The organism is Microbacterium sp. NPDC012755 (assembly GCF_042901325.1).
Taxonomy (GTDB): domain Bacteria; phylum Actinomycetota; class Actinomycetes; order Actinomycetales; family Microbacteriaceae; genus Microbacterium; species Microbacterium natoriense.
The window spans coordinates 1-110,369 of record NZ_JBIBCT010000001.1; the positions used below are offsets into that span (position 1 = coordinate 1).

Genomic DNA, 110,369 nt, shown 5'->3' on the forward strand with positions numbered 1-110,369 from the left:
TTTGACAAGTGCACGCTGTTGAGTTCTCAAGGATCGGACGCTCCCCCGACCCAGTCATCACAACCAGGCCCGAAGGGCAACTTCTCAATCTTACCGGAGCAATTCAGGCTGTCAAATCGACACGCCGGAAGCTCGGGAGCTGATGTTATTGCCAGGCGCTTACCGCGCCGAGGCAACTCGACTAGCTTACCCGATTCCGTTTCGCTGTCAAATCGACGCGATCCGGAATCCGGAGCCCCACATCAGACAGAAGTATGTCTGCGATCTTCTCCGAGGAGCTGATCGTGTGGGGGTGGTTCTCCGCTTGAGGGGGGTAAGGCTCTCGGCCTCTCCGCTTCCCTGTGGGGCGAACGAGTAATAACTTACGTGGATCCCGGGCCTCCGGCAAATCAGGGCGGTCCGCCGGGCGTGTCGCGCGCTGACGCCGCGGTGCTCCCCGATGGCGCGAGGAGCACCGCGGCGCTCACCCCGCCCCGATGATGCGCTCCACGAACCAGAAGAGACCCATCACCCCGACGACTCCTGCCACCCACAGGCCCACCGACGGCACGCGTCTGCGCAGCAGCACGAAGACCGGGAACACCACGGCGATCACCAGGAGCTGGGCCATCTCGATGCCGACGTTGAACACCAGCAGTGCTCCGAGCAGCGACCACGAGAACGGTTGGTCGATGCCGAGGGCGCCGGCAAAGCCCACGCCGTGCATGAGGCCGAACGAGAACACGATCGCGAGTCTGACGAGGTCGTCTCGGCCGATGCCGCTTGCGCGCTGGACAGGTACACCCTGCGTCGTGACCGCCTCGGCCGTCGCCCTCTCCTTGAGCACGACGCCCGTTCTCGCTCCCCCGCTGCGCGCGGGCTCCGTGGCAACGGATCCGGTCGCAGGCATGCTGTGCATGGCACCCGCGCCTCTCTCCCGTCCGGTCTTCCTGGCTGAGCGCACCCCACGCAGTTCCCAGAACGCGACGACCGCGATCGAGAGAGCGATCGCCGGCTCGACGAGCCACGACGGAACACTCACCACTCCCAGCGCGGCGAGGATGAATGTCACCGAGTGCGCGACCGTGAACGCGGTCGCCGCGAGGACGATGTCACGAAGGCGGCGTGATCCGACGATCAGGGCGAGGAGGAAAAGCAGGTGATCGGGCCCCAGCAACAGATGTTCGGCACCGAGCACCAGGAACTCCCCCATCCGGGAGCCCCAATCCGTGGTCGTGCTCATGGTCGGATGCGTGTCGGTGTCGAGGTTGGCGACTCCCGACCCGGAGCGCACGTCGTAGTCGACGATCGTCGTCGTCATCCCGCCCGGCGCCGTGCCGGGGAACAGGCGCGTCGTGATCTCATACGCGACAGGCATCGCGGGCACGCGATCCGAGCAGTCGGCCTCGATGACGATGCGCGCGTGGGGCACGCCGTCACGGCTCACGATCTCGTACGGCGACGTCACCGCACTGGGACAGGCCACTGCCGTCGATCCACCGACGGGTGCGATCGAGAAGCGCGGGAGGACGTAGCCGTCGACTGTCTCCGAGTGCCGGTCCAGAACCGCCGTCGTGAGCTTGTCGGGGTCGCGGCCCGACTCCTGCACGTCGGCGAATGCCTCTTCTTCGAACGCCGCATCATCCATAGCCCGCGCACCGTCGGTGGCGAGGAGGACGTACTCGACGTCCAGTACCGTGCGCACCACGCCGCGCTCCGGCTCGGTCACGGACGCGTAGACGGTCGCGGAGTAGCTGTGCGCCGCGGCCGGAGCCGCCGCCAGCATGACGCTGACGGCGACTCCGGCGAGCGCGATCATCCCCGCGACGAGACCGCGGACACGCGGCCGTTCGCGTCGATGTCCGCGGAACCCGCTCATCCGTGGATCCTCGAGACTGCGCGGCGTCGGATCAGAACCGCCCCCGCGGCGAGCAGCAGCCCCGCGATGCCGATGGCGAGCGTCGGCAACGCCTCGCCCGTCGCGGCCAGCGCACCGTCTCCTCCCGATGCGCCGTTCGCACCCGCGGATCCCGTGCCTCCGCCGGGGTTCGGGCTCCCCGTGCCCGGATCGACGCCGCCGCCCGGCTGCTCGGGATCCGTGCCGCCATCGGGAGCCGCGACGGCCGTGACCGTGAAGGTCTGCTGGTTCTGACGCGCCGCGGCATCGGTCGCGACGTACTTCAGCGTGTAGGCGCCGGGGAGCGCCGGAGTGAAGGCGTAGCCGCCGCCCGGCAGCGCCGCCGCCGCGAGAATGCCTGCGGCCGGAGCCGCGCGTTCGACCTGGACCGGCGACCCATCGGGCCCGGTGACCTCGAGTGTCGAGTTCACGCGACCCGAGTTGTCGACCGCGACCGCCGGAGGAGCTGCGTAGACGCGTCCCACCACGGCGTCCGGGTCGGGCTCCGGAGCGACGCGAACCAGCGGCGGCATCGTGTCGAGCGCTGTCAGCTCGCGCGTGGCGATCCGGTACACGTCCTTGTCGGCGAGCGGCGCGCTGTACAACTCCACGCCTGCGACGCGTCCGTTCATCGTCGCATCGTTCAGGGAACCCGAGCCGTTCGCGTCTCCGCCGATCACCATGTAACGCGCGGACGGAGTCGACGGCTTCACGGCGAAGGAGACATCCTGCGTCTCGATCTTCTTCGCGCCGTTCACGTAGAGACGCGCATCGTGGCCGTCGAACCAGGCGGTCACGTGATACCACTGACCGTACTTCAGTTCGACCGTCGGACGAGGGGTCGCGTACCAGAACTCCAAACGGTATGTGCTCTCACCCGTGCCGACGGCCTCGAGGCCGATGCCTCCGCTCTGCATCCCGCCGAAGACGTCGACATACCCGCCGGCGATGGAGTCGATGCGGAAGGTCGCGTCGAGGGTGAACCCGTCCTGCAGCAGGTCGTATTCGGCATCCGACCAGAGCGGTGTGCGCACGGCGGACTCCGCCCCCTCGGAGCCGATGGCGACCTCCGACCCGAACTCCGCATCCGCCTCGATGGTGAGCGCCGAGCCCACGCTGAGCGGCCGGGCCGCCGGGGAGGAATCGGTGGCGACACCACCCGCGAAGCCGACGTCGAGCAGATCCGCCGACGGGATGGGAGCCTTCAGATCGTCATAGGTCAGCGAACTGGGATCGAAGGGCACGTCCCCACCTGATCCTGTCGGAGTGGTGAACCGAGCGGTGAGCGCGGCACCCTGCTTGCCCCACGCGTTGATCGGGGTCACACGCACCTCGTACTCGCGCTGGGGTTCGAGGTTCCACACCTCGTGACGACGATCGGCCGGCATGGGCAGGTTGTAGAAGCCCGACCACTGGAGGAACGAGTTCACCTCCTCGCCCGTCAGCACGTCCACCGTCGCGTAGCGGTACTTGTGGACGATGTCGCCGACCGTGTTCGGTGCCGGAACCGCCTGCGGGAACGAGACCATCGCCTTCGTCGCGGCGATGTCTGCGACGTTCAACGCTGCGCCGGCGGGCCAGACAGGTCCGCTGGACTCGCTCGCGCGGCGGGTGTTGTTGAACGGGAAGCGTTCGTCGTAGCTCTTCGCCGTATCCACGGAGTCGGCCACGTCCCAGGTCCACGTCTGATCGATCCACTGGTCGGACAGCAGGTCGTAGTTCTTGATCGTCACCACCGTTCCGGTGATCTCCACGATCGCTGTCTGACGATTGTCTCCGGCGTCATCGGGCGTGCTGTCGTTTCCTCGGCTGGTCGGGCTCGAGTTGATGACGCCGGACTCGAACTCGTAGTAGGCGAGCGGCGGCGCGTTCACGGTCGTGAATCCCTTGTCGGACTTGGCGCCGGCGCGATTCTCCTGGCCCTGCCAGATCGACGTCGGGATGTTCTGCGGAGTGTGGATGTGGCCGCCCCACACGACGGCCTGAGGGAAGTCGTCGAAGACCGACTGGAGGCTGTCGCCGCATCCGCTCGACAGCCCCGTGCCGTACCACTCATTGGACACGTAGTGCGTGCACTGCAGCGGGTGGTGCACCAGGACCATCACAGGCTTCGAGGGATCCTCCGCGGTGTCTGCGGCGAGCCGCTGGCGGAGCCATGACTGGGCGTAGGCGTAGTTGCCGCTGTTTGCGGCGGAGGGCTTGCCCGTGGCGGGATCGAGCGTCCCGCTGCCGGGCGAGACGGTGATGACGTGGTAGCCGTTGACGGTGTAGTCGGCGTTGGGCTTCTGTCCGCCGGTCGCCTGGGAGAACAGGTCGTACGAGGCGATGCCCGAGACGTCATGGTTTCCGAGAGAGGCGATGGCGGGGATGCCGAGGGATGCCTTGGAGTCGATGGTCTGCTTGAGCCCGTCGAACTCCGCCGGGGTGGCGCTGTTGGTGAGGTCTCCCACGAACAGGGCCGAGTCGACCCCCTCCTGCCCCCAGAAGTCGTAGGCCTCGGACAGCTCACCCCAGTTGTCGTGGATGTCGCCGATCGCCGCGAAGCGCACGTCGGGCTCTCCTGCGGCAGATGCGCGGGCGGATTCCGCATCGGGCGCAGCCGACGCCGCTGTCTCGGGATCTCCCGCCACCGACACCGTCCGGGTCTCGGAGCTGACGCCTCCCGACGCATCGGTCACGGTGTAGGACACGTCGTAGTCCCCCGGCGTCGACGGCTCGAACCGATAGCCGCCGGTCTGCTGTGCCATGAGCATCGTCACCACGCCGGTGGGATCGACGACGCTCACCACGACCTCCAGAGCCGATCCGTCCGCGTCGACGGCCGCGGCGGTCGGGAGCGTCACGGCCGCACCCACGCGGCCGGACGTCGGAGCCTCGCCGTCGAGTCGGATGATCGCGGACACGTCATCCGCGGGGCGCGGAGTCTCCTGCCCGTCGATCGTCGATGCGACGCGGGACGACACGGCCGCCACGGGCGAGGCACTCGCGGCGAGGGGGAAGGTGGTCGCCGCCACGCACGCCGCGAGCGCGATGGCGGTCACGGGCACGACAGCACGTGCACGGCGGCGGGGAAGGTCGGGAACGGGGGGCCTGTAGCGAGACACGGGGATCCTCACAGAGACGAGAAGCGAATCGGACAGCGCCCAATCGACTCTCTGAAGGTGACATCCCGGTGAACGGGGCGCGAAGCGACGATGTCGACGTCCCCGTCGGAGGGGAATCCAGCGGCCCGGTGCGCACAGCGGGCGCCGACCGTCAGTCTCCGCCGGGCAGGGCGGCAGAGCCGAACGCCTGCGCCTCGAACGAGATCGTGTAGGGCGCGTATCGGTCTTCGGCGCACTCCACGGGCCTGCCGTTGGCAGCGAAGGTCTCGCGGCGCACCTGAAGCACGGGACTCGATCTCCGCACGCCGAGGAGAGAGGCATCCATCGTCGCGGCAGGAACCGCCTCGATGCGGTGGTTCCCGGACGAGACCACGATTCCCGCGTCGGCGAGCACGGCGGTCGTGGAGACGACGTCGTCCTCGACCTCGGCCATCGCTGCGACCACCCACGGCGCCCAGGTCGACCGTTCAACCATCACCGCGCGCCCGTCGAGCGTGCGCACGCGGACGAAGCACAGCACCTGCGCCTCCGTGCCGATGGAGAGCAGCCTCGCCTCCCGCGGTGTCGGATGCCGGAGCGTCCTCTCGACGATCCTTCCGCCGGGGACGCGTCCACGGCTGTACGCCCACTGTGTGAACGACCGCATCCTGTCGAATCCCTGCGTCTGACCGGGCTGCACGTACCAGCCCGCACCCCGCCTCGACTCGACGAGTCCCTGTCGCGCCAGCGTCGCGAGAGCCGTGCGCACGGTGCGACGGGAGACGCCGTGAGCGGATGCCAGCTCCATCTCGCTCGGCAGCACGCCGCCGACAGGATACTCGCCCGTGAGTATCCGCTCACGCAGGCGCAGAAGCACAGTGCTCATCGCGAGGTCAGGGCGGCGCCCTGCCGTCGCTCGGTCCGTCTCGACGACACGATTCACCTTATCGCCGTCAGGCGGAGGGACCTTCGCACTCCGTCGTCGGTCGAGCTCAAAGATTCCGCCTCGGTGGACCTCGGAGGTTCCGCCGCCGGTGCTGCGCTCCGGCTCCTCCCCGAATCACTCAGCCGTACAGACGAAGGAAGCCCCCTCCGGGCTGCGCTCGGAGGGGGCTTCCTTCATCTGTGGACCTAAGGGGATTCGAACCCCTGACCTCCTCGATGCGAACGAGGCGCGCTACCAACTGCGCCATAGGCCCTTGACGTCATCTACGTTATCACGCTGAAGGAGACGTCTGCGCCGACCGGCTCACCCGGCCGCACGGCGGGCGAGCAGGTCACGAACGTGCGCTTCGATCTCCGCATCATCCACGAAGCCCATCCTCGTGTACGGCGAGGAGGCCGCCGGCATCTGCACCGGCGCCGTGGACGCAGCCATCTGCTCTGCGCGATCACGGAGCTCGGCCATGCGCGCGGCCTTGCGCAGTTCCTCCTGCGCATCGATCTGCGCCAGAGCGACCTGTGCGCGCGAGCCCGCCCTCGAGACGAGAGGCTCGGGAAGCGGACGCGGAGTCCACGTGGCCGGACCCTGATCGTGGAGTGGAGGTGCCGTGCGCGGTGCTGCCGGCGCAGCGATCGGCGCCGCCGACCGTCGCGACGCACGAGCGGCCACGGAAGACATGCGCTGGAGCATCACGCTCGCGACAACGACGAGAGCTCCGCCGCCCCACAACAGCCCCGACGCCTGCACGGCGATGAGCTGCCACACGCCGAACGCCGCTGCGGTGAGACCGATGAGCAGAGCCGAGGTCGCGATGAGGCGCAGCCTGCGGCGGGCGCGCGCCTGCCGGACGACCGGGTCGGCCTTCGTCGCCGCGAGCTGCTCGCGCAGGAGAACGAGTTCGGCGGACTCCTTCTCCGACTGCACCCTCTTGGCGAGCTTCTGCTGGGCGAGCGCGGTCCGAGCCGTCAGCTCGAGATGCACCTCACCCGGAGTCTCACTCGTCTCGGCGAGGACGCGCAGGGCCTGATTGAGGCGGACGGCGTTGCGCTCAGCCGCGTTGTACTGGAAGCGACCGCGCCACGAAGGCAGCAGATAGAGCATCCACAGGAGCACAGCGACGAGGACGATCACTCCCCCGCTCAGCACCGGCCCATCCATAGCCACAACGGTACGGGGAACAGGGCGGCGCGCCTCGCACCGCGCGGGCGCGTGTCGCGATCGGATCGCCTATTCAGATGGCGAAGCGGTCAGCGGGAGGGATGGTGGCAGCATCCGGCGGCACCTGGCCGTTGATCCAGCGAGCCAGCACCCCCTGGGGGACGTCCTCCTTGGTCAGCGCGAACGCATAGTGGTCGCGCCAGTCCCCGTCGATGTGGATGAAGCGCCGCCGCAGCCCCTCGTATCGGAACCCGAGCTTCTGCACGACCCTCAGGCTCGCCGCGTTCTCGGGACGGATGCAGATCTCCATGCGGTGCAGGCCGTACTCGACGAAGCACGCGTCGGTCGCGAGCGCCACGGCCGTCGGCGTGATGTTCCTGCCCGCGAACCTCTCGCTCACCCAGTACCCGATGGTCGCCGAGCACAGCGAGCCGCGCGCGACGCCCCATACGTTGAGCTGTCCGGCGATCTCGCCGTCGTACTCCATGACGAAGGGATATCCCGCCCCGTCCCGATACTGCTGGAGAAGACGCCGGATGCTCAGCCGCATGTCGAACGAGACGGATCCGTACGGGACGGTGGCCTCCCACGGCTGGAGCCAGGAGCGGTTGGCCAGCAGCTCATGCTGCAGGGCGCGCGCGTCGCGCGTGCGGACCAGCCTCAGCTCGATCGGCCCGTGCCGCATCCCCGTCGACAGATCCATCCGCGCACTCCCGACGTCCGCGTCGCCTACAGGCGCTCCGCGAACTCCTTCAGCCACGGTCGCAGCTCGGGCCCGAGGTCATCACGGTCGGATGCCAGCTGCACGATCGCCTTGATGTAGTCGACGCGGTCGCCCGTGTCGTAGCGGCGACCACGGAAGATCACTCCGACGACCCCGGGGCCGCTCGGGTCGGTCGCGAGCACCTGCAGAGCATCGGTGAGCTGGATCTCCCCGCCCTTGCCCGGCTCGGTGTGCTCGAGGATCTCGAAGATCGACGCGGGCAGCACGTAGCGGCCGATCACGGCGAGGTTGGACGGCGCGTCCTCCTGCGCCGGCTTCTCGACGAGGCCGGTGACGCGCACGGCATCCTGCCCTTCGATCTCCTCCACCGCTGCCGCGCCGTACATGTGGATGCTGGCGGGGTCGACCTCCATGAGGGCGATGACCGCGGCGCCGGAGCGCTCGTGCTCGGCGATCATCTCGGTGAGCAGCGGATCGCGCTCGTCGATGAGATCGTCGCCGAGGAGGACGGCGAAGGAGCTGTCGCCGACGTGGGTCTTGGCCCGCAGCACGGCGTGTCCGAGTCCCTTCGGCTCTCCCTGGCGGACGAAGTGGATGTCGGCGAGGTCGCTCGACTTCATCACCCGCTCGAGGCGGCCGGTGTCGCCCTTCTCCATCAGCTTCACCTCGAGCTCCGGCACGGAGTCGAAGTGGTTCGAGATCGCGTTCTTGTTGCGCCCGATGATGACCAGGATGTCGTCGATGCCGGCATCCGCCGCCTCTTCGACGACGTACTGGATCGCCGGCTTGTCGACGACGGGGAGCATCTCCTTCGGCATCGCCTTGGTCGCAGGCAGGAATCGCGTCCCCAATCCTGCTGCGGGAATGACGGCCTTGATCTTGTGCTCACCCATCTCCCCAGCCTAGCGGTGGGCATCCCCGTAGACTCTGAGCCATGTCGAATGACGTCGAGCATGCCAAGCGGGCTCTGCGCGCCGAGCTCCGCGAACGCCGCCAGCTCCTGAGCGCCGCGCAGCGCGAGAGCGCGGCATCCGCCATCGGCCAGAGGCTCGACGACCTCGTGGACTCCCTCGGCGCGCGCTCCATCTCCTGCTTCCTCTCGACCACGACCGAACCGGGCACGCGGGACTTCGTCACGCGGGCGGTGCGGCGCGGCATCCGCGTCCTGCTCCCCATCACCCGAACCGACGGTCTGCTCGACTGGGCGGTCGCCACCGACGACGACGAGGTCGCCGAGGGCCTGTTCGGCCTTCCGGAGCCGACCGGCGAGGTGCTGAGCCCCATGGCCGTGAACGACGTGGACCTGATGATCATCCCCGCGGCGGCCGTCGACCGCAGCGGCATGCGCATGGGATGGGGGCGCGGGTACTTCGACAAGACCATCGGCTCGATGGAGAAGTGCCCGCCCGTCTACGCGGTCATCTATGATTCCGAGATACTCGACTCGCTGCCTCGCGAGATCCACGACCAGCCGGTGACCGGCGTCGTGACGCCGACGCAGACCCTGATCCTGTCGCAGACGCGACGCTGACCTCAGAGGAACGACATGCCCACCTATGCCTACGCCTGCACATCGTGCGGACACCGCTTCGACGCCGTCCAGAGCTTCGCCGAGGACGCCCTCACCATCTGTCCCGAGTGCGGCGGCGCCCTGCGCAAGCAGTACGGCTCGATCGGCGTGACGTTCAACGGCTCAGGCTTCTATCGCACGGACTCGCGCAGCAAATCCGTCAGTTCTGGGGATGCTTCGGCATCATCGAAGACGGAATCCTCGACGGGAGCCAAAAAGGCCCCTGCGTCGACTCCGGCCTCATCCTGAGGTCCTCGATCCGTTTGGGGGAGTTTCTGTGATCCAGGGATTCAAAGAGTTCATTCTCAAAGGTAATGTCATCGACCTGGCCGTCGCTGTCGTCATCGGCGGCGCGTTCACCGCGATCGTCAACGCGGTCGTCGCCAGCGTCATCAACCCGCTCGTTGCCTTGTTCTTCGAGGCCGACAAGGCGGGCAAGTTCGGGCCGACCATCCACGGCATCTACGGTCAGCCCGTCACCTTCCCTCTGGGCGACCTCATCACCGCGGTCATCAGCTTCTTCGCCGTCGCGCTGGTCGTGTACTTCGCGTTCGTGCTGCCGATGAACGCGTACAAGGCGCGCAAGGCCGCAAAGAACCCCATCGCCGAAGAGGCCGCGCAGGCCACCGAAGGCGAGCTCCTCGCCGAGATCCGCGACCTGCTGAAGCAGCAGCGCGGGGCCTGACCCGTCTACGCAAGAACGCCCGGCTCCTCCCTCGAGGAGCCGGGCGTTCTGCTGCATCCGCCCTGCGGGGTTGAGTCACTCCTGCGATTCCACAGGGCTGCGGCATGTTCGCGATTCAGTAATGCGGCGGAACGTCGCGCAGCAGCTGCTGATCGTTGGGGCCCTTCCCTGCGGATGCCGGCGGCGGCGGGCGCTCCTCGTCGGCGGCCCCCGTCTCCGGCGACGGGTCGGTGCCGGGCACCGGGGTCAGCCGAGCGCGGCGCGAGCCGGGGACCCGCACGACGCGCTGGGGGCGGTCGTCAGTCATCTCGCGCGTCGTCGACGTCGAGCGGCTGCGTGTCGTTGTCAGCACGAGGCGCGGATGCCGAGATGCCGAGCACTCCGGCGATGCGGGTCGCCGCCGTCACCGGGTCACTGTACAGATCGAAGGCGTGCACCCGCACGTAGTGCCAGCCGAGCCGCCGAAGCACGTGCGGACGCAGCCGCAGCGTCTCCCGCAGCGACTCCCCCCGCGATTCGGGGTCGGACTCGATGACCACGGCCTTGCCGTTGTGCTGCGCGACGAGCGGCAGCAGACCGCGGTAGTCGACGTCGACGGAGGCGCCGAGGCGGCGCAGCTCCCTGGCGAGAGCCAGCGTGAGCGGATCAGCGAGATCCTCGAGGCGGGCCTCCCTGCCGCGCGCGGCGAGATTGCCGAGCGTCGACATGAGCGTGGCCGCGCCGTGCTCCAGTCGCCCGTCGTCGAAGGCGGACGGACGGATGGACGAGACGATCACCATCGAGCGGCGGGCTCTCGTCATCCCGACCGTGAGCAGCCTCTCTCCGTCGGGGGTCGAGAGGTCGCCGAAGTCGCTGAGGACGCGGCCGTGCTTGGTCAGGCCGAATCCGAGCGAGAAGATCACCCGGTCGCGGCTCTCGGCCACGGACTCCTCGAGCGTGAGGACGGCGAAGGGCTCTGCCGTGTCGCGACCCACGAAGTCGGCCACGTCGGAGCGCCCGGCGAACGCCGACGTCACGGCGGCCCGCACGCGCTCGGCGTGGCGAGCGCTCGCGGTGACGACCATGAGCGATTCCTCCGGCCGGTGCACGGCGTGCTCGACGACCAGGGTGACGACCCGGGCGACCTCGGCCTCGGGGCTCTCGACGGCTCCGGAGATCGGATCGGGGGCGCCGGTGCCGCCCTCGACGTAGTCGACGGTGAGGCTGCCGCGACCGAGGTACGACCCCGCCCAGGGCAGCGACACGATCTCGCCGCCGTAGAAGGCGTCGTTGATGAGCTCGACCAGATCCTCGCCGCCCGCGCGATAGCTGCGGGTCAGCGTCATCACCGGCAGCACCTCGGAGAGGCGCTCGAACACCGAGACCTCGTCGAACGGCACCTCGGCCTCCCAATCGGAGGCGGGATCGACGGCGACGTGGAACGGCTTGGGCTTCTGCGTCACCGGGTCGCCGAATGCCACGACCTGGCGTGCACGGCGGATCGCCGGGGTCGCCTCCGCGAGGTTCACGGCGGCGGCATCCACCAGCAGCACGGTGTCGAACTCGACGGAGTCCGGGATCTCGGGCACGAGATACGGCGACGAGATCCACACGGGGGCGAGCACGTTCACGAGGCTCGGAGCGGAGCTCACGATCTCCGCGGTCGTCGTTCCCGGCTGCTTCAGGGCGCGGCGAAGATGCTGCGACTCCTGCGGCTCGTCGACGATGGCGATCTTCCACTGGTTCGCCAGCTGCCACGCCAGCAGAGGACCCGCGGCCGCCGCGTGCGCCTCGTCGACCAGTCGGAAGTCGCGCTCCAGCCTGTCGACGACCGCCGTGTTGGCCCCGAGGAGCGCGCGGTCGTCCTGCAGCGCCCGCTCGAGCAGGGACTGCCACCAGGCGAACTCGAGCTCGTCACCGACGCGCGCCTCGGACACATGGCGGACGGACAGCTCGGCGAGCAGGGGGCCGAGGCCGAGCTCGGCCAGGCTGTCGCGCAGCTGCGCCCGCTCGACGAGGTTGTCGAAGACGTCGGACTTCGCGGCGAGTCCGGCGAGCGTGCGCACCAGTCGCGCGACCGGGATCGAGGCGAGAGGCTCGCGGCGACCGAGGGCGGCGTCGAGCTCTGCGAGCTCGGCCTGCACCCGCTGCCACGAGACGTAGACGTCGGCGAGACCGAGGGGGATCTCCGGAGCAACGCCCGCCTCGACGCAGCGCTGCCACTGCGTGCGCTGCGTCTGGATCCGCAGGAGAGCCTCGTGCATCTCGGTCACGTGCACACCGGGGCGCACGTACTCCTTGGCGAGCTTGCGGAGCCGTCGGCGGTTGGCGCCGGACATGCCCGGCGCATCGCGTCGGGAGCCGTGGGCCTGGATCAGCTCGCCCAGCGGACGCTCGAAGACGGTGGGGCTGAAGCGGTCGAGCGAGTCGCGGATGCCCTGGAGCAGCCGCAGGTACTCCCCCAGCTCGTCGATCGTCGAGAAGGGCCTCATATGGGTCTGCGCGATCAGCGCGTAGCCGCGCTCGAGCAGGGCGGGAACGCTCGTCGAGTGCAGCCGTGCGGCGAGCTCGTGTGCGGATCGCGCGGCATCCGTGCTCGTGAACGTGACGCCGTACCAGGGCGAGTCGTCGGGTCCGAAGCGGAACTCGCCGAGCCGCGCGGCCTGCGCGAGGGACTCCGCCGCCGCCGTGCGGTCTCCGGCCAGGCGGCGCAGCGTCTCCGCGCTCAGCCGAGCGGTGGTGGACGGCGGCTGCGGGAGCGAGGCGAGCGCCGTGAGGTGCCTGGTCGCATCGAGGACCGATGCTCCCGTCCCGTGGACCTCGGAGGTCAGCGCCTTGCGATAGTCGCGCAGGACCGTGCGCAGGCGCACCAGGGCGTCGTCGACGTCGCTGACCTTCGGCGCCGCGGCCTTCTCGTTCCTGCCGATCGCCCGCACGAGATCCCGGCGGACTCCCGCCGTCGACACGGCGAGGCTGTCGAGCCCAATCACGGCGAGCCGATGACGCACGCCGTCGAGGGTCGAGCGTCGAGCAGACACCACGAGGACGCGCTTGCCCGCACGCACCAGCTCTCCGAGAGCGTTGATCACGGTCTGCGTGCCGCCTGTGCCGGGGAGCGTGGCGACGGTCAGCGAGTGGCCCGCGGCGATCCGCGTGAGCACGGCCTCCTGCTCCGCGTCCGCGTCGAGGAGCAGATTGTCGGATGCCGGGGCGCGGTCGTCCGGTCCGGTGTACCGCGGATCGGGGCGCCGCGCCGTGACCTGCTCGCGGTCTGCGACATGACCTGCGAGGGCGTTGAGCACGACGTGATCGAGGGAGCGGGCGTCGCGCGTCATGGCCCCGCTCACGTCTGCGAAGGTCGACACCAGCAGACGGGGCTGGACGGAGAAGGTGTCGATCGAGCGCGTCGTCGCCCGGAGGCTGTCGATCACCGGCTGCGGTTTGAAGATGCCGCCGTCGTAGGCGAGCGCCGCGAGCGCCGCCGCGTCGATCGTGATGCCGAAGTGCTCGCGCGCGATGCGGATGAGCTCGGGGTTCACCTCGAACGCGCCCTGCAGCTTGAGCTCGAAGTCCGAGTGGTGTCGGCGGATGGCGAGCGGGCGCAGCAGCACGGGCGCCGCGAAGTCGACGCCGCCGATGCGCCATCCCGCGACGCCGACCGCGAGATGCACGGCCTCGATGCCGCGGACGGTGCGCAGCTCGGTGTTCTTGGCGGTGATCCGCTCGGCGGCGAGGCGGGCCGTGCGCAGGCCGACCTCGTCGCGGAAGAGGTTGGAGAGAAGCGTCGACTTGCCGGTGATGAACTGGGGAAGGCTGCCGGGGTGCGCCTTGGAGATGTCGATGCCCGATTCGACGGTGTCGCGGAAGGACACCAGGGGCGAGGGCCCGCCGAGATCGGCGGCCTCTGCGCGGAGCCGGGTGCGCTCGGCCTCGGCCGCATGGGCCACACCGACGCCCGTGGCGCCGTCGCCCAGCTCTCCGAGGGTCACTGCGGCGTCCGTTGCCGCTTCTTCCGCAGCCTTGCCATCACGTCGCCACACACCTCACACCCTAAGCGCGACACGCCACGGCGCCGGTATCCCGGGCGGGTTTCACCGGATTTCCGCCGCTGAACGGCCGCCCCGCTCCCTCTTTCCACTCCTCGTCCACGCCTGCCGGGCGTGGACGGGTTCTCCCCCGATCCCGGGTCTCGTGCCGTGCAGGGTCGGCGTCGCCCGTCAGTATGGGCTCATGACGTACCGCTACGACTTCGCTCCCACACCGTTCGGTGATGCACTCGCGGTGTTCTCCGACGAGGGGATCGTCCAGTTCGACCTGTCCGAGTCCGACGACCCGACGGTCCCCTGGCTCCTCGAGGGCGTCGCCCGCAGGCTCCGCTCCGTGCCGGAGCCCGACCCCGGCGCCGCCGACGAGCTCGCCCATCTGCTGGAGGACTACTTCGACGGCGAACCCGTCCGGTTCGACGAACACCTCCGACTCGACTGGCGCCTCGCAGACGGCTTCGCCCTCAAAGCCCTCCAGACGATCTGCACGATCGAGTGGGGCGAGACCCTCAGCTACGGCGAGGTCGCCGCGCTGGCAGGGCATCCGGGTGCGGCACGCGCCGTGGGAACGGCGTGCCGGCTCACACCGTTCTCGATCATCGTCCCCGTGCACCGGGTGGTGCGCTCCGACGGGACCCCCGGTCACTACGGGGCGCACCCCGAGCGGAAGCGCTATCTGCTCGACCTCGAATCGCGGAGGGGATAGCGGAAAGACGACGCGGGTCCGGCGAGTAGGCCGCCGGACCCGCGTGCCCACGACGGCCCGGTGGTAACGTCGTCGCTACGAAATGGGGCACGACGCCGTCACCCCGGAAGCAGGTGGTCGTGAGTACTCCGTCCGGAATGGAATCCGAGGCCGAGCTCGTCGCCCGCGCGGTGAGAGAGCTCGCCACGCGCACGCGCTTCCCCGTCGCCTTCGGAGGCCTGGTCGAAGAAGGCGTCGTCCGCGTGACGAGCATCGTCGGCAACCGGACCCACAGCCTGGACGGCCTCCGGGTCCGCCCGGAGCGAGGGCTCGGCGGACGGGCGATGATGGAGCAGCGTCCGCGCATGACCAGCGACTACGGCTCCTCGCAGCAGATCACGCACGACTACGACGGTTTCGTGCTCGGCGAGGGCATCCGCACGCTGCTCGCCCTGCCGATCGTGGTCAGCGGTCGCCCGCGCGGCGTGCTCTACGCCGGCGCCTGGGACGAGACCCCGGTGGGCGGCGTCACCACGGCCCCCGCGATGCAGGTGGCCCAGTCCGTCGCAGACGAGCTGAGGATCCGCGACGAGGTCGATCGACGCCTGCGCGCGGCACAGGGATCGGATGCCGTCGCCCCGTCGCAGCGCGAGGAGCTCCGCGAGAGCTTCGCCGAACTGCGCAGCATCGCCGCATCGATCGACGACGCCGACCTGCGGGCGCGGATCGCCGGAGTGGAGAGCCGCCTCGTCGCCCTCGCGGGAGATGCGCTCCCGACCGCGACCGGCCCCGTTCCGACCGTCCACCTCTCCCGGCGCGAGACGGACGTTCTCGCCTGCGCGGCACTCGGGGCCACCAATGCGGAGATCGCGACGCAACTGGGTCTGCGCGAAAGCACCGTGAAGGCCTATCTCGGCTCCGCGATGTCGAAGCTCGACGCCTCCACCCGCCACGCCGCCGTGGCGAGAGCGCGGCGTGCCGGCCTGCTCCCCTGACTGCACAGGCCCTGCCCAGCGCCTGTTGCTACGGTGGGTCCTGGCCGATGAACCTCGGCCCCGGACGAGGCAGACCAGTACCCGGTGAGCGAAAAGACTGGTCCGAAAGGACCATCATGTCGTGGATCATTCTTGTCGCCTCCGGCATCCTCGAAGCCGTATGGGCGACCGCCCTGGGTAAATCAGAAGGATTGACAAAACTCTGGCCGAGCGTGATCTTCCTCGGCGGACTCGCATTGTCGATGTTCGGTCTCGCATTCGCCATGCGGGAGATCGCCACCGGCACCGCCTATGCGGTATGGGTGGGAATCGGCGCGACGCTGACCGTGGTCTGGGCGATGATCACCGGAGACAGCGAGATCTCCTGGATCCGCATTCTCCTTCTCCTGGGTCTCGTGGGCTGCATTGTCGGTCTGAAACTGATCGACCCCGGCCACGAATAATCCTTGGTGCAATTAGCCGTCAGGTTGTAGTGTCAATTCCATGGCGAAAAGAATTGTGCATCAGCTGGTCGATGACATCGACGGAAGCGTCCTGGAAGTCGGAGAAGGCGAGACAATCCACTTCTCCCTGAATGGAGCCGCATACGAGATCGACGTGAATGCCGAGCACGCAGAAGAATTGCGCAAGGCATTCGCTCCGTACATCTCCGCCGGGCGCCGTGCGGGTTCATCGGGAGCGCCGTCTCGCGCTGCCGCTCCCCGCAAGCGCCCCGCGCGCAACCCCGAGGTCGCGGCCATCCGCGCCTGGGCGAACGACAACGGCTACACCCTCTCCGAGCGCGGTCGCATCCCCGCTCCTGTCATCGAGGCCTACAACGCGGCTCACTGAGTCACACAGGCGCCGAGGAGTCTCCCCGATCTCGGGAGGGCTCCTCGGCGCCTTTCTGCGCCCAGGGCTCATCCCTGAGGGTGATCTCGTCGGTCATGTCGACGAGGAAGCGGATCACGACGTCGCGCTCAGCGGCCGACAATCGCGCGGCCGCATAGAACCGCTTGGACTGCTGCCGACCCACGGTCTCCATGGCCGCATGGCGGGTCTCCGCCGTGATCGATATCGCCAGCGCCCGCCGATCCGTCGGATGCGGCGCGCGCACGATGTGCCCGCTCTTCTCCAGCCTGTCGAGCAGCTTCGTCGTCGACGCGGTCGAGATGCCGAGGTGCCCGGCGATGCCTGAGGGGGTCGCGATGACTCCCCTGTTCGCGCACACGATGAGGTAGTGCAGCGCGCGCATGTCGGTCTCATTGAGTCGCATGAAGCGCCGAGACGCGAGCGAGAGCTTCTGCTCGGCATCGCGGAGGTCGCCCAGCGCACCCATGAGTACGGCGATCTGCCGGAGATCCTCCGGAGACACCCCGGTGCGATCGATCAGGGCGCTGCGCGGATCGCTGGCCTCCACGTCGTAGATGGCGGCGTGCGTCAGACCGTCGGGAGACGTCCGCTCGGCGGAGGGACCGTGCTCCGTCGTGCCCCCGGTCAACGGGCTGGCATCAGGTCCGGTGTCCATGCGATCATGTTACACACGAATTACTTCATGCTAAGTTTACTATTAGCCAAGCTAGCGAAATGAGGAGGACGATGGTCGAGGTCACGCTTCTCGCTGAAGACGGCTCCCCCATCGGCACGATGCCGAAGGAGAGCGTGCACAGCACCGACACTCCTCTCCACCTGGCCTTCTCCTGCTACGTCTTCGACGATGCGGGCCACCTCCTCGTCACCCGGCGCGCCCTCACCAAGCGCACGTGGCCCGGCGTGTGGACCAACAGCTTCTGCGGTCACCCCCAACCACAGGAGGACATGTCGGATGCCGTGCACCGACACGCTCTCGCCGAGCTCGGGATCGGACTCTCCACCGTCGATCTCGCTCTGCCCGAGTACCGCTACCGTGCGGTCGACGCGAGCGGCATCGTCGAGAACGAGATCTGCCCCGTGCATGTCGCGACGATCGACGGCACCGTGTCCCCGGATCCGGCCGAGGTCATGGAATGGGCATGGGTGGATCCCGCTGCTCTCACGACTGCCGTCGCGTCGGCGCCGTTCGCCTTCAGCCCGTGGCTGCGGGAGCAGCTGCCGCAGCTCGGCCGCCTTCCGCTGCTCCGGCCGATCGGCGCCTCATGAACGCCCTCGCCCTGGGGGCCGACCTCCGGATCCCCATCGAAGAGGCGCTGCGCCGCCAGCTCGACCAGCGCATGCCCGATGCCCGACGCTACGGACCGGAGTTCTCCCGCCTGTGGGAGCTCGCCGCCGAGAAGGCGGTGGGCGGAAAGCTGCTGCGCCCACGGCTCCTCGTCGAGATCCATCACGCGCTCTCCGATGACGCCGAGTCCGATCCGCTGCCGCCGACCGTGCTGGAGATCGCCGCGCTGGTCGAGCAGATCCACTTCGCGTTCCTCCTGCACGACGACATCATCGACGGCGACGTCCTCCGGCGCGGAACGACCAACCTCATCGGCGCGCTCAGCACCGAGGCGCACCCGCGGATCGACGAAGAGGCACGACTGCACTGGGCCCGGAGCAGCGCTCTCCTGATGGGGGACCTGCTCCTCGCATCCGCTCTCCTCGGCGCGGCCAGAGCCGACCTCGCCTCCCGCGTGCGGGACCGCCTGCTGGACGTGATCGACCGCACCGTCACCGAGACCGTCGCGGGCGAGCACCGCGACGTCGGCCTCGCCGACGGGATCATCCCGCCGGACCTCGAGACCATCCTCGCGATGACGGCCGACAAGACGGCGGCGTACTCCTTCGAGCTCCCCCTGCGCTGCGGCGCCATCCTGGCCGGCGCGTCGGAGGATGCCGAGGCCGCACTCGTCGACATCGGTCGCCCCCTCGGTCTGGCGTATCAGCTGCAGGACGATCTGCTCTCGGTCTTCGGAGAGGCGGCCGAGCACGGCAAGGACCCGCGCTCCGACCTCCGCGAGGGCAAGGTGACCGCGATCATCGCCTTCGCGCGCACGACGAGCACGTGGCCGCGCATCGCTCCGCTCTTCGGCTCCCCCGATCTTCAGCCGGGCGAGGAGGCGGACGTGCGCGAACTCCTCCGCGCCTGCGGCGCCGAGGCGTTCGTGCAGCAGCTGGTGGACGAGGAGATCGCGACGGCTCGCGCGCTCCTGTCGACTGCGGAGCGGTCGGGAGCGCTGCCGCCGACCGCGGTCGATCGCGTCGCACGCCTCGTCGACCGCGTCGAGGGGAGACGGTCATGACCCGCGGCGGCGCCGTCGAGGTGAGCTCCCTCGACAGGTTCACCCGAGCGGCGGAGGCGACGTCCGCCGACGTCATCACGGCGTACTCCTCGTCGTTCGGCCTGGCGACGCGGCTCCTCGGCACGCGCCACCGTCGGCACGTGCGCAACGTGTACGCCATGGTGCGCGTGGCGGATGAGATCGTCGACGGGGTCGCCGCGGAGGCGGGGCTCGATGCCGAGGGGCAGCGCGCCGCGCTGTCGTCCTACGTCGACGAGACCCACCGCGCCCTGCGCGACGGCTACAGCACCAACCTCGTGCTCCATGCCTTCGCCCGCACCGCGCGGGCGTCCGGCATCGGCGAGGATCTCACCCGGCCGTTCTTCGAGTCGATGGCCGCTGACATCGCCGCCGACTCCGGCTCCGATGCACTGGTCGCCTACGACGCGGGGGCTCACGAACGCTACGTGTACGGCTCCGCGGAGGTCGTGGGGTTGATGTGCCTGCGGATCTTCCTCCGGGCGGAGTCGCGGACGGAGCAGGAGCTCGCGGCACTCGAGCACGGCGCACGGCAGCTCGGCGCCGCGTTCCAGAACGTCAACTTCCTGCGGGACCTCGCCGACGACACCGCTCGCCTTCACCGCGGCTACCTCGCAGGAGAGCGCCGGCTGACGGACGCGGACCGCGACAGGTGGGTCGCCACGGTGCGCGCGCAGCTCGCCGACGCCCGCGCGGTGATGCCGCTGCTGCCCCGAGACTGCCGCTCCGCCGTTCGAAGCGCCCATGACCTGTTCGCCGCGCTCGCGGACCGGGTGGCGACGACGCCGACGGTCGAGCTGTACCGGCGCCGCGTGCGGGTCCCCGATGCGCTCAAGATCTGGCTCGCGGTCCGTGCGACGCTGCGTACCCGTCTGGAGCGCGCCTCGTGAGCCGCATCGTCGTCATCGGCGCGGGTGTCGCCGGACTCGCCACCGCGGCGCTGCTCGCCAAGGACGGGCATGAGGTTCTGATCCTCGAGAAGAACGGCGCTCTCGGCGGCCGCGCCGGATCGCTGGAACGCGACGGCTTCCGCTTCGACACCGGCCCGTCGTGGTATCTCATGCCGCAGGTGTTCGAGCACTTCTTCCGGATGATGGGGACGAGCAGCGCGGAGCAACTCGACCTCGTCGCCCTGGACCCCGCGTATCGCGTGTTCACGGACCCTGTGACGCACCCGGAGGGCGCGGTGACCGTCACCGCGGGCCGCGCCGCGACCATGCACCTGTTCGAGACCATGGAGCCCGGCGCGGGGGCGGCCCTGAGCTCCTACCTCGACTCCGCCGTGCACGCGGGGGCGATGGCGGAGAAGCACTTCCTCTACAACCCCTTCACGGGCGCCTCCTGGATGACGCACCCCGAGGTGCTCCGCGCGGCGCCGCGCCTGGTCCCCCTCCTGCTGACCCGGCTCCAGTCGTTCGCGGCGCGTCGCTTCCGGCATCCGGTGCTGCGGCAGATCCTCGGGTATCCGGCGGTGTTCCTCGGAACCGACCCCCGAACCGCGCCGGCGATGTACCACCTGATGAGCGCCCTCGATCTCGACGACGGCGTGCTCTACCCGCAGGGCGGGTTCCACCGTGTCGCCGAGAGGATCGCCGCGCTGGCATCCGGCGCGGGTGCGGAGACGCGCACGGGCGCGGAGGTCACGGCGATCCTCACCTCCGGCGAGCGCCGGGGCGCCAGAGCCACCGGCGTGCAGTGGGTCGACGAGCACGGTGCGCAGCACGTCGAGCGCGCTGATGTCGTCGTCTCGACCGCCGATCTGCACCACACCGAGACCCGTCTGCTGCCCCCGGCGCTGCGTTCCTATCCCGAGCGATGGTGGCAGCGCCGCACGAGCGGCCCCGGTGCGGTGCTCGTGATGCTGGGCGTGAGCGGCGCACTGCCTCAGCTCCCCCATCACTCGCTCTTCTTCACGGACGACTGGGATACCAACTTCGATGCGATCTTCGGCCCGCACCCCTCGATCCCCTCTCCGGCATCCGTGTACGTCTGCCGGCCGAGCGCGACGGACGTCGAGGTCGCGCCGGAGGGGCACGAGAACCTCTTCATCCTGGTGCCCGTCCCCGCGGACGTCGAGATCGGGCACGGCGGACCGGACGGCACCGGCTCCGCCGCGGTCGAACGGGCCGCGGATGCCGCCATCGACCTGGTCGCCACCTGGGCGGGAATCGACGACCTGCGCGAGCGCATCGTGGTGCGCGAGACGACGGGACCCGCCGACTTCCGCGACGACTTCCACTCCTGGCGCGGAGGGATGCTCGGGCCCGCGCATACGCTCTCGCAGAGTGCGATGTTCCGCGCGGGGAACGCGTCGCGTCGCGTCCGCGGCCTCTTCTACGCCGGCGCCACGACGTCACCCGGCGTCGGAGTGCCGATGTGCCTGATCAGCGCGGAGATCGTCCTCAAGCGGGTCAGGGGCGACCGATCCAGCGGGCCGCTGGCGACGGCCCCGGTCGCCGCCTCCCGGGAGGCCGGGCGATGACGGGCCTGATCTACCTCGGCGCACTCCTCGTGTCGGCGGGATGCCTCGTCTTGGTGGACCGGCGCTATCGGCTGTTCTTCTGGCGCGATCCGCTGTCCGCGCTCGTCGTGACGGTCGTCGGCGCGGCGTTCTTCCTCGCCTGGGACGCAGCCGGGATCGCGACGGGCCTCTTCCTGCGCGGCGACGCGACGATCGCGACCGGCCTGGTGCTCGCCCCGGAGATGCCGATCGAGGAGCCGGTGTTCCTCCTCTTCCTCGTGCAGTGCATCATGATCGCGTACACGGGCGCCGCACGGATCCTCTCCCGCCGGGCGCGCAGCACGCGAGGAGAGGAGCCGTCATGACCGCATACCTGTCACTCGCGCTCTGGTTCGTCGGCATCGCCGCCGCGCTGGCCGCGCTGCTCACCCTCCTCTCCGGGAGGCGTCGCCGCGCCCGCGTCGGCGCGATGGCTCTGACGGCGCTCGTCCTCTTCGTCCTCACGGCCGCCTTCGACAACCTCATGATCGGGGCGGGGCTCTTCCACTACGACGCGGCGCAGCTCCTCGGCGTGAGCGTGGGTCTCGCCCCCGTCGAGGACTTCGCGTATCCGCTCGCCGGCGCGCTTCTGCTCCCCACGCTGTGGGAGTTCCTGCGGGGCCGTCGGGCGCGAGCCGAGGAGGAGAGCGCATGACCGCCCCGGCATCCCCCCGTTCCGCGGTGCGCGACGCCGCTCTGGTGCTGCTGTCATCGCGGCCGGTGAGCTGGATCAACACCGCCTTCCCCTTCGGCGCCGCGTACCTGCTCACGACGAGAGAGCTCGACGCGACGGCGATCGTGGGCTTCGTGTACTTCCTCATCCCGTACAACCTCGCCATGTACGGCATCAACGACGTCTTCGACTACGCCTCCGATCTCGCGAACCCTCGCAAGGGGGGAATCGAGGGGGCGCTGCTGCCGCCTCGGCTGCACCGCTGGACGCTCTGGGCCGCTGTCGTCACGAACCTCCCGTTCCTGATCTGGCTCGCCGTCGTCGGATCGCCCGTGTCGTGGATCGCTCTGGGTGTGAGCGTGTTCGCCGTCATCGCCTACTCCGCTCCGGGGCTGCGGTTCAAGGAGCGCCCCTTCCTCGACTCGGCGACCTCCAGCATCCACTTCGTCTCCCCCGCCGTGGTCGGTCTCACCCTCGCGGGCGCCGACATCACCCTCGACACGGTGCTCGTGCTGCTCGCGTTCTTCCTCTGGGGCGCCGCCGCCCACGCCTTCGGCGCCGTGCAGGACGTCGGCCCTGATCGCTCGGCCGGCATCTCGTCGATCGCGACCGTGATCGGCGCGCGCGCCACTGTGCGGATGGCGGTGATCCTGTGGTTCGTCGCGGGCATCGCCATGCTCTTCACCCACTGGCCGGCGCCCCTCGGCGCCGTGCTCGCCCTCCCCTACATCGTCAACGCCCTGCCCTGGTGGAGCGTGACGGATGAGACCTCCGCACGCACCAACACGGCGTGGCGTCGATTCATCGTCATGAACTACATAGCCGGATTCCTCGCGACGATGATCCTCATCCTCGCCTGGAACTCCTGACCGCCCCTCCCGAGAGGAACCCGATGTCCCGACCAGACCGCGCCCCCGACACCGCGCGCCGCGCGCGCCCTCGGCACCGCGCCTGGCTGCGCGCCATCCTCCCCGCAGCGCTGATCCTCGTGTGGCTCGCGGGCGCGGGACTCGGCGGCCCGCTGTTCGGCAAGATCGATGAGGTCTCGTCGAACGACCGCACCGCGTACCTCCCCGAATCCGCCGATGCCACCCAGGTGCAGAAGCTGCTCGGCGAGTTCACCGACAGTGACTCGATCCCGGCGATCGCCGTGTTCGTCGCCGACGGCACGCTGTCCGACGGAGACGTGACGGCGATCTCGGATGCCGTGAGCTCGGCGACCGAGGTGGAGGGCGTCGCCGACGAGGTGTCGCCCGCGCTGACCTCCGATGACGGGAAGGCGGCCCAGGCCTTCATCCCGATCAGCAGCGACGCGGAACTCGGCGACGCCGTGTCCGCGCTCGCCGATCACCTCCGTTCGGCGGCTCCGGAGGGCGTGACCGTCTACATCACCGGCCCCGCGGGCTTCAGCGCTGATCTCGTCGCGGGCTTCGCCGGCATCGACGGCCTCCTCCTCGGCGTCGCTCTGCTGGCCGTGCTGGTCATCCTCGTGCTCGTGTACCGCTCTCTGCTTCTCCCCGTGGTCGTGCTGTCGACCAGCCTGTTCGCCCTCTGCGTGGCGCTCCTCGTGGTGTGGTGGCTCGCGAAGACCGGCGTGCTGCTGCTGAGCGGTCAGACCCAGGGCATCCTGTTCATCCTCGTCATCGGCGCGGCGACCGACTACGCCCTGCTCCTGGTCTCCCGATTCCGCGAGGAGCTTCGGGGCACCCACGACAAGGGCGCCGCCCTCGCCGCGGCGTGGAAGGGATCGTTCGAGCCGATCGTCGCCTCCGGCGGCACCGTGATCGCCGGACTCCTGTGCCTGTTGCTCAGCGACCTGAAGTCCAACAGCACTCTCGGACCGGTCGCCGCCATCGGCATCGTGTTCGCCATGCTCGCCGCTCTGACCCTGCTGCCCGCCCTGCTCATGCTGTGCGGTCGCGCCGTCTTCTGGCCGCGCCGCCCCGTGTTCGACCCCGAGGCCGTCGCCGCCGAGGGCGGCCGCCCCACGACAGGCCTCTGGGCCGGCGTCGCACGGATGATCAGCCGGCGCCCCCGTACGATCTGGATCGCGACGACCGCGCTGCTGCTCATCGGCGCCGCAGGCCTCACGCAGTTGAACGCCACCGGTGTGCCGCAGTCCGACCTGGTGCTGGGGTCGTCCGAGGCGCGGGACGGCCAGTCCGCCCTCGGCGAGCACTTCCCCGGCGGCTCCGGCAGCCCCGTCTACGTGGTCGTGCCGGAGGATCGCCTGCAGGATGCCGCCGATGCACTGCTCGCGAACGACGGCATCGACGGTGTCTCGGTGACCGCGGCCGACTCGCCGAGCGCGACGGCGCCGGTCACCGCAGACGGCATCGGAGCCGTCGGCGCGCCGGGGACGCCGATCCCCTCGCCGACGCTGGTGGACGGGGATGTCCTCCTTCAGGCGACGCTCACCGACGCGGCCGATTCGGATGCCGCGGCATCCACGGTGCGCGATCTGCGCACCGAGCTCGATCCGCTCGGCGCCCTCGTCGGAGGCGTCACTGCGACGTCGGTGGACACGAATGACGCCTCGATCCACGATCGCAACCTGATCATCCCGGTGGTGCTCGTGGTGATCATGCTGATCCTCATGCTGCTGCTGCGGTCGATACTCGCTCCGGTGCTGCTCATCCTCACCACCGTGCTCTCGTTCGGCACCGCCCTCGGCGTCTCCGCGCTGGTCTTCGACGGGATCTTCCGCTTCCCCGGCGCCGACCCCGCCGTTCCGCTCTTCGGATTCGTCTTCCTCGTCGCCCTCGGCATCGACTACAACATCTTCCTGATGACGAGGGTCCGCGAGGAGTCCCGACGGCACGGCACCCGCGACGGCATCCTCCGAGGACTCTCGATCACGGGAGGCGTGATCACCTCGGCGGGACTCGTGCTGGCGGCGACCTTCGCCGCGCTCTCCGTGATCCCGATCCTGTTCCTCGTGCAGCTGGCGTTCATCGTCGCCTTCGGCGTCCTGCTCGACACCTTCGTCGTCCGCTCCCTGCTGGTCCCCGCCCTGGCGTACGACATCGGCCGACGCATCTGGTGGCCGTCTGCCCTGTGGCGCAGGGGGCAGGACTGAATCAGACGACGAGGCGCTTGCGCGCCCTGGCGCTCCAGCGCCCTTCGTCGTGAGCGACGTCGATCGGATGCCGGAACGCCTCGCTGATCGTCTCGGAGGTGACGACGTCGGCGGTGGCGCCGGCGGCCAGTACACGGCCGTCTGCGATCACCATGGCGTGCGTCGTGCTCTCCGGGAGCTCCTCGAGGTGATGGGTGACCAGGACCGATGCGACCTCCGGCTCGCTGCGGGAGAGGTCGTCGACCGTCTCCAGCAGCTGCTCCCGCGCCGCGACGTCGAGCCCCGTGGTGGGCTCGTCGAGCAGGAGCAGGGCGGGCGACGCCGCGAGGGCGCGCGCGATGAGCGATCGTCCGCGCTCGCCCTGCGACATCGTGGGCCACTCGGCGTCCACACGGTCGTCGAGGCCGACCAGCGCGATGAGCTCGTAGGCGCGCGCGCTCGGCGTCACTCGGCGCCCAGCGCATCATCTTCTCGATCGTGCCGGTGAACCCGGTGAGCACGACGTCGAGGACGGTCAGGTCGGAGCGGATCGGATGCCGCGGATTCACGTGGCCGATGTGACGGCGCAGCTCCTGCATGTCGACGCGCCCCAGTCGTCGGCCGAGAACGTCGACCGTTCCCGAGGTGGGGTGGGTCTGCGCCCCGCAGAACCCGAGGATCGTGCTCTTTCCCGCACCGTTCGGACCGAGCAGCGCCCAGTGCTCCCCGGCCCCTACCCGGAGGTCTATGCCGTGCAGGATCTCCTTCCCGTTGCGTCGGAAGGTCACCCCGTCGAGCCGCAGCACCTCGACGGTCACGCGAGCGCCGCCTTCAGCGCGATCAGGTGGCTGCGGCTCTCCGCGGCGGCGGCGTCCGCGTCGCGATCGATCACGGTGGCGGCGAGACGGACATGCCGCTCGTGGTCCTCCGCTCCCCCGAAATCCACGCGGATCCGCAGCATCTCGACCATCGTCTGACGCAGTCGCGGAGTCAGACCGTCGAACAGGTCGAGCAGGATCGGGTTGTGCGCCGCCGCCATGATCGTGCGGTGGAAGGCCGTGTCGGCGTCGACGTGCTCCTCGATGCTGGAGACCGCGGCGCCGCGGTGGTCGAGAGCCCGCCGGATCGCACGCACATCCGCCGCAGTGCGGCGGGAGGCCGCGAGCGACGCCGCCTCGGACTCGATCGCGATCCTCGCCTCGATCACGCTGACGATGTCCGCTCGGCGCAGCACGGCATCCCAGTCCTCCGGCGCATCGAGCGCTGTCACGAAGACGCCGGCGCCCTGACGGGTCGCGAGCACTCCTCGCCCTGCGAGCTGACGGATGGCCTCGCGGACCGTGGACCGCCCCACACCCAGCTGTGGCGCGAGCGTCGTCTCTCCCGGGAGCTTCTGCCCGAGCTGCCATTCACCGGAGCGGATGCGGTCGAGGAGGAGATCCGCCGCCTGATCGGCGAGCGGAGTGCGCTGGATCTGTGCCATGCCCCGAGTATAACTTGTCAACTTGTCTGAGGAGTTGCTACGTTCTTCAGGCATGACCTCCCGCACGTTCCCCACTCTGTCCACGCCATCAGGGCCGGTGCCCGCCGACGCACCGCACTGGAACCGCCAGCGCGGCTCGCAGATGCCGTCGCACCGCTACCTCCCCGTCCACGACCGCGTCCCGCTCCCCCTCGCCGAGCGGAGCTGGCCGATGCGCCGGCTCACCGCGGCCCCGCTGTGGGTGCCCGTCGACCTGCGCGACGGGAATCAGGCCCTCGCCGAGCCGATGGACCCGGCCCGCAAGCGTCGCTTCTTCGAGCTCATGGTCGCGATGGGCTACAAGGAGATCGAGGTCGGCTACCCCTCCGCCTCGCAGACCGATTTCGACTTCGTCCGGCTCCTCGCCGAGACCGACCTGGCCCCCGAGGACGTCACGATCGTCGTGTTCACCGCCGCCAGGACCGACCTCATCGAGCGAACGGTGGCCTCGGTCGACGGCATCCGCAACCCTGTCGTCATCCACGTCTACACCGCGACCGCACCCATCTGGCGCGATGTCGTGCTCGGGCGATCCCGTGCCGACCTCAAAGAACTGATCCTCGATGCCGGGCGCGACGTGCTGTCACTCGCCGGAAACCACTCGAACGTGCGTTTCGAGTTCTCGCCCGAGGTCTTCAACCTGACCGAGCCCGACTACGTGCTCGACGTCTGCGACGCCATGACCACGCTCTGGGACGCGACGCCGGAACGACCCGTCATCCTGAACCTGCCCGCGACCGTCGAGATCGCCTCGCCGAACGTCTACGCCGACCAGATCGAGTACATGCACCGCAACCTCGCGAGGCGCGACGGCGTCATCCTCTCGGTGCACCCGCACAACGACCGCGGCACCGGAATCGCCTGCGCCGAGCTCGCCGTGCTCGCCGGCGCCCAACGGGTCGAAGGATGCATCTTCGGCAACGGTGAGCGCACGGGCAACGTCGACATCGCCACTCTCGCGCTCAACCTGCACGCGCAAGGCGTCGATCCGATGATCGACTTCTCCGACATCGACGAGATCCGCCGCACGGTCGAGCACTCCAACGGCATCGAGGTGCACGCGCGGCATCCCTACGTCGGCGATCTCGTGCACACGGCGTTCAGCGGCACGCATCAGGACGCGATCAGGAAGGGCCTCGCCGAGCACCGTGCGCGCGCCGCGCACGAGGGCGTGGCCGAGAAGGATCTCGCCTGGCGCGTGCCCTACCTGCCGATCGACCCGGCCGATCTCGGACGCGGTTACGACGCCGTGATCCGGGTGAACTCGCAGTCGGGCAAGGGCGGGATCGCCTACCTGCTGGAGACCGGGTACGGAGTCGAGCTCCCCCGGCGGCTGCAGATCGACTTCGCCCGCCGGGTGCAGGCACGGGCGGATGCCGCAGGAGCCGAGTTCTCCGCGGAAAAGCTCTGGGCCCTGTTCACGGAGAGCTACGTCGACGGCGGCGCGGCGGCAACGCCGGAGCTCGCGCACTACCGCGTCGACGACGGGCAGACCGAGATCACGCTGCGCATCGACGGCGTCGACATCGTGCACCGCACGGATCGGGTGGGCCCCGTGGAGAGCCTCATCGCCGCGCTGGCGAGCGGCGGCATCCAGGTGGACGTGCTCTCGCTGCACCAGACCAGCATCGGACACGGAAGCGACAGCGATGCGCTCACCCTGATCGAGTACCGCATCGGAACGGAGAGCGGATGGGCCGCCGGCCGCGCCAGGTCCGTGCTCGACGCCACCTTCGCGGCAGTCCTGCGGGCGGCGGTCGGCTGACGCGCTGCGCCGTCCGGTTGCGTCGTCGTGGTGCCCTCGACAGGATTCGAACCTGCGACCTGCCCTTTAGGAGAGGGCTGCTCTATCCTGCTGAGCTACGAGGGCCTACGACGATTCTACGGGAACCGCCGAGCACCCTTTACGCGGCGAGGGCGAGGTACGGCTCCCAGCGCGGGTCGCTGCGCTCGGAACCCCGGACCGTCCACGACGTGCCGTGCGGAGGGCGCGGCGTGAACCGCAGCTCCCAGTGCATCTCCTGCGGCGTGCGGTTGCTCTTCACGTTGTTGCAGCGCAGGCAGCAGGCGACGAGGTTCTCCCAGGAGTCCGCACCGCCGCGGGAACGAGGGAGGACATGGTCGATCGTGGACGCCGCCTTGCCGCAGTAACCGCACCGGTGGTTGTCCCGGCGCAGCACGCCCCGTCTCGTCACCGGCGCGCGCCTGCTGAGCGGAACGCGCACATAGCGCGACAGGATGATGACCGCCGGTCGATCGTAGACGCCGTGACTCCCCCAGACGGGATCGTCGTCCACCCTCTCGATCACCGTGGCCTTGTCGTTCATGACAAGGACCAGGGCTCTCTTGAAGGACACGATGGCCAGGGGCTCGTATCCGGCGTTCAAGACAAGTGTGCGCATCATCATCCTCTCGATCCGCCGGGACGGCTTCCCGGCACTCTCGACTCACACGAGCCGCACGATGATCGAGTGGACGCGGGGATGAAAAAAGGCGCTGTCTACAGACAGCGCCTTTCGCGCACGGCAACGCCGTGGCATCCCTGCGGCCGATGCTGAAGGACGTGACGACCGAGGGCATCCATGGTGCGGATGCTCGGTATTCGTTCCATCAGCCTCTCCCGTCAGTGCGACAACGGGTTCAGGCTAACCCATTCCACGGGGTGCAGGGCGAAACAGAGGGTGAACGCCCGAAGGCGTGTCAGCGATGGATGCCGTGGATCAGCCGGCGTTGGCGGCGAGCCAGCCGATCGGCTCCTGCAGGGTTCCGCTCACCTTGACCTCGAAGTGCAGGTGGTTCGCGGTCGATCGACCCGTGCTGCCGACGAATCCGATGAGCTGCCCGGCTGCGACCGTCGCGCCGACCTCGACCTGGCGAGTGCCGTAGGTCATGTGCCCGTAGGTGGTCTCGAGACGCTGACCGCCCACGACGCTGTCGATGACGATGCCCACGCCGTAGCCGTAGTAGTTCTCGGAGGACACGCGCACGACGCCGGCGGCCGCCGCGTAGATCGGCGTCATCGCGGGGGCGCACATGTCGGCGCCGTTGTGCGCACCGCCGAGGGTGCGGCTCACCGTGTAGGAGCCCTGCGGAAGCGGATAGCGCACCTCACCCGATCCCGGGGAGACGAGTGCGTACTTGCTGAGATCGACGCCTGTGGCGACCGAGGCGGTCTTCGCCGCTGCCGCCGCACGGGCAGCAGCCTCTTCCTCAGCCTTCTTCTTCGCGATCTCTTCCGGCGTGGTGGCGGTGAAGCTGCCGTGCTCGAGAGGAGCCGACGTGGCCACGGACGCGACGACGAGCGACTGCGCATCCTCCGCCGCGAGCTGCTGCAGGGTGGCCGCGGTGTCGGCGGGCTTCGACGATGCGTATGCAGGAAGGGCGACAGCCGCCACCAGAGCGCCGACCGCTCCGAAGATCACGACCGAACGGAGCGGCTTGACGACCTTGCGGGCCGGGCCGCGAGCGTCGCCGCGACGGGCGACTGCGCGGTCTTCGATTGTCTTCAGGGGCGGTTCGATGTCTGCGGCCAAAACGTAATCCTCCTGCGCCTGCACGCTTCGGGTAGCGCTGGCTCGTCGGCACTCTGTTCTCGTGGCACGAATGTAGCTCGGGGTACTTTGTGCGTTCCTACCGTGAAGACGACGAGCCTGGAAGGCGATCCTCGCGGGTAACCGTCAACGGGCTTCTTCGCTGACGACCTGTCCGAGGTTACCGGAAGATAACGGTCGTGTCACCCCGAGAACCTGTTAATCCTCCGGGCGGGGTCAACGGTGATCCGTCGGCGGGGTCAGCTGGGCTCGCCGACGAGGAAGATGTGCGACGCGAGCTCGACGGGGAGCTCGAGCCCCTCGTCCTTGCCGTCCATCTGGATCAGCACGTAGCCCTCGTTGAAGCGGTAGTCGCCCTCGGCGCCGGGCACGACGCCCGCATCCCTGAGCTGTTCGAGGAGCTCGGGGTCGACCTGAGCGGGCTCGGCGAGACGACGCACCGTGCCCTTGATGGGCTCCCCTGCCGCGTTGAGCTTCTGCACGAGACCGATCACGCCCTCGTCGAACGTGCGGGCGGGGACGTCTCCGAGCTGGTCCAGTCCGGGGATCGGGTTGCCGTACGGCGACTCCGTGGGGTGGCCGAGCAGCTCGACCAGGCGGCGCTCGACCTGCTCGCTCATCACGTGCTCCCAGCGGCAGGCCTCTTCGTGCACGTAGGCCCAGTCGAGGCCGATCACGTCGGAGAGCAGGCGCTCGGCGAGACGGTGCTTGCGCATCACGTCGACCGCCTTGCGGCGTCCGGATTCGGTGAGCTCGAGGGTGCGGTCCTCGGAGACGACGACGAGACCGTCGCGCTCCATGCGCCCGACCGTCTGCGAGACCGTGGGCCCCGAGTGCCCCAGACGCTCGGAGATGCGAGCGCGCAGCGGCACGATGTTCTCCTCCTCGAGTTCGAGGATGGTGCGGAGATACATCTCCGTGGTGTCGATCAAGTCCGTCATCTGGCCCTCCGGGTCTTCTTAGGCAAGCCTACATTCCCGCGGGGACATCGAGGCGTCATGCGGCGAAACCCCGGAGAGCGCGCACCCTAGAATCGACCCATGGCGATCGAGATTCCCCGAGACCTCCTGCCCGCTGACGGCCGCTTCGGATGCGGCCCCTCAAAGGTGCGCCCCGAGCAGCTCGACGCGCTGCTCGCCGCCGGAGCAGGACTGCTGGGCACCTCGCACCGCCAGGCGCCGGTGAAGAACCTCGTCGGCAGTGTGCGCGAGCAGCTGGCCGCGCTGTTCCGTCTTCCCGAGGGCTACGAGATCGTCGTCGGCAACGGCGGATCCACGGCGTTCTGGGATGCCGCGGCCTTCGGCCTGATCGAGCGCCGCAGCCAGAACCTGGTGTTCGGCGAGTTCGGCGGCAAGTTCGCCGCGGCCGCTGCGGCCCCCTGGCTGGAGGCCCCAGACGTGCGCACGTCGGCGCCCGGCTCCCGCTCGGCCGCCGAGGTCGTCGACGGGATCGACGTCTACGCCTGGCCGCACAACGAGACCTCCACGGGCGTCGCCGCCCCGATCGAGCGCGTCGCCGCAGACGGTGCTCTCACCGTGATCGATGCGACCAGCGCGGCCGGCGGCATCGACTTCGACGCCGCGCAGGCCGACGTCTACTACTTCGCGCCGCAGAAGAACCTCGGCTCCGACGGCGGTCTCTGGTTCGCCGCGGTCTCCCCCGCCGCGATCGAGCGGATCGAGCGGATCGCGGCATCCGACCGCTACATCCCCGAGTTCCTCAGCCTGAAGAACGCGGTGGACAACTCCCGCCTCAACCAGACGCTGAACACTCCCGCGCTCACGACGCTGCATCTGCTCGACAGCCAGCTCCGCTGGATCCTCGCGAACGGCGGGCTGTCCTGGGCCGCCGCCCGCACGGCGGAGTCATCCGGTGTGCTCTACGACTGGGCCGAGGCGACATCGGTGGCGACGCCGTTCGTGACCGACCCCGCGCACCGCTCCCCCGTCGTCGTCACGATCGACTTCGACGAGAGCATCGACGCCGCCGCGATCGCGAAGACCCTGCGGGCGAACGGCATCGTCGACACCGAGCCGTACCGCAAGCTGGGGCGCAACCAGCTCCGCGTGGCCACCTTCGTGTCCATCGAGCCCGACGACGTGCGTCAGCTGACCCGCGCCCTGGACTACGTGCTGGAGCACCAGAGCGCCTGAGCGCCGCCTGAGACGAAAGAAGAAGGGGGCCGCGTGTTCACGCGGCCCCCTTCTACATGCTCCTGACGGAGATCACTCCTCTTCGTCGGACCCTCGGCCCTCGGAGTCGGTCACATCGTCGTCAGACTCGTCTTCGTCATCGTCATCCGACTCGTCGTCGTCATCGTCGTCATCCGACTCATCGTCGTCATCGTCGTCAGACTCGTCATCATCCGAGTCGTCGTCATCGTCATCCGACTCATCGTCGTCATCGACGGAGTCGTCGAGCTCGTCGATGTCGACGCCGTCGAGGTCGCCCGCGTGCAGGACACGCGCCTCCTCGATCAGCTCGTCCTCGTCGAGGTCGTCGATGTCGTCGTCAGCATCCTCGTCGTCGGCGTCCTCGATCTCCTCGGCGTCGACGATGTCGCCATCCGCGTCGACCGCCGCAGCGGCGGCCTGCTCGGCGAGTTCGAGCTGGTGCGCGCGATACTCGGCGAGGCGCTCGGCCCACGGCACCCATTCCGGCGCGAGCAGCGCGCCGTCACCGGGGAGCAGTTCCACTTCGAGCACGGTGGGCTCTTCGTCGTCGACCCGGTCGACCGTGACGGTCCAGTACCAGCCGGGGTATCCGGGAAGACGATTCTCGAACCGCAGCGAAACCGAGCCGTCCTCTTCAGGAAGGTAGCCCGCCGCGGGCCCGATGGACGACGCCGGAGTGATCTCGCGCAGAGCGTTCAGCGCGAGATCATGGGCGTCGAGGAGACGCTGGTCGGCGTCAGGCTTCGAGGTCATCAGCGACCTTGCGGAGCACGGCGGCGATCTTGCGCCCGTGCGAGGAGGAGGGGTAGCGGCCACGGCGGAGGTCCCCGCCCATCCCGTCGAGCAGCTTCACGAGGTCCTCGATGATGATGGCCATGTCGTCGGCGGGCTTGCGCTTCGCCTTGGCGAGACTCGGCGGAGCCTCGAGCACGCGCACGGAGAGAGCCTGGAGTCCGCGCTTGCCGTCGGCGACCCCGAACTCCACGCGAGCACCCGCCTTCACGACCGTGCCCGCGGGCATGGATGATGCGTGCAGGAAGACGTCCTGGCCGTCATCGGAGGCGATGAAGCCGAAACCCTTGTCTTCGTCGTAGAACCTGACCTTGCCGGTGGGCATGGGGAAACCTCGCTGAATCGTACGGAAAGAAGGCACACCCTCGGGCGGCCCCCTCAAGCCTACCGGTCGGCGACGCAGTAGGCTGAGAAGGATGAGCGCGCAGAATCCCGAACCCGAGGTCCGCCCGGTCGATCGCCTCCTGGCGTTCACCGCGCTGGGTCTCGCCGCGGCATCCGTGATCTGCTTCTTCGCCATCATCATCGGCACGGCGATCGGCATGAAGCAGGATGACTTCGGCGGCGGCGCCTGGCCGTTCATCGCCGCGATCCCCTACTGGGGCCTCCCGGTCGCGTTCGTGCTGATCATCGTCCTGCTGGTGATGAGCTTCATCCGGAAGGGTCGCGCGGCATCGCGGCCCTGAGGCGGACATGAGCGCGCACGCCCGACCACTGGCCGAATGGCTGGCCGCGGCGAGCGACGACGAGCTGGAGACGCTGTTCCGTGCGCGCGGCGTGCGGACGGATGCCGGCTGGCAGGACTTCTTCGACGCCGCCGAGGCGCTGCTCGACGCAGGATCGCTCTCGCGCATCCTGCCGCAGCTGACCACCGCGGAGGCCTCCGCCCTCACGCACGCGGCGCACGGCGGAGACGCGGGCGCCGAGCGCGAGACCCTGATCGCCCTCGCGCTGCTTCGCCCTGACGGCACGACGTTCGCCCCGGTCGCCTCCGCTGTCCTGGACCGCCCCGCTCCCGCTCCGGTACCCGAGACAGCACTCTCACCATCCGATCAGGCCGCGTCCGCGCACGCCGCCGAGCGCGCCTTCACGACCGTCGCGGCCGTCGCCGATCTGCTGCTCCTGGCGAGAGAGAACCCCCTCGGGCTCCTCTCGGGCGGCGGCATCAGCGCGGGTGAGAGGAAGCAGCTGGCGGAGAACGGCATCCCCGCCGACGCCGTCGACCCCCTGGTCGCCCTTGCGGTCGATGCGCGGCTGGCTCTGGCGGACGACAGGCGACTTCGCACCACCACGACCGCAGAGGAGTGGCTGCGCTCGTCGGCGGCCGCCCGCTGGAGCGACCTGGTCTCGGGCTTCCTGCGCACGCTGCCCCGCGGCATCCGCACCCCCGCAGGCGGGTACCTGCCTCCGGCGTCGTGGACGTTCGCGCATCCCTGGGACGCCGGCTGGCCCGAGCGCAGCGCCGCATTGGGCGAGCGCGCCCGGCTGCTCGGGCTGATCGCCGACGACGGCACCGAGCCGATGTGGGCCGAGCCCGTGCGCGCCGGCCTCGCCCCCGACGCGACCGCACTCGCCGAGCTGCTTCCGGCCGAGGTCGACCGCATCTTCCTGCAGAACGACCTCACGGCCATCTCACCCGGCCCGCTCGCCCCCGCGCTCGACGTGAGGCTGCGTGCCATCGCGGCCCGCGAGTCCGCCGCGCAGGCCTCCTCCTACCGGTTCACCGGCGAGTCCATCGCTCGGGCCCTCGTCAGCGGCGAGACGGAGGAGTCGATCATCGGCTTCCTCGAAGACCTCTCGCTCACCGGCATCCCGCAGCCGCTGCGCTACCTCGTGGCACAGACGGCACAGCGCCACGGTCTGGTCAGGGTGTCGACGGATCCCGAGACGGGCCGCACCCGGATCGAGAGCGACGACCAGACCCTCATCCAGGCGATGGCGATCGATCAGGGCCTGCGACCGCTCGCCCTCGCGAAGCACGTCGACTCGCTCACCACGCGCGTCGGGCGAGACACCGTCTACTGGGCGCTCACCGATGCCCGCTATCCCGCGACCCCGGTCGACGAGCACGGGACCGTGCTCACCGGCGACCGCTATCCGCTCGTCGAGGCCTCGACGCCGGAGCAGCCGGACCATTCGATCCTCATCGCCGCGCTGCGGACCCGACAGGGCCCTGACGCGGATGCCGCATGGCTGGATCGTGAGCTGGAGGCCGCCGTACGGGCCAGAGCGGTGCTGCAGGTGACCGTCGGCATGCCGGACGGCTCGACCAGGGATCTCCTCCTGGAGGCCACGGGCCTCGGGGGCGGCCGCCTGCGGGGACGCGATCGGGCTGCCGACGTGGAGCGGACGCTCCCCGTATCCAGCATCCGCTCCGCGACCGTCGTGGCCCCCTGAGCGGGGACGGGCGGTAAACTGGTCAGCTATGTCTGATGGCCCCCTGATCGTCCAGAGCGATCGCACCGTCCTGCTCGAGGTCGCCCACGCGGATGCCGAGAGCGCCCGGCACGAGCTGGCGATCTTCGCCGAGCTGGAGCGCGCCCCGGAGCACATCCACACCTACCGGATCACCAGGCTCGGCCTCTGGAACGCCCGGGCCGCCGGGCACACCGCCGAGGACATGCTCGAGACGCTCGATCGCTGGTCGCGCTTCCCCGTGCCGCCGTCGGTCGCCGTCGATCTGCGCGAGACCGTGAACCGCTACGGCCGTCTGGTCATCGAGCGCGACGAGGAGGGCACGCTCATCCTGCGCTCCTCCGACCCTGCTGTGCTCACCCAGGTGGCGGGCAACAAGCGCATCCAGCCGCTGCTGATCGGCCACCCGGCACCAGACACCTTCGTCGTCGACGCCTGGGCACGCGGACAGATCAAGCAGGAGCTGCTGAAGATCGGCTGGCCGGCCGAGGACCTCGCCGGCTACACCCCCGGCACCCCGCACGAGATCGACCTCGCCGAGGACGGGTGGCAGATCCGCCCCTACCAGCAGGATGCCGTCGACGCCTTCTCCAAGGACGGCTCCGGCGTGGTGGTCCTCCCCTGCGGCGCGGGGAAGACGATCGTCGGCGCCGGGGCGATGGCCGCGACCAAGACGACCACGCTGATCCTGGTGACCAACACGGTGTCCGCCCGCCAGTGGCGCGACGAGCTCCTCAAGCGCACGAGCCTCACACCGGAGGAGATCGGCGAGTACTCGGGCCAGGCCAAGGAGGTCAAGCCCGTCACCATCGCGACCTACCAGATCCTCACGGCCAAGAGGAAAGGGCAGTACGCGCACCTCGCGCTGCTGGACGCGCTCGACTGGGGCCTCATCGTCTACGACGAGGTGCACCTCCTGCCCGCCCCGGTCTTCAAGCTCACCGCCGACCTCCAGGCGCGCCGTCGCATCGGCCTCACCGCCACGCTCGTCCGGGAGGACGGGCGCGAGGGCGACGTCTTCAGCCTGATCGGCCCCAAGCGCTTCGACGCGCCCTGGAAGCAGATCGAGGCGCAGGGCTTCATCTCCCCGGCCGTCTGCTACGAGGTGCGCGTGGACCTGCCGCCGAGCGACCGGCTGGAGTACGCCGCGGCCACCGACGACGAGCGGTACCGGCTGGCGGCATCCGCCCCGGCGAAGACCGAGGCGGTGCGCGAGCTGATCGCCAAGCACCCCGGCGAGCAGATCCTCGTGATCGGCCAGTACCTCGACCAGCTCGACACGCTGTCGGAGGCGCTGAACGCCCCGCAGATCACCGGCGCGACGCCGATCGACGAGCGCGAGGAGCTGTACCGGCAGTTCCGCGTCGGCGAGATCCAGCTGCTCGTCGTGTCGAAGGTCGCGAACTTCTCGATCGATCTGCCTGAGGCGTCGGTCGCGATCCAGGTGTCCGGCTCGTTCGGCTCCCGCCAGGAGGAGGCCCAGCGACTCGGGCGCCTGCTGCGTCCCAAGCAGTCCGGCCACACGGCGAGCTTCTACACGCTCGTCGCCCGAGACACGATCGATCAGGACTACGCCCAGAACAGGCAGCGATTCCTCGCCGAACAGGGGTACAGCTACACGATCATGGATGCGGACGCCATCGCCGCCTGATCGGCCCCTCGCCGCACCCTGACCCGCCGCTCCGGCGGATAATCAGGCAGAGCATCGCCCGAGTCACCATAATGGGGACATGACAGCACCGCGCATCCTGGTCGTCGACGACGAGCCGAACATCCGCGACCTCCTCTCCACCGGCCTCAGCTTCGCCGGGTTCCTGGTGAAGACGGTCGCCAACGGCGCCGCCACCATCTCGGCGGTGCTGGAAGAGGAGCCCGACCTCATCATCCTCGACGTGATGCTGCCCGACATGAACGGGTTCAGCGTCACCAAGAGGCTGCGCGGCGCGGGTTTCACCGCGCCGATCCTCTTCCTCACGGCGAAGGACGGTACCGAGGACAAGATCGAGGGCCTCAACGCCGGCGGCGACGACTACGTCACCAAGCCGTTCAGCCTCGATGAGATCGTCGCCCGCGCACAGGCCATCCTCCGCCGCACCATGCAGGCCGATGAGGAGTCGATCATCCGCGCCGGTGAGCTCTCGATGGACCAGGACACGCACGACGTGCAGGTGGGCAAGGAGTCGATCGAGCTGAGCCCCACCGAGTTCAAGCTGCTGCGCTACCTCATGCTCAACCCCAACCGCGTGCTGTCGAAGGCGCAGATCCTGGACCACGTCTGGGAGTACGACTTCAACGGCGACGCCGGCATCGTGGAAAGCTACATCTCGTACCTCCGCCGCAAGATCGACCCGCACACCGAGGAGTCGCTCATCCAGACCAAGCGCGGCTTCGGCTACATGCTCAAGGTCGGCAAGTAAGCAGCCGACCGCTCGATGACGCCACCCGTGGAGGACCGCATGGCGAGGAAGCCTGACGCGGTGACCCGCTGGTGGCGGGCGATCAGCCTGCGCGCCAAGGTCACCGGCGTCACGGTGGCCGTCCTCGCCCTCGGCCTGCTCGTCGCAGGGCTCGGGACGGTGCCGATCCTGCGGGGCACGCTGATCGGCAACATCGACTCCCAGCTTCCGTCGCTCGCCTCGTCGGATCTCGTCTCACGCTACTTCGAGGTGACGACAACCGACGACGGGGTGACGACGTACACCCAGTCACAGGAGACGCCGAGGGACTTCTTCCTCGCCGTGTACGACGGCGAGGGAGTCCTCCGGGGCACGACCGGCAACACGACGACGTCCAGCGGTTCGCCGATCTTCCCGTCGAGCTATTCGCTGCAGGAGGCGCTCGCGAAGGGCGATGTCACCTTCCCGTTGGACGGGACGAAGGGGACGAGCTTCCATGCCGCCGTCGCGAACGTGCCCGTTTCGGGCGGCGCCGTCCGCATCCAGCTCGTGGCGATGCCGCTGTCGGCCGCCGACCGCATCATCAGCCAGTTCTTCGGCATCTACATCACCGTCGCCCTGATCACCATCGTGATCGCCGCTCTCCTCATCCGCGGACTCGTGACCCTGACGTTCCGGCGCCTCAGTCAGGTCGAGTCCACAGCGATGTCGATCGCGGCCGGCAACTTCAGCCAGCGCCTCACCGACCTCGAGCCCACGACCGAGGTCGGCCGGCTCAACGCCGCCATCAACGCGATGCTCGACAGGGCCGACCATTCCCTCGCTCAGCGCGACCGCACGGTGCAGCACATGCGCCGCTTCATCGGAGACGCCAGCCATGAGCTGCGCACCCCCCTCGTGAGTGTGCGCGGTTACGCGGAGCTCTACCGGATGGGCGCGATCAAGGGCGAGGAGGACACGGCGCGGGCCATGGAGCGCATCGAGAAGGAGGCGATCCGGATGGGCGTTCTCGTCGAGGACCTCCTCGCTCTCGCCCGACTCGACGACGAGCGCGAGCTCGAGATCGTGCCCCTCGACCTCCGCCCGATCGCCCGCGACGCCGCTCTCGATGTGCGGGCGGCGGCCCCCGGTCGCACGATCACCGTCGTCGACGAGACCCTGAAGGCGCGGCTGAGCACGCCGACCCGGAGCATCCCCGTGACGCCCGCCGCGCAGCAGTCCGCGCCCCGTGGTCTCTCGCGCGCCACTCTCGCAAGGCTGCGCCGTCGCCCCCGCACCACGACCGAGCAGATGCCGGCGATCGACTTCACCGAGGTGGCTGACGTGCCCGTGCGCACGCCCCCGATCATCCTGGGAGAGGAGAACAAGGTCCGCCAGGTCGTGGCGAACCTCCTCGGCAACGCCCGCCGGTTCTCCTCCGAGGACAGCCCGATCGAGATCGTCGTGGATGCCGATCGGATGCTCGGAACGGGCTCCATCGCCATCGTCGACCACGGCGAGGGCATCCCTCCGCAGATCCGCGAGCAGATCTTCGAGCGCTTCTGGCGTGCCGACACCTCGCGAGCGCGGGAGACGGGCGGCTCCGGTCTGGGCCTGGCCATCGTCGCCTCGATCGTGAAGGCACTGCACGGCAGCGTCACGGTGTCCGAGACGCCGGGTGGCGGCGCCACCTTCACCGTCACGTTCCCCCTCGCCCCCTCGCGTGCGACACCTGAGCACCTGCTGGAGGACACGCAGCCTCTGGAGCCGCTCGACCTCTGAGCAGTGCTCCTGCACAAAGGTGTGACCTTGTGGGTTGCGCACAGGCCCCGTGGAAGGGCGAGACCAGCACGACTGCCCTCGCCCCGCCTCTCGTAGCGTCGGAGACTCCAACGAGAGGAGAACCCATGTCCGTCTTCACCGTCGACACCGAGGCCGTCCGCGCGGCAGAGGCTGCCGCACGAGCCACCATGGAGCGTCTGCGGAGCGAGTCAGCGACCCTGATGGCGCAGCTCGCTCAACTGCAGTCGTCCTGGATCGGCACCGCGTCCAACGCGTTCCAGGGCTGCGCTGAGGAGTGGCACGGCGCCGCCCGTCACGTCGAAGAGACCCTCGACGCGATCGGCAGCCGGCTGGGCGGCGCCGCGACGCAGTACGCGGATGCCGACCAGTACTCGGCCGGCCTGTTCCGCTGAGGCGACCTGCCCCCTGCCTGTTCCCGGGTGGAGGTTCAGTCACGCCAGTTCAGACGCGCCAGTTCAGACGCGCCTGTTCCGACATGCCAGTTCCGACACGCCTGTTCCGACACCCCCTGGAATGCAGGAACGCCCCGGCCGAGGCCGGGGCGTTCCTGTCAGTGCGGCTGGTGTGGATCAGAAGTCCATGCCACCGGACGGGTCGCCCATGGGGGCGGCGGCCTTCTCGGGCTTGTCGGCGACGACGACCTCGGTGGTGAGGAAGAGGCCGGCGATCGACGCCGCGTTCTGCAGAGCCGAACGCGTGACCTTGGCCGGGTCGATGATGCCCGCTGCGAACATGTCGACGTACTCGCCGGTCGCAGCGTTCAGGCCGTGACCCGAGGCCAGCTCGGCGACCTTGTTCGCGACGACACCCGGCTCGAGACCGGCGTTGAGAGCGATCTGCTTCAGCGGAGCCTCGATCGCGACGCGAACGATGTTCGCACCGGTCGCCTCGTCACCCGTGAGGGTGAGAGCGTCGAGAGCCTTGGTGCCCGACTGGATGAGCGCGACGCCACCACCGGGGACGATGCCCTCCTCGACGGCTGCCTTCGCGTTGCGGACGGCGTCCTCGATGCGGTGCTTGCGCTCCTTGAGCTCGACCTCGGTGGCCGCGCCCGCCTTGATGACGGCGACGCCGCCGGCGAGCTTGGCGAGGCGCTCCTGCAGCTTCTCGCGGTCGTAGTCGCTGTCGGTGTTCTCGATCTCGCGACGGATCTGGGTCACGCGACCCTCGATCTGCTCCGCCTCGCCCGCACCCTCGACGATCGTGGTCTCGTCCTTGGTGACGATGACCTTGCGCGCACGGCCGAGCAGGTCGAGCGTGGCGTTCTCGAGCTTGAGGCCCACCTCTTCGGTGATGACCTGTCCGCCGGTGAGGATCGCGATGTCCTGCAGCTGCGCCTTGCGACGGTCGCCGAAGCCGGGAGCCTTGACGGCGACCGACTTGAAGATGCCCTTGAGCTTGTTCAGCACGAGCGTCGCGAGAGCCTCGCCCTCGACGTCCTCGGCGATGATGACGAGCTCCTTGCCGTCCTGGATCACCTTGTCGACGATGGGCAGGAGGTCCTTGATGTTGGAGACCTTCTGGTTCGCGATGAGGATGTACGGGTCCTCGAAGACAGCCTCCTGGCGCTCCGGGTCCGTCACGAAGTAGGGGTTCAGGTAGCCCTTGTCGAAGCGCATGCCCTCGGTGAGCTCGAGCTCGGTGCCGAAGGTCTGCGACTCCTCGACGGTGACGACACCCTCCTTGCCGACCTTGTCGATCGCCTCGGCGATGAGCTCGCCGATCGCGGGGTCGGCTGCGGAGATGGACGCCGTGGCGGCGATCTGCTCCTTGGACTCGATCTCCTTGGCGCTGCTCAGCAGCTCCTCGGTGATCGCCGCGACGGCCTTCTCGATGCCGCGCTTGAGCGAGATCGGGTCGGCGCCGGCCGCGACGTTGCGCAGGCCTTCGCGGACGAGGGCCTGTGCGAGGACCGTGGCGGTGGTGGTGCCGTCGCCGGCGACGTCATCGGTCTTCTTGGCGACCTCCTTGACGAGCTCCGCACCGATCTTCTCGTACGGGTCGTCCAGCTCGATCTCCTTGGCGATGGACACGCCGTCGTTCGTGATGGTGGGGGCGCCCCACTTCTTCTCGAGCACGACGTTGCGGCCACGCGGGCCGAGGGTCACCTTGACCGCGTCGGCGAGGATGTTGAGGCCGCGCTCGAGGCCGCGGCGGGCCTCCTCATCGAAAGCGATGATCTTTGCCATGAGTTTTGTCGTCCCTCCTGGACGTAGACGTTGGGTTTAGCACTCAGAGTGAGAGAGTGCTAACGCCATTCTGGCACTCGACACCTTCGAGTGCAAGCCGCGAGGAGGGTGCGCCGCCGACCGATCAGGGGGCCGGAGTCTCCTCCGTGGTGGCCGGGGCGGAGGACGAGCGGTCGAGGCCGATGACGACGGTCAGCTGCTTGCCCCCGGTCTCGTTCATGGAGGCGTAGAAGTCGCTCTTCTGCACGTCCGCTCCGCCGATGAGGTTGGCGAGCCCGATGGCCGCGAGCTCGTCCGCGTCGTCGACGTAGTACACGGTCGTCGTGGCGAAGTCCTTGCTGGCGCTCTCGGTGGCGGAGACCTTGTCGGCGGTCCATCCGCTGTCGATGAGCTTCGCCCGGATCTGAGCCTCGAGGCCCTCCTCCGGAGTCGCGTTCAGGATCATCACCGAGTAGGCGGTGTCGACGACACCGGTCTCGACCGGCGTCGGCGTCGACGACGGCACGGCCTCGGGGAAGAGCGTGATGCGGCCCATGACCACGAGCGAGCCGAAGATGCCTGCGATGATCAGCACCAGCGCGGCCACGAACGACCAGAGCAGCACGACCCAGCCGTTCATGCCGGGGGCTTCGGCGCGATGCGCTCCTACACGTCCTGCGGAGTGGGGGACGTCGTCGAATCGGTCACGAGTGGGCTTGGACACCACTCGATGCTAGCGGCACCCGCCTGTGCGTCCGCATCACGACGGCGGCGGCGTCCGAAACCGCGGACTCAGCCGACGAAGCCGGGAGTCCTGGCCGAGCGCTGCAGCGCACGGGACTCCCTGATCCGACGGAGCCTGCCGACGAGCATCGGGTCGTACGCCAGAGCGGCGTCGGAGTCGATCAGCCGACCGAGCAGCTGATAGTAGCGCGCCGAGCTCATGCCGAGCTGCGCGCGGATCACTTCTTCCTTCGCGCCGCTGTGCCGTGGCCACACGGTCTCCAACGCGAGGATCGCACGATCGCGCTCGGTCATCTCTCCCAGCATGAGAACAGGTTAGATCGCCGCGACGCCATCGCCGCCGCGCCACTCCCACCATCGTCCGAGCGGATCAGCCGCGGCCCGCACCCTGCCGTCCAGCGCGACGACGAAACCGCTCCAGGATCCGTCGTCGACGGGGGGCTCCCAGACATCGAGGAGAGCCGGCGGATCGATGGTGATCCATCTGGCCGGGAGCGCGCGGATGGCCTCGACGAGCGCGAGCCTCTGCTCCCGGGGGATGTGCACCAGCACGCCGGGGGTGGTGATGACGAGCGTCGCACCGTCCGGCGCCTCCGCGGCGAGCGCGTCGATCCGCTCCAGGGCGTCACCGGCGATGAGGTGCGGAGGGTCGGATGCGGCGATGTCGAGCGCCGCCGTGACGCGATGCTCGCGCCCCTCCTCCCCCGGCCAGACGAGGCCCTGCAGCCAGCGGCGATCGCGTTCGTCGGACGCGTCGAGGGGCGCGAGGTCGATGCCGGCGCGCCACACGACCTCCGGCAGGCGCAGGGGTGGAATCCCACCGTCGATCACGCTCTCCAGCACGACGGCCGACGGGCCGTCCACCGGGTCGAGAGATCGCCGCAGCATCCCTTCTCCGTCGACGAACCGATAGGAGTACCGGTCGGGATACAGGCAGAGCCCTGCCGAGGCGCCGATCTCGAGCAGCGCGATGGGGCCCTCGATCTCGCTGAGCACGGGGAGCAGCGGCGCGAGGCGGAGGGGCTCGTTGGTCTGGAGCCGTCTCCCCGTGCACTCCGCGACGATCTCCTCGGCATGCGCGAGCACGAACCCCCGCCAGGCGCCGTACGCGGTCAGATCCGCGCCGAGCATCCGCGTGACGGCGAAGACCAGCGGCGGCTGGCGACGGTTCTCGGGTATGCGCGACAGCACGTCACGCACCGCCGGGTCGCCGGCGACCCCGAGCGCCCACTCGGCGTAGAGATCGCTCCGACCTGGCGCCTCCTGCTCGGCGAATCGGGCGTAGCGCTCCTGCACGGCATCCGTCATCCGTCCATTCTGTCGCGGCGGACCCCGTTCACAGCCGGACGCGCGAGAATGGAGGCATGGCGTACAGCGTGGACAAGACAGAAGAAGAGTGGCGCGACGAGCTCGGCGCGGATCAGTACGCCGTGCTGCGTGAGGCGGCGACCGAGCGCGCCTGGACCGGCGAGCTGCTGGACGAGAAGCGCGCTGGCCTCTACACGTGCGGTGCGTGCGGTGCGGAGCTGTTCAAGAGCGGCACGAAGTTCGACTCCGGATGCGGGTGGCCGAGCTTCTACGAGTCCATCCGTCCGGAGGCCGTCGAGCTCATCGAGGACACGACGCTCGGCATGGTCCGCACGGAGGTGCGCTGCGCGCACTGCGGCTCGCACCTCGGGCATGTCTTCCCCGACGGGTTCGGAACGCCCACCGGCGACCGCTACTGCATGAACTCGATCGCCCTGAACTTCACCCCGGACGCCGAGTGAGCGCGCTGGAGGCGGTCCGCTCCCGTCAGTCCTGGTCCAAGGTCACCGAGCTCGCGCCCAACCGCGAGGAGCTGCTGCAGCTCGTGGCGGCCGCCGGACGCGTCGCCGACCACTCGTCGCTGCGCCCCTGGCGTCTGATCGAGCTCCGCGGCGCCGACCGCGAGGTGCTGGGTGCGGCGATCGCGAAGGCCGAGGGCGACAAGTCGCCGTCGTCCAAGCCGCTGCGCGCGCCGCTGCTGATCGCCGTGGTCGCCAGCTACCGCAAGAGCGACAAGGTGCCGCGGTGGGAGCAGGAGGCCGTGGCATCCGGTGTGGCCCACACGCTGAGCCTGCTGCTGGACGAGGCGGGGTGGGGCGTCCTGTGGCGCACCGGCCACTACACGCGCTCCAAGGCCGTCGCCAAGGCGCACGGTCTCGGCAAGGACGAGGAGCTGCTCGGCTGGCTCTACGTCGGCGGCAAGCCTGCGGGCAAGCGCCCCGGTCGGCGCAAGCCCGTCGACGCGCGCAAGCTCGTGACGCGGATGCCGAAGAAGAAGGACAAGAAGAAGTAGTCAGCGCGCGCGCCGACGCGGCACGGCCACGACGACCGATCCGACGGCGACGACGACCATCGCCGCGAGCTGCCAGAGAGCGGGACCCGCCTCCACCGGCCAGATCAGATCGATGACGACGGATGCCGTGAGCTGACCGAGCACGGAGCCGAGCCCCATCAGGAGCACCCCGGTGTGCGCGACGATGAAGGCCCCGAGCAGGATGTAGGCGAAGCCGAGGAATCCGCCGAGGTACAGCCACGGCTCGGCGGGCGGCGGCTGCGGCATCCCCCTGACGGCGATGCTGACGCCCGCGGCGAGCGCGAGGGCCACGGTCCCGGCGATGAAGCTCATCAGCGTCGCCGTGATCGGCGACTGCACGCGCTGCGCGAGCCTGCCGTTGGTCGCGGCCTGCCAGGCGATGCCGACCCCTGTCGCGAACGGCAGGAGGAGCATCCACAGCGGCGCGGTGGAGAGGACGTCGCCGGAGAGCGAGATGCCGACGGCGGCGAGGGCCAGCGCCCCTCCGAGGACCCTCCCAGGGGTCACCGCCACGACACCGGCCGGGCCGAATCCGATGCGGTCGAGCACCAGGCCGTGCAGCGTCTGCCCCGCGACGACGCCCACGGTGAAGAGCGAGACGCCGAGGACTCCGGCGGTGATGCCCTGGGTGGAGACGGTGAGCGCGCCGCAGGCGCCGCCGAGCAGCATCCAGAACGGGATCGTGCCTCCGCGGACGCCCGTCCACAGCCGCACCGCGCCACGGCGGGCCGACGGGATGCACGGGATCACGACGACGAGCACGAGGAGTCCGACGGAGAACGAGATGAATCCGGCGACGATCCCGTTGTCCACCTCGACGCCGAGCACGCCGTTGACGCGGGCCTGGACGGCCGTCATCACGCCGATCGCGACCGCTCCGCCGAGTGCCAGCGGGGCGGACAGGGAGCGCTTCTCGATCACCTGTCGACCCTACCCGAGCCCGTGTCGGGGGCCGGGGCTACTCTGGCAGCATGTGCGCGAGCTACGGCCTTGACCCCCGGTTCACCGACAGCGACGATCTGCTCGACTCCGCCGAGCAGGCGGTGCTCGACGCTCTGCGCACCTGGGCCGACCGCAACGCCGGCGAGACCGTGCGCCCCACCGGGAGGAACCTCCGCAACCTCAATCCGATCCTCCTCGACGACGACGGCTCGACGGCCGTCGAACCGGCGTGGTGGGGCTTCCTTGTCGACGGCCAGCCCGCGAGGTTCCCGTCCATCAACACGCGATCGGAACGGCTCCAGGAGCGCCCCGGCAGCCTCCGCTCGCGCGCGCTCGTTCCGGCGACGGGATGGTACGAGCTCAAGAAGCCCGAACGGGTCTGGCACGAGTTCGGGCTCGACGGCGGCGGGATCTTCGGCATGGCCGCCGTCACACAGCGCGGTCGCACAGACGACGGCGAGTGGTACACGTGCTACTCGATCGTCATGCGCCCTGCACCCGCGCACCTGGTCGGCATCCACGACCGGATGCCCGTGCTCATCCCCACCGCGTTCGCTCAGGACTGGCTGCGCGCGCAGGGCGACCGCGAGCTCATCGACGAGGCGCTGCTGGCGGCGGCATCCCTCGATGAGCGGGTCGTCGCGGTGCCCCGTGCCGACGACAAGGGCACGGACCGGCTCTTCTGACATGGATGCCGCAGAACTGATCGCCCTGGCGTCCGCGCGCGCCGATGAGCTCCCCGGGTCGGAGCGGGAGAACCCGTTCGGCCCGGAGTGGGACGTGTTCAAGGTCCGCGGCAGGGTGTTCCTGCTGACCCCTCTCGACGGCACGGGACGGGTGACGCTGAAATCTCACCCCGATGATGCGGTGGCCCTGCGGGAGACGTTCGCCGACATCGTCCCGGGCTACCACATGAACAAGAAGCACTGGATCACGCTGCTGCCCGGGCCATCGCTGGAGGCGGATCTCATCCCCGAGCTGGTGACGGAGTCGTACCTCCTCGTGGTCGAGAAGCTGCCGCGAGCGCAGCGTCCGGTCGACCCGGCGATCTTCGGTCGGCAGTCCCTCTGATCCCTCCGCGCGGTCACGATCCATCGCGAGGGAACAGCGCAGCGAGCAGACCGGAGTCTTCTCGCCGCGCCAACCCGTCACGGCAGTCGATCAGTTGCGTCGCGTCACGTTCGACGACGCCGCGAGAGGAGGAGGAGCATTCCGCCGCCCAATGCTCCGACCGCGAGCAGCACGGCGATCGGGCTCATCGTGCCGCCCGTGTTCGCGAGGCCGCCTGTCGAGGGAGGAGTACCGCCGCCCGGAACGGAGATGACAGGCGCTTTCGGCGTCGCGGCCCAGAACCCGTCCTCGTCGCCGATCGGTGCTCCCACGACCTCGCCCTGCTCCCCGACGGGCTGAGCGACGACTGAGGCGATGTCGTGATGAGTGTCCTCGTATCCCATCTCCAGTGTTCCGGAGCAGCTGAACTCGGCGCCCGGTTCGAACGGTCCCGCCCAGGTCGTGCCCGCCGATGGTCCACCGAGCGTCGAGAAGTCGCATGAGAAGTCCGTGAGCGCCGGGCCGTCGAGGGTCAGATCCGACACATCGATATCGATCAGCGATAGGGTCCCGGTGTTCGTCACGATCACGCCCACCGGTTGCGTTCCTGTGCTCCCGGCCGTCACCGGATAGGATACGGCCGCCTCGGCCGTATCCGCATCCGTCTGAACGGGCCACTCACCGGTCGTCGGTCCGCCGTACTCCCCGTTCACCGGATCCGGCCCGTCGACGGGGTTCTCGGGGCTTTCAGCTCTCCCGTCGAACTTCACGAGGTCGATTCCGGCGCGCTGCGCCCAGATGCCGGCGTCTATGGAGTGGTCCACGCCGCCGACTCCCGGCGCTGTCACCGGTGCGCGGCCGATGAGCGGCACGTCCGTGGGACTCGGATTCGAGTCGTGCTCCGTTCCCGCCGCTGCATCCTGAACCCTGGTGAACCGCAGGTCGCCGAGTCCTGGAGCCCCCGGCAACGTCGCAGGATCGATCCCCGTCAGATCGAACTCCACGATGTAGTCGCCGTTCGGTTCGAGGGCGAACCCTCCCTCGCCGCCGAAATAGTACTCGCCGTTCGCGTCGGTCGTCGTCGTCGCGAGGACTGTGGTGCCGTCAGCGCTCAGCAATCGCACCGTCGCGCCGGGGATCGCCGGCTCAGCGCTGCTCGCGTCCTGCTCGCCGTCATTGTCGGAGTCGAACCAGACGAGGTTGCCGATCTGCAACGGTGCGGGAGCGGCGAGCATGCTGATCGCTCCGAGGCCGTTGCCCTTTCCGAAGTTCCTCGTGGTGTTTCCCGCGACGAGCAGACCCCTCGTCTCCCAGTCGTTGCCAGGGCCCGCGCCTGTTGCTCTGTCATAGAAACCCACCCCGTTGGTGTTGAACAGGGACGTCGCATTCATCGTCGTCGCTGCGATGTCCGCTTCTCGTGGGCTCAGCAGCACGGCCCCGAGAGAGTTCTCAGTGTGGCTGACCGTGTTCTCGGGATAGCGACTGGCGCCGAGCATGAACTCGCCAGGGAAGAACTCCACGTTCTCTGCGGGCTGCCCGCCGGAATTCGCCGGGGTCGCGTTGTTCGCGCATCCTCCGGTCCCCTCCCACTGGAAGATGCCGTCGACCATGCACACCTTGTTGAGATCGCCTCCGCTGACATGGGTACCTGTCGGCGTCGTCCCGTCGGGGCCGAAGCCGTTCGCGACGATCGCATCCACCTTGCGGTCCCTGAAGGACAGGATGAGCGAGCCGTCGTTCTCGAAGGCGAACGTCGTGAGCAAGGGCATCGGGTACAGCGGCATGCGTGCCGCTGAGTACGCCGCGATATCGGCGTCCCAGGTGTTCCGCCACGGGTTCCAGTGCGTGGCGACCTCAGGGTCGGTCAGATTCGGAACCGGGTCGGGATAGTCCTGGCTGCCTCTGGGGAAGGTCAGCCCGTGCGTGTAGAACGGAGCGAACGCTCCTCCGTCCAGGCGCAGGATGTGCACAGCGAGATCAGCACGTGCGAGGCTCGTCGACGCATCGCAGATTCCGCCGACATAGACCTCGCCGTCCCGCACGGTCACGGCGAACGGGCGCCATTCGCCGCCGACGCACCCTGGGTCGGCGATCGGCGTGGCCCCGATCGGAGATGCCGGCGCCGGGGCTGCTGAGTCGTAGGTGTAGAGGGACCGATTGTTCAGATTCACGGCGTAAAGCGTCTGTCCGTCTTCGGAGAGGGCGAGTCCACCGAGCCCCTCGCGCCCATTGGCGAGGAAGAACGCGTCGTCCCGGCCCGCAGTGGTCTGATGGGCGGACGTGCCGCTGTCGGGCACGGTCGCCCAGAGGACCGTGTGTCCAGAAGCGCCCGATGCGGCGGTGTCGGTGCGGTAGATGCCTCCACTGCCGCCTGGGCCGTACACGGTGTAGGCCTTGGCGTACGCCGCCGTGAAGAGTGCATCTCGACGGTAGTCCCAGGCTGTGGCGAACACGCTGCCCGTCTCAGCCTGCGTCGCGATGTCCGCGATTCCGCCGGTGTTGTCGGGGACCGCGCCCACGGGAACGGCACCGAGCGGACCACGGTTGTTCCAGCTGGTGAGCATGATCGACCTGCTGGCGCCGGTCGCGCCACGCGACATCTGCTGAACGAGCGCGACTTGAGGATTTCTCGGCACGTACGTGGCGGGGTTCCAGACCCCGACGTGAACGGTCTGCGTTCCCGGGCCGACGAAGGTCGTCGTGCTGCGGAAGGCGTTCGGAGTCGCAGCCGTCGCGGCGGGTGCCGGGCGAAGATAGTCGAGCGACGGATCAGTGACGGCGACGTCGATGCGGAATCGAGACCCTGCAAAGAGGGAGAGGTCGACGACGGCGCGCCCTTCGGCATCCGTCGTCAGCGGACCGACGACCGTGGCCCCATCGGTGACGGTGACGGAGACTCCCTGCTGCCCCGGATCGAATGCAGCGTCGAACACGCCATCCCCGGAGAAGTCCCGATTGACCTCGACTGTCAGGGAGCCATCACCGATGGCGCCCTGAGCCGGTGCGACGATTCCCACCGCGCCCAAGAGCATCGCGGCAAGCGTTACTCCCCCGATCGCTGACTTTCGCGCAGAGCCGCGTGTTCGAGTCCTCATCAGTTCTCTCCCTTTGTGGATGCATACAACGATCGGAGCCTAGAAGCGCCTCGACGCGGACTCACGGGGTCGGCAGATCTTTACCCCCTTCAGGGGTCAAGACGCACTCGCCGGCACCTGTGCGAGTGACCGGCTGTTCACCCACCATCCGCGCCCGCGAGATCAGAGGCACGCGGAAGGCCCGAGAGGTCTGCGTCCGGCGCGGAGAAGTCGACGGTGCTCATCTCTGATCCGGCAAGACGAATACCGAACCGCACCAGTGTGCTCTCCTCGTCGAGCCAGTACTGCGTGCCCAGGTCTGCTCCACCCCCCGGCTCAGTGGACACGCCGGAGAAGCGTCTCGCCGTGATCGCACCGACCTTCTCCTCACCCAGAAAACGTGCGCCGTTCTGACCGATCAACAGCGGGTTCTCCGGCCGATCATCGGAGAGCAGGAGCAGCGCGGCGAGCAAGCGGGTCAGATCGCTCGCTCCCGCGTCGAATCGAGCCGAACGCCAGCCGATGCCTGGCGCGCTCTGCGGTGGTTCCACAGCATCGTCGTACACATCCAGATACGCGACCGAGACCTCGTCCCAAGCCACGAGGAAGGACAGTGATCCTGATGGTGTGATCCGGATGTATCCGACCCGGTTCGCGAAATCGACCCACCCTCGCACGAGCATGTCTCCGGCTTCACCTGTCAGTCGGCCGTCGATCGCGACGATGCCCCGGATGTGATTCCGCAGACGCATGCCCGCAAGTTCCTCGGCCTGATTCTCCGTGAGGAGCTGCGGGTGATCGACGCTCGCGGTCGGCATCGCCGCCGGCTCTGCAGAACCGCAGGCCGTCAGGCCGACGCATACTCCGCATACCACCACCGCGATCACGGCCAGTCTCGCGCTCTCTTCACCCCATCGGGAGGTCAAGCGGCTCTTCTGAAACGCCATGCTGCTTCTTCCCTCCACTCGACCCCGCACCGCATTCTCCGCGCGAAGAGCGGGAAAGCGGGTCGCGATGACCCCATTTGGGGGTCACGATGGCCCCTGGCGTCACTTTTCGTGCTCGATGCACACCTTTCAGTTGGAGGAATCTCATCCGATCCCCAGCACACCGCCCGAGGCGTGCCGGACGAGAGCCTCCATGAGGTGGGAGATTCGCGATGCAGAACGATCGTGTCGAGGGCCGAAGAAGGCGCCGTGTCGCCGTCGTGGAAGCGACAGTGCTGCAACGCACACGAGCAGCGCAGTTGCTGTCCGCAGACCTCGACCTCGAGGTCGTGCACACCAGCTCGTCACTGATCCTCTTCATGGGCTGGCTCCGGCGCTCGGACCGCACTCGGTGGCCGCACCTCCTCATCATGGACGTGCCTTCCGACGCCGACTTCGTTCGCGAGGCGACGGTCATCGCCGCTCTCCGCGACGCCGGAATGCGCGTTCTCATCCTGTCTCCCCTGCGCAATCGCGGGACAGCACGGCAGCTGCTCGATGACGGCATCGACGCCATGGTGTCGACGACCGACAGCGAGGAGGACTTCCTGCTCGCTGCAGAGAGTGCGATGAACGGCGAGATGCTCGTCACCGCTCTCGCCCAGGCCGCTGTCCACTCCGCTGCCCCGGCTCTGAAGCTGAGCAGCCAGGAGGAACGCGCACTCAGCCTCTACGCCACAGGACTCACGATCGCCGAAGTGGCGGAGAGGATCGGCGTGCGGCACGACACCGCGCGCAAGTACCTGAAACGGGTCCGCGACAAGTTCACGTCGGCGGGAGTCCCCGCCCGCACGAAGCTCGAACTGGCGAAGATCGCCTGGGCCGAGGGCTATGTGGCGACTGACACGGTGCGCGTGGTGCCCCCGCCGCGCACGAAGGCTCGCGACGCCGACCTCGCTTAGCCGCGAGCGCATGCGTCCTCCGCCTGACGTCGACGTCAGGCAGAGGGCGCATGCAGGGAGGGAATTGCGGGGAGAGACGCCGGCATGGAGTGCGACCGTGGGGAGACACGCTGGCACGGTGCTGCGTCGAGATGACGATACGTCCAGCGCCCCCCGGGCAGGACGAAATCGGTCCGGATGACCCCTGCAGGGGGGCGTCACGCGTCGGATGCGTCATGGATGCCGCCTGCACGACTCTCGCTCGGTGATCGGGCATACCGTTTGTGCCATAGGATTTGGGGCGCCGATCTCAACCGTGTTGCGTGGGGCGCGATCACGGCAATCCGCTCATGGGGGAATGGGCTTGCACTCTTCTTGGGAGGGAAGTGGTGGAGGACTCTCGCGATGACGCGCGCCTGCTCCGGGCTTTGCGCGATGGCGATCGTGATGCATACGCGGTGCTCTGGGAGCGTCACATCGGCGCGGCTCTGACACACGCCCGACGGATGTTCCCCTCACGCGCCGAGGACCTCGTCTCAGAGGCCTTCCTCGCCGTTTACCAACAGGTGACGACGACGGACAAAGGCCCGGAGTTCGCATTTCGCTCCTACCTCAAGGCGGTCATCCGCAACATCGCGATCCGTTGGCGGTCCGAGTCGCAACGCGTCGATGACACCGCCGACGTGGACCGTATCGATTTCCGCGACGCTCTCAGCCTCGTTGAGCGCGAGGCGGATGCACGCGAATTCTTGAGTGCCTTCCAGGAACTACCAGAACGCTGGCAACGCATCCTCTGGCTCTCCGAGGTGGCTGAGGCCTCCCGCCCTGAGATCGCCCGGGAGCTCGGCATCGGGCCCAACGCCGTCTCGGCGCTTCATCGAAGAGCCCGGTCAGGTCTCAGGCTTCAGTGGCTCGGGAAGCAGATACCTGCGCCGCTCCGCAACGACCTCGATCACGTAGCGCGCCTTCTTCCGCGCCACCTGAGCGAACCCCAGGACCTCGCGCTGGAATCAGAGATCGCCGTCCACGTCGAATCCTGCGGCACCTGCGGAGAACTCCTGCTCAGCATGCGCAGTGACGCCCGGCGCCTTCAGAACGTCACTCTCTCCGCGGTGGGGTTCGGCGCCCTGGGTGTGGCGATACCGTCTGGTTCGGCGTTGGCTCCCGGCACGGCTGCCGCCGCGGCAGTGCTCACAGCATCGGCGGGCGTGGGCCTAGGCAGCCTGCTCGCGGGAAGCATAGGCGCCCTCACGATCGGCGGTGTGGTGCTCGCGGCCATCCTGGTGGGTGCCCCGGTGGAGGCGGCACCCACCGCGATCGACGCAGCATCTGCGCGTCCGGTGGCCGCCGCCCCGCAGACCGCCGGGCCGCGGTCCGGGGGGACGGAGGCACTCCCGTCGTCGGCTCCGACGACGGGACCTCACGCGCCGACCCTCGGACGCCGCAACGCCGACCCCTCCATCGATTCCGTCGATCTCGTCAACGATCCGGACGCCGATCTGCCGACGGCTCCCGATCGCCCGCAGACCGCGCCCGGCACGACCCCCGGACCGGCGGAGGAGCCGACACCCGGACTGACGCCCGGTGTCACCACTCCGTCCGGGTACTCGGGCTACCTTCCGCCGACCCTGGCCGGCACGGCGACGCCCGGATCCGCCGTCGCCGTCGAGATCGACGGTCGACGGTACACACCTCCCGTCGCCGCGGACGGCACCTGGACGTTCGAGCCCCGCGCCCTCCAGCTCGCCGCCGGGACCTACGACTACCGCGCCTGGTCCTTCGACGCCGAGAACCAGTCGCCGGCCACGACGGGCAGCTTCACCGTGCTGCCCATCGTCGTGGCCGGGTTCGAAGAGCTCACGGGTTTCGAGGACATGCTGGTCGAGGAGGCCAGCACCACCGGGATCGTGATCTCGGCCACGGGTCCCGCGAACGGGCGGATCTACGTCTCGACGATGGAGGGGCACACGGCGGTCTTCGCACTCGACGCGACAGGGCACGCGGTCAAGCGGCTGCGCATGAATGCGGTCGGCTGGTACTGGTTCACCTTCCGCGCCCTGGACGCCGACGGCTTCTGGGGGCCTCCGGAGGAGCATGCGGCCGATGTCTACGACCCTGACGTGATCTTCGGTCCGTGGGGCCCTGATCCCGAGGACATGACGTTCGACATCGTCGATCCGTAGTCCGTCGCACGGGGGATGCCGCCGCCGAGAACGGTACCTGAGGAGGACGCGAGGTCGAGATGCCGCCGCCTAGCGTGGAGGGCATGATCACAGCTGAAGGCCTCACGAAGAGGTTCGGAGACAAGACCGCCGTCCAGGACGTGTCGTTCACGGTCAAGCCGGGAAGCGTCACCGGCTTCCTCGGGCCGAACGGCGCGGGCAAGTCCACCACCATGCGCATGATCGTCGGTCTCGACCAGCCGACGTCGGGCCGCGCGACGATCGCCGGGCGCGAGTACCGCAAGCTGAAGGCGCCGCTGACCGAGGTCGGCGTGCTCCTCGATGCGAAGGCCGTCCATACCGGACGCACGGCGCGGAACCACCTGCGGGCGATGGCCGCGACGCACGGCATCCCCTCCTCCCGGGTCGACGAGGTCATCGATCTCGCCGGCATCGGTCCAGTCGCCCGCAAGCGTGCGGGCGGGTTCTCGCTCGGCATGGGGCAGCGGCTCGGCATCGCCTCGGCTCTGCTCGGCGACCCGCACACCCTGATCCTCGACGAGCCCGTCAACGGCCTCGACCCCGAGGGGGTGCGCTGGGTGCGTCAGTTCGTCCGCCATGCCGCCTCCGAGGGGCGCACCGTGCTGCTGTCGAGCCATCTCATGAGCGAGATGGCGCAGACCGCCGACCACGTCATCGTCATGGGACGCGGACAGGTCCTCGCTGACGCTCCGCTCGCCGAGCTGGTGCGCGCATGGACGACCAACACCGTGCGCGTGCGCACCCCCCGCGCCGCCGACCTCGCCGCGGCCGTCGCCGGTCCCGCGGTCGAGATCGTGACCACCGAGCCCGGTCTCCTCGACATCGTCGGGCTCCCGGCATCCCGCATCGGCGACCTCGCCGCTGATCGCGGCATCCCGCTGCACGAGCTCACCCCGACCACCGGTTCGTTGGAGGACGCCTACCTGGCGCTCACCGGTGATTCCGTCGAGTACCGCACCAAGGAGATCTCATGACCGCCGTCCAGGCCGCTCCTGCGGCTCCCGTCCGCACGAGCTCCGGCCAGCGCCTGACGTTCCTCCGCGCGCTGAAGGGCGAGTGGATCAAGCTCGCGACCGTGCGTTCGACCTGGTGGTCGATCGCGATCACCGCCGTCCTCACGATCGGCATCGCGATGCTCATCGCCCAGGCCATCGACGTTCCGGGCTTCGACCCCATCAACGCCGTGGTCATGCCGATCCAGTTCACGATGCTCCTCGCGGGCATCCTCGGCGCGATCTCGGTCACCGGCGAGTACTCCACCGGCATGATCCGCTCGACGCTCACCGCCAACCCCGTGCGCGGCTCCGTCCTCGCCGCGAAGGCCACCGTGCTCGCCGCGTTCCTGTTCGTGTCGTCGCTGATCATCTTCGGCGCCGCTGCGCTCGCGGTGTCGGTCGTGGTCTCCGGACGCGAGCAGAGCATCGACTGGTCCGACGCATCCGCCTCGCTCCTGCCGATCCTGGTCTCGTCGCTCGCCATGGCCGTGTTCGCCCTGATCGGCGTGGCGTTCGGATTCATCCTGCGCTCCGGCGCCGGCGCCATCGCGGCGACGGTCGGTCTGCTGTTCGTGCTGCCGATCGTGGCGAACTTCTTCGCCTTCGCCGGCGAGACGTGGAAGTGGGTGCTGGATGCCGCGACCTACCTGCCCGTCGCGGCCGCGCAGAGCGCGATCCTCCCCGACGGCGCCACGCTCGAGGGACCTGTGCCCTACCTGACGCTGGCCGGCTGGGTCGTCGCGGGCATGCTCGGCGCCTGGGCGGTGCTGCGCACTCGCGACGCGTAGAGTCGCTCCGTGAAGAAGACGCGCAGCCGCAGCGCCGACGTCCGCGAGGACGACGGGCTGCGGCTGCCGCGTCCTCCCGGGCTGTTCCGCCGCTTCTGGGCACGGCACCCGCTCTTCGCGGATGTGCTGATCGCCCTGTTCTGTCTGCTCGTCTCGATCGTTCCGAGCCGAGACTCCTCCCCCGATCTCCCCGAGCCGTTCGGGATCGTCATCGCGGTGCTGATCCCGCTCTCGGTCCTCGTCGCCTGCGTCACGCTGCTCTTCCGGCGCCGGCATCCGATCGTCGCGTTCGCGGCGGCGTTCGCCGCCGAGGTGCTCTTCCTCTTCCTCGGTGCTCCCGGGGGGACGCCCATGGTCACGGTGGCGGCGTACTCCCTCGCCGTGTACGTGTCGACCCGCGCCGCCTGGGCGGGACTCGGGTATGGGCTGGCCGGTCTGGCCGTCGTCGCCGGAGGGCTGGCGGGGGTCGGAGCGATCTCGCTCCAGACCGCCCTGAACGCGCTGATCGGCAACCTGGTGGTCGCCCTCATCGGCACACTCATCGGCATCAACGTGGGTGGCCGCAAACGCTACGTCGCCGCGATCATCGACCGCTCACGGCAGCTGCTCATCGAACGAGACCAGCAGGCTCAGCTGGCTGCGGCCGCCGAGCGGGCACGGATCGCCCGGGAGATGCACGACATCGTCTCGCACTCGCTCACCGTGATCGTCGCCCTCTCGGAGGGAGCCGCGGCCACGCCGGATGCCGCCCGCGCCCGCGCCGCGGCGACCGCCGCCGCCGACACCGCCCGCTCGGCCCTGGGCGAGATGCGCTCGATGCTCGGCGTGCTGCGCGACGATGACGCTCCGCTGCCGCTGGCGCCCATCACGGCGCCTGCTCCGCACGACACGGTGGTGAACGCGCAGCGGGCGGGTTTCCCCGTCACCCTCTCCACCTCCGGGAGCGCGGAGCTGAGCCCCGCGATCGAGCACGCGGTCTCCCGAATCGTGCAGGAGGGCGTGACGAACGCGATGAGACACGCCCCTACGGCCAAGACGATCGCCGTGCGGGTCGAGAACTCCGCCGACGACGTGACGATCGAGATCGTCAACGACGGAGCCGTGCCCTCCACCGCGCCGTCGGGGTTCGGGCTCAGGGGGCTGGCCGAGCGGGTCGCGCACGTGCAGGGCCGCATCGACTACGGTCGCGCGGAGGGCTCCCGGTGGCGGCTGCGCGCGACGATTCCCCTCGACACCAGGACAGCGGACGATTCGGAGAAGAGGAAGTGATGACAGAGCAGATCAGCGTGCTCCTCGTCGATGACCAGGAGCTGATCCGGCTCGGATTCCGCATGGTGATCGAGGCGGAGAGCGACCTCGTCGTGATCGGAGAGGCCGGCGACGGCCGCACGGCGATCGCCCAGACCGCCGCGCTGCGGCCCGACGTCGTCCTCATGGACATCCGGATGCCGGGCCTCGACGGCATCGCGGCGACCGAGGCCATCGTGCGCGATCATCCCGGCACCCGCGTGCTCGTGCTCACCACGTTCGATCTCGACGAGTACGCCTTCGGGGCGATCCGCGCCGGAGCCAGCGGTTTCCTGCTGAAGGACGCCCAGCGCCACGAGATGATCGCCGCCGTCCGCGCGGTGCACCGTGGAGACGCGGCGCTGTCGCCCCGGGTCACGCGGATGCTGCTCGACCACGTCTCCCCGCAGCTGGGCGCGTCGAAGAGCGAGGAACCACATGCGGAGGATGCCGAGATGCTCCGCGCCCTCACCGATCGTGAGAACGACGTCTTCCTCGCGATCGCGCGGGGGCTCAGCAACGCCGAGATCGCCGATGCGCTCTTCGTGAGCGAGTCCACCGTGAAGACGCATGTCAGCCGCGTGCTGTCGAAGCTCGGGGCACGCGATCGGATCCACGCGGTGATCCTCGCCCACCGCCTCGGCATCGGAGGCGATGCCGAGGCGCCGAGCAGCTAGGCGCGCGCGGGCGTCCACTCCGAGACGCGGTTCAGGAGCGCCACCTCGTCGGCGGCGAGCTCGAGCCGCGCGCCGGCGAGCAGATCGCCGACCTGCTCCACCCTGCTCGCGCTCGCGATCGGGGCCGCGACCGTGGGCTGCGACCGCAGCCACGCGAGCGACGTCGCCGCGATCGAGGCGCCGTGCGCGTTCCCGATCTCCTCCAGCGCGTCGATGATGCGCAGACCTGCCTCGGTCGCGTACTTCGCGGCACCCGTGGCACGCGGCGACCCCTGTCCGTCGGCATCCGTCGAGCGGTACTTGCCCGTGAGGAATCCGCTCGCCAGGGAGTAGTACGGGACGAGTCCGAGACCGAACTCCTCCGCCACCGGGATGATGCTCTCCTCGACGTCGTTGCGGTGCACGAGGTTGTAGTGCGGCTGCACCGCGACAGGAAGGGCGACGCCGGTGCGCTGTGCGATCTCCACCCACTCGCGGATGCGCTCGGCTGAGTAGTTCGACACGGCGACGTGACGCACGAGCCCGTCGGCGACGAGCTGCCCGAAAGCGCCCACCGTCTCCTCGAGCGGAACGGTCTCGTCGTCGAAGTGCGCGTAGTACAGGTCGATCGCGTCGACGCCCAGGCGGCCCAGCGAGGCTTCGGCGGCGTTGCGGATGTTCGCGGCCGAGAGCCCGCGGAAGTCGGGGTGCTGACTCACCTTCGTGGCGACGACGACGCCCTCCGGCTTGCGGGAGGCGAGCCACTCGCCGATGATCGTCTCGCTCTCGCCACCGCTGTTGCCCGGCACCCAGGCGCTGTACGCGTCGGCGGTGTCGATGAAGTCGCCGCCGCCCTCCGCGAAGGCGTCGAGGACGGCGAAGGAGGCGTCGCGGTCGGCGGTCCAGCCGAACACGTTGCCACCGAGCGAGAGGGGGAAGACGTCGAGGTCACTGTTTCCGATGCGGGTCATGCTCGGCACAACCGGCGATGGGCGGCGGTTATTTCCGCTGTGACGCCGTGTTGCGATCCCCGTGAACTGAGCCGACTACGGGACTCGAACCCGTAACCCCCGTATTACAAGTACGGTGCGCTACCAATTGCGCCAAGTCGGCGGATGCCACCAGCTTAGCGATGGCGGCGAGGTGCGCCGAACTACTGCGCAGGGGTGGCGGTCGGGGTGGGAGTCGGCGTCGGCGTCGCGGTCGACTCGTAGTAGGCGTCGCTGGCGACGGTCAACACGAACTGCGAGAACTCGGCCGGGTCGTCGAGAGCGCCGACGTAGGCCTCGCCGTTCACGACGATCATCGGGGCGGCGGTGAGGACGAGGTCGTCGGAGCCGACGAGCGGACCCTCCAGCGCGCGCGAGGTCGCCTCCTTGGCCCAGGTCACGTAGTCCTGGTTCTCGATGCAGGAGCGCACGGCTTTGGCGCTGCTCACGCCGACCGCGGCGGCGGCATCCGCGAGCTTGGAGTCGCTGATCCCGTCGCTGTTGACCTCGGGCTGGTTCTCGAGGAGGTCATGGTTGAACGAGTAGAACTGTGCGGGCGAGTGCGTCGCGACGCAGGCTGCGGCGCCGGCCGCGCGCAGCGAGTACTTGGTGCCGTTCGAGCTGGCGGTGAGCAGCGCGACCGGGTGGTAGGTGACGGTCGCCGCGCCCTGGGTGATCCAGTTGGTGAGCTGCCGGGCGTTCGCGCGCTCGAAGACCCCGGCGTCGGGAGACAGGTAGTCGACGTAGATGTGGATGTCGACCGTGTTCGCGGTGGTCGGCTCCGGAGTCGGAGCGGCCTCGGTGCCCGTCTCGGAGGGCTCGGCGCTCGGCGTCGCGAGGGTGTCGCTGGACACGGTCGCCGCGGTCACGTCGGAGACGAGGATGCCGTCACCCTCGAGCCCGCTCGGCGTCAGCTGCGGCTTGGTCACCTGCGCGGACACGGCGAGCGTCACGGCGGTGCCGATCGCGCCGACGGCGACGATGGCCACCGCTCCGATGATGATCCGTCGCATCAGGCGCGCCCTCGACTGCTGGGCGTGCACCTGCTGTGCCTTCTCCCGCACGGCCTCACGCGAATTGCGAGGGGTGGGGACGTTCGGCGTCTCGTCGCTCGACATCGTTCCTCTTGACAGTCTCACGGGGGCAGGGTGGCCCCGAACGCCGCCTCACGCGACGATCGCCGCTGACGCGGCCGGATTCGATGCTAACCAGCCAGTCTGGGAAATACCCAGGTGCGGGTTTGTCTGTCATACTGATCCCGACCCAACGACGGGTCACGGCGGGTCGCTCCGCCGCTCTATCACTACGGATCGTCCGGCACGTACCTGCCGGTGAAGGAGAAATGCAATGGCATCTGTCACTTTCGATGAGGCCACCCGCCTGTACCCCGGCGGCACCCGTCCCGCCGTCGACAAGCTGAACCTCGAGGTCGGAGACGGCGAGTTCCTCGTCCTCGTCGGCCCTTCCGGTTGCGGTAAGTCCACGTCGCTCCGCATGCTCGCAGGCCTCGAAGAGGTCAACGCCGGCCGCATCCTCATCGGCGAGCGCGACGTCACCGACGTCCCGCCGAAGGACCGCGACATCGCCATGGTCTTCCAGAACTACGCGCTGTACCCGCACATGACCGTCGCCGAGAACATGGGCTTCGCGCTCAAGATCGCCGGCATCGGCAAGGAGGAGCGCGCCTCCCGCGTCCTCGAGGCCGCGAAGCTCCTCGACCTCGAGCAGTACCTGACCCGCAAGCCGAAGGCGCTCTCGGGCGGCCAGCGTCAGCGTGTCGCCATGGGTCGCGCGATCGTGCGTCAGCCCCAGGTGTTCCTCATGGACGAGCCGCTGTCGAACCTCGACGCCAAGCTCCGCGTCCAGACCCGCACGCAGATCGCGTCGCTGCAGCGCCGCCTCGGCGTCACCACCGTCTACGTCACGCACGACCAGACCGAGGCTCTGACCATGGGCGACCGCATCGCGGTCCTCAAGGACGGTCTGCTCCAGCAGGTCGGCTCGCCGCGTGACCTCTACGAGAAGCCGAACAACGTGTTCGTCGCCGGCTTCATCGGCTCCCCGGCCATGAACCTCTTCACGGCCGACCTGGCCGAGGGCGGTGTGCGCTTCGGCACCGAGGTCGTCCCGCTCGACCGTGACACCGTGGGCCGCGCGAACGGCTCGCAGGTCACCGTCGGCGTGCGTCCCGAGGACATCACCGTGGGCCCGGCCGACGGCAAGGGCCTCTCGGTCGTCGTCGACCTGGTCGAGGAGCTCGGCGCAGACGGCTACCTCTACGGTCACACCGAGATCAACGGCAAGCGCACCGACCTGGTCGCTCGCGTCGACGGCCGCAGCCACCCCAACGCCGGCGAGACCGTCACGCTGGCCGCGAACGCGGGCCACGTGCACGCGTTCGACAGCGAGTCGGGTGAGCGTCTGAACGACAAGCCGGTCGTCTCGGCTTCCTGAGTTCTGCAGCATCGCGGCGCGGGTCGACCTTCTGGTCGCCCCGCGCCGCGTCGTTTCCCCCGGCATCCATCCCCCTCAGGAGAACCATGCAGGACGCTCTACGCATCACCGCCAGCACCGTGGACCCAGGACTGCTCGGGCTGCCCTGGTCGACCACGCTGGCCAAGTGGCCGTCCGAGCACATCGTGTCCCTCCCGAAGGGCCTCTCCCGCCATCTGGTGCGCTTCGCCGATCTGTCCGGGCGCGTGGTCGCGGTCAAGGAGACGACCGACGAGATGGCGCGGCGCGAGTACGACATGCTCGGCAACCTCGCCCGCCTCGCCGTCCCCTGCGTCGACCGGGTCGCGGTCATCGCCGGTCGGACGGATGCCGATGGCGAGCCGCTCCCCGCGGCGCTGGTGACGTCGCACCTGCGCTTCTCCATGCCGTACCGCGCGCTGTTCACGCGCGTGCTGCGCCCCGACACCGCCACGCGGCTCGTGGACGCCCTCGCCCTGCTGCTCGTGCGCCTGCACAACGTCGGCTTCTACTGGGGCGACGTCTCGCTCTCCAACACCCTCTTCCGACGCGACGCGGGAGCCTTCGCGGCGTACCTCGTGGATGCCGAGACCGGCGAGCTGCACGAGGAGGGCCTCACCGACGGGCAGCGGGCCTACGACCTCGACCTCGCCCGCACGAACATCGCCGGGGAGATCATGGACCTCGCCGCCGGAGGGCGCCTGGAGCGGGGCGTCGATGCGATCGCGATCGCCGACGGCATCGTGTCCTCCTACCGCTCGCTGTGGGCCGAGCTCACCGCCCAGGAGTCGTTCTCCTCGGCCGAGACCTGGCGCATCACCGAGCGCGTGGAGCGGCTGAACGCCCTCGGATTCGACATCGACGAGATGTCGATGTCGACCACCTCCGACGGCACCGTCGTGGAGATCCAGCCCAAGGTCGTGGATGCCGGTCACCACCAGCGTCGGCTCATCCGCCTCACCGGACTCGACGTCGAGGAGAACCAGGCACGTCGCCTCCTCAACGACCTCGACGAGTTCCGCGCCCGCTCGACCAAGCAGTGGGCGGATGAGGAGATGTACGCGCACGAGTGGCTGACGCGCGTCTTCGAGCCCGTCGTGCGGGCCATCCCCTACGAGCTGCGTGCCAAGCTCGAGCCGGCGGAGGTCTTCCACCAGGTTCTGGAGCACCGGTGGTACCTGTCGCAGGCGCAGGGCCGGTCGGTCCCCCTCGCCGAGGTGCTCACGAGCTACATCAACGAGGTCCTGAGGCACCGGCGCGATGAGGCGACCATCATGGGTCCTCCGACCGAGACCATGAGCCTCCCCGTGATCACCGGGGTCACCCCCATCGCCGACGACGAGGACGACGACGTCGACTGGCGCGACCTCGTCTGACCGCGCAGACCGGAAGGGCCGGTCGGTGACGTCTCGTCACCGACCGGCCCTTCTCGTTTCAGGAGGTGCTCAGACCTGGTCGCGCGTCCGGCGCTGGCGGATCAGAGCGATCGTCCCGAGCAGGATCGCGACGACTCCCGCCGCCGTCAGCACCACGGGCAGCGCTCCGCCGGTCGCGGCGAGCCCTCCCGTCGAACCCGTCGATCCGTTCGAGCCGGTCGAGGGACCGGCAGGAGCCGCCGGCTGCTTCTCGACGACCACGGTCTGCGCGGCATCCTCGATGTCGGTGTGCGCGGCAACCGGGGTTCCCGATGCCGTCGCCCCGAGGTAGAGGGTCTCGAACGCCACGAGCGTCGATCCCGCGTAACCGGTGGGCACCGTGAAGCTCACGGCGATGCTCCCCGTCGAGGAGGTCGGCGTGAACGTCGCCGTCGCCGTGATGCCCGTCGCAGAGCCGTCGGACTTGCGCATCAGCTCACCGGCGACCGTGTACTCCACGCCCGGGGTCAGTCCGGTGTACGCGATCGTGTCGATCACCGTTCCTCCGCCCCAGGCCAGGGTGTGGTCCTGGTCGGCGCCGTCGAGGAGCGTCGTGCCGATCGCGGGGACGAGAGGCTGCGCCTCCACGGCCACGGTCTGATCCACGTCGTCGATGTCCTCGTGGACCGCGACCGGAGTGCCCGTCGCCGTCGCCCCCTCGTACAGCGCCTCGAAGGCGACCAGGGACTCCCCTGCGTAACCGCTCGGAACCGTGAAGGAGACCTCGACCGTGCCGTCTGCGGCGGTCGGCGTGAAGGTCGTCGCCCCCGTGATACCCGTCGCGGAGGCGTCCGCCTTCATCATGAGCTCACCGGAGACGGTGTACTGCTGGCCCACGGTCAGTCCGGTGTAGGCGATCGTGTCGATCAGGCTGCCGCCGTTCCAGGCGAGGATGTGATCTTCATCCGCAGCATCCGTCAGCGTCGTGCCGATGGCCGGAACAGCGGCCGCGGCCCAGGCGCCCTGCGCCGACGCCGAGGTCGTCGCAGTCGAGGCCGCGACGAGGATCTGCGACTGACGGTGCGCCGCCGCCGTGGGCGTGGTGCTGCCGACGACGGGGGTCGAGACGACGAGACCGGTGCCGTCGGCCCCTGCCACCGTCGCGGTGACCGTGGCGGAACCGGCGACCGTCGAGCCGCGCAGATCGAGGAAGACCTGCTGACCGTCGACGACGGCGTTCGTATTGATCGGGCTCCCGGCCGCGTCGGTGAACGCGTGGGCGGGGCTCGAGGTCACGGCCGCGGTGGCCTGGTTCGTCGAGACCGTGAACGGTCCGAAGAGCGAGCCCGCCGCTCCGGCGCCCGCAGGGCCGGCGACGGAGACGTCGATGTCCGCCGTGGTCGGGGGCGTCTGATTCTGGTCGGCGTTGGCCCCGTTCACCAGGTACCAGTACACCGCCTCGGAGTTGGGTGTCTCCCAGGCCCAGGCAGCATCCCAACCCAGGTCGGTGTATCGCCAGATCGCATACTGCGTCGCCTCGACGGCGTCGCTGACGCTGAGGTTCGTGACTCCGGCGGCGGTCTGCAGAGCGACCAGGTCGATCGCCGGATAGGAGTGCGTCAGAACCCAGTGGACCTTTGCCTGAACGGCCGGGTCGGTGAAGAGATTCGCCCCCAGATAGGACGAGAAGTCGCCGACGACCGCACTGGTGCCGGTGCGGCGGCTGACATCGTGCTCGATGCAGTACGCCCAGTAGTCGGCCGTCCCCGGGTTGGCCGTGTCGGCCGGCACGGGAACGTACACGGGGTGGATGGCAGTGCCCGAGTAGCCCTGCGAAGCCGACCCCACCCAGACCGGGTCTCCCGGCGCGATGTCGGTCGCCGCGACCGCCGGTGCGGCGAACGCGGCGGGTATGAGAGCGGTGAGTGCGAGCAGCAGCGCCGCAGCGCCCCTCCCCGCTCTCGTCTTATGAGTCGAAGCGGTCGTCTTCACGATAGGTCAGCATCCTTGTCACGCGGGCGCACGAGTGCGCACTCTCCCCTGAATAGAGGACTCCCCCGTTGACTGAGCCCTCGCGATCAGTCTGGGAGCGGCGCACAGGGGACAGCAACGGACGAGGAGTTCCTGACCCCCTACGGGGGTCAAAGGACGCAGATCACGTAATGGGCGCCGCCCGCTGACCCGGCGGCGACGCGTCAGTAGCCGACGGTGAACCGCTCGCGGTGATGGTTGCCCTGCTCGATCTCGTCGACCACGGCGACCGCGAAGTCGGCACCGGAGATGTACGACTTGCCCTCCGCGTCGCGCACGATCACGTCGCCGCCATCACGGTAGCTGCCGGTGCGCTCGCCCTCCGCCCAGGGGCCGAAGACCTCGGCCGGGTGGATGAAGAACCAGTCGACTCCGGCATCCGTCGCCTCCAGCAGCGCGAGGGAGTCGATGCCGACCTGCGCCTCGTGCTTGTACTCCTCGGGGAAGTCGAGGTCGAACAGACGCGGGCCTCCCGGAGCCACCAGGCTGCCGCCGGCACCGCCCACGACGCCGAGACGGGTGGACGTTCCGCTGACCTGCGCGACGACGTTGGCGAGAGCCTCCAGCGCCCTGTCGGCCATGTCGCCGCGGGGCGACAGCGCCGAGACGACCGCGTCGGCACCGGCGAAGGCGTCGGCGATCGACGCGAGGTCGAGAGCGGAGCCCTGCACGTAGTCGGCCCCCTCCACCCGGTCGGACGGGACGGAGCGCGAGACGGCGACCACATCGTGCCCACGGCTCACCGCCTCCGAGACGATGTGACGACCGGCGTAGCCGGTGCCTCCGAGGACGACGATGCGAGCCATGGGGTGCCTTCCTACTTCTTCGCGTTGCGGGTGGTGGAGACCTGGTACAGCGCGACGGAGGTCGCGATGCCGGCGTTCAGCGACTCGGCGGCGGTCGAGATCGGGATCGACACGATCTGGTCGCAGGTCTCTGCGACCAGGCGGGAGATCCCCTTGCCCTCCGACCCGGTGACGATCACGACGGGGCGGTCTGCCAGCTGCAGGTCGGGCAGCATCACGTCGCCGTCTCCGTCGAGCCCCAGCACGAACACGCCCTGCTTCTTGAACTCCTTGAGCATGGTCGTGAGATTCGTGGCGAGAGCGACCGGGATGCGCGCCGCTGCTCCTGCGCTCGTCTTCCACGCCGCCGAGTTGACCCCAGCCGAGCGACGCTGCGGAAGGATCACGCCGTGCCCGCCGAAGGCCGCCGTCGAGCGGATGATCGCGCCGAGGTTGCGCGGGTCGGTGATGCCGTCGAGAGCGACGAACAGCGGAACCTGCCCCCTGCTGATGACCTTCTCGAGCAGATCCTGCGGGTGCGCGTACTCGTACGGCGGCACCTTGATGGCCACGCCCTGGTGCACGCCGTCGAACCCGGCCATGCGGTCGAGCTCCTGACGTGTCACCTCGAGGACCGGGATGCCGCGGTGCGTGGCGATCGACAGCATCTCCTTGACGCGGTCGTCCATCTCCACGCGCTGGGCGATGTAGAACGACGTCGCGGGGATCTTCGCGCGCAGCGCCTCGAGCACCGAGTTGCGGCCGGTGACGAACTCGGTCTCGGTGGTGTTGTCCTTCGCCCTCGCCGAGCGGTTCGGGTTCCCACCAGCGGCCTGGCGCTGGCCGGGCCTTCCCTTGCCTCCGGACGCGGCGTAGCGCTCGGCGGCGGCCTTGCGCTTGCCCGCCGGGTGCCAGGCGCGGTCCTCCGCCTTCGGGGTCGGTCCGCGGCCTTCGAGGGCCTTCCGTCCGAGTCCGCCCGTGCCCTTGCTCGGGCCCTTCTTCTTGCCCTTGCCCGCTGAGGGGTTGCCTGGCTTAGCCATCGATACTCCAATGAGTTCCGGCCGGAGAGTCCTCCAGCGTGATTCCTGCGGCGGCGATCGCGTCACGGATGCGATCCGCCGCCGCCCAGTCCTTGTCAGCGCGCGCCTGGGCGCGCTGGGTGATCATCGTCTGCACGAGCGCGTCGAGAGCGGATGCCGTGGCACCCTCGCCCCCGGACCCGGTGCCCCCCGGCCCGAGGCCGAGGACATCCGTCATCGCCAGCACGGATCGTGCGGCGTCGAGCACGGCGTCCGTCTGTCCTGCGTCGAGTGCCGAGTTCCCCGCGCGCACCGTCTCGTGCACGACGGCGAGCGCCTGGGGGACGCCGAGGTCGTCGTCCATCGCCGCGACGAAGGCTGCGGGAAGCTGCGCCGCCGCGTCCAGATCGCCGGGGGCATGACGCCGAGCACGCTGCAGGAAGGTCTCGATCCGTCCGAGCGCCGCCTCGGCCTCGGCCCACGACGCGTCCGTGAGATCGAGGCTCGACCGGTAGTGCGCGGCGGCGAGCGCGTAACGGACCACGAGCGGCTCGTGCGTCTTCAGCACGTCGGATGCCAGGGTGAAGTTGCCGAGAGACTTCGACATCTTCTGCCCGCCGACGGTCACGAGACCGTTGTGCACCCAGTACTGCGCGAACCCGAGGCCCGCAGCCGTCGACTGCGCCAGCTCGTTCTCGTGGTGGGGGAAGCGCAGATCGAGTCCGCCGCCGTGGATGTCGAACGCGTCGCCGAGGTAGCGGCGCGACATCGCCGAGCACTCGATGTGCCAGCCGGGTCGACCGGGTCCCCACGGCGAAGCCCAGGTGGCGTCCGCCGGCTCTCCCGGCTTGGCGCCCTTCCAGAGCGCGAAGTCCTGCGGGTTGCGCTTGCCGCGCGGGTCGGCGTCGGCCGCAGCCTCCATCGCATCGACGGACTGGTTCGTGAGGGAGCCGTACTCCGCCCACGAGCGCACGTCGAAGTACACGTCGCCTGAGCCGTCGGGCGCCGGGTACGCGTGTCCGCGCTCGATGAGCGTCGAGATCAGCTCCTGCATCTGCGGGACGGATGCCGTCGCCCGAGGCTCGTACGTGGGCGGGAGGATGCCGATCGCGGAGTACGCGCTCGTGAACTCCTGCTCCATCCGGTACGCGAGCGCCCACCAGGGCTCGGCATCCGTCGCGTTCGCGAGGACCTTGTCGTCGATGTCGGTCACGTTCCGCACGAACGTGACACGTGTGCCGTCGTGCGACAGCCAGCGACGGAGCAGATCGAAGCTGAGCGCTGCGCGGACGTGCCCGATGTGGGGGCCCGACTGCACCGTGGGTCCGCACACGTACATCGTGACGTTCTCGGGATCGAGAGGCACGAAGTCGCGCAGCAGCTGTGCGCGGGTGTCGTAGAGGCGGAGAGTCACCGCACAAGCCTACCGGGCGCGCCGTCGCGAAGCCTGGGCGCGCCGCAATGCGTCACGCGGAGTGGAGCGGCCTCAGTCGACCGGCAGGACCTGCCCGGTCTGCACGCCCAGGACGCTCTTCGCGTACGCCTGACCCACCCGGTGCGACGACACCGGGATGAATCCGGGGAAGGACGAGTGGTACGACGGCGCGTCCTCCAGCACGGACGGGCTGACGGCGTTGATGCGGATGCCGCGCGGAAGCTCGGGCGCCGCTCCGAGGACGAACGACTCGAGCGCCCCGTTGGCGAGGGATGCCGCAGCCCCGGTCGCGATCGGCTCCCTGGCGAGGATACCGGAGGTGAGGGTGAAGGACCCGCCGTCGCGCACGAAGGGCGTCCCGATCCGCACGATGTCGAGCTGTGAGAGCACCTTGCCCCGGAAGGCCGATTCGTACGCGTCGCGTCCGAGCTCGGACAGCGGGGCGAACGGCACGCTCCCGACCGCCGCGATGACGGCGTCGACGGTGCCGACCTCGTCGAACAGGCGCGCGATGGATGCCGGGTCGGTCACGTCGACGGCCGGGTTCCCGCTCCGGGAGGCGGCGATGACCTCGTGCCCCTCCAGCGCGGCCTGCGCCGCACGCCCGACATGCCCTGATGCTCCGATGATGAGGATCTTCAACTCGACTCCTTCTGCCGTGGTCACGCTAACGGGCAACGAGGGGACGCCGTCCGGCATTCCCGCACGGCGCGGCGCCCGTGGTTCAGGAGGCGTGGACCATCGCGATCGCCGTGACCGCGATGCCCTCCCCGCGTCCGGGGAAGCCCAGGCCGTCGGTCGTCGTCGCCGTCACCGACACCGGGGCGCCCCCGAGGGCGGCCGAGAGCACGGCCTCCGCTTCTGATCTGCGTCCGCTGAAGCGCGGCCTGTTGCCCTGGAACTGGACGGACACGTTGCCGATCGCGAAGCCCGCCGCCTCGAGGATCTCCCTGGTGCGGGCGAGGAACACCGGCGCATGCGCTCCGGCGTACTCCGGATGCGCCGTGCCGAAGTGCTCGCCGATGTCACCGAGGCCGGCGGCCCCGAGCAGGGCGTCCACGATCGCGTGGGCGACGGCGTCCCCGTCCGAGTGTCCGGAGAGCGGCTGCTCCCCCGGCCAGACAAGCCCGGCCAGCCACAGATCGCCCTCCCCTCCGAAGGCGTGCACATCGGTGCCGATGCCGACGCGGACCGCGCCTGCGGACCGGCTCGGTGCCGAGAGCAGATGCCGCGCCCGCTCGAGGTCTGCCGGTGTGGTGATCTTGAAACCGCGCTCCGACCCGGGGATGTGGCGCACCGCGTGCCCGGCGGCCGCGAAGAGGGCGGCGTCGTCGGTGTACTCGACCCCCGCCGTCCGGGCCTCGGCGTAGGCCGACTCCAGGAGTGCTCGGGGGAAGCCCTGCGGCGTCTGCGCGGCCGCGAGCTCGGAGCGGTCGACGGCTCCGGTGACCCCGTGCTCGTCGACCCGCTTCAGGGTGTCGACCACCGGCAGGACCGGGATCACGCCCGAGGCGTCGTCGACGGCCGCGGCGACCGCGTCGATCACCGCAGCGGGTGTGAGCGCTCGGGCCGCGTCGTGCACGAGCACGGTCTCCACATCGCCCCACAGTGCCGCGAGGCCGGCAGCCACCGACTCCTGTCTCGTCGCGCCGCCCGTGACGACACGGCCGAGGTCGGCCCGCTCGCCGGCGGCGGCGAGCAGTTCGCTCTCGGCATCGCCTTCGAATCCGGCGGGCGCGACCACGACGACCTGCGCAGGAGCCGCCGCGAACACGCCGTCGAGGGCGTGGCGCAGGATCGAGTGGGCGTCGATGCCGACGAAGGCCTTCGGCGCTCCCCCTGCCAGGCGGGTGCCGGAGCCTGCGGCGACGACGATGATCGCGGTGTGCGGAACGGGAAGCATGCTCACACGCTACCGGGCATGAGAAAAGGGCGGATGCCGAAGCATCCGCCCTTCACGAAGAGTCTCAGGAGGCGAGGACCTCGTCGAGCAGCGCGCCCGCCTTGTCCTCGTCGATCTTCTCGGCCAGAGCCAGCTCCGAGATGAGGATCTGGCGAGCCTTCGCCAGCATCCGCTTCTCACCCGCGGAGAGACCGCGGTCCTGGTCACGGCGCCACAGGTCGCGAACGACCTCGCTGACCTTGATCACGTCACCCGATGCGAGCTTCTCCAGGTTCGCCTTGTAACGGCGAGACCAGTTGGTGGGCTCCTCGGTGAACGGAGCACGCAGCACCTCGAACACGTGGTCGAGGCCCTCCTTGCCGATCACGTCGCGGACGCCGACCAGGTCGACGTTCTCTGCAGGAACCTCGATGATCAGATCACCCTGGGTGACGTTGAGCTTCAGATACTTCTTCGCCTCACCCTTGATGATGCGCTCCTTGACCTCGATGATGGTCGCAGCGCCATGGTGCGGATAGACGACGGTCTCGCCAACCTCAAAAAGCATAAAAACGTGTCCTTTCGGCAACCTCAAGGATACCACAGGGATTATGCGCTAAGGTTCGCGCCCCCTCATCCACGGGCGCTCTCGACTTACCCATAGAATGGGAGGCGGATATCCCGCCGGACCTCAGGAGGACCCGTGAAATCGCGCATCGTCGCGTCTGCCGCCATCAGCGCCCTCGTTCTGCTCGGCGCGACCGGGTGCACGTTCATCACCCCGCAGTCGACCAAGATCGAGTACGCGGCGTCCGACGGCGTGAACGTCTCCGACGCCTCCGGCCCGCTGGTCGTCCGCAACGCCTTCATCGTCGCGAACGAGGACGGCTCGCTCGGCAACCTGGTCGCCGCGATCGTCAACCCGACCACGGAGAAGGCCACCATGACGATCACGCTCGACGGCAACGATCCGTTCGCCGTGACGGTCCCCGGCGGCAGCACCGTGAGCCTCGGCACCAAGGCCGACGACGCGCTGCGCATCTCCGACCTCGGCGCCATGCCCGGCAGCACGGTCGAGGTGCACTTCCAGTCCGGCGACAGCACCGGCACCAAGGCGCAGATCCCCGTCCTCGACGGCTCGCTCCCCTACTACTCCGACCTGGTGCCCTCAGCCGACAAGCCCCAGCCGTCGCCGACGCCCGTCCCCACCGACACCGCGGCTCCCGCGCCGTCGAACTGACGCCGCACCGCGCACGCAGAAGAGGCCGGCACCCATCGGGCGCCGGCCTCTCTCGTATCCGCGGAGCTCAGCCCTCGAACCGATAGCCGAGTCCGCGCACGGTCACGAGCATCACCGGCTCGCCGGGGTTCTGCTCGATGCGGGAGCGGATGCGCTTGATGTGCACGTCCAGGGTCTTCGTGTCGCCGAAGTAGTCGCTGCCCCAGACCCGGTCGATGAGCTGGCCCCGGGTGAGCACGCGACCGGAGTTGCGCATGAGCACCTCGAGGAGCTCGAACTCCTTCAGCGGCATGTTGATCTGCTCTCCGTCGACCGAGACCGTGTGCCGGTCGATGTCGAGAGACACCCGGCCGCCGTCGAGGACGCGCTCGTCGAGCTCGCTGTCGGCCTGCACGACCCGTCGCAGCACCGCCCGCATGCGGGCGAGGAGCTCGCGCGAGGAGTAGGGCTTGGTGATGTAGTCGTCGGCGCCGAGCTCCAGCCCCACCACGATGTCCACCTCGGAGTCCTTCGCGGTGAGCATGATGATCGGCACGGCGGACGTCGAGCGGATCTGTCGGCACACCTCGGTGCCCGGCATGCCCGGCAGCATGAGGTCGAGCAGCACGATGTCCGCTCCGCGCTCGCGGAACGCCGTGAGCGCACCGGGTCCGTCTTCGGCGATCTCGACCTCGTACCCCTCCCGGCGCAGCAGATAGGCCAGGGGGTCGGCGAGGTCGGGCTCGTCTTCGACGAGGAGGATGCGGGTCATACTGTCTCTCCGTTTCGAACGCGGACCGCGTCGGCGGCTTTGGCCGCCTTGCGCTCGCGCTTCTTCTTGCGCTTCTTCTCCTTCTTCCCCGCATCCGCCGCTGGCGAATCGATACGGGGAAGTCGGACGGTGAAAGTGGATCCGCGACCGGGGCGCGACCACAGCAGCACTTCGCCGCCGTGACGCTGCGTCGCGTGCTTGACGATCGAGAGCCCGAGACCGGTGCCGCCGGTGCGCCGGGAACGCGCCTCGTCGGCGCGGTAGAAGCGCTCGAAGATGCGCTCCCTGTCAGCCTCGGCGATGCCGATGCCCTGGTCGGAGACCGCGATCTCCACGACACCTCCGTCGGCCCGCACGCCGACGCCGACGCGCGACCCCTTGGGCGAGTAGACGATGGCGTTCGCGATGAGGTTGCCGACCGCCTCGATGAGGATCTGCGCGTCCCCGCGCACCCACACACCGCGGTCGCCGCCGCGGGCGAGGTCGACGCCGGCGGAGTCCGCCTGGACCGCATGCGCCTCGATGGATGCCGCGATCACCTCGTCGATAGAGACGGGGCGGACGTCGCCGAGGCCGTCGTCGGCCTGCAGCCTCGACAGGCTCATGATGCGCCCGGTCAGCTGCCCGAGCCGGTACGCCTCTGCGGAGATGCGGGCCGCGAAGATGCGCACCTGAGCGGGGTCGTCCGCCGCCGACTCGATCGCCTCGGCCAGGAGGGTCACCGCGCCGACCGGCGTCTTCAGCTCGTGACTGGTGTTGGCCACGAAGTCGCGACGCATCTGATCGAGCCGCTCCTGCTCCGTGACGTCGCGGATGATGAGCAGCGACATCCGCGGGCTGATCACGCTGGCCCGCGCGGAGACGAGACGGGGGTCGAGGCTGAGCCCTCCCCGGGTGATGCGGAGCGACTCGGTGGCCGTGCCCCCGGTGCTGCGCACGCCGCGCACGAGCTGTCGCAGCTCGGCGTTGTCGAGGGTGGCGCCGACCTCGATGCCGAAGCGCGCCGCCGCGTGGGATGCCGCGAGCACGAGCCCCGACGTGTCGACCACGCACGCGGCGTCATCCATGCTGCCCAGCACATCGGTGACGCCGTCGGGCACGATGGTCGACGTCTCCTCGACGACGCGGGCGCGAGCGCGGTAGGCCCAGACCACGAGCAGCGAGAGCGCGACGCCGATCGCCAGCCCAATGGCGAGCGAGAACAGCGCGATCTGCGGCAGGGTCATGAGTCCAGCGTAGAGTGCGTTCACCGGCCGCTCGGCGGGTTTCCGGGCGCCCACGGCATCCGGAGAAGTACTATTCACGTGCTGGGCACCGTTCGTTAACCTTCGGGGCACACAATCGCTTCGGGCCTGTGCGGGAGTGCGGCCCTCCCCTCTCGCGCGGCTCTCGCCGTCGAGATCCGAATGAAAGGTTGCGCCCAACATGCGCGAAGTCTTCCACCAGTCCCTCGAGGACCTGCAGAACCGCCTCGTGGAGATCGCGGACCTCGTCACGGTCTCGATCGACAAGGCGACCCGCGCGTTCGCCACGAGCGACGTCGCGCTGGCCGAGGAGGTCATCGCCGACGACGCGAAGATCGACGAGCTTGCCGTCGAGCTGGACGAGCAGGCCATCGAGATCCTCGCCCGTCAGCAGCCCGTCGCCCGCGACCTGCGCATCGTCGTCAGCGCCCTGCGGGTGAGCGCATCGCTCGAGCGCATGGGCGACATGTCCGAGCACATCGCCCAGCTCGCACGCCTGCGCTTCCCCGAGCGCGCCATCCCGAAGGGCCTCAAGGGCACCTTCAAGCGCATGGGCGAGCTGGACGTCGAGATCGCGCGCACGCTCAGCGAGCTGCTGCGCACCCAGGATCTGCGCCTCGCGGACGCCATCCGCAACTCCGATGACGATGTCGATGAGCTTCACGTGAACGTCTTCGACAAGGTGCTCAGCGACAACTGGAAGGGCGAGGCGACCGCGACCGTGGACGCCACCCTGGCCAGCCGCTACCACGAGCGCTTCGCCGACCACGCGGTGGCCGTCGCGAAGAAGGTCGTCTACCTCGCGACCGGCGACTGGCAGATCGACGAAGAGGACATCGCCCTCGCCGTCGAGCAGCAGGAGGCGGAGCAGGCCGACCTCGGCCACGCCTGACCCCGTTCACGACGACGCCCCACCCGAGTGCTCAACTCAGGTGGGGCGTCGTCGTTCAGGTGAGGCGTCGAGCCCCGCTGCTGCTACTTCTTGCCCTGGGCGGCGACCGCGGCCGCGCCCGCGGCCGCGGCCTCGGGGTCGAGGTAGCGGCCGGGGCCCGTCGGCACGTTGTTCTCGTCGAGCTCGTAGACCAGCGGGATGCCGGTGGGGATGTTGAGCTCGGCGATGTCCTCGTCGCTGATGCCCTCGAGGTGCTTCACGAGACCGCGCAGCGAGTTGCCGTGCGCGGTGACGAGCACGGTCTTGCCCGCCTCGAGGTCGGGGACGATCGCGCTCTCCCAGTACGGCAGCAGACGGTCGATCACGAGCTTGAGCGACTCGGTGCGCGGGACCTCGCCGTCGATGCCCGCGTAGCGCGGGTCGTTCACCTGGCTGAACTCGCTGTCGTCGTCGAGCACGGGCGGCGGCACGTCGAAGGAGCGACGCCACAGCTGGAACTGCTCGGGGCCGAACTCCTCGAGCGTCTGCGCCTTGTCCTTGCCCTGCAGGGCGCCGTAGTGGCGCTCGTTGAGACGCCACGAGCGGGTCACGGGGATCCACAGGCGGTCGGCCGCGTCGAGCGCGATGTTCGCGGTCTGAATCGCGCGGCTCAGCAGCGAGGTGTGGAGCACGTCGGGGAGGATGCCGGCCTCGGCGAGCAGCTCGCCGCCGCGCTGGGCCTCGGCCTTGCCCTGCTCGTTCAGGCGGACGTCCACCCAGCCGGTGAAGAGGTTCAGTTCGTTCCACTCGCTCCGGCCGTGGCGGAGCAGGATCAGGGTGCGCGTCGCAGTCATGCAGCCAGTTTATCGGCGGGGCTGGAAGGATTGACTCATGGCGTCATCTCCTCTCGGCCGGCCAACGCGCGGCACCACGGGGACCAATCGACTCCGGCGCAACGACCGCTGGATCGCCGCGAGCGACGCCTTCCGCCGCGCTGGCGACCCCCTCGTCGTCGATCTCGGCTACGGCGCGAGCGGCGTCACCGCCTTCGAGCTCGCCGCTCGTCTCCAGCGTGTGAGGGCGGATGCCGAGGTCAGAGGGCTCGAGATCGACCCGGCACGCGTGGCGCTCGCGACCGAGCAGCTCGATGACGTGCGTGCGGGGCGCACATCATTCCCCCACGACCTCGCCGTGTCGTTCGGGCGCGGAGGCTTCGAGGTGCCGCTGCCATCAGGACGCCGCGCCGCCGTGATCAGGGCGATGAACGTGCTCCGACAGTACGACGAGGCCGATGTGCCGGACGCGTGGCGCACGATGGCGGCACGCCTGTCTCCCGGCGGGCTGCTCGTGGAGGGGACCTGCGATGAGATCGGCCGCATCGCCAGCTGGATCGACATCGGACCCGACGGGATGCCGGTGCGCTTCACGATCTCGCTGCGCCTTGCCGAGTTGGAGCGTCCGAGCATCGTGGCCGAGCGGCTGCCGAAGGCTCTCATCCACCGGAACGTCCCCGGCGAGCGCGTGCACGCTCTTCTCGTCGACCTGGACCGCGAGTGGGACCGTGCGGCTCCCCTGTCGACGTTCGGCGCGACGCAGCGCTTCCTCGCCGCGGTGTCGGCACTGAAGGATCAGGGTTGGCCCGTTCTCGGCGGTAAGACCCGCTGGCGCCTCGGCGAACTCACGCTGCCCTGGGAGGCCGTGACCCCGCTCCTCGCCCGTTGAGCGGCCGCTGCCGTCGAGCGCCCCTCGGTCGTTGAGCGAGGGGCGCAGCGACCAAGACGAAACGCCTCATCCGACGCGCGGCGTCGACCGACGCGTTTCGTGGCCGCTCAAGACCGGCGACGTTCTGCTGCTGGCGGTGTCTCGCTCCGCTCGCTCCACTCGCTCAACGACCCGGGGCGATACGGCCCCGAACGATGCCACGGTTGAGCGCCCGCAACGACGTGGCTCAGACGTCGCGCGGATCCGGTGCGCTGGGGCGGCGCGACAGCCGCGTGAGCCGCGGGATGTCTGCGGTGGCGCCGGCATCCGCGGGGACGATCACCTGCTGGGATGCGGCGATGTCGGCGCCGTCCGTCCGCACGACGAGGTCTCCCGACGGGGCCCGACGGGACAGGATCGCGAGGGCGATGGGACCGTCCTCGTGGTGCCGGACGACCGAGGTGATCCGCCCGACCTCGTCCTCGCCAGCGAACACAGGGTCTCCGACGGTCGGGAGCACGGCATCGCTGCCGTCGAGGTGCAGCGCGGCCAGGCGCCGCGGCGGGTGGCCGAGGTTGTGCACCTTCGCGACCGTCTCCTGCCCGCGGTAGCACCCCTTGTTCAGATGCACGGCCGTGCGGATCCAGTCGGACTCGTGCGGCAGCGAGCGCTCATCGACCTCGGCGGCCCAGCGCGGACGCCAAGCGGCGACGCGGAGCGCCTCCGTCGCGAGCAGGCCGGCCACGGCATCCGGTCCGACGGACGCGGCGAGCACCTCAGCGCCCTCGGTCGTCACGATCGCGACGCGCCAGGCGAGCTCCGCTCCTGGATGCTCCGCGACCTCGGAGTACTGGTGCCCTCCGGCGCTGACACGCTGCCAGGGGTCGGCCCAGACGAGGGGCAGGTCGTTCGGAGCCGCCGCCGCGGCCACCGCGATCTGCGCCGCCGAACCGCCGTCGACGAAGCCGACCAGCTCGAGATCGTCGCGGACGGCCACCTCTGCCTGGGTGCGGAATTTCATGCGGATGAGCCAGGTCGCCAGGGGCTGGGCATCGGCTGTGTCGGCGATGAGCCAGGTCGACGACCCGTCATCGAACACACCGGCCGCGTGCTCCACTCGGCCCTGCGGATCGAGCACCAGGAGCTCGGTGCTGTCGCCGGGTGCGAGCCGGCCGACGGCCTGCGAGGTGATCGAGTCGAGCCAGCCGAGCCGCTCGGGGCCGGAGACCTCGATGACGGTGCGGTCGCCCAGGGGGGCAAGCGCGTCTCCCGAGGCGAGGCGCCGCTGCTCGCGGAACGCGTCTCCGAAGTGCTCGATCCCGTGCTCTCCCGATACCGCTCCGGCGATCGCCGCGAAGCCGGTCATCTCAGACCCTCGCCAGGCGCGCGGAGGCGTGCGAGCGCAGCGGAGTGCCGAGCGCGGCGACATCCCATGCCCACAGCAGGTGGCCGTCGACCAGTCCGTACATGCGCGACGCCGCTCCGTACTCCTTGGCGCCGGCGCCGCGGACGATCGCATCGGAGGCGATGTCGACGCGCGGACCGTTGATCTCGCCCAGGTACAGCTCGAGCGTTCCGTCGGAGTGCGCGAGAGACACTTCGAGAGGGAAGCCTCCGGATGCCGATCGCAGCAACTCCACGTCGTCGACGCCGCGGGCGACGGGCTCCGCCGTCGGCGGGAGCAGCGCAGGTCCGGCATCCGCATCCGTCGCCGGTCGCGACAGCCGCCAGAATCCGCTCTCGGCGGTCAGCGGGATCGATGCGACCTCGTCGAGACCGGTGAAGGTCGCCGTCGCCGCGTAGTTGAGGAAGGGGCCGCCGTCATGGCTGAAGCTCACGCGGTGCGCGAACTCGCCCTGGAGGCGTTCGTCGCCGACCGGATAGTCGATGACGCCGGTGCCCTCCCAGACGCCGATCAGCCAGGCGAGGGGCGCGAGGTCTGCGGGAAGGTCGGTGGGCAGCTCAAGCATGCGCTCAGCGCTGGCCGCGGAAGAGGTTGCGCAGCACCACGACCGAGACGAAGGCGATGGCGAGGCTCGCAAGACCCAGGAGGCCGATGAAGAAGAATTCGAGCGCGACGAGATCCATGCGTCCAGCCTACCCCCACCGCGCCCGGTCAGGCGGGGACGAGGGCGGCCAGACCGAATCCGACTGAGATCAACCCTGTGAGCAGGAGCGCCCCGGTGATGCTGCACGCGACGCGGAAGATGAACCCCTGCGTGCTGCCGTACCAGAGCTGCACGGCGAAGGACAGCAGGATGAGTCCGCCGAACGCGACGAGGAGCCAGGAGACCCGCCACTCCTCCGGCACGAACACGCCGACGGCGACCGACGCGAGAAGCGCAGCCCCCCAGACGACGAACACGCCGACGAAGGCGTTGCGCGGCGCGAGTGCGGGTTCCGTCATGGCTCTATTGTCACCCATCCGTCTCGAAGACGTCGTCACCTTCGACGCCCGGTATCATGGCGGCACGGCGAAGTCCGTCGTCCGAGAGGAGAGCGCGTGGCCCAGATCCTGGTGCTGACCAGCGCCCCCGACTCAGAACACGTCCTGCCCGCGCTGGAGCTGCTGAGCCACCGCGTTCGCCAGATCCCCGCCGAGCCGGCCCATCTCGTGAACGCGCCCGAGTACGACATCGTCGTCGTCGACGCCCGCTCCGACCTGGTCGGAGCGAAGTCCCTGTGCCGCCTGCTGCGCGCTGCGGGGCAGGACTCCCCGCTGCTCCTGGTCGTCACGGAGGGCGGCATGAGCGCGGTGTCCGGCGAGTGGGGCGTCGATGATGTGCTGCTGTCGACGGCGGGGCCCGCCGAGACCGACGCCAGGGTGCGGCTGGCGCTCGCCCGCCACGACGAGGTCGCCGAGCCCTCTCGCGTGCAGGCGTCCGGCGTCACGATCGACGAGCAGTCGTACTCCGCCAAGCTGCGCGGCAAGCCGCTCGACCTCACCTACAAGGAGTTCCAGCTCCTGCACTTCCTCGCCACGCACCCCTCGCGCGTGTTCACCCGCGAGCAGCTGCTCAGCGAGGTGTGGGGCTACGACTACTTCGGCGGCACCAGGACGGTCGACGTGCACGTCAGGCGACTGCGGGCCAAGCTCGGCGACCAGGAGCAGATCATCGGCACCGTGCGCAACGTCGGCTACCGGTTCAACGTGTACGACGACGACAGCGTGGTGGCCGCGCGGTAACGGAACCGTTCCGTTCACACGCGCGTCACCTCTCGGTGCTTAGATGTACCCCATGATCGATCCCGCACTCGCCGACGCAGGTCTCGGTGACTCCGAAGACGACGACTTCGATGCCATCGAGTCCCCCGACTCGCTCCTCCCCGACCACCGCTACCTCGACCGCGAGCTGAGCTGGCTCGCGTTCAACCAGCGGGTGCTGGAGCTGGCAGAGGACCCGAGCCTTCCGGAGCTCGAGCGGGCGAACTTCCTGGCGATCTTCGCGAGCAACCTCGACGAGTTCTTCATGGTGCGCATCGCCGGACTCAAGCGCCGCATCATGACGGGTCTCGCCGTGCCCACCAACATCGGCCGCTCGCCCGTCGACGCGCTCGCGGACATCTCGCGCGAGGCGCACGCCCTGCAGCTGCGGCACGCCGAGGCCTGGACGAGCCTGGTCCGTCCTGCTCTCGCCGATGCCGGCATCGAGATCGCCGACTGGGACGAGCTCACCGCCGACGAGCGCGCCGCCCTGTCGGAGTACTTCCAGGCGCAGGTCTTCCCCGTGCTCATGCCGCTGGCCGTCGACCCCGCGCACCCCTTCCCCTACATCTCCGGATTGTCGCTCAACCTCGCGATCCGCATCCGCAACGCACGGACCGGGCGCCAGGAGTTCGCGCGCCTCAAGGTGCCGCCCATGCTCCCCCGCTTCGTCGAGGTGCCGGGGACGAGCGAGATCACACGGTTCATCCGCCTCGAAGAGCTCATCGCGAACCACCTGGGCGACCTGTTCCCCGGCATGGAGGTCCTCGACCACCACGCGTTCCGCCTCACCCGCAACGAGGACATGGTGATCGAGGAGGACGAGAGCGAGAACCTCATCCAGGCCCTCGAGGCCGAGCTCATGCGACGCCGGTTCGGTCCGCCGATCAGGCTCGAGATCACGGACGACATGGATGACGTCACGCTCGAGCTGCTGGTCCGCGAGCTCGACATCACCGACCAGGAGGTGTACCGCCTTCCCGGTTCGCTGGACCTGCGCGGTCTGTTCGGCCTCTCGCGCATCGATCGGCCTGACCTGCGCTACGCGCCCCACCTGCCGACCACGGCCGTCGCGTTCCAGCCCACCGGAAGCAACACGCGCGCCGACATCTTCAAGGCGATCCGCAAGTCCGACGTGCTCGTGCACCACCCGTACGAGTCGTTCACGACCAGCGTCGTCGCGTTCCTGGAGCAGGCGGCCCGCGACCCGCACGTGCTCGCCATCAAGCAGACGCTGTACCGGACCTCGGGCGACAGCCCGATCGTGCAGGCCCTGATCGATGCCGCCGAGGCCGGCAAGCAGGTGCTCGCCCTCGTCGAGGTGAAGGCCCGCTTCGACGAGGCGAACAACATCGTGTGGGCGCGCAAGCTGGAGAAGGCGGGCGTGCACGTCGTCTACGGTCTCGTCGGACTGAAGACGCACTGCAAGCTCGCTCTCGTCATCCGCGAAGAGGACGGCGTCCTGCGTCACTACTCGCACATCGGCACGGGCAACTACAACCCGAAGACCAGCCGCATCTACGAGGACTTCGGACTGTTCACGACGGATCCGCAGGTCGGCAAGGACCTCACGCGCCTGTTCAACGAGCTGAGCGGCTACGCGATCGAGAAGAAGTTCAAGCGTCTGCTCGTCGCTCCCCTCCACCTGCGCAAGGGGCTGCTCCGCCAGATCGACGGCGAGCGCAAGAACGCCGAGGCGGGGAAGCCGGCGCGCATCCGCATCAAGGTCAACTCGATGGTCGACGAAGAGGTCATCGACGCCCTGTACCGTGCGAGCGCGGCCGGCGTGAAGGTCGAGGTCTGGGTGCGCGGCATCTGCAGCCTCCGCACCGATCTGGAAGGCATCAGCGACAACATCACGGTGCGCAGCATCCTCGGCCGCTATCTCGAGCACTCCCGGATCTTCGCCTTCGAGAACGACGGCGACCCCCAGGTGTACATCGGCAGCGCCGACATGATGCACCGCAACCTCGACCGTCGCGTCGAGGCTCTGGTGCGCGTCACCGATCCGCAGCATCTGCAGGAGCTGCTGGCGTTCTTCGACCTCGCCATGGACCCCGGCACGAGCTCGTGGCACCTCGGGGCCGAGGGAGTGTGGCAGCGCCACGCCGAAGACGCCGACGGCAACCCGCTCGTCGACCTGCAGGATATGACCATGGGGTTGATCCAGCGGCGCCGCCGCGCACGGGCGGTTCGATGACGTCTCCGCAGACGAAGTCGTCGCCCACGCGGGCGAAGTGGACGGACAAGGCCGTGTACGCGGCCGGGGCCGTGGTCTGGCGCATCGTCGACGGCAAGCTCCGCATCCTGCTGATCCACCGCGGCAAGTACCGTGACGTGACGCTCCCCAAGGGCAAGGTCGATCCCGGCGAGATGCTCGCCGAGACGGCCGTGCGCGAGGTGCACGAGGAGACCGGCATCCGCGTCTCGCTCGGGGTGCCCGTCGGAGTCAGCCGCTATCACCTCCCCTCGAACAAGCAGAAGGTCGTGCACTACTGGGCGGCCGAGGCGACGGAGGACGCGATCCGCGCCTCGACGTTCGTTCCGAACCGCGAGATCGCCGCGATCGAATGGGTGAGCGTGAAGAAGGCGCGGGCGCGTCTGAGCTACCCGGTGGATCACGAGATCCTCGACTTCTTCTCCACGCTCGTCGACGACGGCGTGCTGCGCACCTTCCCCGTGATCGCGCTGCGGCACGCGAAGGCCCTCTCGCGGTCCGAGTGGGACGAGGCGGATGCCGCTCGGCCGCTCACCGAGCGCGGGCGCCGGCAGGCCGCGTCGATCGTCGGCCCTCTGCGGGCCTTCGGCGTCCGACGCATCGTCACGAGCGACGCGGTCCGCTGCGTCGCCACCGTCGCCCCTCTCGCGAAGGCGCTCGGACGCAAGCCCACCCTCACCGCGAAGATCAGCCAGGACGCCTGGGAGGACGGCTCCGACGATCTCCGCAGCGTGGTCGGCAAGCGCGTGCGCTCGGGCAAGCCCGCCGTCCTGTGCAGCCACGGTCCCGTCCTGCCAGGCCTCCTGACCGAGATCGCCCTGGCGACCGGCACCATCCGCGGCTCCTACGTGAGCAGCGCCGCCGCTCTCGAACCGGCCGCGTTCTCGGTCGTGCACCTCTCGGCATCCAATCCCGGCTCCGGGATCATCGCGATCGAGACGCACATCCCCAAGGTCTGAACCCCGTTCGGATGCCGCGACCCGTCTGGAGGGGAATCCAGAGAGTCGCCCGCCGTTCACCTTCCGTTCACCTGGGCGGGAGAATCTCGTTAACCGCCGCGCTTAGCGTCACTGTGTGCCCTGCACCGGGCCCATTCCCATTCCCGATCGAACGGATCCACAGTGAAGATCTCCCGCATCGCCCGAATCGGCGCCATCGGCGCCGTCGCTGCCCTCGCTCTCGCCGGCTGTGCCGCGAACGAAGGCGGCACCGGCGGCTCCACCGACGCTCCCACGTCCGACGCCCCCGCTCTCTCGGGCTCGCTGGTCGGCTCGGGCTCCTCGGCCCAGCAGGTCGCCATCCAGTCGTGGACCGCTGAGTTCCAGAAGACCAACCCCGACGCCGTGGTCGAGTACGACCCGGCCGGCTCCGGCGCAGGCCGCGAGTCCTTCCAGCAGGGCGCAGTGAACTTCGCCGGCTCCGACCGGGCGTTCAAGACCGACGAGGTCAAGGCCGGCGGCTTCGGCGCCTGCGTCGACGGCTCCGACCTCATCGAGGTCCCCGCGTACGTCTCCCCCATCGCCATCGTCTTCACGCTCGACGGCATCGACTCGCTCGACCTCGACCCCGAGACCATCGCCGGCATCTTCGCCGGAAAGATCACCAAGTGGAACGACCCGGCGATCGCCGCGACCAACAAGGGCGTCGACCTCCCCGACCTGGCGATCTCGCCGGTGCACCGCTCCGACAAGTCGGGCACCACGGGCAACTTCACCGACTACCTCGCCCAGACCGCTCCCGACGCCTGGACCTTCGGCAGCGTCGAGGAGTGGCCGACCGAGCTCGGCGGCGAGTCCGCGGAGAAGACCTCGGGCGTCGCCAACGCCGTCAAGGGCGGCCAGGGCCTCATCGGCTACATCGACTCCTCGCAGGCCGCCGACTTCGCGTCGGTCAGCGTCAAGGTCGGCGACGAGTTCGTCGCGCACTCCGCCGAGGGCGCCGCGATCACCCTCGACGCCTCCAAGGTCGAGGACGGCCGCACCGAGGGCGACCTCGCGTTCGCGATCGACCGCACCACGACCGAGAAGGGCGCCTACCCGGTGCTCCTCGTCAGCTACCTGATCGCCTGCGCCGAGTACGAGGACGAGAACGTCGCCGCCCTGACCAAGGCGTTCTTCACGACCGCCATCAGCGCCGAGGGCCAGGACGCCGCCGCGAAGAACGCCGGCAGCGCCCCGATCTCCGACGACCTGCGCACCAAGGCGCAGGCCGCGATCGACCTCATCAAGTGACCCAGTAGACGGTGTCCGGGGTGCCACGGCATCCCGGACACCGTCTGTCCGCACCCGATACCCGAACATCACCGAGCAGGAAGCAGCTCCCATGACAGCCACGACAGCGGAGGCTCCAGCCCGCATCGTCGCGAAGAAGCGCGCCGGCGACATCTGGTTCTCCGGCACGGCGGTCGCCGCCGGCTCCATGATCATGATCACGCTCGCCGCGGTCGCGATCTTCCTCATCGTGCAGTCCATTCCCGCCTTCACCGCCGACCACGAGACCGCATCACTGCTGACGACCGGCTTCTGGGACTACGTCGGCCCGCTGCTGTTCGGAACCCTCTGGGCCGCGTTCCTCGCGCTGCTCATCGCCGTGCCGCTGTCGCTCGGCGTGGCGCTCTTCATCACCCACTACGCACCGCGCCGCCTCGCGCAGACCATCGGCTATGTTGTCGACCTGCTGGCCGCGGTGCCCTCCGTCGTCTTCGGCCTGTGGGGCATCTTCGTACTCGCCCCCGCGGTGCAGCCGGTCTATGTCTGGCTCAACACCAACCTCGGCTGGATCCCCTTCTTCGGCGGGGTCGTCTCGCCGACGGGCCGCACCATCCTCACCGCCGCGATCGTGCTCGCGGTCATGGTGGTGCCGATCATCACGGCCATCTGCCGCGAGATCTTCCTGCAGACCCCCCGCCTCCATGAGGAGGCGGCGCTCGCCCTCGGCGCCACGCGCTGGGAGATGATCCGCATGGCCGTGCTGCCCTTCGGCCGCTCCGGCATCGTGTCAGGATCGATGCTCGGCCTTGGGCGCGCCCTCGGCGAGACGATGGCCGTTGCCATGGTCCTCTCCGTGAGCAAGGCCGTCACGATCGAGATGCTCACCTCGACGAACCCCTCGACGATCGCCGCGAACATCGCGCTCACCTTCGCCGAGGCCTACAAGACGAACATCAACGTCCTCATCGCGACCGGTCTGATCCTGTTCATCGTGACCTTCGCGGTGAACGCGGTCGCGCGCTGGTTCGTGAACCGCCGCAAGGAATTCTCGGGAGCGAACTGACATGACCGTGATCGCCCCCCAGACGCCTCGCGCGATCCAGACCTCGCGCGCATCGCTCTCCTCCGGCCACCTGCCCCGCTGGACCCCCTGGGCCCTTCTCGGCATCGCGCTCGTCGTCGCCGCCGCACCGTTCGGCGTGATGGCCGCGGCATCCGGGTCCGCCTTCAACATCGCCGGAAGCCTCGTCGTCGGCGCCATCCTCTACCTGATCATCGTCTACGTGACCTCGCGCATCGTCGAGGGGCCGCGCAAGGCGCTGGACCGCTTCGTCACGGGCGTCGTCACCTCCGCGTTCCTCATCGCGATGGTGCCGCTGGTCTCGGTCGGCTGGACCGTGATCTCCAACGGCATCGCGCGCATCGATCCGCTGTTCTTCAACTCCTCGATGCGCGGAGTGCTCGGCGAGGGCGGGGGAGCGCTGCACGCCATCATGGGCACGCTGCTCGTCACGCTCGCCGCCACGATCATCTCCGTGCCGATCGGCCTCATGACGGCCGTCTACCTGGTCGAGTACGGCCGGGGCACGCGGATGTCGAGGATCATCACCTTCCTCGTCGACGTGATGACCGGCATCCCGTCGATCGTCGCCGGTCTGTTCGCCTACGCCGTGTTCGCGCTGATCTTCGGCCCCGGTGTGCGCATGGGCATCATGGGCTCCGTGGCGCTGTCGGTGCTCATGATCCCGGTCGTCGTGCGCTCCACCGAGGAGATGCTGCGTCTGGTGCCGAACGACCTGCGCGAGGCGTCGTACGCGCTGGGCGTGCCGAAGTGGCTCACGATCGTCAAAGTCGTGCTTCCCACCTCGATCGCCGGCATCACGACGGGCGTCATGCTCGCCATCTCGCGCGTCATCGGCGAGACCGCTCCGCTGCTGCTCACCGCCGGATTCACCGACGCGATGAACTACAACCTCTTCGGCGGACGGATGCAGACGCTGCCGGTGTTCATCTACTCGCAGTACGCGTACCAGGGCATCCCCGCCGAGGCCTACGTGGACCGCGCCTGGGCCGCCGCCCTCACACTGATCGTCATCGTCATGGTGCTGAACCTGGTCGCGCGCATCGTCGCGAAGGTGTTCGCCCCGAAGACCGGCCGCTGAGCCACAACCCGAAGGAACCTCACGTGTCCAAGAGCATCGAAGTCAACGACCTCAACGTCTACTACGGCGACTTCCTCGCCGTAGAGGGCGTCTCTCTCGACATCGAGCCGCGCAGCGTCACCGCGTTCATCGGCCCCTCGGGCTGCGGCAAGTCGACCTTCCTCCGCACGCTGAACCGCATGCACGAGGTCATCCCCGGCGCTCGCGTCGAGGGCCAGGTGCTCCTCGACGGAGACGACCTGTACGGCGCGACCGTCGACCCGGTGACCGTCCGCCGCCAGGTGGGCATGGTCTTCCAGCGCCCGAACCCGTTCCCCACCATGTCGATCCGCGAGAACGTGCTGGCCGGCGTCAAGCTCAACAACAAGCGCATCTCGAAGTCCGACGCCGACGCACTGGTGGAGAAGTCGCTGCAGGGCGCGAACCTGTGGAACGAGGTCAAGGACCGTCTCGACAAGCCGGGCTCCGGCCTCTCGGGCGGCCAGCAGCAGCGTCTGTGCATCGCGCGGGCCATCGCGGTCTCCCCCGACGTGCTCCTGATGGACGAGCCCTGCTCGGCCCTCGACCCGATCTCGACCTACGCGATCGAGGAGCTGATCGGCGAGCTCAAGACCGAGTACACGATCGTCATCGTGACGCACAACATGCAGCAGGCATCCCGCGTCTCCGACAAGACGGCCTTCTTCAACATCGCCGGCACCGGCAAGCCCGGCAAGCTCATCGAGTACGACAACACCACGAGCATCTTCACGACCCCGTCCGTCCAGGCCACCGAGGACTACGTCTCCGGCCGCTTCGGATAAGCCCCGACCGCTCCGGCTCGGTCCTCCGTCTCGGGGGGGGGCAGCTTCGGAGTCCGGATGAGAAACGCCGTGCGATCGTGAGATCTGCACGGCGTTTCTTCGTTCCGCTCCGAAGCTGTGCCCGGACACGGGTCCGAAGCTGTGCCCGCGCCTGAGCTCCGAAGCTGTGCTCGTTAGTGGACTCCGAAGCTTGTGTCTGGGCCAGGGATCCACCTCTCCTCCACAGGTTCGAGAGTCTCGGATTTCGTCCACCGATCGTGCGTTGGCGGTTCGGACCAGCCACCCGCCGATCCCATTCTGTAGGGGTGTGCAGTACGACATCGATTGACATCTGGACCTGGAGTGAACTCCGAAGGTCGCAGTCCCGCCGAGAGATCGAGCGACGCGTGCGCGTTGGGGATCTCCGCCGACTCCGACGCGGAGTGTATGCGGCGCCCACGGCATGCGCCCCGGCCGCGGAAGCCGCAGAGCATGGCGGATCGCTCGGATGCGAGACCGCGGCGCGACACCTGGGAATATGGGTGCTCGATGACGTGGACGTACATGTATGGATGCGTCCTGACAGACACCACCACGGCATCTCCTCGCGGAGGTGCACCTGCATCCGTCACTGGGATCGCGGTCCGTCCCCCGAGACCTTCGCCCTGCCCGCTGTTCCCCGCGTACTTCTTCAGATCTACCGCTGCAGGGGTGCGGAGGCCTTCTTCGTGTCGCTCGAATCGGCACGACGACTCGGCCTGATGACGAACGAGGAGTTGCGCTGGCTGCGACGAGTGATCGATCGCGCGGGCAAGGATCTCATCGACTTCTCTCGAGCGGACGCCGACAGCGGGCTCGAATCGCTCGTCAGGCTGCGTATCCGCAAGTACGGGTGGAGCGTCCGCACGCAGGCCTACGTCGTCGGAACGGGCCGCGTGGATCTTCTGATCGACGGATGGCTGATCATCGAGACGGACGGAAGAGCCAACCATGACTCGACGTCGCATCGGCACCAGGATCTCACGCGCGATGCCTCCTCTGCTCTCTGGGGGCACGTCTCCTTGCGCTTCGACTACGCGATGGTGCTGTACGACTGGGACCTCGTCGAACGGTCGATCGTGTCCACCATGACGCTCCGCCCCTGATCCGATCCCGCCTCCTCTCCCGACGTGTCAGGGCACAGCTTCGGATAAGACGAGACGACACGCCGTCTGGGACCCCTAAACGGCGGCATGTCGCACTGCCGCTCCGAAGCTGTGCCCGGAATCGGCACACCCGCTCCCCCGGGATCAGCCCCCGGGGTCAGCCCAGACTTCCCCGGGGTCAGTCGCGGGGAGACAGGAGGTATGCGTTCAGCTCGGCCGTGAGGGCGGCGTCGACGGGCAGCTCCACCCCGTCGACCGCGGTGATCGGAGCGGCGAGACGGACGCTCGAGACGAGCCAGGCGGCATCCGCCGTGGCGAGGTCGGATGCCGGGATCTCGGCGTACCCGGCCTCGAAACCGCGGGCCGCGAGGTGGTCGTAGACGCTGAGCTGCGTCGTCCCGTGCAGGATGCCGCCGTTCGGCGCCGGCGTGACGAAGCGGTCCCCGAAACGGAGGATGAGCGAGGCGGTCGGCGCCTCCAGGATGAATCCGTCGCTGGAGAGGAAGACCGCGTCATCCGCTCCCCGACGGTGCGCCTCTCGCAGCGCCGCCATGTTGACCGCGTACGAGAGGGTCTTGGCGCCCAGCAGCAGCCACGGCGCACGCTCGGCGACGTGCAGGTCGTACCCGCGGTCGAGCGTCACGACGCGGATGCCGTGCACGCGCGCGGCCGAGAAGTCCGCCGCGGGCGCCGCCGTCACCCAGGCCGTCGGCGTGGGGCCGTGCTCGACGCCGCGACTGAGGATGAGCTTGATCACGGCCTCCCCCTCGCCGCACTCCGCCGCCGCGACCGCGACCGCCTGCCGCCACTGCTCCTGATGGGGCGCCGGGAGGTCGCACAGCCGCGCGGAGTGCGCGAGGCGCTCCAGGTGCGGCACGACCTCCTGCGCGTGCCCGTCGACCACGCCGATCGATTCGAACACGCCGTCTCCGCGCTGGGTGCTGAGCTCGCCCACGCTGAGCGCGGGGGCCGCGGCATCCACCATCGTGAAGGTGTCTGCGAAATCGGCGCGCTCCTCGGATGCGGCGACGGGATCGATCATGAGTGCGAAGCGCCGGGTCATGATCCGAGCCTAGAGGTCGGGAATAGCGGAGGCGAGATCGCGTTACACTTGATCGGCCGGGCCGCATAACCCCGGGCTCCAATTTTTGCCGCTGCGAGCGGCCTTCCGCCGAGAGGCGTTCTTGCGGCCCGGTCTTCTCATACCCGGTTCCATCGGGCCTCCGCCGCCCTGGCGCCTCCGGTCAGGCCAGCGCGTCCATCCGCCACAGCACCGCGGCCGCGGACAGGTCCTGCCCGTAGGCGCTCAATCTCAGCGCCCTCGTGGTGAGCTCGCTCGTCCTCGCCGGTTCCGTCGCCTCGTAGTCGTCGGCCAGGTGCGTCGCGCCCGAGGCCTGCACGCGGCAGAACGCCGCCGCCCTGTCGAGCGCGACCGCGAAGTCGCCCCGGAAGGCGCCGCGCAGGATGGTGTCGATCAAGGCGACGAGCTCGTCGGGGTTCGCCGGGACCGGCGCTCCAGCGATGACCGCGTCAGCCGACGCGAGCTCGACGCGTCCGCGCTCGTAGAGCAGCGCCGCCGTCTGCGGGTCGCCGTGGATCGCCAGCTGCAGCACGTAGAGCCGCCACAGCGCGCCCGGGAGCGTGCGGGAGGGGGCTTTCGACCACAGCTCCGCGATCTCGTCGATGCCGTGCTCGGCGGTGAAGGCGACGAGACGCTCGGCGCTGACGCCGCTCTCGTCGGCACGCACCCTGGTGAGCAGGGCGGATGCCGTCGCGTGCGCGACCCGCGTCTCCTCGGCGGGGTCGTGGGAGCCGACGATGTTGTCGAAGGCGCTGGTGGGGCGGCGCACAGGGCGATGGTGCTGCTCGGGCATCCCTCCAGGGTACGCGCGTCGGGCGGCGTTCAGGCGGTGGGGATGACGATCACCGGGTCTGAGGTCGGGATGCCGGTGGGTGATCCTCCCGACTGCTCGACCGTCACGGCGATCGCGTCGCCCGCTTTCATCTCACCGCGCAGCTCCGCGGTGGCCTTCCCGTCGTTCACGGAGAAGGTGCCCGCCGACACCGCCGTGTCCCCGCGCACGAACCACAGCTCGTACGTCTGCCCGTCGGCCGGAGCGGCGATGCCCTCCGTGACGAGCACGGCCCTGCCCAGGGATGCCGACCAGTGCGCCGTGGCGCTGCCGCCCGTTGCCACGGGCACCTCCGCCTGCTGCGCATCGCCTGATGCCTCGATCTGCTCCAGGGCGACGACGGCCGCCGGACGGTTCAGATAGGAGCTCAGAGCGGTCGCGCCCATGCCGATGCCGACCAGCAGCACGAGGCATGCGGCGAGCGCGAAGAGGATTCGCAGTCCGCGACGACGTTCACGGGGAGCCGGCTGGGGGTCACCCGCGGGCGTGTCCTGCGGGTGAGCCGCAGAAGAGTGCGGGCGGCTCGCGGCATCACGTCCGCCGTCATCGGTCCTGTCACGGGTCTCGGCGGCCGGGGTCGGAGCAGGTGGAGCCGACGCCGTCTCCCGGTCACCCTGCGGCGCGTCCGCGATGGCGGAGAGGAGAGCCGAGCGGATGTCCGCCGGAGGCGTCACCGGAGGGACGGGCAGCGCGAGCGCGGCAGCGGCCTCGGCATCCGCTCGGGCGATCCGCCGCCATTCGGGGTGCACGGCCAGGGCGGTGCGGAACCGTCGCTCGTCATCGGGAGACAGCGCGTGCAGCGCCGCCGCCGCGGAGAGCTCTGCGAACTCCTGCTCGTTCATGCCGTCACCCCCATCGCGCTGCGGAGACGCATGAGCCCGTCTCGCATCCGTGTCTTGATCGTCCCCAGCGGTGCTCCCACGAGCACCGCGATCTCGTTCTGACTGTATCCGCCGTAGTAGGCGAGGACGAGAGCCTCCCGCTGCGCCTCGGGTAGCCCCGAGAGCGCATCGACGACCTTCTCTCCCTCGATGCCCAGTTCGACCTGCTCGGCGACGCTGTCGTGCGCCACCCCGATGTCCCTGAGCCCCGCCCGCACATCGCGATCGGCACTGGACTGGGATGCACGCACCCTGTCCACCGCTCGACGATGGGCGATCGTCATCACCCAGGTCCGTCCCTGCCCTTTGTTCGGAGCGAAGCGGTCGGCGGATTGCCAGATCTCCAGGAACACCTCCTGGAGCACCTCCTCGCTCTGCGAGCGGTTGACGAGCACGCGGAGGATGAGACCGAACACGCGGGGCGACAGCGTGTCGTAGAGCGCGGCGAACGCCGCCTGGTCGCCGTCGGCGATGCGCCCGAGGAGATCGGCGACGGCATCCCGCGCCGTTCCGTCCTCGGGTACGTCCACCCCGTCGATGACCATCTCCACCAGCATGCCGCATCTCCTCTCGATCTCGTGCAGACCTCACCCGAAGGTGAAGGAATAGACCTGCACTCCGGTGGGCACCTCGAGGGTGAACGACCCCTGGGCGACGGCATCCGCCTTCTCCAGGGCGTAGGAGCGTGGAGTGCCGTCGATGCGGATGCGCTGCTCGTTGCCCTTGTCGTCGCGCACGACGACCTCGCCAGAGCCGGCGACGACCATGCGCACCTCGGCGGCGTGATAGTTCAGGCGGATGCTGCCGGAACCGCCGGACGGCGTCGCGTACTGCGTCTCGACTGTCCAGCCTCCGCCGAGAGCGAAGCTGTCGTCCGGCTGCTTGTCGGGGAGCGCGAAGTCGCGGGTGCCGGAGCGGTACTCCGTGCCGCCGCCGTAGTTCACGTCCTTCGAGGAGCCGAGGAACGTCTCCCGCGTCGTCGAGCCGACGTCGGGCGTCTCATCGACGACATCCGTCGCCGCGGGCAGCTGGACAGCGGGATCGGCGTCCTTCAGCAGCTCCCGGATGAGCTTCTCGGTCGCGGCGTAGTTGCCCTCGCCGAAGGAGATGTGGCGGACGGTCCCCTGCGCATCGATGAGGTAGTGCGCCGGCCAGTACCGGTTGCGGTAGTTCGTCCACGTCGCGAGGTTGTTGTCCAGGGCGACCGGGTAGTCGATGCCGAAGTCGGCGACTCCCGCGGCGACGTTGCCCGGATCCTTCTCGAACGCGTACTCCGGGGAGTGGATGCCGATGACCTCGAGCCCCAGGTCGCGGTACGCGGCATCCCAGGCGACGACGTGCGGGAGCGAGCGCTGGCAGTTGATGCAGGAGTACGCCCAGAAGTCGATCAGCACGACCTTGCCGCGGAGGCTCTTCAGATCCACGGCCTCGCCCCCAGGGGTGTTGAGCCACTGCTGGATCCCCTTGATCGAGGGCGCCGTGCCGCAGGATTCGAGTTCGGCGGCGCCGTTCGTGCACTTGTCGAGGTCCTTGTTCTCGTCGTTCACGAGGCCGCCGAGGTCGAGGGCATCCGACACCTGATCCGAATCGGCCAGCCCCTGCTGCAGAGATGACGTGTAGTCGGGCAGAAGGCGCTGCAGCGCCTGCGGGACGTTGAAGACCAGCCCCACGGCGAGCGCGATCATCGCGATCCCCGCGGCGATGCGCAGGCCGCGCTCGCGGGTGCGGAAGGCGCGGATGCGCTCGATGACGCCCCTTCCGGCCAGGGCGAACACCAGGAGCGGCACCGCGACGCCGATCGCGAAGGACACGGTGAGCAGGATCGTCCCGATTCCGATGCGGCCTGTGGAGCCGGCCACGATGATGGCGGCGAGCACGGGGCCAGCGCACGGCACGAACACGGCGCCGAGGGCGAGGCCGACGCCGAAGCCGCTGCCCCGGTTCTTGACCTCCCGCTGGCCGAAGCGCTGGAAGGGGCGCTCGAGGATCCGCTCGAACCTCGGCACGAGGAGGCCGACGCCGATGATGACCAGCACGGCGATGCCGACCCAGCGGATGATGTCCTGCGGGAGGTTCAGCAGCCCGAGCAGGAGCGATCCCCCGAGGGTGACGAGCGTGAAGCTCAGCACCAGGCCCGCGATCACCAGGTACGGCCGGCTGCGCTTCGCCGGCACGACCTCACCGTCGAACTTCGCCGACTGCGCTCCCCCCGTGAGGAAGATGACCGGGAGCACGGGCAGGATGCACGGTGAGATTCCGGTGATGAGCCCGCCGAGCAGGCCGATGATGATCAGGTCCATGAGGTCCTCGCTTCTGTCGCCCTCTGTTCGCTCTCGACCCCCGTTTCGGATTGGACGGAACTTTCTCCCATCCGATCGGCGAGGGGCTCCGAACAGATGTCGACGCCACGGACGGACCGTGGCCCAGTTCTGAAGGAGCTCGAGATGTTCAGCACCAAGAAGAAGGTCACCGCAGCAGTCACCCTCACGCTGGCGAGCGCATTCCTGCTCTCCGCCTGCACCATGGGCAGCACCCCGGCCGAGGAGACGACGAAGCCGTCGGCGCCGGAGTCCTCTGAGTCGTCGGCGCCCGAGACGATGGACCCGGCGGCGAACCTCGTCGGCCCCGGATGCGCGGCATACGCGGACGCGGTTCCGTCAGGAGCCGGATCCATCCAGGGGATGTCTCAGGACCCGGTGGCGGTCGCCGCATCGAACAACCCGATGCTGAAGACGCTCGTCGCCGCGGTGAGCGGTCAGCTCAACCCGGACGTGAACCTCGTCGACACCCTCAACGGCAGCGAGTTCACCGTCTTCGCCCCGGTGGATGATGCGTTCGCGAAGATCGACGCGGCGACGATCGACGGACTCAAGACCGACAGCGCGACGCTGTCGTCGATCCTCACCTACCACGTGGTCCCCGGTCAGATCGAGCCGTCCGACATCGACGGCACGCACAAGACCGTCCAGGGCGCCGACCTCACCGTGACCGGCAGCGGAGACGACCTCATGGTCAACGACGCGAAGGTCATCTGCGGCGGCGTGCAGACCGCGAACGCCACGGTGTACCTGATCGACTCCGTGCTGATGCCCCCGGCCCAGTAAGGCGCGGGACGCCGAGCGGGGGATCTCGGCGCCTCTCGTCCCTCGGGGGAGGACGACGAGAGGAAAGAAGGGCCGCCGGTGCGGGGAGTCGCCGGCGGCCCTTTTCGCGCACACTAGACTGAGAGGACACGGGCCTCTAGCTCAGTTGGCAGAGCATCGGACTTCAACAGAATAGGAGCGCCCTGGGGGAAACTCCGGGGATGACACCACTCAAAGTCGGGGAACCCTTCCTGGGAGACCAGATGGCAATCCCGAGCCAAGCCGGACGCGAGTCCGGAAGGTGTAGAGACTGGACGGGTGGCACCTACAGCGAGAGCCAAGGTGAAGGGACAGTCCAGACCACGAACGCCCTGCGGGGCGGCGGCGAAAGCCGAAGTGGCAAGTTAATCCGCGGGTCGAGGGTTCGAGCCCCTCGGGGCCCACCGTGAATGCAGAACGTCGCACGTCCGCGCTAGCGTCCTCCCATGAAGCGTTGTGGGACGCGCGGTGCGAGCAAGCCGCTCGCCCAATTCAATCGCAAGAGATCCCGCGCCGACGATCACCAAGAGGTCTGCCGGCTGTGCAACAGAGAGTCTTCTCGTCGCTATTACCAGCAGAATCGCGACCACCACATCAAGGTCATCCGCGCGCGTACGAAAGCGCGACAGGCAGAGAGCATCTCGTTCGTCGCCGAGTACCTCTCGGCGAATCCGTGCGTCGACTGCGGTGAATCGGACCTCCGCGTCCTCGATTTCGACCATCGCCCCGGGTCGGCGAAACGCGGAGAGGTGATGCGACTCGTTCGCAACGGTCATAGCCTCGCAGTGGTCGCCACCGAGATGGGGAAGTGCGACGTGCGACGCCGGAACTGCCACGCGATCGTCACCTACGATCGGCTCGGCCCGAACTGGCGATCGGCGGCCATGACACACGATCACGCCCCACGATCCGCACCTGAGCCCGAAGCGACGGGCGACTAGTCTCCTCCGCGTGCGCGATGGCGGCGCACGGCGGCGCGATTCGCGCATCGCACCGAGCAGAATCGCTGGCGCCCGTTGCGGGTCACGTCGACCACGACGTTCGTGCAGGGCTCGGCCTCGCAGCGGAGCAGACGCGTCATGCCCCGGGTAGACAGGTGCAGGGCCGTGCCCACGGAGATCACCGCCCTCAGGACGAACGCGAGCCGCTGGCCGTCGTCTCGGTAGTGCAGGTGCCAGCCCTCGTCGTGATGATCCGTGAGCCGCGGATAGGCGGCCGCCGTCGCCATCTGCGCGTTCAGCAGCTCGGCTCGTGGCCGCCCGGGCTCGGCGTCGACGACGCGCAGCCACTCGTCGATCACCCCGCGGGTCAGCTCGTGGTCGTCGGGTTCGTCGGGGAAGTCCATCGTCATCCCGAACTCCCGCGTGCGCGCCTCGATTCCAGCGCGGTCGGCCGGCCAGTCGTTGGCGAGGGATGCCGCCAGGAGGACCGCGTACTCTCCGTAAGGGTTGAGATGCATAAGGCCATTACATCACGCTGGATGCATGACCTCCCTGCACACACTTCCGATCCCCCGCCAGACCGCCCCCGTTCACGAGCACGCCTGGCTCGTCGACTCGCGGCATCCGACCAGCGAGGGCCTCGTGCTCTACGTCCGCTGCGACGGGTGCGGCGTCCGTCGCGTCGACGTGCAGGCGCATCCGCAGACGCCGCCGGTCGCGCTCAGTCGCGCTCTCAGGCCGTGAGCTCGGCGAGCGTACGCACGGTGCGGAGGTTCCGCGCCGTGCCGGCCACCCCGAGCGCACGGTCGAGGACGGCCTTGGTGAGCTTGGTGTTCTGCACACCGCCCTCGTCGTAGTCGATCCAGAGGTCCCGGCCGATCAGCGCGATCCGCTCCCCCGCGACGAGCCGCTCCGTCAGAGCGTCGACGGCGCCCTCGGCCGGCTCCGACTCCAGGAACATCGCGTGCAGCATCTTGTCCTGCGCCGCATCCGGAAACGGGTTCTCCGCGAGCGCGGCCTCGAGCTCGGCGTGACTACGGGCGATCACCGGAGTGTCGACCCCGAACGCCTCCGCGATCAGCGCCCGCACCTCCGCACACGCCGCACCGAGGTCGGCGGGCGCGTCGCACAGGATGTTGCCGCTCGCGATGTACGTGGAGACGTTCGTCAGAGCCGTTCGCGCGCCCAGCAGCTCACGAAGCTCGGCCATGGGCACCCTGTTGCGCCCGCTGACGTTCACCGCGCGCAGGAGCAGTGCGCAACGCTCCGCGGTCACGCCTCCGCGCTCTCGATGAGCACGGCGCCGGCGTGCGCGAGCTCGGCGAGAGCTGCGGCACTGGGCTCCGGAGCGACCCCTGCGACGAGATCGGTGAGGATCCGCACCTGGACGCCGTGTGCGATCGCGTCCAGGGCCGACGCGCGCACGCAGTGGTCCGTGGCGATGCCCACGACGTCCGCACTCAGCACGCCGAACTCCGTCAGCACCGCGGACACCGTCTCACCGGCATCCGTCGTCCCTTCGAACATCGAGTACGCGGGCCGCCCCTGCCCCTTCCGGACGTGATGCGTGACGGCATCCGTCGTCAGCAGCGGGTCGTAGGCCGCACCGTCGGTGTCGGCGATGCAGTGCACCGGCCACGTGTCGACGAAGTCGGGCTGATCGGAGAAGTGCCCGCCGTTGTCGCCCTCGGCGTCGTGCCAGTCGCGCGACGCGACGATGACACGGTAGTCGGCGGCGCGCTCGGTCAGGAACGCGGAGATCGCGGATGCCACGGCATCCCCGCCCTCGACGGCCAGCGCACCGCCCTCGGTGAAGTCGTTCTGCACATCGACGATGAGAAGCGCTCTGCTCATGATTCCGAGGGTACGCGCTCGGGAAACCAAAAGGCCCCGTGATCTTCATCACGGGGCCTGCTGGAGCCGCTTGTCAGAATCGAACTGACGACCTTTTCATTACGAGTGAAATGCTCTGCCGACTGAGCTAAAGCGGCGCGGTCTCCGATATTACCTGTTTCGGAGCGCGCTCGCGAATCGAGCCGGCATCACTCGCAGCGCAGGCCGTTCTCGGGCACCGTGTCGTCCAGGAAGAAGGCCTCGACGGCCTTGTCCACGCACGTGTTGCCCTTGTTGTAGCCGGTGTGACCCTCCCCGACGCGGGTGATCAGCACGCCCTCGTCGAGCTGCTTCGCGAGCGACTCCGACCACTCGTACGGCGTCGCCGGGTCGTTGGTGGTGCCGACGACGAGGATCGGCCCCGCACCCTTGGCGTGGATCTCCCCACGCGTGCCGGTCGGCGGGTACGGCCAGACCGAACAGGAGTCGGGGCCGTCCCAGTACTTGGCGATGGTCGGCGCGCCCTCGGCGATCTTCGCCGTCGACGCGGCCTCGGCCGCGGGGTCGTCCTCCACCGGATAGTCCATGCAGTTGTACGCGCGGAACGCCTCGCTGGAGTTGTCGGCGTATGTGCCGTTCTCACGGCCGTTGTAGAAGTCCGCGAGCTGGAACGCGATCGACGGGTCGCCCTGCAGCGCTCCGCTCAGCGCATCGGTGAGGTAGCTCCAGCTGTCTTCCGAGTACAGCGCAGCGATGATTCCCGTCATCAGCGCATCCGCACCCATCCGCCGACCGTCGCCGTTCTTCAGCGGCGAGGCGTCGACGCTCGCGAGCAGCGCTCCGAGATCGGTCATGGCCTCATCGACCGAGCCGTTGAAGGGGCACTTCCCCGAGTCGAGGCAGCTCTTCATGTACGCACGCAGCGCGGACTCGAAGCCGATGGCCTGCGTCGCGCTCACCTCGAGTCCGGAGACGGCGGGGTCGATGGCCCCGTCGAGGACGAGTCGGCCGGCGCGCTCCGGGTACAGCTCGGCGTAGGTCGCGCCGAGGAACGTCCCGTAGGAGTAGCCGAGGTAGTTCAGCTTCTTGTCGCCGAGGACGCCGCGGATCAGGTCCATGTCGCGCGCCGCGTTGATGGTCGTGATGAACGGCAGGATGCCGTTGCTGTTCGCCTCGCACGCTTCGGCGAACTTCTTGTGGGCGGCGAGGAGCTCGGTCTCCCACTCGGCGGTTCCGCGGGGAGCCGCGGGGATGGAGTACAGGTAGTCGTCCATGCCCGCCGCGTCGAAGCAGGTCACCGCGGTCGACCGGCCGACGCCGCGCGGATCGAAGCCGATCACGTCGTAGTTCGTGATCAGGTCGGCGCCGACGGCGTAGTCGAGGCTGTTCTGGATGAGGTCGACACCGCTCGCGCCGGGACCGCCGGGGTTCGTGAGCAGCGAGCCCTTCGCCGTGCCCGACGCCTGGTGGCGGATCACCGACAGCGTGATCTCGCCGTCGCCGGGGTTCTCCCAGTCGAGCGGCGCCGTGACGTCGGTGCAGTCGAAGCCCGTGCCGCATTCGGTCCAGGTCAGGGTCTGCCCGTAGAAGCGCAGCAGGTTCTCGGCCACGCCCTCGGTGTCGGGAGCGTTGGTCGCCGACGGCTTCGACGACGCCTGCTCGGGGATCATCGAGTACAGGCAGCCGGACAGCATGACGGATGCCGCGGCGAGCCCAGCGACCACCATCGCGGCGCGTCGGAAACGGGAAGTCGGTCTGTTGTTCACGGTGTCCTCCCGCTCGTGACGGTCACGAGCAAGCTCTCCAGGGCGAGCAGCGGTGCGACGTTGCGCTCCAGCGACTGGCGTGTCTCGGCAAGGTGGTCAAGTACGACCAGAGTACGTGTCTCCGGCCAGGCATCCGCGAGCGCGCTCAGCTCGGCGCGCAGTTCGCGGTTGATGAGGTCGTCGCCGCGACCGAACTGCAGCATCACGACATCGCGGAACATCGACTGCAGATCGGTGAGCACACGGTCGATGCCGTCGCGCAGGCTGCGCGTCGCCCTCTTCTTCTGATCGTCTTCGAGCGCGGACAGCTGCGAGCGCAGCGCCGGCGGCACGGCCTGCCCCTCGGCGATGCCCACGGTACGCAGCAGTGAGGCGCGCTCCGCGGCGTCGCGCTCGGCCGTGAGGGTCTTCGCGTCTTCCGTGGCCGCCTGGATGATGCGCCCGGCGACCTCCACGGCGTCGCCGACCCCGCGGACGCCGAGCACCGAGCGCAGCGTCTCGTCGCGACGACGTCGAGCGGCGTCGTCTGTGGCGAGGCGCTGAGCCATGCCGATGTGACGCTGCGCGTGACGGGCGGACTGCTCGGCGACGGCCGCGTCGGCGCCCGTGCGCAGACTGATCAGCCGTGCGACGTCGGCGACGTCGGGTTCGCGCAGCCGCAGCGAGCGGACCCGCGATCGGATCGTGGGCAGCAGATCGGCCTCGCTCGGAGCGCACAGGATCCACACGGTCTGCTCCGGCGGCTCTTCGAGGGCCTTCAGCAGCACGTTCGAGGTGCGCTCGACCATGCGATCGGCATCCTCGACGACGATCACGCGGTACCGCCCGGCCGAGGGCGCGAAGTAGGAGCGCTCGACGAGTGCGCGCGCCTCGGCGATGGTGATGATGACCTTGTCGGTGCGCAGGGCGGTCACGTCGGGATGGGTGCCCGCCAGCACCTGCCGCATGGACGACTCGTCTTCGGGGGTGTCGGCCACGAGCGCCGCGGCGAACGCGTGGGCGAGGGTGGACCTCCCCGAACCCGGGGGGCCCGTGATCAGCCACGCGTGCGACAGCGCAGCAGGGTCGGATGCGGCGCCACGGAGCGTCTCGACGGCGGCATCCTGCCCCCACACATCGCCCCACGGGAACTCGGCGGCGACGGTCTGGGGCATGTACTCAGCGTAACCTGCGGCGCCGACACCGACTCCCTGGAGGCAGGCCTCAGCCGAGGAGCGACTCCACGCGGACGCGGATCGCCGCGGCGATCTCGTCAGCGGATGCCGCGGCGTCGAGCACCAGGAACCGCTCGGGCTCGGCGTCGGCCAGGCGGAGGTACGCGTCGCGCACGCGGGAGTGGAACTCGGTCTTCTCCGCCTCGAGCCGGTCGAACGGCTTGTCGTCCGAGTCGAGCCGCTCTCGCGCGGCCTCCGGATCGAGGTCGAGCAGCACGGTCAGATCGGGAAGCGCCCCCTCGGTGGCCCACAGGGACAGCTCGCGGATCTCGTCGCCGTCCAGCACGCGCCCTGCACCCTGATACGCGACGGACGAGTCGAGGTAGCGGTCCTGCAGGACGACCTCTCCGCGGTCGAGCGCCGGGCGCACGACCGTCGCGACATGATGTGCCCGATCCGCGGCGTACAGCAGCGCTTCGGCCCGAGGGGCGATGTCTCCGCGGTGGTGCAGCACGATGTTGCGGATCAGCTCGCCCACCTCGGAGCCGCCGGGCTCCCTGGTGCGCAGCACCCCATGCCCGGCATCCGTCAGCCAACCCGCGAGCAGGTTCGCCTGCGTGGTCTTGCCCGAGCCGTCTCCGCCTTCGAGAGTGATCCAGACCCCGCGACCTGCGGTCACGAGCCCGCCTTCTTCGCGGCGTTGGCGGCGCGCGTCGCCGCGGCCTTCTTCGCCGCAGCCGAGCGAGCGGCTGCCTTCTCGGCATCCGTCGGCGCCTTCTTGGCCGCCGCCTTCTTCGCTGGCGCCTTCTTGGCGGGGGCCTTCTTCGCCGGGGCCTTCTTCGCGGCAGCGCCGCGCTTCGGGGCCGGACCCTTCGCACGCTTGTCGGCGAGCATCTGGACGGCGATCTCGAACGTGATGTCCTCGACCTTCTGTCCGCGCGGGATCGTGACGTTCGTCTCCCCGTCAGTGACGTAGGCCCCGAAGCGTCCGTCGCGGATGCGGATCGGCTTGCCGCTGACGGGGTCGGCGTCGAACTCTGCGAGCGCGCTCGATGCACGACGCGCGCCGGCGCCGTACTTCGGCTGCGCGTAGATCGCGAGCGCCTGGTCCAGCGTGACGTCGAAGATCTGCGATTCGCTCTCGAGGGAGCGCGAATCGGCGCCCTTCTTGAGGTAGGGACCGTACCGGCCGTTCTGCGCCGTGATCTCGTCGCCGGACTCGGGGTCGACGCCGACGACGCGCGGCAGGCTCAGCAGCTGGAGTGCGGTGTCGAGATCGATCGTGTCCACGGACATCGAGCGGAACAGCGAGCCGGTGCGCGGCTTGGGGGCCGTGTCCTTCTTGGCGCTCTTGCCGCGGGTGGGCTTCGGCGCCTCGACGACCTCGCCGGTCGACGCGTCGACTCCGGCATCGTCGGACACCGGGTCGTTCTCCTGCACGTAGGGGCCGAATCGTCCGTCCTTGACGACGATGATCTTGCCGTTCTCCGGGTTCTCGCCGAGCACGCGGTCGCCGGCGACGGGGGCCTCGATGAGCTCCTGGGCCTTGGCCGCGGTGAGCTCGTCCGGCGCCAGATCCTCCGGGACGTTCACGATTCGCGGCTTCTCGTCGGGCGCCTCCGGGTTCGCGACCTCCAGGTAGGGGCCGTACTTCCCGAAGCGCAGGGTCGCCGTGTCCGTGATGCGCGTGGAGTTGAGCGCGCGCGCATCGATCTCGCCGAGGTTGTCGACGACCTGACGCAGCCCCACCTGCGACTCCGTACCGAAGTAGAAGGACTTCAGCCACTCGACGCGCTTCTGCTCGCCCCTGGCGATCGCGTCGAGGTCGTCTTCCAGAGCCGCGGTGAAGTCGTAGTCGATGAGGTCGGCGAAGTGCTCCTCGAGCAGACGCACGACGCTGAACGCGAGCCAGGTCGGAACGAGAGCCTGTCCGCGCTTGGTCGCGTAGCCGCGATCGATCACGGTGCCGATGATGCTGGCGAACGTGGACGGACGGCCGATGCCGTGCTCCTCCAGCGCCTTGACCAGCGACGCCTCGGTATAGCGCGGCTTCGGGGTGGTGCGGTGGCCCTTGGCCTCGGCGTCCGTCATCCGCAGCTCATCGCCGACGGCGACCGCCGGCAGGGACTGGTCGTCGGCCGCGTCGCTGTCGCTGCGCTTCTCGTCGCGCCCCTCCTCGTACGCCTCCAGGAAGCCCTTGAAGGTGTAGACAGTACCGGATGCCGTGAACTCGGCCTTCTGCCCTGCGGCGTCGACGACGATCGTGACGGTCGTGGTCTCGTACTTCGCGTCGGACATCTGGCTGGCGACGGTGCGCTTCCAGATGAGGTCGTAGAGGCGCTGCTCTTCACGGTCGAGCTGTGAGGAGACCGAGGCCGGAGTGCGGAAGGTCTCGCCCGAGGGGCGGATCGCTTCGTGCGCCTCCTGGGCGTTCTTGCTCTTGGATTTGTAGACGCGCGGCTTGAGCGGCACGGCCGCGTCGCCGTAGAGCGAGACCGCCTGGTTCCGCGCCGCCTGCACCGCCTGGGTGCTCAGCGCCGTGGAGTCGGTACGCATATAGGTGATGAAGCCCTTCTCGTAAAGGCGCTGGGCGACGCTCATCGCCTGCTTCGCGCTCATGGAGAGCTTGCGTCCGGCCTCCTGCTGCATCGTGGAGGTGGTGAACGGGGCGTAGGGGCTGCGCGTTCCGGGCTTCGCCTCGACCTTGGTCACCGTGCCGGCGCCGGCGGCGTCCACGGCGATCGCGAGAGCCGCGGCCTTCTTCTCATCGAGGACGACGACGGCCTTCTTCAGTTTTCCGAGGTCGTCGAAGTCGGTGCCGCGGGCGAGCTGTCCGCCGTCGACGCGCACCAGCCGCACCTTGAAGGCGGATGCCGAAGACGCGAGAGCCTCGACGTCCCAGTAGTCCGCCGACACGAACGCCATGCGCTCGCGCTCACGGTCGACGATCATGCGGGTCGCGGCGGACTGCACGCGTCCGGCGGAGAGGCCGGTCTTGACCTTGTACCAGAGCACGGGCGAGACGTCCCACCCGTAGAGGCGGTCGAGGATGCGGCGGGTCTCCTGCGCGTCGACGAGGTCGATGTCGAGCTCACGGGTGTTGCCGACGGCCGCCTGGATCGCGTCCTTGGTGATCTCGTGGAACACCATGCGCTTGACGGGAACCTTCGGCTTCAGCGTCTCGAGCAGGTGCCAGGCGATCGCCTCGCCCTCGCGGTCTTCATCGGTGGCGAGCAGGAGCTCGTCCGCCGTCTTCAGAGCTCGCTTGAGTTCGGCGACCGTCTTGGTCTTGCGGTCGGACACCACGTAGTAGGGGTCGAAGTCGTTGTCGACGTCGATCGAGTACTTCCCGTACGCCTGCTTGTCGGCGGCCGGGATGTCCTTCTTGTCCGCGAGATCGCGGATGTGGCCGACGGAGCTGAGCACCTCGTAGCCGTCGCCGAGGTATCCCTGAATCGACCGCATCTTCGTCGGGGACTCGACGATGACGAGCTTCTTGCCTTCAGCCAAGGGTGCGTCCTTTCTTCGAAGCACACCATACACACCACCGCGATGGGTTCGTCGCAGTGGTTCGTGTACGTTCCGCCGTCAACTCCCCTCGGGTGGCCCTGCTCGGGCTCGGGAGACGGCAGCGAGTCCAGCGTACGCCGCCTCGACCTGGACGGTCGCCACGAGCCCCTCCAGGATGCACGCGGTGAGCTCCGTGTCGGAGGCCGCCGCGACGCGTGCGGCGAGGGCGCAGGGCCCCTCCGACGCCGCGACGGCACCGGAGGCTGCATCCGCAGCCGCGAGCGCCGCCGCGTCGGCTGCACCGGCCGCGCGCTGCGCCGTCACGGCCGCCCCGCCGACGGCGGCGAGCCCGAGAGACAGCCCGGCCGTGACGACGAGGACGCCGGCAGCCAGGGCCGAACCCGCCATCAGAGGCCGCCGCTCAGGGCACAGCTCGACGCGCGCATCGGCAGTGTGAGGACGCCGCCGATCGCGACGTCGACGCTCGCGGTGACGCAGACCAGTCCGCCGTCGTCGCGGCTGGCGACCCCCGCACCGGGAACAGCAGCGGTCACCGCTCCGGCCGCGGCTTCGGCCCCCTCTCCGCGGCCGAGGAGTCGTGCGGCGTCGGCTGCGGCATCCTGCAGCGACACCTGGCGCGCGGCGGCGCTCAGGGCTCCCGCACCGAGCAGGATAGTGAGGACGACCGCGGGCAGAGCGAGGGCGAGTTCGGCGGCGACGGATCCGCGATCACAGCCGGCGCCGAGGCGACGGCTCATCACGACACCGTCAACGACCGGCGCACCATGTCGGTGAGGATGCCGCGCACCTCGTCGGAGCGCAGGACGAAGATGAGTGCGCCCGCGAACGCGACGGCGGCCATCGTCGTGATGACGTACTCGGCGGTCGCGGCTCCGGTGTCGTCGCCGAACAGCTGCGCGGCGCGGCGACGGGTGAGAGGAGGGATGGTGGTCATGGTGTTCCTTTCTTTCTGTGTGGTCCCTGTCGTTCACAGGGACAGCGACGTCGTCGTGAGCACGCTCAGCAGCAGCGGCGCCACGCCGAGGAGCATGAAGGCGGGCAGAGAGCACACGCCCAGTGGGATCAGCAGCCTGGTGGACAGAGCCGCAGCGCGCAGCCGACCGGCGATCCGCGCCTGGTGACGATCCTGGGCGGCCGACGCCCGCAGCAGCTCGCCGGCCGGGACACCGGCGGCGCGCGACAGCGCGAGCACCGTGTCGATGCGGTCGCGACCGCCGTGGCGCGAGGCGGGACTCTCGGACACCAGCTTCAGTGCGCGCTCGACCGGGGCCCCGCCTGCCAGCGCCACTGCGACGAGTTCAGCCTCCATGCCCGGCGTCCCGGGTGCCGGCTTCGCCCGCTCGAGGAGCCGTTTCGTCCACGTGCGCGCGGCGAACATCAGCAGCAGACCAGCCGCGACGCACGCCGCGCCGATCGGAGTGCCGACGATCACGCCCACAGTGTCGAAGCCGAGGGCGAATCCGAGCAGGAGACCGGCCAGCGGCATGAGGAGCAGCAGCCTCGCGGTGCCGGCGGGCTCGGCGAGCGCGATCCGCACGTCGTCGGCGGCCGATGCCGCGTCGCGCAGCGTTTCCGCGATCATCCGCAGTACCTCGGCCAGCGGCGCCCCCACGGTCGTCGCGATCTCCCAGGCGGCGGCGAGATCCAGCCACGCCCCTCCCTCCGCCTCGATCGCCGCGACGAGCGGAGTGCCCTCATCCGTTCTCGCCACCACGGCGGCCGCATGCGCGTCGCCCGTCTCCGCCAAGTGCCTCCAGGCGACGAGCGGAACCGCTCCGGCCTGGAGCAGCACCGCGAGAGTCTGCACGGAGGTCGCGGCATCCGCCCCTGTGTCGACGGGGCGCCTGCGCCGCAGCCTCACCACGGGATGACCTCTTCGATGTCGAGACGATCATCTTTCATGATGAATCTCCCCGTCTGCGCGATGCGCCTGGCACCGCCCGGCGCCCTCGCCAGATGCAGGACGACCGTGAACGCGCTGACCGTCTGCCTCGCCAGGGCTGTGGCGTCCATCCCGGCGAGGGCGCCCAGCGCCTCCAATCGCGCGGGCACATCGCTCAGCCCGCTGGCGTGCAGGGTTCCCGCTCCACCGTCGTGCCCGGTGTTCAGAGCGGTGAGCAGCTCGCGCACCTCTTCGCCGCGGCACTCGCCGACCACGAGCCGGTCGGGGCGCATCCGCAGCGACTCCCGCACGAGCCTGGCGAGGCTGATACCGCCCGCCCCCTCGAGATTGGCCTGTCGCGCCTCGAGGGCGACGTGGTGAGGATGCCGAGGGCGGAGCTCCGCGACGTCTTCGATCGTCACGATCCGCTCCGTCTCCGGCACGGCGGCGAGCAGCGCGGACAGCAGCGTGGTCTTTCCGGTGCCGGTGCCTCCGGTGATGAGGATGTTGGCTCGTTCGTGGACGAGCCGCAGCAGCCACGCCTGCAGCCTGGCGTCGAAGGCGCCGAGCGCCGCGAGGGCGTCGAGATCGGCCGCACGCACACGAGGGATGCGGATCGACAGCGCCGTGCCCGACGTCGAGACGGGGGCGAGCACCGCGTGGACGCGGATGCCGGAGTCGAGGCGCACGTCGACGCAGGGCGCCTGGTCGTCGAGGTGCCTGCCCCCGAGCCCCACGAGCCCGACGGCGAGATCGCGGACCTCGCGTTCGGATGCCGCCCATCCTGGTGCGGCCTCCGCTCCCCGTCCGCGATCGACGAAGAGTCCGGACGCGCCGTTGACGAAGATGTCGGTGACCTCCTCGTCGACGCAGTACTCGACGAGCGGACCGAACCGCGGATCGACGACCAGCGGACCGGCAGGCGTGGACGCTGCGGCCGCACCGGACCGCTCGACGCCGCGTGGACGGATGATGAAGGGATCGCTCATGCCCCGACGCTAGGGCTGTCGTCGTGCTCGCAGATCGCCCGAGCGGCCGCATCCCCGGGAGCTGTGGACAACTGCTCCGAGCACGCATCGGTGCAGAGAAGACCACCTTGACGAGGGAGCGCTCCCAAACGAAGAAGGGCGGCACCTCGCGGGGGGAACGAGATGCCGCCCACGGCGGCACTCGATCGGGGGAATCTGGCACGCCAAGGCCGGAATGAGAATTCGGCTGTGGTCGAGTGTACGCAAGGCGACCGTCCTGACAAAACCAGGGCGAGTACCGACTTTCGGCAGTATGCGGTGCAGATGCGCGAGACTAGATTCTCGTTGACCTGAACGTGCCGCCCACCGCCTTGCCGTGCACGACAGCTTTGCCGCAAAGGAGCGCCTGCCGATGAGCAGCCAGATCGACCATCTTCTCGATGAGACCCGCCAGTTCCCGCCGTCCGAGGAGTTCGTGGCGCAGTCCATCTCCTCCCCCGCTCTGTACGAGAGCGCAGCGGCCGATCGCGAGGCGTTCTGGGCAGGACAATCGCGCGAGCTGCTGCACTGGCACACGCCGTTCACGCAGGTCCTGGACTGGTCGACGCCGCCGTTCGCGAAGTGGTTCGACGACGGCGAGCTCAACGTCGCCTACAACTGCCTCGACCGCCACGTGGAAGCGGGCAACGGAGACCGCGTCGCCCTGCACTGGGAGGGCGAGCCCGGCGACTCCCGGTCGATCACGTACGCGGAGCTGACCGACGAGGTCAAGCGCGTGGCGAACGTCCTGGAAGGGCTCGGCATCGGCCACGGCGACCGCGTCGCCATCTACCTCCCGATGATCCCCGAGGCGATCGCGGCGATGCTCGCGGTCGCCCGACTCGGCGCGATCCACTCCGTCGTCTTCGGCGGCTTCAGCGCCGACAGCCTCCGCTCCCGCATCGACGACGCCGGAGCCAAGCTCGTCATCACCGCAGACGGCGGCTACCGCAAGGGCAAGGTCTCCGCCCTGAAGCCCGCCGTCGACCAGGCCCTCGCCGACCGCGGCGACGGTGAGCAGCAGACCGTCGAGCACGTGCTCGTCGTCAAGCGCGGCGGCAACGACGTCGACTGGAACGACGACCGCGACATCTGGTGGCACGACGTCGTGCCTGCGGCATCCGCAGAGCACGAGGCCCAGGCCTTCCCCGCGGAGAACCCGCTGTTCATCCTCTACACGTCGGGGACCACCGGCAAGCCGAAGGGAATCCTGCACACGTCGGGCGGCTACCTGACCCAGGTCGCCTACTCGCACAAGTACGTGTTCGACCTGCACCCCGAGACCGACGTCTTCTGGTGCACCGCCGACATCGGCTGGATCACCGGGCACAGCTACGTGGCGTACGGCCCCCTCGCGAACGGCGCGACCCAGGTGCTGTACGAGGGCACGCCGGATGCTCCGCACCCGGGTCGCTGGTGGGAGATCATCGAGAAGCACAAGGTCTCGATCTTCTACACGGCGCCGACCGCCATCCGCTCCTTCATGAAGATCGGCCGCGCGATCCCCGCGAAGTTCGACCTGTCGTCGCTGCGTCTGCTCGGCTCGGTGGGCGAGCCCATCAACCCCGAGGCGTGGATGTGGTACCGCGAGGTGATCGGCGCCGGAACGACCCCCATCGTCGACACCTGGTGGCAGACCGAGACCGGCGCGATCATGGTGTCCGCCCTGCCAGGGGTGACCGCGACCAAGCCCGGTTCCGCCCAGGTTCCCCTGCCCGGCATCACGATCGACGTGGTCGACGAGTCGGGCGTCGAAGTCGGCAACGGCAACGGCGGCCTGCTGGTCATCACCGAACCGTGGCCCAGCATGCTCCGCGGCATCTGGGGCGACCCCGAGCGCTACCGCGAGACGTACTGGGAGAAGTTCGAGGACGAGGGGTACTACTTCGCCGGCGACGGCGCCCGCCTCGACGACGACGGAGACCTGTGGCTGCTCGGCCGGGTGGACGACGTGATGAACGTGTCGGGTCACCGCCTCTCCACCGCAGAGATCGAGTCGTCCCTTGTGGCGCACGAGGCCACGGCGGAGGCCGCTGTCGTCGGCGCGTCGGACGAGACCACCGGCCAGGCCGTCGTCGCCTTCGTCATCATCAAGGAGAGCTACCTCGCCGCGCACGATCCTGCGGGTCTCGCCCAGCAGCTGCGGCTGTGGGTCGGCGAGCAGATCGGCGCGATCGCCCGCCCGCGCGACGTCTACATCGTCGGCGAACTCCCCAAGACGCGCTCGGGGAAGATCATGCGCCGCCTGCTGCGTGACGTCGCGGAGGGTCGCGAGGTCGGCGACACCACGACGCTGGCCGACACCGCGGTCATGAGCATCATCTCCGCGCAGGTGAAGTAAACCGAACGGAAAGAGAACGCCCCTCCTGAAAGCTCAGGAGGGGCGTTCTCGTTCTGTCAGGATGCCGGATGCCGTCAGGCGAGGATGAAGACGACCTCGACCTCGACGGGGCTGTCCAGGGGCAGCACCGGGACGCCCACCGCTGCACGCGCGTGGCGGCCGGCCTCGCCGAAGATCTCGCCCAGCACCTCGCTCGCGCCGTTGATGACGCCGGGCTGGCCGGTGAACTCCGGAGTGGAGGCGACGAAGCCGCCGAGCTTCAGCACGCCGGCGATGCGGTCGACGCCGCCCGCAGCATCCGCGGCGGCCGCGAGCGCGTTCAGCGCGCACGTGCGCGCATAGAGGTTCGCGTCTTCGGCGGTGACCTCGGCGCCGACCTTTCCGGTCGTCGGCAGCGCCCCGCCCGAGAAAGGCAGCTGACCCGAGGTGTAGACGAGACCCGCGTGCACCACGGCGGGGACGTACGACGCGACGGGTGCCGCGACGGCGGGGAGCTCGATGCCGAGCTCGGCGAGACGGGCGGAGACGGTCATGCCGCGCCTCCTTCGAACTGGCGGGCAGCCTCGGCCGCGGCGGCCAGACCGGCGTTCGCAGAGGCGTCCGCCGTCACCGGGCGCTTGAGGTAGGCGACGAGCCCTCCCTCAGGCCCCTGCACGACCTGCACGAGCTCCCAGCCCTGCTTGCCCCAGTTGTTCAGGATCGCCGCCGTGTTGTGGATCAGCAGCGGCGTGGTCAGGTACTCCCACGTGGTCATGGCACTCCTCGTTCTGACGGCATCCGTGCCGTATCGCGTCAAAGGCGGTATTCAGGGAACTCCCCTACGATCAAGCGTATGCCCCAACAGAATCGCACGGTGAAGAGCGTGCTCGGCGGCCTCCTCGGGCTCGTCGGACTCAGCGTCGTAGCCGGCCTCCTCGTCACGGCCAGCGCCACCCCCGTCCTCGCAATGACGGGCATCACCGGTTCCAAGGCCCTCACCCTCTTCGAGGATCTCCCCGAGAACCTCAAGGTCAACGCCCCCATGGAGCAGTCGACCATCTACGCGACAGGCACAGACGGCGCGCCGTTCGCGCTGGCTTCGTTCTACGAGCAGAACCGCGTCCCCGTCACTTACGACCAGATTGCACCGGTGATGTTCGATGCCATCCTCTCCAGTGAGGACAAGAACTTCTATAACCACGGAGGGGTGAACCTCGGGGCCACCATCAAGGCCGCGTTCGGCAACGTCGTCGGCTCCACCGACCGCGGCGCTTCGACCATCACGCAGCAGTACGTGAAGAACGTGCAGATCCAGGAATGCGAACAGAAGGTCGACCCGGCTGCGACGGACTACCAGGATCAAGTCCAGCAGTGCTGGCTCAACTACGCGGTCGCCTCCGGCAGCGAGGGCATCGAGCGCAAGCTGCGCGAGATGCGCTACGCCCTGCAGATCGAGAAGGACTACTCGAAGAACGACATCCTGCTCGGTTACCTGAACATCTCCAGCTTCGGCGGACAGGTCTACGGCATCGAGGCCGCCGCGAACCGCTACTTCTCGAAGTCGGCCGCGAACCTCACCGTCGCAGAGGCGGCGACCATCGCCGGCATGGTGCAGGAACCCAACACGCTCCGCATCGACATCCCGGCCGGAACCTACACGACGAAGAGCGACGGCGTCGCGCACAACAGCGAGGCAGACGGCTATAAGGACACGCTGACGCGACGCAACTACGTGCTCGAGCGCATGCTCATCGACGGCAAGATCACGAAGGCCCAGTACGACGAGGCCTACGCAACGCCCATCACGCCGGCCATCAAAACGACCACCCAGGGCTGCGGCACCGCAGGGTCCAACGCCTACTTCTGCCAGTACGTGAAGTCGATCATCGAAAGCGACCCCGCGTTCGGCGACTCCCCGGAGGACCGCCGTGCCAACCTCCGGCGCGGCGGCATGCAGATCTACACGACGCTGGACATGCGCATCCAGGGTCCGGCCGCAGAAGCAATGGCCGCCAACGTACCGCCGAACTTCGACAATCAGTACCTCGGCGCAGCAGGAATCTCGGTCGAGGTGGGCACCGGACGAGTGCTCGCACTGACTCAGAACACCACGTTCAGCGAGACCATCCAAGGCGATCAGGCGTACAGCTCGCTCGTCTACGCCACTGACAAGGCGCATGGCGGCTCGAACGGTTTCTCGGTCGGCTCGACGTACAAGCTGTTCACCCTGATCGACTGGCTCGAGCAGGGGCACTCGGTCAGGGAGTCCGTCAACGGGACGAACCGACTGTTCACGAAGATGAAGTGCGATGGTTCGCCCGTGCCGTTCGGCAGCAAGAAGATCGGCAACTCCGGCAACGTCAGCGGCGGCCCCGGCACCCCCCTGAGCTTTACCGCCGCCTCGCTGAACAGCGGTTTCCTCGCGATGGCGGAGAAGCTCGACCTCTGCGACATCAACAAGGTCGCCGACCGCATGGGCGTGACGCTCGCGAACGGCGGAAAGACCACAGATGAGAACGTCCCCTACGACGTGCTCGGCTCCAAGTACATTTCGCCGCTCGCCATGGCCGGCGCCTACGCGACG

108 protein-coding genes, 4 tRNA genes, 2 pseudogenes and 1 riboswitch (1 of these 115 running past the window's edge) are annotated in these 110,369 nt (G+C 69.2%); of the genes and pseudogenes, 52 read left to right on the forward strand and 62 right to left on the reverse strand.

The genetic code is table 11. From position 1 onward, the window contains the following. Positions 1–463 precede the first annotated feature (463 nt). The 7 genes from ACFY5A_RS00005 to galU all read right to left on the reverse strand — a co-directional run bounded on the left by ACFY5A_RS00005 (position 464) and on the right by galU (position 8,677). A complete protein-coding gene (locus ACFY5A_RS00005) occupies positions 464–1,858 on the reverse strand; it encodes a HupE/UreJ family protein (RefSeq protein WP_387231085.1) in 1,395 nt (464 codons plus the stop codon). Then, on the reverse strand, positions 1,855–4,980 hold the full coding sequence (locus ACFY5A_RS00010; protein WP_387231087.1) for a LamG-like jellyroll fold domain-containing protein: 3,126 nt from the start codon (positions 4,978–4,980) through the stop codon (positions 1,855–1,857). The genes ACFY5A_RS00005 and ACFY5A_RS00010 overlap by 4 nt, the downstream gene beginning before the upstream one ends. 151 nt (positions 4,981–5,131) lie before the next feature. Next, positions 5,132–5,845 (reverse strand): GntR family transcriptional regulator, encoded by a 714-nt coding sequence (locus ACFY5A_RS00015; protein WP_341941576.1) that lies wholly within the window; start codon positions 5,843–5,845, stop codon positions 5,132–5,134. A 240-nt stretch (positions 5,846–6,085) separates the two neighbouring features. Further along, positions 6,086–6,158: transfer RNA gene (locus ACFY5A_RS00020), tRNA-Ala, on the reverse strand. A 50-nt stretch (positions 6,159–6,208) separates the two neighbouring features. Further along, positions 6,209–7,060, reverse strand: coding sequence for a hypothetical protein (locus ACFY5A_RS00025; protein ID WP_387231089.1), 852 nt, complete (start codon positions 7,058–7,060; stop codon positions 6,209–6,211). Between the two features lie 73 nt (positions 7,061–7,133). Continuing rightward, on the reverse strand, positions 7,134–7,763 hold the full coding sequence (locus ACFY5A_RS00030) for a GNAT family N-acetyltransferase (RefSeq protein WP_387231091.1): 630 nt from the start codon (positions 7,761–7,763) through the stop codon (positions 7,134–7,136). A gap of 26 nt (positions 7,764–7,789) precedes the next feature. Further along, entirely contained in the window at positions 7,790–8,677 is an 888-nt protein-coding gene (gene galU, locus ACFY5A_RS00035) for a UTP--glucose-1-phosphate uridylyltransferase GalU (protein ID WP_387231093.1), read from the reverse strand. A 41-nt stretch (positions 8,678–8,718) separates the two neighbouring features. Here galU and ACFY5A_RS00040 point away from each other — a divergent pair, with 41 nt between their 5' ends. From ACFY5A_RS00040 to mscL, 3 genes are read left to right on the forward strand one after another with little or no spacing between them, the layout of a single operon-like run. Further along, complete coding sequence (locus ACFY5A_RS00040; RefSeq protein WP_105675691.1) at positions 8,719–9,315, forward strand: 5-formyltetrahydrofolate cyclo-ligase; 597 nt, start codon at positions 8,719–8,721, stop codon at positions 9,313–9,315. A gap of 15 nt (positions 9,316–9,330) precedes the next feature. Continuing rightward, a complete protein-coding gene (locus tag ACFY5A_RS00045; protein WP_105675689.1) occupies positions 9,331–9,603 on the forward strand; it encodes an FmdB family zinc ribbon protein in 273 nt (90 codons plus the stop codon). Positions 9,604–9,631: 28 nt separating this feature from the next. Then, positions 9,632–10,039, forward strand: a complete 408-nt coding sequence (gene mscL, locus ACFY5A_RS00050) for a large conductance mechanosensitive channel protein MscL (protein WP_341941572.1) — start codon at positions 9,632–9,634, stop codon at positions 10,037–10,039. Between the two features lie 115 nt (positions 10,040–10,154). On the opposite strand, the gene ACFY5A_RS00055 is transcribed toward mscL, so the two are convergent. Together ACFY5A_RS00055 and ACFY5A_RS00060 are read right to left on the reverse strand one after the other, a co-directional pair. Beyond that, entirely contained in the window at positions 10,155–10,346 is a 192-nt protein-coding gene (locus ACFY5A_RS00055) for a hypothetical protein (protein ID WP_341941571.1), read from the reverse strand. Next, positions 10,339–14,058 (reverse strand): AAA family ATPase, encoded by a 3,720-nt coding sequence (locus ACFY5A_RS00060; protein ID WP_387231096.1) that lies wholly within the window; start codon positions 14,056–14,058, stop codon positions 10,339–10,341. Before ACFY5A_RS00060 ends, ACFY5A_RS00055 begins: the two co-directional genes overlap by 8 nt. 190 nt (positions 14,059–14,248) lie before the next feature. On the opposite strand from ACFY5A_RS00060, the gene ACFY5A_RS00065 reads away from it, so the two are divergent. From ACFY5A_RS00065 to ACFY5A_RS00080, 4 genes are all read left to right on the forward strand, one after another. Then, a complete protein-coding gene (locus tag ACFY5A_RS00065; protein ID WP_387231098.1) occupies positions 14,249–14,767 on the forward strand; it encodes a methylated-DNA--[protein]-cysteine S-methyltransferase in 519 nt (172 codons plus the stop codon). Between the two features lie 137 nt (positions 14,768–14,904). Further along, positions 14,905–15,741: a LuxR C-terminal-related transcriptional regulator gene (locus tag ACFY5A_RS00070; RefSeq protein WP_387235856.1), complete on the forward strand. Its 837-nt coding sequence runs from the start codon at positions 14,905–14,907 to the stop codon at positions 15,739–15,741. A 38-nt stretch (positions 15,742–15,779) separates the two neighbouring features. After that, a riboswitch (guanidine-III (ykkC-III) riboswitch) is annotated at positions 15,780–15,847 on the forward strand. 10 nt (positions 15,848–15,857) lie between these two features. After that, the gene (locus tag ACFY5A_RS00075) at positions 15,858–16,184 is read left to right on the forward strand and encodes a multidrug efflux SMR transporter (RefSeq protein ID WP_105675679.1); all 327 of its coding nucleotides are present in this window, start codon (positions 15,858–15,860) and stop codon (positions 16,182–16,184) included. A gap of 40 nt (positions 16,185–16,224) precedes the next feature. Beyond that, positions 16,225–16,572 carry an Lsr2 family protein gene (locus ACFY5A_RS00080; RefSeq protein WP_105675677.1) on the forward strand — a complete coding sequence of 116 codons (348 nt, stop codon included), beginning with the start codon at positions 16,225–16,227 and terminating at the stop codon, positions 16,570–16,572. 1 nt (position 16,573) lies between these two features. Here ACFY5A_RS00080 and ACFY5A_RS00085 read toward each other — a convergent pair whose 3' ends face one another. Next, on the reverse strand, positions 16,574–17,248 hold the full coding sequence (locus tag ACFY5A_RS00085; RefSeq protein WP_387231100.1) for a MarR family winged helix-turn-helix transcriptional regulator: 675 nt from the start codon (positions 17,246–17,248) through the stop codon (positions 16,574–16,576). 71 nt (positions 17,249–17,319) lie between these two features. Between ACFY5A_RS00085 and idi the strand changes: the two genes are divergently transcribed. Genes idi through ACFY5A_RS00125 form a run of 8 tightly spaced genes read left to right on the forward strand, consistent with a single transcriptional unit; the run spans position 17,320 to position 25,211 of the window. Beyond that, entirely contained in the window at positions 17,320–17,859 is a 540-nt protein-coding gene (gene idi, locus ACFY5A_RS00090) for an isopentenyl-diphosphate Delta-isomerase (protein WP_387231102.1), read from the forward strand. Then, positions 17,856–18,941 carry a polyprenyl synthetase family protein gene (locus ACFY5A_RS00095; RefSeq protein WP_387231104.1) on the forward strand — a complete coding sequence of 362 codons (1,086 nt, stop codon included), beginning with the start codon at positions 17,856–17,858 and terminating at the stop codon, positions 18,939–18,941. Before idi ends, ACFY5A_RS00095 begins: the two co-directional genes overlap by 4 nt. Continuing rightward, on the forward strand, positions 18,938–19,849 hold the full coding sequence (locus ACFY5A_RS00100) for a phytoene/squalene synthase family protein (RefSeq protein ID WP_387231106.1): 912 nt from the start codon (positions 18,938–18,940) through the stop codon (positions 19,847–19,849). The genes ACFY5A_RS00095 and ACFY5A_RS00100 overlap by 4 nt, the downstream gene beginning before the upstream one ends. Next, positions 19,846–21,441, forward strand: coding sequence for a phytoene desaturase family protein (crtI, locus tag ACFY5A_RS00105; protein ID WP_387231108.1), 1,596 nt, complete (start codon positions 19,846–19,848; stop codon positions 21,439–21,441). The genes ACFY5A_RS00100 and crtI overlap by 4 nt, the downstream gene beginning before the upstream one ends. Then, positions 21,438–21,785, forward strand: coding sequence for a lycopene cyclase domain-containing protein (locus ACFY5A_RS00110; protein WP_341941561.1), 348 nt, complete (start codon positions 21,438–21,440; stop codon positions 21,783–21,785). Before crtI ends, ACFY5A_RS00110 begins: the two co-directional genes overlap by 4 nt. After that, positions 21,782–22,114 carry a lycopene cyclase domain-containing protein gene (locus ACFY5A_RS00115; RefSeq protein ID WP_387231110.1) on the forward strand — a complete coding sequence of 111 codons (333 nt, stop codon included), beginning with the start codon at positions 21,782–21,784 and terminating at the stop codon, positions 22,112–22,114. Before ACFY5A_RS00110 ends, ACFY5A_RS00115 begins: the two co-directional genes overlap by 4 nt. Then, the gene (locus ACFY5A_RS00120; protein WP_387231112.1) at positions 22,111–23,001 is read left to right on the forward strand and encodes a prenyltransferase; all 891 of its coding nucleotides are present in this window, start codon (positions 22,111–22,113) and stop codon (positions 22,999–23,001) included. Before ACFY5A_RS00115 ends, ACFY5A_RS00120 begins: the two co-directional genes overlap by 4 nt. A 23-nt stretch (positions 23,002–23,024) precedes the next feature. After that, positions 23,025–25,211 carry an MMPL family transporter gene (locus ACFY5A_RS00125; protein WP_387231114.1) on the forward strand — a complete coding sequence of 729 codons (2,187 nt, stop codon included), beginning with the start codon at positions 23,025–23,027 and terminating at the stop codon, positions 25,209–25,211. A gap of 1 nt (position 25,212) precedes the next feature. Here the strand turns inward: ACFY5A_RS00125 and ACFY5A_RS00130 are convergent, their stop codons facing one another. From ACFY5A_RS00130 to ACFY5A_RS00140, 3 genes and pseudogenes are all read right to left on the reverse strand, one after another. Further along, complete coding sequence (locus ACFY5A_RS00130) at positions 25,213–25,659, reverse strand: ATP-binding cassette domain-containing protein (RefSeq protein ID WP_387231116.1); 447 nt, start codon at positions 25,657–25,659, stop codon at positions 25,213–25,215. Positions 25,660–25,720: 61 nt separating this feature from the next. Continuing rightward, a pseudogene (locus ACFY5A_RS00135) lies at positions 25,721–26,008 on the reverse strand (ATP-binding cassette domain-containing protein); the annotation flags it as partial. After that, positions 26,005–26,673 carry a FadR/GntR family transcriptional regulator gene (locus tag ACFY5A_RS00140; protein ID WP_105675656.1) on the reverse strand — a complete coding sequence of 223 codons (669 nt, stop codon included), beginning with the start codon at positions 26,671–26,673 and terminating at the stop codon, positions 26,005–26,007. The pseudogene ACFY5A_RS00135 and the gene ACFY5A_RS00140, both read right to left, overlap by 4 nt. Before the next feature lie 52 nt (positions 26,674–26,725). Here ACFY5A_RS00140 and ACFY5A_RS00145 point away from each other — a divergent pair, with 52 nt between their 5' ends. Beyond that, positions 26,726–28,477, forward strand: a complete 1,752-nt coding sequence (locus tag ACFY5A_RS00145; protein ID WP_387231118.1) for a 2-isopropylmalate synthase — start codon at positions 26,726–26,728, stop codon at positions 28,475–28,477. Positions 28,478–28,505: 28 nt separating this feature from the next. Here ACFY5A_RS00145 and ACFY5A_RS00150 read toward each other — a convergent pair. The 4 genes from ACFY5A_RS00150 to ACFY5A_RS00165 all read right to left on the reverse strand — a co-directional run bounded on the left by ACFY5A_RS00150 (position 28,506) and on the right by ACFY5A_RS00165 (position 31,204). Next, a tRNA-Arg gene (locus tag ACFY5A_RS00150) sits at positions 28,506–28,582 on the reverse strand. A gap of 34 nt (positions 28,583–28,616) precedes the next feature. Continuing rightward, on the reverse strand, positions 28,617–29,114 hold the full coding sequence (locus ACFY5A_RS00155; protein WP_105675652.1) for an HNH endonuclease: 498 nt from the start codon (positions 29,112–29,114) through the stop codon (positions 28,617–28,619). A 318-nt stretch (positions 29,115–29,432) separates the two neighbouring features. Further along, a complete protein-coding gene (locus tag ACFY5A_RS00160; protein ID WP_105675650.1) occupies positions 29,433–30,245 on the reverse strand; it encodes a M23 family metallopeptidase in 813 nt (270 codons plus the stop codon). 257 nt (positions 30,246–30,502) lie between these two features. Then, positions 30,503–31,204 (reverse strand): metal-dependent transcriptional regulator, encoded by a 702-nt coding sequence (locus tag ACFY5A_RS00165; RefSeq protein ID WP_105675648.1) that lies wholly within the window; start codon positions 31,202–31,204, stop codon positions 30,503–30,505. A 99-nt stretch (positions 31,205–31,303) separates the two neighbouring features. Between ACFY5A_RS00165 and serC the strand changes: the two genes are divergently transcribed. Continuing rightward, positions 31,304–32,416, forward strand: coding sequence for a phosphoserine transaminase (gene serC, locus ACFY5A_RS00170; protein WP_387231120.1), 1,113 nt, complete (start codon positions 31,304–31,306; stop codon positions 32,414–32,416). Positions 32,417–32,488: 72 nt separating this feature from the next. Here serC and ACFY5A_RS00175 read toward each other — a convergent pair whose 3' ends face one another. Together ACFY5A_RS00175 and ACFY5A_RS00180 are read right to left on the reverse strand one after the other, a co-directional pair. Continuing rightward, positions 32,489–33,190, reverse strand: coding sequence for a DUF3027 domain-containing protein (locus ACFY5A_RS00175; RefSeq protein ID WP_387231122.1), 702 nt, complete (start codon positions 33,188–33,190; stop codon positions 32,489–32,491). Continuing rightward, a complete protein-coding gene (locus ACFY5A_RS00180) occupies positions 33,174–33,554 on the reverse strand; it encodes a cold-shock protein (RefSeq protein ID WP_105675642.1) in 381 nt (126 codons plus the stop codon). Before ACFY5A_RS00180 ends, ACFY5A_RS00175 begins: the two co-directional genes overlap by 17 nt. A 91-nt stretch (positions 33,555–33,645) precedes the next feature. On the opposite strand from ACFY5A_RS00180, the gene ACFY5A_RS00185 reads away from it, so the two are divergent. From ACFY5A_RS00185 to ACFY5A_RS00210, 6 genes are all read left to right on the forward strand, one after another. After that, on the forward strand, positions 33,646–33,915 hold the full coding sequence (locus ACFY5A_RS00185; RefSeq protein WP_387231124.1) for a multidrug ABC transporter ATPase: 270 nt from the start codon (positions 33,646–33,648) through the stop codon (positions 33,913–33,915). 7 nt (positions 33,916–33,922) lie between these two features. Next, the gene (locus ACFY5A_RS00190) at positions 33,923–35,626 is read left to right on the forward strand and encodes a helicase-associated domain-containing protein (protein ID WP_387231126.1); all 1,704 of its coding nucleotides are present in this window, start codon (positions 33,923–33,925) and stop codon (positions 35,624–35,626) included. 28 nt (positions 35,627–35,654) lie between these two features. Continuing rightward, on the forward strand, positions 35,655–37,295 hold the full coding sequence (locus tag ACFY5A_RS00195; protein ID WP_387231128.1) for a DNA repair helicase XPB: 1,641 nt from the start codon (positions 35,655–35,657) through the stop codon (positions 37,293–37,295). Between the two features lie 79 nt (positions 37,296–37,374). Further along, positions 37,375–38,061, forward strand: a complete 687-nt coding sequence (locus tag ACFY5A_RS00200) for a response regulator transcription factor (protein WP_105675635.1) — start codon at positions 37,375–37,377, stop codon at positions 38,059–38,061. 39 nt (positions 38,062–38,100) lie between these two features. After that, the gene (locus tag ACFY5A_RS00205) at positions 38,101–39,801 is read left to right on the forward strand and encodes a HAMP domain-containing sensor histidine kinase (RefSeq protein ID WP_341941551.1); all 1,701 of its coding nucleotides are present in this window, start codon (positions 38,101–38,103) and stop codon (positions 39,799–39,801) included. A gap of 125 nt (positions 39,802–39,926) precedes the next feature. Further along, positions 39,927–40,214, forward strand: coding sequence for a WXG100 family type VII secretion target (locus tag ACFY5A_RS00210; RefSeq protein ID WP_105675631.1), 288 nt, complete (start codon positions 39,927–39,929; stop codon positions 40,212–40,214). A 177-nt stretch (positions 40,215–40,391) separates the two neighbouring features. Here the strand turns inward: ACFY5A_RS00210 and groL are convergent, their stop codons facing one another. From groL to ACFY5A_RS00230, 4 genes are all read right to left on the reverse strand, one after another. Continuing rightward, entirely contained in the window at positions 40,392–42,011 is a 1,620-nt protein-coding gene (gene groL / locus ACFY5A_RS00215; RefSeq protein WP_105675629.1) for a chaperonin GroEL, read from the reverse strand. A 124-nt stretch (positions 42,012–42,135) separates the two neighbouring features. Next, a complete protein-coding gene (locus ACFY5A_RS00220) occupies positions 42,136–42,714 on the reverse strand; it encodes a LytR C-terminal domain-containing protein (RefSeq protein WP_308116175.1) in 579 nt (192 codons plus the stop codon). Between the two features lie 68 nt (positions 42,715–42,782). Further along, a complete protein-coding gene (locus ACFY5A_RS00225; RefSeq protein WP_223586061.1) occupies positions 42,783–43,040 on the reverse strand; it encodes a DUF3263 domain-containing protein in 258 nt (85 codons plus the stop codon). A gap of 9 nt (positions 43,041–43,049) precedes the next feature. After that, entirely contained in the window at positions 43,050–44,042 is a 993-nt protein-coding gene (locus ACFY5A_RS00230) for a DUF2332 domain-containing protein (protein ID WP_387231131.1), read from the reverse strand. A 56-nt stretch (positions 44,043–44,098) separates the two neighbouring features. On the opposite strand from ACFY5A_RS00230, the gene msrB reads away from it, so the two are divergent. Together msrB and ACFY5A_RS00240 are read left to right on the forward strand one after the other, a co-directional pair. Continuing rightward, positions 44,099–44,503: a peptide-methionine (R)-S-oxide reductase MsrB gene (msrB, locus tag ACFY5A_RS00235; protein WP_223586059.1), complete on the forward strand. Its 405-nt coding sequence runs from the start codon at positions 44,099–44,101 to the stop codon at positions 44,501–44,503. Then, on the forward strand, positions 44,500–45,054 hold the full coding sequence (locus tag ACFY5A_RS00240) for a nitroreductase family protein (protein ID WP_223586058.1): 555 nt from the start codon (positions 44,500–44,502) through the stop codon (positions 45,052–45,054). The genes msrB and ACFY5A_RS00240 overlap by 4 nt, the downstream gene beginning before the upstream one ends. On the opposite strand, the gene ACFY5A_RS00245 is transcribed toward ACFY5A_RS00240, so the two are convergent. Continuing rightward, positions 45,055–45,966: a DMT family transporter gene (locus ACFY5A_RS00245; protein WP_341942556.1), complete on the reverse strand. Its 912-nt coding sequence runs from the start codon at positions 45,964–45,966 to the stop codon at positions 45,055–45,057. A gap of 80 nt (positions 45,967–46,046) precedes the next feature. Here ACFY5A_RS00245 and ACFY5A_RS00250 point away from each other — a divergent pair, with 80 nt between their 5' ends. Continuing rightward, positions 46,047–46,703: an SOS response-associated peptidase family protein gene (locus tag ACFY5A_RS00250; protein WP_387231133.1), complete on the forward strand. Its 657-nt coding sequence runs from the start codon at positions 46,047–46,049 to the stop codon at positions 46,701–46,703. A gap of 1 nt (position 46,704) precedes the next feature. Next, complete coding sequence (locus ACFY5A_RS00255) at positions 46,705–47,088, forward strand: MmcQ/YjbR family DNA-binding protein (RefSeq protein ID WP_387231135.1); 384 nt, start codon at positions 46,705–46,707, stop codon at positions 47,086–47,088. 104 nt (positions 47,089–47,192) lie between these two features. Here the strand turns inward: ACFY5A_RS00255 and ACFY5A_RS00260 are convergent, their stop codons facing one another. Both ACFY5A_RS00260 and ACFY5A_RS00265 read right to left on the reverse strand, forming a co-directional pair. Further along, a complete protein-coding gene (locus tag ACFY5A_RS00260; RefSeq protein ID WP_387231137.1) occupies positions 47,193–50,000 on the reverse strand; it encodes an SdrD B-like domain-containing protein in 2,808 nt (935 codons plus the stop codon). 299 nt (positions 50,001–50,299) lie between these two features. Further along, the gene (locus ACFY5A_RS00265) at positions 50,300–51,088 is read right to left on the reverse strand and encodes a hypothetical protein (RefSeq protein WP_387231139.1); all 789 of its coding nucleotides are present in this window, start codon (positions 51,086–51,088) and stop codon (positions 50,300–50,302) included. A gap of 272 nt (positions 51,089–51,360) precedes the next feature. On the opposite strand from ACFY5A_RS00265, the gene ACFY5A_RS00270 reads away from it, so the two are divergent. From ACFY5A_RS00270 to ACFY5A_RS00300, 7 genes and pseudogenes are all read left to right on the forward strand, one after another. Beyond that, positions 51,361–52,029: a hypothetical protein gene (locus ACFY5A_RS00270; RefSeq protein ID WP_387231141.1), complete on the forward strand. Its 669-nt coding sequence runs from the start codon at positions 51,361–51,363 to the stop codon at positions 52,027–52,029. 329 nt (positions 52,030–52,358) lie between these two features. Beyond that, positions 52,359–52,901: pseudogene (locus ACFY5A_RS00275) on the forward strand (RNA polymerase sigma factor); the annotation flags it as partial. A gap of 174 nt (positions 52,902–53,075) precedes the next feature. Then, the gene (locus tag ACFY5A_RS00280; protein ID WP_387235983.1) at positions 53,076–54,191 is read left to right on the forward strand and encodes a hypothetical protein; all 1,116 of its coding nucleotides are present in this window, start codon (positions 53,076–53,078) and stop codon (positions 54,189–54,191) included. An 83-nt stretch (positions 54,192–54,274) separates the two neighbouring features. Then, the gene (locus ACFY5A_RS00285; RefSeq protein ID WP_105675701.1) at positions 54,275–55,186 is read left to right on the forward strand and encodes an ABC transporter ATP-binding protein; all 912 of its coding nucleotides are present in this window, start codon (positions 54,275–54,277) and stop codon (positions 55,184–55,186) included. After that, positions 55,183–55,995 (forward strand): ABC transporter permease, encoded by an 813-nt coding sequence (locus tag ACFY5A_RS00290; RefSeq protein ID WP_341941545.1) that lies wholly within the window; start codon positions 55,183–55,185, stop codon positions 55,993–55,995. The genes ACFY5A_RS00285 and ACFY5A_RS00290 overlap by 4 nt, the downstream gene beginning before the upstream one ends. A gap of 9 nt (positions 55,996–56,004) precedes the next feature. Beyond that, positions 56,005–57,264: a sensor histidine kinase gene (locus ACFY5A_RS00295; protein WP_105675608.1), complete on the forward strand. Its 1,260-nt coding sequence runs from the start codon at positions 56,005–56,007 to the stop codon at positions 57,262–57,264. Then, positions 57,264–57,959, forward strand: coding sequence for a response regulator transcription factor (locus ACFY5A_RS00300; RefSeq protein ID WP_341941543.1), 696 nt, complete (start codon positions 57,264–57,266; stop codon positions 57,957–57,959). Before ACFY5A_RS00295 ends, ACFY5A_RS00300 begins: the two co-directional genes overlap by 1 nt. On the opposite strand, the gene ACFY5A_RS00305 is transcribed toward ACFY5A_RS00300, so the two are convergent. The 3 genes from ACFY5A_RS00305 to ACFY5A_RS00315 form a co-directional block, all read right to left on the reverse strand. Beyond that, entirely contained in the window at positions 57,956–58,909 is a 954-nt protein-coding gene (locus tag ACFY5A_RS00305; protein ID WP_387231144.1) for an aldo/keto reductase, read from the reverse strand. The two genes, ACFY5A_RS00300 and ACFY5A_RS00305, sit on opposite strands and share 4 nt — an antisense overlap. Before the next feature lie 69 nt (positions 58,910–58,978). Beyond that, positions 58,979–59,051: transfer RNA gene (locus ACFY5A_RS00310), tRNA-Thr, on the reverse strand. 40 nt (positions 59,052–59,091) lie between these two features. Continuing rightward, the gene (locus tag ACFY5A_RS00315; RefSeq protein ID WP_387235859.1) at positions 59,092–60,045 is read right to left on the reverse strand and encodes a DsbA family protein; all 954 of its coding nucleotides are present in this window, start codon (positions 60,043–60,045) and stop codon (positions 59,092–59,094) included. Between the two features lie 229 nt (positions 60,046–60,274). On the opposite strand from ACFY5A_RS00315, the gene ACFY5A_RS00320 reads away from it, so the two are divergent. Next, positions 60,275–61,381 carry an ABC transporter ATP-binding protein gene (locus ACFY5A_RS00320; protein ID WP_105674005.1) on the forward strand — a complete coding sequence of 369 codons (1,107 nt, stop codon included), beginning with the start codon at positions 60,275–60,277 and terminating at the stop codon, positions 61,379–61,381. A gap of 86 nt (positions 61,382–61,467) precedes the next feature. Continuing rightward, the gene (locus ACFY5A_RS00325; protein WP_105674007.1) at positions 61,468–62,775 is read left to right on the forward strand and encodes a DUF4032 domain-containing protein; all 1,308 of its coding nucleotides are present in this window, start codon (positions 61,468–61,470) and stop codon (positions 62,773–62,775) included. 69 nt (positions 62,776–62,844) lie between these two features. Here the strand turns inward: ACFY5A_RS00325 and ACFY5A_RS00330 are convergent, their stop codons facing one another. The 7 genes from ACFY5A_RS00330 to ACFY5A_RS00360 all read right to left on the reverse strand — a co-directional run bounded on the left by ACFY5A_RS00330 (position 62,845) and on the right by ACFY5A_RS00360 (position 70,474). Further along, the gene (locus ACFY5A_RS00330; RefSeq protein WP_387231146.1) at positions 62,845–64,746 is read right to left on the reverse strand and encodes a VaFE repeat-containing surface-anchored protein; all 1,902 of its coding nucleotides are present in this window, start codon (positions 64,744–64,746) and stop codon (positions 62,845–62,847) included. A gap of 203 nt (positions 64,747–64,949) precedes the next feature. Beyond that, positions 64,950–65,591, reverse strand: a complete 642-nt coding sequence (locus ACFY5A_RS00335; RefSeq protein ID WP_344012470.1) for an NAD(P)H-binding protein — start codon at positions 65,589–65,591, stop codon at positions 64,950–64,952. Positions 65,592–65,602: 11 nt separating this feature from the next. Continuing rightward, positions 65,603–66,610, reverse strand: coding sequence for a 23S rRNA (guanosine(2251)-2'-O)-methyltransferase RlmB (rlmB, locus tag ACFY5A_RS00340; protein ID WP_105674013.1), 1,008 nt, complete (start codon positions 66,608–66,610; stop codon positions 65,603–65,605). Next, positions 66,603–68,003, reverse strand: coding sequence for a cysteine--tRNA ligase (gene cysS, locus ACFY5A_RS00345; protein ID WP_387231148.1), 1,401 nt, complete (start codon positions 68,001–68,003; stop codon positions 66,603–66,605). Before cysS ends, rlmB begins: the two co-directional genes overlap by 8 nt. Positions 68,004–68,075: 72 nt before the next feature. Beyond that, positions 68,076–68,666 (reverse strand): short chain dehydrogenase, encoded by a 591-nt coding sequence (locus tag ACFY5A_RS00350; RefSeq protein ID WP_387231150.1) that lies wholly within the window; start codon positions 68,664–68,666, stop codon positions 68,076–68,078. A gap of 82 nt (positions 68,667–68,748) precedes the next feature. Continuing rightward, positions 68,749–69,927 (reverse strand): 2-C-methyl-D-erythritol 4-phosphate cytidylyltransferase, encoded by a 1,179-nt coding sequence (ispD, locus tag ACFY5A_RS00355; RefSeq protein WP_387231152.1) that lies wholly within the window; start codon positions 69,925–69,927, stop codon positions 68,749–68,751. A 64-nt stretch (positions 69,928–69,991) separates the two neighbouring features. After that, positions 69,992–70,474 carry a CarD family transcriptional regulator gene (locus ACFY5A_RS00360; RefSeq protein ID WP_045255828.1) on the reverse strand — a complete coding sequence of 161 codons (483 nt, stop codon included), beginning with the start codon at positions 70,472–70,474 and terminating at the stop codon, positions 69,992–69,994. Between the two features lie 135 nt (positions 70,475–70,609). Here ACFY5A_RS00360 and ACFY5A_RS00365 point away from each other — a divergent pair, with 135 nt between their 5' ends. Then, complete coding sequence (locus ACFY5A_RS00365; protein WP_223586050.1) at positions 70,610–71,146, forward strand: DNA modification methylase; 537 nt, start codon at positions 70,610–70,612, stop codon at positions 71,144–71,146. Positions 71,147–71,213: 67 nt separating this feature from the next. On the opposite strand, the gene ACFY5A_RS00370 is transcribed toward ACFY5A_RS00365, so the two are convergent. Both ACFY5A_RS00370 and ACFY5A_RS00375 read right to left on the reverse strand, forming a co-directional pair. After that, positions 71,214–71,897, reverse strand: a complete 684-nt coding sequence (locus ACFY5A_RS00370; RefSeq protein ID WP_105674023.1) for a response regulator transcription factor — start codon at positions 71,895–71,897, stop codon at positions 71,214–71,216. Beyond that, the gene (locus ACFY5A_RS00375) at positions 71,894–73,123 is read right to left on the reverse strand and encodes a cell wall metabolism sensor histidine kinase WalK (RefSeq protein ID WP_105674163.1); all 1,230 of its coding nucleotides are present in this window, start codon (positions 73,121–73,123) and stop codon (positions 71,894–71,896) included. The genes ACFY5A_RS00370 and ACFY5A_RS00375 overlap by 4 nt, the downstream gene beginning before the upstream one ends. Before the next feature lie 199 nt (positions 73,124–73,322). Between ACFY5A_RS00375 and phoU the strand changes: the two genes are divergently transcribed. Continuing rightward, the gene (phoU, locus tag ACFY5A_RS00380; protein ID WP_105674025.1) at positions 73,323–74,033 is read left to right on the forward strand and encodes a phosphate signaling complex protein PhoU; all 711 of its coding nucleotides are present in this window, start codon (positions 73,323–73,325) and stop codon (positions 74,031–74,033) included. A gap of 83 nt (positions 74,034–74,116) precedes the next feature. Here phoU and ACFY5A_RS00385 read toward each other — a convergent pair whose 3' ends face one another. Further along, positions 74,117–74,866: a phosphoglyceromutase gene (locus tag ACFY5A_RS00385; protein ID WP_105674027.1), complete on the reverse strand. Its 750-nt coding sequence runs from the start codon at positions 74,864–74,866 to the stop codon at positions 74,117–74,119. 37 nt (positions 74,867–74,903) lie between these two features. On the opposite strand from ACFY5A_RS00385, the gene ACFY5A_RS00390 reads away from it, so the two are divergent. Next, positions 74,904–75,734 carry a class I SAM-dependent methyltransferase gene (locus tag ACFY5A_RS00390; protein ID WP_341941537.1) on the forward strand — a complete coding sequence of 277 codons (831 nt, stop codon included), beginning with the start codon at positions 74,904–74,906 and terminating at the stop codon, positions 75,732–75,734. Between the two features lie 226 nt (positions 75,735–75,960). Here the strand turns inward: ACFY5A_RS00390 and ACFY5A_RS00395 are convergent, their stop codons facing one another. The 3 genes from ACFY5A_RS00395 to ACFY5A_RS00405 all read right to left on the reverse strand — a co-directional run bounded on the left by ACFY5A_RS00395 (position 75,961) and on the right by ACFY5A_RS00405 (position 78,120). Next, entirely contained in the window at positions 75,961–77,079 is a 1,119-nt protein-coding gene (locus tag ACFY5A_RS00395) for a YgfZ/GcvT domain-containing protein (RefSeq protein ID WP_387231154.1), read from the reverse strand. Position 77,080: 1 nt separating this feature from the next. Then, on the reverse strand, positions 77,081–77,683 hold the full coding sequence (locus ACFY5A_RS00400) for an FABP family protein (RefSeq protein ID WP_105674033.1): 603 nt from the start codon (positions 77,681–77,683) through the stop codon (positions 77,081–77,083). Positions 77,684–77,829: 146 nt separating this feature from the next. Next, the gene (locus tag ACFY5A_RS00405; protein ID WP_105674035.1) at positions 77,830–78,120 is read right to left on the reverse strand and encodes a hypothetical protein; all 291 of its coding nucleotides are present in this window, start codon (positions 78,118–78,120) and stop codon (positions 77,830–77,832) included. Positions 78,121–78,216: 96 nt separating this feature from the next. On the opposite strand from ACFY5A_RS00405, the gene ACFY5A_RS00410 reads away from it, so the two are divergent. From ACFY5A_RS00410 to ACFY5A_RS00445, 8 genes are all read left to right on the forward strand, one after another. After that, a complete protein-coding gene (locus ACFY5A_RS00410) occupies positions 78,217–78,900 on the forward strand; it encodes a response regulator transcription factor (protein ID WP_341941535.1) in 684 nt (227 codons plus the stop codon). A 52-nt stretch (positions 78,901–78,952) separates the two neighbouring features. Continuing rightward, the gene (locus ACFY5A_RS00415; protein WP_341941534.1) at positions 78,953–81,118 is read left to right on the forward strand and encodes an RNA degradosome polyphosphate kinase; all 2,166 of its coding nucleotides are present in this window, start codon (positions 78,953–78,955) and stop codon (positions 81,116–81,118) included. Further along, entirely contained in the window at positions 81,115–82,095 is a 981-nt protein-coding gene (locus ACFY5A_RS00420) for an NUDIX domain-containing protein (RefSeq protein ID WP_387231157.1), read from the forward strand. The genes ACFY5A_RS00415 and ACFY5A_RS00420 overlap by 4 nt, the downstream gene beginning before the upstream one ends. 162 nt (positions 82,096–82,257) lie before the next feature. Beyond that, entirely contained in the window at positions 82,258–83,367 is a 1,110-nt protein-coding gene (gene pstS / locus ACFY5A_RS00425) for a phosphate ABC transporter substrate-binding protein PstS (RefSeq protein WP_223586044.1), read from the forward strand. Positions 83,368–83,458: 91 nt separating this feature from the next. Continuing rightward, positions 83,459–84,409, forward strand: a complete 951-nt coding sequence (gene pstC, locus ACFY5A_RS00430) for a phosphate ABC transporter permease subunit PstC (RefSeq protein ID WP_105674043.1) — start codon at positions 83,459–83,461, stop codon at positions 84,407–84,409. Between the two features lies 1 nt (position 84,410). Continuing rightward, the gene (gene pstA / locus ACFY5A_RS00435; RefSeq protein WP_341941532.1) at positions 84,411–85,508 is read left to right on the forward strand and encodes a phosphate ABC transporter permease PstA; all 1,098 of its coding nucleotides are present in this window, start codon (positions 84,411–84,413) and stop codon (positions 85,506–85,508) included. A 23-nt stretch (positions 85,509–85,531) separates the two neighbouring features. Next, positions 85,532–86,311, forward strand: a complete 780-nt coding sequence (pstB, locus tag ACFY5A_RS00440; protein ID WP_105674047.1) for a phosphate ABC transporter ATP-binding protein PstB — start codon at positions 85,532–85,534, stop codon at positions 86,309–86,311. Between the two features lie 707 nt (positions 86,312–87,018). Continuing rightward, positions 87,019–87,435, forward strand: a complete 417-nt coding sequence (locus ACFY5A_RS00445; RefSeq protein WP_341941531.1) for a hypothetical protein — start codon at positions 87,019–87,021, stop codon at positions 87,433–87,435. 178 nt (positions 87,436–87,613) lie between these two features. Here the strand turns inward: ACFY5A_RS00445 and ACFY5A_RS00450 are convergent, their stop codons facing one another. The 5 genes from ACFY5A_RS00450 to ACFY5A_RS00470 all read right to left on the reverse strand — a co-directional run bounded on the left by ACFY5A_RS00450 (position 87,614) and on the right by ACFY5A_RS00470 (position 92,529). Then, the gene (locus tag ACFY5A_RS00450) at positions 87,614–88,498 is read right to left on the reverse strand and encodes an aminodeoxychorismate lyase (RefSeq protein WP_341941530.1); all 885 of its coding nucleotides are present in this window, start codon (positions 88,496–88,498) and stop codon (positions 87,614–87,616) included. Between the two features lie 181 nt (positions 88,499–88,679). Then, positions 88,680–89,309, reverse strand: coding sequence for a DNA-directed RNA polymerase subunit beta (locus ACFY5A_RS00455; protein ID WP_387231161.1), 630 nt, complete (start codon positions 89,307–89,309; stop codon positions 88,680–88,682). 29 nt (positions 89,310–89,338) lie between these two features. Then, the gene (locus tag ACFY5A_RS00460; RefSeq protein WP_387231163.1) at positions 89,339–90,190 is read right to left on the reverse strand and encodes an anti-sigma factor domain-containing protein; all 852 of its coding nucleotides are present in this window, start codon (positions 90,188–90,190) and stop codon (positions 89,339–89,341) included. Further along, complete coding sequence (gene sigK / locus ACFY5A_RS00465; RefSeq protein WP_181155875.1) at positions 90,187–90,786, reverse strand: ECF RNA polymerase sigma factor SigK; 600 nt, start codon at positions 90,784–90,786, stop codon at positions 90,187–90,189. Before sigK ends, ACFY5A_RS00460 begins: the two co-directional genes overlap by 4 nt. A gap of 30 nt (positions 90,787–90,816) precedes the next feature. Then, positions 90,817–92,529 carry a cytochrome c biogenesis protein DipZ gene (locus ACFY5A_RS00470; protein ID WP_387231165.1) on the reverse strand — a complete coding sequence of 571 codons (1,713 nt, stop codon included), beginning with the start codon at positions 92,527–92,529 and terminating at the stop codon, positions 90,817–90,819. Between the two features lie 144 nt (positions 92,530–92,673). Here ACFY5A_RS00470 and ACFY5A_RS00475 point away from each other — a divergent pair, with 144 nt between their 5' ends. Beyond that, positions 92,674–93,333 carry a fasciclin domain-containing protein gene (locus ACFY5A_RS00475; RefSeq protein WP_105674057.1) on the forward strand — a complete coding sequence of 220 codons (660 nt, stop codon included), beginning with the start codon at positions 92,674–92,676 and terminating at the stop codon, positions 93,331–93,333. Positions 93,334–93,797: 464 nt separating this feature from the next. Next, positions 93,798–94,292 carry a hypothetical protein gene (locus ACFY5A_RS00480; RefSeq protein ID WP_387231167.1) on the forward strand — a complete coding sequence of 165 codons (495 nt, stop codon included), beginning with the start codon at positions 93,798–93,800 and terminating at the stop codon, positions 94,290–94,292. On the opposite strand, the gene ACFY5A_RS00485 is transcribed toward ACFY5A_RS00480, so the two are convergent. Next, positions 94,289–94,810: a CGNR zinc finger domain-containing protein gene (locus tag ACFY5A_RS00485; RefSeq protein ID WP_105674061.1), complete on the reverse strand. Its 522-nt coding sequence runs from the start codon at positions 94,808–94,810 to the stop codon at positions 94,289–94,291. The genes ACFY5A_RS00480 and ACFY5A_RS00485 overlap by 4 nt on opposite strands. A 25-nt stretch (positions 94,811–94,835) precedes the next feature. Between ACFY5A_RS00485 and ACFY5A_RS00490 the strand changes: the two genes are divergently transcribed. Next, complete coding sequence (locus ACFY5A_RS00490) at positions 94,836–95,036, forward strand: hypothetical protein (protein WP_105674063.1); 201 nt, start codon at positions 94,836–94,838, stop codon at positions 95,034–95,036. On the opposite strand, the gene ACFY5A_RS00495 is transcribed toward ACFY5A_RS00490, so the two are convergent. The 12 genes from ACFY5A_RS00495 to ACFY5A_RS00550 form a co-directional block, all read right to left on the reverse strand. After that, positions 95,026–95,568, reverse strand: a complete 543-nt coding sequence (locus tag ACFY5A_RS00495; protein ID WP_387231170.1) for a DUF1697 domain-containing protein — start codon at positions 95,566–95,568, stop codon at positions 95,026–95,028. The genes ACFY5A_RS00490 and ACFY5A_RS00495 overlap by 11 nt on opposite strands. After that, positions 95,565–96,146: an isochorismatase family protein gene (locus ACFY5A_RS00500; RefSeq protein WP_387231172.1), complete on the reverse strand. Its 582-nt coding sequence runs from the start codon at positions 96,144–96,146 to the stop codon at positions 95,565–95,567. Before ACFY5A_RS00500 ends, ACFY5A_RS00495 begins: the two co-directional genes overlap by 4 nt. A 61-nt stretch (positions 96,147–96,207) precedes the next feature. Further along, positions 96,208–96,283 (reverse strand) — tRNA-Thr (locus ACFY5A_RS00505). Between the two features lie 51 nt (positions 96,284–96,334). Further along, the gene (locus ACFY5A_RS00510) at positions 96,335–97,852 is read right to left on the reverse strand and encodes an alpha/beta hydrolase (RefSeq protein ID WP_341942554.1); all 1,518 of its coding nucleotides are present in this window, start codon (positions 97,850–97,852) and stop codon (positions 96,335–96,337) included. Positions 97,853–97,887: 35 nt separating this feature from the next. After that, complete coding sequence (locus tag ACFY5A_RS00515; protein WP_341941523.1) at positions 97,888–99,045, reverse strand: DNA polymerase III subunit delta'; 1,158 nt, start codon at positions 99,043–99,045, stop codon at positions 97,888–97,890. Between the two features lie 49 nt (positions 99,046–99,094). Further along, entirely contained in the window at positions 99,095–99,724 is a 630-nt protein-coding gene (gene tmk / locus ACFY5A_RS00520; protein ID WP_387231174.1) for a dTMP kinase, read from the reverse strand. Further along, complete coding sequence (gene topA, locus ACFY5A_RS00525; protein WP_387231176.1) at positions 99,721–102,555, reverse strand: type I DNA topoisomerase; 2,835 nt, start codon at positions 102,553–102,555, stop codon at positions 99,721–99,723. The genes tmk and topA overlap by 4 nt, the downstream gene beginning before the upstream one ends. A 78-nt stretch (positions 102,556–102,633) precedes the next feature. Then, positions 102,634–102,963: a helicase gene (locus ACFY5A_RS00530; protein ID WP_387231178.1), complete on the reverse strand. Its 330-nt coding sequence runs from the start codon at positions 102,961–102,963 to the stop codon at positions 102,634–102,636. After that, positions 102,963–103,313 carry a TadE family type IV pilus minor pilin gene (locus tag ACFY5A_RS00535; RefSeq protein WP_387231180.1) on the reverse strand — a complete coding sequence of 117 codons (351 nt, stop codon included), beginning with the start codon at positions 103,311–103,313 and terminating at the stop codon, positions 102,963–102,965. Before ACFY5A_RS00535 ends, ACFY5A_RS00530 begins: the two co-directional genes overlap by 1 nt. Beyond that, entirely contained in the window at positions 103,313–103,510 is a 198-nt protein-coding gene (locus ACFY5A_RS00540; RefSeq protein WP_105674079.1) for a DUF4244 domain-containing protein, read from the reverse strand. Before ACFY5A_RS00540 ends, ACFY5A_RS00535 begins: the two co-directional genes overlap by 1 nt. A gap of 33 nt (positions 103,511–103,543) precedes the next feature. Next, positions 103,544–104,440, reverse strand: a complete 897-nt coding sequence (locus ACFY5A_RS00545) for a type II secretion system F family protein (protein WP_387231182.1) — start codon at positions 104,438–104,440, stop codon at positions 103,544–103,546. After that, positions 104,434–105,447 carry a TadA family conjugal transfer-associated ATPase gene (locus ACFY5A_RS00550; protein WP_341941517.1) on the reverse strand — a complete coding sequence of 338 codons (1,014 nt, stop codon included), beginning with the start codon at positions 105,445–105,447 and terminating at the stop codon, positions 104,434–104,436. The genes ACFY5A_RS00545 and ACFY5A_RS00550 overlap by 7 nt, the downstream gene beginning before the upstream one ends. A 391-nt stretch (positions 105,448–105,838) precedes the next feature. Between ACFY5A_RS00550 and acs the strand changes: the two genes are divergently transcribed. Continuing rightward, complete coding sequence (acs, locus tag ACFY5A_RS00555; protein WP_223586030.1) at positions 105,839–107,806, forward strand: acetate--CoA ligase; 1,968 nt, start codon at positions 105,839–105,841, stop codon at positions 107,804–107,806. A gap of 74 nt (positions 107,807–107,880) precedes the next feature. On the opposite strand, the gene ACFY5A_RS00560 is transcribed toward acs, so the two are convergent. Then, a complete protein-coding gene (locus ACFY5A_RS00560) occupies positions 107,881–108,339 on the reverse strand; it encodes a RidA family protein (RefSeq protein WP_341941515.1) in 459 nt (152 codons plus the stop codon). Then, the gene (locus tag ACFY5A_RS00565) at positions 108,336–108,560 is read right to left on the reverse strand and encodes a hypothetical protein (RefSeq protein WP_105674089.1); all 225 of its coding nucleotides are present in this window, start codon (positions 108,558–108,560) and stop codon (positions 108,336–108,338) included. The genes ACFY5A_RS00560 and ACFY5A_RS00565 overlap by 4 nt, the downstream gene beginning before the upstream one ends. 78 nt (positions 108,561–108,638) lie before the next feature. Here ACFY5A_RS00565 and ACFY5A_RS00570 point away from each other — a divergent pair, with 78 nt between their 5' ends. Next, on the forward strand, positions 108,639–110,369 hold the 5' portion of the coding sequence (locus ACFY5A_RS00570; RefSeq protein WP_341941514.1) for a transglycosylase domain-containing protein. The gene runs 834 nt beyond the window's last position; the window shows 1,731 of its 2,565 coding nt (coding positions 1–1,731); it begins with the start codon at positions 108,639–108,641; its stop codon lies off the right edge, out of view.

Bases quoted from the DNA above. Each gene is read 5' to 3' on its own strand.
- ACFY5A_RS00005 (WP_387231085.1), bottom strand. From the start codon at position 1,858: ATGAGCGGGTTCCGCGGACATCGACGCGAACGGCCGCGTGTCCGCGGT.
- ACFY5A_RS00015 (WP_341941576.1), bottom strand. From the start codon at position 5,845: ATGAGCACTGTGCTTCTGCGCCTGCGTGAGCGGATACTCACGGGCGAG.
- ACFY5A_RS00025 (WP_387231089.1), bottom strand. From the start codon at position 7,060: ATGGATGGGCCGGTGCTGAGCGGGGGAGTGATCGTCCTCGTCGCTGTG.
- ACFY5A_RS00030 (WP_387231091.1), bottom strand. From the start codon at position 7,763: ATGGATCTGTCGACGGGGATGCGGCACGGGCCGATCGAGCTGAGGCTG.
- galU (WP_387231093.1), bottom strand. From the start codon at position 8,677: ATGGGTGAGCACAAGATCAAGGCCGTCATTCCCGCAGCAGGATTGGGG.
- ACFY5A_RS00040 (WP_105675691.1), top strand. From the start codon at position 8,719: ATGTCGAATGACGTCGAGCATGCCAAGCGGGCTCTGCGCGCCGAGCTC.
- ACFY5A_RS00045 (WP_105675689.1), top strand. From the start codon at position 9,331: ATGCCCACCTATGCCTACGCCTGCACATCGTGCGGACACCGCTTCGAC.
- ACFY5A_RS00055 (WP_341941571.1), bottom strand. From the start codon at position 10,346: ATGACTGACGACCGCCCCCAGCGCGTCGTGCGGGTCCCCGGCTCGCGC.
- ACFY5A_RS00065 (WP_387231098.1), top strand. From the start codon at position 14,249: ATGACGTACCGCTACGACTTCGCTCCCACACCGTTCGGTGATGCACTC.
- ACFY5A_RS00070 (WP_387235856.1), top strand. From the start codon at position 14,905: ATGGAATCCGAGGCCGAGCTCGTCGCCCGCGCGGTGAGAGAGCTCGCC.
- ACFY5A_RS00075 (WP_105675679.1), top strand. From the start codon at position 15,858: ATGTCGTGGATCATTCTTGTCGCCTCCGGCATCCTCGAAGCCGTATGG.
- ACFY5A_RS00080 (WP_105675677.1), top strand. From the start codon at position 16,225: ATGGCGAAAAGAATTGTGCATCAGCTGGTCGATGACATCGACGGAAGC.
- ACFY5A_RS00085 (WP_387231100.1), bottom strand. From the start codon at position 17,248: ATGGACACCGGACCTGATGCCAGCCCGTTGACCGGGGGCACGACGGAG.
- idi (WP_387231102.1), top strand. From the start codon at position 17,320: ATGGTCGAGGTCACGCTTCTCGCTGAAGACGGCTCCCCCATCGGCACG.
- ACFY5A_RS00095 (WP_387231104.1), top strand. From the start codon at position 17,856: ATGAACGCCCTCGCCCTGGGGGCCGACCTCCGGATCCCCATCGAAGAG.
- ACFY5A_RS00100 (WP_387231106.1), top strand. From the start codon at position 18,938: ATGACCCGCGGCGGCGCCGTCGAGGTGAGCTCCCTCGACAGGTTCACC.
- ACFY5A_RS00110 (WP_341941561.1), top strand. From the start codon at position 21,438: ATGACGGGCCTGATCTACCTCGGCGCACTCCTCGTGTCGGCGGGATGC.
- ACFY5A_RS00115 (WP_387231110.1), top strand. From the start codon at position 21,782: ATGACCGCATACCTGTCACTCGCGCTCTGGTTCGTCGGCATCGCCGCC.
- ACFY5A_RS00120 (WP_387231112.1), top strand. From the start codon at position 22,111: ATGACCGCCCCGGCATCCCCCCGTTCCGCGGTGCGCGACGCCGCTCTG.
- ACFY5A_RS00125 (WP_387231114.1), top strand. From the start codon at position 23,025: ATGTCCCGACCAGACCGCGCCCCCGACACCGCGCGCCGCGCGCGCCCT.
- ACFY5A_RS00140 (WP_105675656.1), bottom strand. From the start codon at position 26,673: ATGGCACAGATCCAGCGCACTCCGCTCGCCGATCAGGCGGCGGATCTC.
- ACFY5A_RS00145 (WP_387231118.1), top strand. From the start codon at position 26,726: ATGACCTCCCGCACGTTCCCCACTCTGTCCACGCCATCAGGGCCGGTG.
- ACFY5A_RS00155 (WP_105675652.1), bottom strand. From the start codon at position 29,114: ATGCGCACACTTGTCTTGAACGCCGGATACGAGCCCCTGGCCATCGTG.
- ACFY5A_RS00165 (WP_105675648.1), bottom strand. From the start codon at position 31,204: ATGACGGACTTGATCGACACCACGGAGATGTATCTCCGCACCATCCTC.
- serC (WP_387231120.1), top strand. From the start codon at position 31,304: ATGGCGATCGAGATTCCCCGAGACCTCCTGCCCGCTGACGGCCGCTTC.
- ACFY5A_RS00175 (WP_387231122.1), bottom strand. From the start codon at position 33,190: ATGACCTCGAAGCCTGACGCCGACCAGCGTCTCCTCGACGCCCATGAT.
- ACFY5A_RS00180 (WP_105675642.1), bottom strand. From the start codon at position 33,554: ATGCCCACCGGCAAGGTCAGGTTCTACGACGAAGACAAGGGTTTCGGC.
- ACFY5A_RS00185 (WP_387231124.1), top strand. From the start codon at position 33,646: ATGAGCGCGCAGAATCCCGAACCCGAGGTCCGCCCGGTCGATCGCCTC.
- ACFY5A_RS00190 (WP_387231126.1), top strand. From the start codon at position 33,923: ATGAGCGCGCACGCCCGACCACTGGCCGAATGGCTGGCCGCGGCGAGC.
- ACFY5A_RS00195 (WP_387231128.1), top strand. From the start codon at position 35,655: ATGTCTGATGGCCCCCTGATCGTCCAGAGCGATCGCACCGTCCTGCTC.
- ACFY5A_RS00200 (WP_105675635.1), top strand. From the start codon at position 37,375: ATGACAGCACCGCGCATCCTGGTCGTCGACGACGAGCCGAACATCCGC.
- ACFY5A_RS00205 (WP_341941551.1), top strand. From the start codon at position 38,101: ATGGCGAGGAAGCCTGACGCGGTGACCCGCTGGTGGCGGGCGATCAGC.
- ACFY5A_RS00210 (WP_105675631.1), top strand. From the start codon at position 39,927: ATGTCCGTCTTCACCGTCGACACCGAGGCCGTCCGCGCGGCAGAGGCT.
- groL (WP_105675629.1), bottom strand. From the start codon at position 42,011: ATGGCAAAGATCATCGCTTTCGATGAGGAGGCCCGCCGCGGCCTCGAG.
- ACFY5A_RS00225 (WP_223586061.1), bottom strand. From the start codon at position 43,040: ATGCTGGGAGAGATGACCGAGCGCGATCGTGCGATCCTCGCGTTGGAG.
- ACFY5A_RS00230 (WP_387231131.1), bottom strand. From the start codon at position 44,042: ATGACGGATGCCGTGCAGGAGCGCTACGCCCGATTCGCCGAGCAGGAG.
- msrB (WP_223586059.1), top strand. From the start codon at position 44,099: ATGGCGTACAGCGTGGACAAGACAGAAGAAGAGTGGCGCGACGAGCTC.
- ACFY5A_RS00250 (WP_387231133.1), top strand. From the start codon at position 46,047: ATGTGCGCGAGCTACGGCCTTGACCCCCGGTTCACCGACAGCGACGAT.
- ACFY5A_RS00255 (WP_387231135.1), top strand. From the start codon at position 46,705: ATGGATGCCGCAGAACTGATCGCCCTGGCGTCCGCGCGCGCCGATGAG.
- ACFY5A_RS00265 (WP_387231139.1), bottom strand. From the start codon at position 51,088: ATGGCGTTTCAGAAGAGCCGCTTGACCTCCCGATGGGGTGAAGAGAGC.
- ACFY5A_RS00280 (WP_387235983.1), top strand. From the start codon at position 53,076: ATGCGCAGTGACGCCCGGCGCCTTCAGAACGTCACTCTCTCCGCGGTG.
- ACFY5A_RS00285 (WP_105675701.1), top strand. From the start codon at position 54,275: ATGATCACAGCTGAAGGCCTCACGAAGAGGTTCGGAGACAAGACCGCC.
- ACFY5A_RS00290 (WP_341941545.1), top strand. From the start codon at position 55,183: ATGACCGCCGTCCAGGCCGCTCCTGCGGCTCCCGTCCGCACGAGCTCC.
- ACFY5A_RS00300 (WP_341941543.1), top strand. From the start codon at position 57,264: ATGACAGAGCAGATCAGCGTGCTCCTCGTCGATGACCAGGAGCTGATC.
- ACFY5A_RS00305 (WP_387231144.1), bottom strand. From the start codon at position 58,909: ATGACCCGCATCGGAAACAGTGACCTCGACGTCTTCCCCCTCTCGCTC.
- ACFY5A_RS00315 (WP_387235859.1), bottom strand. From the start codon at position 60,045: ATGTCGAGCGACGAGACGCCGAACGTCCCCACCCCTCGCAATTCGCGT.
- ACFY5A_RS00320 (WP_105674005.1), top strand. From the start codon at position 60,275: ATGGCATCTGTCACTTTCGATGAGGCCACCCGCCTGTACCCCGGCGGC.
- ACFY5A_RS00325 (WP_105674007.1), top strand. From the start codon at position 61,468: ATGCAGGACGCTCTACGCATCACCGCCAGCACCGTGGACCCAGGACTG.
- ACFY5A_RS00335 (WP_344012470.1), bottom strand. From the start codon at position 65,591: ATGGCTCGCATCGTCGTCCTCGGAGGCACCGGCTACGCCGGTCGTCAC.
- rlmB (WP_105674013.1), bottom strand. From the start codon at position 66,610: ATGGCTAAGCCAGGCAACCCCTCAGCGGGCAAGGGCAAGAAGAAGGGC.
- ispD (WP_387231152.1), bottom strand. From the start codon at position 69,927: ATGCTTCCCGTTCCGCACACCGCGATCATCGTCGTCGCCGCAGGCTCC.
- ACFY5A_RS00360 (WP_045255828.1), bottom strand. From the start codon at position 70,474: ATGCTTTTTGAGGTTGGCGAGACCGTCGTCTATCCGCACCATGGCGCT.
- ACFY5A_RS00370 (WP_105674023.1), bottom strand. From the start codon at position 71,897: ATGACCCGCATCCTCCTCGTCGAAGACGAGCCCGACCTCGCCGACCCC.
- ACFY5A_RS00375 (WP_105674163.1), bottom strand. From the start codon at position 73,123: ATGACCCTGCCGCAGATCGCGCTGTTCTCGCTCGCCATTGGGCTGGCG.
- phoU (WP_105674025.1), top strand. From the start codon at position 73,323: ATGCGCGAAGTCTTCCACCAGTCCCTCGAGGACCTGCAGAACCGCCTC.
- ACFY5A_RS00385 (WP_105674027.1), bottom strand. From the start codon at position 74,866: ATGACTGCGACGCGCACCCTGATCCTGCTCCGCCACGGCCGGAGCGAG.
- ACFY5A_RS00390 (WP_341941537.1), top strand. From the start codon at position 74,904: ATGGCGTCATCTCCTCTCGGCCGGCCAACGCGCGGCACCACGGGGACC.
- ACFY5A_RS00395 (WP_387231154.1), bottom strand. From the start codon at position 77,079: ATGACCGGCTTCGCGGCGATCGCCGGAGCGGTATCGGGAGAGCACGGG.
- ACFY5A_RS00400 (WP_105674033.1), bottom strand. From the start codon at position 77,683: ATGCTTGAGCTGCCCACCGACCTTCCCGCAGACCTCGCGCCCCTCGCC.
- ACFY5A_RS00405 (WP_105674035.1), bottom strand. From the start codon at position 78,120: ATGACGGAACCCGCACTCGCGCCGCGCAACGCCTTCGTCGGCGTGTTC.
- ACFY5A_RS00415 (WP_341941534.1), top strand. From the start codon at position 78,953: ATGATCGATCCCGCACTCGCCGACGCAGGTCTCGGTGACTCCGAAGAC.
- ACFY5A_RS00420 (WP_387231157.1), top strand. From the start codon at position 81,115: ATGACGTCTCCGCAGACGAAGTCGTCGCCCACGCGGGCGAAGTGGACG.
- pstC (WP_105674043.1), top strand. From the start codon at position 83,459: ATGACAGCCACGACAGCGGAGGCTCCAGCCCGCATCGTCGCGAAGAAG.
- pstA (WP_341941532.1), top strand. From the start codon at position 84,411: ATGACCGTGATCGCCCCCCAGACGCCTCGCGCGATCCAGACCTCGCGC.
- ACFY5A_RS00450 (WP_341941530.1), bottom strand. From the start codon at position 88,498: ATGACCCGGCGCTTCGCACTCATGATCGATCCCGTCGCCGCATCCGAG.
- ACFY5A_RS00455 (WP_387231161.1), bottom strand. From the start codon at position 89,309: ATGCCCGAGCAGCACCATCGCCCTGTGCGCCGCCCCACCAGCGCCTTC.
- ACFY5A_RS00460 (WP_387231163.1), bottom strand. From the start codon at position 90,190: ATGAACGAGCAGGAGTTCGCAGAGCTCTCCGCGGCGGCGGCGCTGCAC.
- sigK (WP_181155875.1), bottom strand. From the start codon at position 90,786: ATGCTGGTGGAGATGGTCATCGACGGGGTGGACGTACCCGAGGACGGA.
- ACFY5A_RS00470 (WP_387231165.1), bottom strand. From the start codon at position 92,529: ATGGACCTGATCATCATCGGCCTGCTCGGCGGGCTCATCACCGGAATC.
- ACFY5A_RS00475 (WP_105674057.1), top strand. From the start codon at position 92,674: ATGTTCAGCACCAAGAAGAAGGTCACCGCAGCAGTCACCCTCACGCTG.
- ACFY5A_RS00480 (WP_387231167.1), top strand. From the start codon at position 93,798: ATGAAGCGTTGTGGGACGCGCGGTGCGAGCAAGCCGCTCGCCCAATTC.
- ACFY5A_RS00485 (WP_105674061.1), bottom strand. From the start codon at position 94,810: ATGCATCTCAACCCTTACGGAGAGTACGCGGTCCTCCTGGCGGCATCC.
- ACFY5A_RS00490 (WP_105674063.1), top strand. From the start codon at position 94,836: ATGACCTCCCTGCACACACTTCCGATCCCCCGCCAGACCGCCCCCGTT.
- ACFY5A_RS00500 (WP_387231172.1), bottom strand. From the start codon at position 96,146: ATGAGCAGAGCGCTTCTCATCGTCGATGTGCAGAACGACTTCACCGAG.
- ACFY5A_RS00510 (WP_341942554.1), bottom strand. From the start codon at position 97,852: ATGGTGGTCGCTGGGCTCGCCGCGGCATCCGTCATGCTGTCCGGCTGC.
- ACFY5A_RS00515 (WP_341941523.1), bottom strand. From the start codon at position 99,045: ATGCCCCAGACCGTCGCCGCCGAGTTCCCGTGGGGCGATGTGTGGGGG.
- ACFY5A_RS00530 (WP_387231178.1), bottom strand. From the start codon at position 102,963: ATGGCGGGTTCGGCCCTGGCTGCCGGCGTCCTCGTCGTCACGGCCGGG.
- ACFY5A_RS00535 (WP_387231180.1), bottom strand. From the start codon at position 103,313: ATGAGCCGTCGCCTCGGCGCCGGCTGTGATCGCGGATCCGTCGCCGCC.
- ACFY5A_RS00540 (WP_105674079.1), bottom strand. From the start codon at position 103,510: ATGACCACCATCCCTCCTCTCACCCGTCGCCGCGCCGCGCAGCTGTTC.
- ACFY5A_RS00550 (WP_341941517.1), bottom strand. From the start codon at position 105,447: ATGAGCGATCCCTTCATCATCCGTCCACGCGGCGTCGAGCGGTCCGGT.
- acs (WP_223586030.1), top strand. From the start codon at position 105,839: ATGAGCAGCCAGATCGACCATCTTCTCGATGAGACCCGCCAGTTCCCG.
- ACFY5A_RS00560 (WP_341941515.1), bottom strand. From the start codon at position 108,339: ATGACCGTCTCCGCCCGTCTCGCCGAGCTCGGCATCGAGCTCCCCGCC.
- ACFY5A_RS00565 (WP_105674089.1), bottom strand. From the start codon at position 108,560: ATGACCACGTGGGAGTACCTGACCACGCCGCTGCTGATCCACAACACG.